Annotated in this window: 83 protein-coding genes, 2 pseudogenes and 1 riboswitch; of the genes and pseudogenes, 50 read left to right on the plus strand and 35 right to left on the minus strand. The window is 45.4% G+C overall.

The annotated features are described in order from the left end of the window. Window positions 1–427 precede the first annotated feature (427 nt). Genes hemG through AB4623_RS08360 form a run of 3 tightly spaced genes read right to left on the minus strand, consistent with a single transcriptional unit; the run spans window position 428 to window position 3,081 of the window. Entirely contained in the window at window positions 428–955 is a 528-nt protein-coding gene (hemG, locus tag AB4623_RS08350; RefSeq protein ID WP_017058824.1) for a menaquinone-dependent protoporphyrinogen IX dehydrogenase, read from the minus strand. Between the two features lie 10 nt (window positions 956–965). Then, the gene (locus AB4623_RS08355) at window positions 966–2,423 is read right to left on the minus strand and encodes a TrkH family potassium uptake protein (protein ID WP_008223210.1); all 1,458 of its coding nucleotides are present in this window, start codon (window positions 2,421–2,423) and stop codon (window positions 966–968) included. Window positions 2,424–2,457: 34 nt separating this feature from the next. After that, window positions 2,458–3,081, minus strand: a complete 624-nt coding sequence (locus AB4623_RS08360) for a YigZ family protein (RefSeq protein ID WP_017058823.1) — start codon at window positions 3,079–3,081, stop codon at window positions 2,458–2,460. Between the two features lie 227 nt (window positions 3,082–3,308). Between AB4623_RS08360 and fadB the strand changes: the two genes are divergently transcribed. The 3 genes from fadB to AB4623_RS08375 all read left to right on the plus strand — a co-directional run bounded on the left by fadB (window position 3,309) and on the right by AB4623_RS08375 (window position 7,893). Beyond that, window positions 3,309–5,480, plus strand: a complete 2,172-nt coding sequence (gene fadB, locus AB4623_RS08365; protein ID WP_371721159.1) for a fatty acid oxidation complex subunit alpha FadB — start codon at window positions 3,309–3,311, stop codon at window positions 5,478–5,480. A gap of 26 nt (window positions 5,481–5,506) precedes the next feature. After that, a complete protein-coding gene (fadA, locus tag AB4623_RS08370; RefSeq protein WP_372146153.1) occupies window positions 5,507–6,670 on the plus strand; it encodes an acetyl-CoA C-acyltransferase FadA in 1,164 nt (387 codons plus the stop codon). A gap of 242 nt (window positions 6,671–6,912) precedes the next feature. Beyond that, a complete protein-coding gene (locus tag AB4623_RS08375; RefSeq protein WP_017058820.1) occupies window positions 6,913–7,893 on the plus strand; it encodes an MDR family oxidoreductase in 981 nt (326 codons plus the stop codon). A 135-nt stretch (window positions 7,894–8,028) separates the two neighbouring features. Here the strand turns inward: AB4623_RS08375 and AB4623_RS08380 are convergent, their stop codons facing one another. Together AB4623_RS08380 and AB4623_RS08385 are read right to left on the minus strand one after the other, a co-directional pair. After that, entirely contained in the window at window positions 8,029–8,970 is a 942-nt protein-coding gene (locus AB4623_RS08380) for a LysR family transcriptional regulator (RefSeq protein ID WP_017058819.1), read from the minus strand. A 156-nt stretch (window positions 8,971–9,126) separates the two neighbouring features. Continuing rightward, window positions 9,127–9,312: a hypothetical protein gene (locus AB4623_RS08385; protein ID WP_372146155.1), complete on the minus strand. Its 186-nt coding sequence runs from the start codon at window positions 9,310–9,312 to the stop codon at window positions 9,127–9,129. Window positions 9,313–9,461: 149 nt separating this feature from the next. Between AB4623_RS08385 and tusA the strand changes: the two genes are divergently transcribed. Then, window positions 9,462–9,713: a sulfurtransferase TusA gene (gene tusA / locus AB4623_RS08390; protein WP_004736675.1), complete on the plus strand. Its 252-nt coding sequence runs from the start codon at window positions 9,462–9,464 to the stop codon at window positions 9,711–9,713. A gap of 83 nt (window positions 9,714–9,796) precedes the next feature. Here the strand turns inward: tusA and AB4623_RS08395 are convergent, their stop codons facing one another. Beyond that, on the minus strand, window positions 9,797–10,051 hold the full coding sequence (locus AB4623_RS08395) for a hypothetical protein (RefSeq protein ID WP_017058818.1): 255 nt from the start codon (window positions 10,049–10,051) through the stop codon (window positions 9,797–9,799). Between the two features lie 151 nt (window positions 10,052–10,202). Further along, window positions 10,203–10,757, minus strand: a complete 555-nt coding sequence (locus AB4623_RS08400) for a TMEM165/GDT1 family protein (RefSeq protein ID WP_017055491.1) — start codon at window positions 10,755–10,757, stop codon at window positions 10,203–10,205. 34 nt (window positions 10,758–10,791) lie between these two features. Then, window positions 10,792–10,967: riboswitch (yybP-ykoY riboswitch) on the minus strand. A 210-nt stretch (window positions 10,968–11,177) separates the two neighbouring features. Between AB4623_RS08400 and glyQ the strand changes: the two genes are divergently transcribed. The 4 genes from glyQ to AB4623_RS08420 all read left to right on the plus strand — a co-directional run bounded on the left by glyQ (window position 11,178) and on the right by AB4623_RS08420 (window position 17,959). After that, window positions 11,178–12,095, plus strand: a complete 918-nt coding sequence (glyQ, locus tag AB4623_RS08405) for a glycine--tRNA ligase subunit alpha (RefSeq protein WP_017058815.1) — start codon at window positions 11,178–11,180, stop codon at window positions 12,093–12,095. A gap of 2 nt (window positions 12,096–12,097) precedes the next feature. Then, on the plus strand, window positions 12,098–14,164 hold the full coding sequence (glyS, locus tag AB4623_RS08410) for a glycine--tRNA ligase subunit beta (protein ID WP_017058814.1): 2,067 nt from the start codon (window positions 12,098–12,100) through the stop codon (window positions 14,162–14,164). 202 nt (window positions 14,165–14,366) lie between these two features. Next, complete coding sequence (locus AB4623_RS08415; RefSeq protein WP_372146157.1) at window positions 14,367–16,454, plus strand: alpha-amylase; 2,088 nt, start codon at window positions 14,367–14,369, stop codon at window positions 16,452–16,454. A gap of 254 nt (window positions 16,455–16,708) precedes the next feature. Then, on the plus strand, window positions 16,709–17,959 hold the full coding sequence (locus tag AB4623_RS08420) for a valine--pyruvate transaminase (RefSeq protein ID WP_372146159.1): 1,251 nt from the start codon (window positions 16,709–16,711) through the stop codon (window positions 17,957–17,959). A 106-nt stretch (window positions 17,960–18,065) separates the two neighbouring features. On the opposite strand, the gene AB4623_RS08425 is transcribed toward AB4623_RS08420, so the two are convergent. Beyond that, window positions 18,066–18,500: an Hsp20 family protein gene (locus tag AB4623_RS08425; protein ID WP_009848140.1), complete on the minus strand. Its 435-nt coding sequence runs from the start codon at window positions 18,498–18,500 to the stop codon at window positions 18,066–18,068. Window positions 18,501–18,642: 142 nt separating this feature from the next. On the opposite strand from AB4623_RS08425, the gene AB4623_RS08430 reads away from it, so the two are divergent. Then, the gene (locus AB4623_RS08430; RefSeq protein WP_267869012.1) at window positions 18,643–18,765 is read left to right on the plus strand and encodes a hypothetical protein; all 123 of its coding nucleotides are present in this window, start codon (window positions 18,643–18,645) and stop codon (window positions 18,763–18,765) included. 239 nt (window positions 18,766–19,004) lie between these two features. Here the strand turns inward: AB4623_RS08430 and gyrB are convergent, their stop codons facing one another. The 4 genes from gyrB to dnaA all read right to left on the minus strand — a co-directional run bounded on the left by gyrB (window position 19,005) and on the right by dnaA (window position 25,176). Then, complete coding sequence (gene gyrB / locus AB4623_RS08435) at window positions 19,005–21,422, minus strand: DNA topoisomerase (ATP-hydrolyzing) subunit B (protein ID WP_017058811.1); 2,418 nt, start codon at window positions 21,420–21,422, stop codon at window positions 19,005–19,007. A gap of 17 nt (window positions 21,423–21,439) precedes the next feature. After that, window positions 21,440–22,519: a DNA replication/repair protein RecF gene (gene recF, locus AB4623_RS08440; protein ID WP_017058810.1), complete on the minus strand. Its 1,080-nt coding sequence runs from the start codon at window positions 22,517–22,519 to the stop codon at window positions 21,440–21,442. A gap of 53 nt (window positions 22,520–22,572) precedes the next feature. After that, window positions 22,573–23,673, minus strand: a complete 1,101-nt coding sequence (dnaN, locus tag AB4623_RS08445) for a DNA polymerase III subunit beta (RefSeq protein WP_017058809.1) — start codon at window positions 23,671–23,673, stop codon at window positions 22,573–22,575. A gap of 81 nt (window positions 23,674–23,754) precedes the next feature. Beyond that, entirely contained in the window at window positions 23,755–25,176 is a 1,422-nt protein-coding gene (gene dnaA / locus AB4623_RS08450) for a chromosomal replication initiator protein DnaA (RefSeq protein ID WP_017058808.1), read from the minus strand. A gap of 311 nt (window positions 25,177–25,487) precedes the next feature. Between dnaA and AB4623_RS08455 the strand changes: the two genes are divergently transcribed. From AB4623_RS08455 to AB4623_RS08570, 24 genes are all read left to right on the plus strand, one after another. Further along, window positions 25,488–26,237, plus strand: coding sequence for an amino acid ABC transporter substrate-binding protein (locus tag AB4623_RS08455; RefSeq protein ID WP_009848135.1), 750 nt, complete (start codon window positions 25,488–25,490; stop codon window positions 26,235–26,237). Window positions 26,238–26,372: 135 nt separating this feature from the next. Then, window positions 26,373–27,044, plus strand: coding sequence for an amino acid ABC transporter permease (locus AB4623_RS08460; protein ID WP_009848134.1), 672 nt, complete (start codon window positions 26,373–26,375; stop codon window positions 27,042–27,044). Then, the gene (locus tag AB4623_RS08465) at window positions 27,041–27,778 is read left to right on the plus strand and encodes an amino acid ABC transporter ATP-binding protein (RefSeq protein WP_017058807.1); all 738 of its coding nucleotides are present in this window, start codon (window positions 27,041–27,043) and stop codon (window positions 27,776–27,778) included. Before AB4623_RS08460 ends, AB4623_RS08465 begins: the two co-directional genes overlap by 4 nt. Window positions 27,779–27,984: 206 nt before the next feature. Further along, entirely contained in the window at window positions 27,985–28,119 is a 135-nt protein-coding gene (gene rpmH / locus AB4623_RS08470) for a 50S ribosomal protein L34 (protein ID WP_004735800.1), read from the plus strand. 45 nt (window positions 28,120–28,164) lie between these two features. Continuing rightward, entirely contained in the window at window positions 28,165–28,488 is a 324-nt protein-coding gene (gene rnpA / locus AB4623_RS08475; RefSeq protein ID WP_372146161.1) for a ribonuclease P protein component, read from the plus strand. Then, a complete protein-coding gene (gene yidD, locus AB4623_RS08480) occupies window positions 28,455–28,712 on the plus strand; it encodes a membrane protein insertion efficiency factor YidD (RefSeq protein WP_004735802.1) in 258 nt (85 codons plus the stop codon). Before rnpA ends, yidD begins: the two co-directional genes overlap by 34 nt. A gap of 2 nt (window positions 28,713–28,714) precedes the next feature. After that, window positions 28,715–30,337 carry a membrane protein insertase YidC gene (gene yidC / locus AB4623_RS08485; RefSeq protein ID WP_017058806.1) on the plus strand — a complete coding sequence of 541 codons (1,623 nt, stop codon included), beginning with the start codon at window positions 28,715–28,717 and terminating at the stop codon, window positions 30,335–30,337. 130 nt (window positions 30,338–30,467) lie between these two features. Continuing rightward, window positions 30,468–31,829: a tRNA uridine-5-carboxymethylaminomethyl(34) synthesis GTPase MnmE gene (gene mnmE, locus AB4623_RS08490; RefSeq protein ID WP_372146163.1), complete on the plus strand. Its 1,362-nt coding sequence runs from the start codon at window positions 30,468–30,470 to the stop codon at window positions 31,827–31,829. Between the two features lie 50 nt (window positions 31,830–31,879). Further along, the gene (gene mioC, locus AB4623_RS08495) at window positions 31,880–32,314 is read left to right on the plus strand and encodes an FMN-binding protein MioC (protein ID WP_017058804.1); all 435 of its coding nucleotides are present in this window, start codon (window positions 31,880–31,882) and stop codon (window positions 32,312–32,314) included. A gap of 482 nt (window positions 32,315–32,796) precedes the next feature. Beyond that, entirely contained in the window at window positions 32,797–34,692 is a 1,896-nt protein-coding gene (gene mnmG, locus AB4623_RS08500; RefSeq protein WP_102429010.1) for a tRNA uridine-5-carboxymethylaminomethyl(34) synthesis enzyme MnmG, read from the plus strand. Then, window positions 34,692–35,324, plus strand: coding sequence for a 16S rRNA (guanine(527)-N(7))-methyltransferase RsmG (gene rsmG / locus AB4623_RS08505; RefSeq protein WP_017058801.1), 633 nt, complete (start codon window positions 34,692–34,694; stop codon window positions 35,322–35,324). The genes mnmG and rsmG overlap by 1 nt, the downstream gene beginning before the upstream one ends. Before the next feature lie 14 nt (window positions 35,325–35,338). Beyond that, on the plus strand, window positions 35,339–36,112 hold the full coding sequence (locus AB4623_RS08510; RefSeq protein WP_029235097.1) for a ParA family protein: 774 nt from the start codon (window positions 35,339–35,341) through the stop codon (window positions 36,110–36,112). Window positions 36,113–36,135: 23 nt separating this feature from the next. Further along, window positions 36,136–37,017 carry a ParB/RepB/Spo0J family partition protein gene (locus AB4623_RS08515; protein WP_017063024.1) on the plus strand — a complete coding sequence of 294 codons (882 nt, stop codon included), beginning with the start codon at window positions 36,136–36,138 and terminating at the stop codon, window positions 37,015–37,017. A gap of 191 nt (window positions 37,018–37,208) precedes the next feature. Next, a complete protein-coding gene (locus AB4623_RS08520) occupies window positions 37,209–37,598 on the plus strand; it encodes a F0F1 ATP synthase subunit I (protein ID WP_010433210.1) in 390 nt (129 codons plus the stop codon). Window positions 37,599–37,606: 8 nt separating this feature from the next. Next, window positions 37,607–38,404 (plus strand): F0F1 ATP synthase subunit A, encoded by a 798-nt coding sequence (gene atpB, locus AB4623_RS08525; RefSeq protein ID WP_009848124.1) that lies wholly within the window; start codon window positions 37,607–37,609, stop codon window positions 38,402–38,404. A 49-nt stretch (window positions 38,405–38,453) separates the two neighbouring features. Beyond that, window positions 38,454–38,711, plus strand: a complete 258-nt coding sequence (gene atpE / locus AB4623_RS08530; RefSeq protein WP_004411110.1) for a F0F1 ATP synthase subunit C — start codon at window positions 38,454–38,456, stop codon at window positions 38,709–38,711. Between the two features lie 59 nt (window positions 38,712–38,770). Next, window positions 38,771–39,241: a F0F1 ATP synthase subunit B gene (gene atpF, locus AB4623_RS08535; protein ID WP_010433231.1), complete on the plus strand. Its 471-nt coding sequence runs from the start codon at window positions 38,771–38,773 to the stop codon at window positions 39,239–39,241. A gap of 15 nt (window positions 39,242–39,256) precedes the next feature. Next, window positions 39,257–39,790 (plus strand): F0F1 ATP synthase subunit delta, encoded by a 534-nt coding sequence (gene atpH / locus AB4623_RS08540; RefSeq protein WP_010433233.1) that lies wholly within the window; start codon window positions 39,257–39,259, stop codon window positions 39,788–39,790. Between the two features lie 13 nt (window positions 39,791–39,803). Then, a complete protein-coding gene (gene atpA / locus AB4623_RS08545; protein WP_017063023.1) occupies window positions 39,804–41,345 on the plus strand; it encodes a F0F1 ATP synthase subunit alpha in 1,542 nt (513 codons plus the stop codon). 48 nt (window positions 41,346–41,393) lie between these two features. Further along, the gene (atpG, locus tag AB4623_RS08550) at window positions 41,394–42,260 is read left to right on the plus strand and encodes a F0F1 ATP synthase subunit gamma (protein WP_017058793.1); all 867 of its coding nucleotides are present in this window, start codon (window positions 41,394–41,396) and stop codon (window positions 42,258–42,260) included. 34 nt (window positions 42,261–42,294) lie between these two features. Further along, entirely contained in the window at window positions 42,295–43,698 is a 1,404-nt protein-coding gene (atpD, locus tag AB4623_RS08555) for a F0F1 ATP synthase subunit beta (RefSeq protein ID WP_017058792.1), read from the plus strand. An 18-nt stretch (window positions 43,699–43,716) separates the two neighbouring features. Then, window positions 43,717–44,139, plus strand: a complete 423-nt coding sequence (locus AB4623_RS08560; protein ID WP_017058791.1) for a F0F1 ATP synthase subunit epsilon — start codon at window positions 43,717–43,719, stop codon at window positions 44,137–44,139. Window positions 44,140–44,321: 182 nt separating this feature from the next. Continuing rightward, window positions 44,322–45,680, plus strand: coding sequence for a bifunctional UDP-N-acetylglucosamine diphosphorylase/glucosamine-1-phosphate N-acetyltransferase GlmU (gene glmU / locus AB4623_RS08565; RefSeq protein ID WP_372146164.1), 1,359 nt, complete (start codon window positions 44,322–44,324; stop codon window positions 45,678–45,680). Between the two features lie 220 nt (window positions 45,681–45,900). Beyond that, the gene (locus tag AB4623_RS08570; RefSeq protein ID WP_372146181.1) at window positions 45,901–47,520 is read left to right on the plus strand and encodes a diguanylate cyclase; all 1,620 of its coding nucleotides are present in this window, start codon (window positions 45,901–45,903) and stop codon (window positions 47,518–47,520) included. Between the two features lie 71 nt (window positions 47,521–47,591). On the opposite strand, the gene punC is transcribed toward AB4623_RS08570, so the two are convergent. Continuing rightward, window positions 47,592–48,803, minus strand: coding sequence for a purine nucleoside transporter PunC (gene punC, locus AB4623_RS08575; RefSeq protein ID WP_017063021.1), 1,212 nt, complete (start codon window positions 48,801–48,803; stop codon window positions 47,592–47,594). A gap of 163 nt (window positions 48,804–48,966) precedes the next feature. Here punC and punR point away from each other — a divergent pair, with 163 nt between their 5' ends. Then, the gene (punR, locus tag AB4623_RS08580; protein ID WP_017067697.1) at window positions 48,967–49,881 is read left to right on the plus strand and encodes a DNA-binding transcriptional activator PunR; all 915 of its coding nucleotides are present in this window, start codon (window positions 48,967–48,969) and stop codon (window positions 49,879–49,881) included. Window positions 49,882–49,981: 100 nt separating this feature from the next. On the opposite strand, the gene ilvA is transcribed toward punR, so the two are convergent. From ilvA to ilvG, 5 genes are read right to left on the minus strand one after another with little or no spacing between them, the layout of a single operon-like run. Then, entirely contained in the window at window positions 49,982–51,526 is a 1,545-nt protein-coding gene (gene ilvA, locus AB4623_RS08585) for a threonine ammonia-lyase, biosynthetic (protein ID WP_372146165.1), read from the minus strand. A 3-nt stretch (window positions 51,527–51,529) separates the two neighbouring features. After that, window positions 51,530–53,371 (minus strand): dihydroxy-acid dehydratase, encoded by a 1,842-nt coding sequence (gene ilvD, locus AB4623_RS08590; protein WP_017058786.1) that lies wholly within the window; start codon window positions 53,369–53,371, stop codon window positions 51,530–51,532. A gap of 33 nt (window positions 53,372–53,404) precedes the next feature. Further along, entirely contained in the window at window positions 53,405–54,373 is a 969-nt protein-coding gene (locus AB4623_RS08595; protein WP_065584154.1) for a branched-chain amino acid transaminase, read from the minus strand. Between the two features lie 12 nt (window positions 54,374–54,385). After that, a complete protein-coding gene (gene ilvM, locus AB4623_RS08600; protein ID WP_017055442.1) occupies window positions 54,386–54,670 on the minus strand; it encodes an acetolactate synthase 2 small subunit in 285 nt (94 codons plus the stop codon). Window position 54,671: 1 nt separating this feature from the next. Then, a complete protein-coding gene (gene ilvG, locus AB4623_RS08605) occupies window positions 54,672–56,318 on the minus strand; it encodes an acetolactate synthase 2 catalytic subunit (RefSeq protein WP_102321080.1) in 1,647 nt (548 codons plus the stop codon). Between the two features lie 472 nt (window positions 56,319–56,790). On the opposite strand from ilvG, the pseudogene AB4623_RS08610 reads away from it, so the two are divergent. The 5 genes and pseudogenes from AB4623_RS08610 to xerC form a co-directional block, all read left to right on the plus strand. Further along, window positions 56,791–57,705: pseudogene (locus tag AB4623_RS08610) on the plus strand (YifB family Mg chelatase-like AAA ATPase); the annotation flags it as partial. Window positions 57,706–57,852: 147 nt separating this feature from the next. Further along, a complete protein-coding gene (locus tag AB4623_RS08615; RefSeq protein ID WP_372146167.1) occupies window positions 57,853–60,195 on the plus strand; it encodes a hypothetical protein in 2,343 nt (780 codons plus the stop codon). Further along, window positions 60,189–62,597: an integrase gene (locus AB4623_RS08620; RefSeq protein WP_372146169.1), complete on the plus strand. Its 2,409-nt coding sequence runs from the start codon at window positions 60,189–60,191 to the stop codon at window positions 62,595–62,597. The genes AB4623_RS08615 and AB4623_RS08620 overlap by 7 nt, the downstream gene beginning before the upstream one ends. 11 nt (window positions 62,598–62,608) lie before the next feature. After that, window positions 62,609–63,139 (plus strand): hypothetical protein, encoded by a 531-nt coding sequence (locus AB4623_RS08625; RefSeq protein WP_372146170.1) that lies wholly within the window; start codon window positions 62,609–62,611, stop codon window positions 63,137–63,139. Continuing rightward, entirely contained in the window at window positions 63,139–64,500 is a 1,362-nt protein-coding gene (gene xerC, locus AB4623_RS08630; RefSeq protein ID WP_372146172.1) for a tyrosine recombinase XerC, read from the plus strand. The genes AB4623_RS08625 and xerC overlap by 1 nt, the downstream gene beginning before the upstream one ends. 158 nt (window positions 64,501–64,658) lie before the next feature. On the opposite strand, the gene AB4623_RS08635 is transcribed toward xerC, so the two are convergent. Together AB4623_RS08635 and AB4623_RS08640 are read right to left on the minus strand one after the other, a co-directional pair. Next, window positions 64,659–65,165 (minus strand): hypothetical protein, encoded by a 507-nt coding sequence (locus AB4623_RS08635; protein WP_372146174.1) that lies wholly within the window; start codon window positions 65,163–65,165, stop codon window positions 64,659–64,661. A gap of 255 nt (window positions 65,166–65,420) precedes the next feature. Then, complete coding sequence (locus AB4623_RS08640; protein ID WP_372146176.1) at window positions 65,421–66,272, minus strand: hypothetical protein; 852 nt, start codon at window positions 66,270–66,272, stop codon at window positions 65,421–65,423. A 324-nt stretch (window positions 66,273–66,596) separates the two neighbouring features. Here AB4623_RS08640 and AB4623_RS08645 point away from each other — a divergent pair. Further along, a pseudogene (locus tag AB4623_RS08645) lies at window positions 66,597–67,211 on the plus strand (ATP-binding protein); the annotation flags it as partial. Between the two features lie 62 nt (window positions 67,212–67,273). Here AB4623_RS08645 and AB4623_RS08650 read toward each other — a convergent pair. The 6 genes from AB4623_RS08650 to AB4623_RS08675 all read right to left on the minus strand — a co-directional run bounded on the left by AB4623_RS08650 (window position 67,274) and on the right by AB4623_RS08675 (window position 72,393). Further along, a complete protein-coding gene (locus AB4623_RS08650) occupies window positions 67,274–68,230 on the minus strand; it encodes a DUF2860 domain-containing protein (protein ID WP_017066751.1) in 957 nt (318 codons plus the stop codon). Window positions 68,231–68,369: 139 nt separating this feature from the next. Beyond that, complete coding sequence (locus tag AB4623_RS08655; RefSeq protein WP_017063015.1) at window positions 68,370–68,969, minus strand: thiol:disulfide interchange protein DsbA/DsbL; 600 nt, start codon at window positions 68,967–68,969, stop codon at window positions 68,370–68,372. A gap of 55 nt (window positions 68,970–69,024) precedes the next feature. Further along, window positions 69,025–70,011: a serine/threonine protein kinase gene (locus AB4623_RS08660; RefSeq protein ID WP_017058781.1), complete on the minus strand. Its 987-nt coding sequence runs from the start codon at window positions 70,009–70,011 to the stop codon at window positions 69,025–69,027. A 73-nt stretch (window positions 70,012–70,084) separates the two neighbouring features. Next, on the minus strand, window positions 70,085–71,503 hold the full coding sequence (ccoG, locus tag AB4623_RS08665; protein ID WP_017063014.1) for a cytochrome c oxidase accessory protein CcoG: 1,419 nt from the start codon (window positions 71,501–71,503) through the stop codon (window positions 70,085–70,087). A gap of 327 nt (window positions 71,504–71,830) precedes the next feature. Then, on the minus strand, window positions 71,831–72,094 hold the full coding sequence (locus AB4623_RS08670) for a YihD family protein (protein WP_009848104.1): 264 nt from the start codon (window positions 72,092–72,094) through the stop codon (window positions 71,831–71,833). A gap of 131 nt (window positions 72,095–72,225) precedes the next feature. After that, window positions 72,226–72,393 (minus strand): hypothetical protein, encoded by a 168-nt coding sequence (locus tag AB4623_RS08675; RefSeq protein ID WP_004739323.1) that lies wholly within the window; start codon window positions 72,391–72,393, stop codon window positions 72,226–72,228. Between the two features lie 283 nt (window positions 72,394–72,676). Here AB4623_RS08675 and AB4623_RS08680 point away from each other — a divergent pair, with 283 nt between their 5' ends. Both AB4623_RS08680 and AB4623_RS08685 read left to right on the plus strand, forming a co-directional pair. Further along, window positions 72,677–73,468, plus strand: coding sequence for a sporulation protein (locus AB4623_RS08680; protein ID WP_017058778.1), 792 nt, complete (start codon window positions 72,677–72,679; stop codon window positions 73,466–73,468). A 156-nt stretch (window positions 73,469–73,624) separates the two neighbouring features. Further along, on the plus strand, window positions 73,625–74,278 hold the full coding sequence (locus AB4623_RS08685) for a hemolysin III family protein (protein WP_371721170.1): 654 nt from the start codon (window positions 73,625–73,627) through the stop codon (window positions 74,276–74,278). Here AB4623_RS08685 and AB4623_RS08690 read toward each other — a convergent pair. The 6 genes from AB4623_RS08690 to def form a co-directional block, all read right to left on the minus strand. Then, complete coding sequence (locus tag AB4623_RS08690) at window positions 74,275–74,880, minus strand: DUF3157 family protein (RefSeq protein WP_371721171.1); 606 nt, start codon at window positions 74,878–74,880, stop codon at window positions 74,275–74,277. The two genes, AB4623_RS08685 and AB4623_RS08690, sit on opposite strands and share 4 nt — an antisense overlap. Before the next feature lie 25 nt (window positions 74,881–74,905). Then, window positions 74,906–76,351 (minus strand): TrkH family potassium uptake protein, encoded by a 1,446-nt coding sequence (locus AB4623_RS08695; RefSeq protein ID WP_017077319.1) that lies wholly within the window; start codon window positions 76,349–76,351, stop codon window positions 74,906–74,908. A gap of 96 nt (window positions 76,352–76,447) precedes the next feature. Then, window positions 76,448–77,824, minus strand: a complete 1,377-nt coding sequence (trkA, locus tag AB4623_RS08700; protein ID WP_004735766.1) for a Trk system potassium transporter TrkA — start codon at window positions 77,822–77,824, stop codon at window positions 76,448–76,450. A gap of 110 nt (window positions 77,825–77,934) precedes the next feature. Continuing rightward, window positions 77,935–79,215 carry a 16S rRNA (cytosine(967)-C(5))-methyltransferase RsmB gene (rsmB, locus tag AB4623_RS08705; protein WP_017058774.1) on the minus strand — a complete coding sequence of 427 codons (1,281 nt, stop codon included), beginning with the start codon at window positions 79,213–79,215 and terminating at the stop codon, window positions 77,935–77,937. 92 nt (window positions 79,216–79,307) lie between these two features. Beyond that, window positions 79,308–80,255 (minus strand): methionyl-tRNA formyltransferase, encoded by a 948-nt coding sequence (gene fmt, locus AB4623_RS08710; protein WP_017063006.1) that lies wholly within the window; start codon window positions 80,253–80,255, stop codon window positions 79,308–79,310. A 37-nt stretch (window positions 80,256–80,292) separates the two neighbouring features. Beyond that, window positions 80,293–80,805, minus strand: coding sequence for a peptide deformylase (gene def, locus AB4623_RS08715; protein ID WP_017058772.1), 513 nt, complete (start codon window positions 80,803–80,805; stop codon window positions 80,293–80,295). Window positions 80,806–80,945: 140 nt separating this feature from the next. Between def and AB4623_RS08720 the strand changes: the two genes are divergently transcribed. Genes AB4623_RS08720 through AB4623_RS08735 form a run of 4 tightly spaced genes read left to right on the plus strand, consistent with a single transcriptional unit; the run spans window position 80,946 to window position 84,201 of the window. Then, a complete protein-coding gene (locus AB4623_RS08720; protein ID WP_372146177.1) occupies window positions 80,946–82,031 on the plus strand; it encodes a LysM peptidoglycan-binding domain-containing protein in 1,086 nt (361 codons plus the stop codon). Then, entirely contained in the window at window positions 82,028–83,140 is a 1,113-nt protein-coding gene (dprA, locus tag AB4623_RS08725; protein WP_372146179.1) for a DNA-processing protein DprA, read from the plus strand. The genes AB4623_RS08720 and dprA overlap by 4 nt, the downstream gene beginning before the upstream one ends. A gap of 2 nt (window positions 83,141–83,142) precedes the next feature. Next, complete coding sequence (locus AB4623_RS08730) at window positions 83,143–83,619, plus strand: DUF494 family protein (RefSeq protein WP_029235873.1); 477 nt, start codon at window positions 83,143–83,145, stop codon at window positions 83,617–83,619. 12 nt (window positions 83,620–83,631) lie between these two features. Continuing rightward, a complete protein-coding gene (locus AB4623_RS08735; RefSeq protein ID WP_017063003.1) occupies window positions 83,632–84,201 on the plus strand; it encodes a type I DNA topoisomerase in 570 nt (189 codons plus the stop codon). A gap of 88 nt (window positions 84,202–84,289) precedes the next feature. Here AB4623_RS08735 and AB4623_RS08740 read toward each other — a convergent pair whose 3' ends face one another. Next, window positions 84,290–85,420 (minus strand): 5-(carboxyamino)imidazole ribonucleotide synthase, encoded by a 1,131-nt coding sequence (locus AB4623_RS08740; RefSeq protein ID WP_102321074.1) that lies wholly within the window; start codon window positions 85,418–85,420, stop codon window positions 84,290–84,292. Between the two features lie 5 nt (window positions 85,421–85,425). Continuing rightward, window positions 85,426–85,911, minus strand: a complete 486-nt coding sequence (purE, locus tag AB4623_RS08745; RefSeq protein ID WP_004735777.1) for a 5-(carboxyamino)imidazole ribonucleotide mutase — start codon at window positions 85,909–85,911, stop codon at window positions 85,426–85,428. 195 nt (window positions 85,912–86,106) lie between these two features. Between purE and AB4623_RS08750 the strand changes: the two genes are divergently transcribed. The 4 genes from AB4623_RS08750 to AB4623_RS08765 all read left to right on the plus strand — a co-directional run bounded on the left by AB4623_RS08750 (window position 86,107) and on the right by AB4623_RS08765 (window position 88,796). Continuing rightward, window positions 86,107–86,664: an L-threonylcarbamoyladenylate synthase gene (locus AB4623_RS08750; protein ID WP_017058767.1), complete on the plus strand. Its 558-nt coding sequence runs from the start codon at window positions 86,107–86,109 to the stop codon at window positions 86,662–86,664. A 19-nt stretch (window positions 86,665–86,683) separates the two neighbouring features. Then, the gene (gene hemF / locus AB4623_RS08755) at window positions 86,684–87,601 is read left to right on the plus strand and encodes an oxygen-dependent coproporphyrinogen oxidase (RefSeq protein WP_017069580.1); all 918 of its coding nucleotides are present in this window, start codon (window positions 86,684–86,686) and stop codon (window positions 87,599–87,601) included. Between the two features lie 77 nt (window positions 87,602–87,678). Then, on the plus strand, window positions 87,679–88,509 hold the full coding sequence (aroE, locus tag AB4623_RS08760; RefSeq protein ID WP_372146180.1) for a shikimate dehydrogenase: 831 nt from the start codon (window positions 87,679–87,681) through the stop codon (window positions 88,507–88,509). A 17-nt stretch (window positions 88,510–88,526) separates the two neighbouring features. Continuing rightward, window positions 88,527–88,796, plus strand: a complete 270-nt coding sequence (locus AB4623_RS08765; RefSeq protein ID WP_017058764.1) for a DUF1488 domain-containing protein — start codon at window positions 88,527–88,529, stop codon at window positions 88,794–88,796. Here AB4623_RS08765 and AB4623_RS08770 read toward each other — a convergent pair. After that, entirely contained in the window at window positions 88,793–89,338 is a 546-nt protein-coding gene (locus AB4623_RS08770; protein ID WP_017058763.1) for a gamma carbonic anhydrase family protein, read from the minus strand. The genes AB4623_RS08765 and AB4623_RS08770 overlap by 4 nt on opposite strands. Window positions 89,339–89,584 lie beyond the last annotated feature (246 nt).

The raw sequence follows: 89,584 nt of genomic DNA on the forward strand, positions 1-89,584 counted from the left end.
TTACCATTCCAACAGAATGATAATGAATTGACTGTGCCGATAATAAATTATCGATTGGTCACTCAGTTCATTGAAATCAATGTGATTCCTAAGAATCAATTTTTGATATTCATCAACGAGTGCCCACACAGATTGATAGGTTTAAATTGTTAAAGAGCTTTTCCTTTTTGAGCTTCGCTCAAATCGGACGGCCATTTTAGCGATTTAAGTTTTAGTGTCAACCACTATTTTCAAAACTTTTTCAAGCGCTTGGCTTGGCTAATTTGGCTTGCTGATTCGTTCTGGTTTCCTAAGAAGCCATCCCGTGTCAGCGAGGTGGCATTATAGAGATTTCGATCACACTGGCAAGCCCTTTTTTAAGTTTTTTTCGTTTTTTTATTCGTTCGATTAAAAAGAACTCAAAACGCCTCAAAAGTAGGCTTTTATCTTACATATTCTTCAGTTTTTCAGTGAACAAAGAGACTTTTTCCCAGTTTGTGTACTCAACTTCCTTCGTTGTATCCGTTTCACCACCTGTCATATTCATAATAAAGCGGATCATGGTTCTATCGAACCAGTTATAACGTGGGTAATAGAGGGCACCTGCAAATACACCGATTAAAGTCGGCTGCCATGGAGACTTGGTAAGGAACTTCTTAATATACGCACTGCCTTCTGGTGTATCTTTGCCTTGGTCTTCTTTACGCGCCGTTAAGTTAACACAGAAGAACGCAACCTTGCTTGATTGCAACTGAGTAAGGTTGGCATCAATAAATTGATATAGCTTCTTATTAAGGTGGCCATAACGAATCGATGCGCCAATCAACACTCTGTCGTACTGAGCAAAGTCCACCTTGCCAATAGTGTGCAGATCTTGAAGCTCACATTCGAACTCACTCATTTCTTCTTTTATATAGTTCAAGATTTTCTTGGTCTGCCCTTCACGGCTTGAATACAAAAATAGAACTTTTGCCACAATGTTGTCCTTAGCTACGCCAAAACGTAGGGGTCAATAAGATTAATAAGGTGAAGATTTCTAATCGGCCAAACAGCATAGATACGATAAGTACCCATTTTGCTTTGTCGTTCACATCGCCAAAGTGCACCGCGACTTCACCAAGGCCCGGGCCAAGGTTATTTAATGTCGCCGCTACCGCAGAGAAAGCACTCAACTCGTCCATACCAGTTGCAATAAGAGCCAACATACAAACCACAAAAACCAATGCGTATGCAGAGAAGAAGCCCCAAACCGCATCAACAACACGCTGTGGTAGTGCCGAACCGCCAACCTTGATGGTATAAACAGCTCGCGGGTGGACAAGGCGCTTCATTTCACGAGCACCTTGCAAGGTAAGCAGTAATATTCGAATGACTTTCATACCGCCACCCGTTGAACCTGCACAGCCCCCTATAAAAGAAGAGAACAGAAGCAGCACAGGTAAGAATAACGGCCACTCAGAGAAACCAGTGGTGGTGAAGCCTGCGGTTGTTGAAATAGACACCGTTTGGAACAACGCTTGATCAAAAGCATCATAATACGAGTCATAAGAGTGGTGATTAAGCAGTAATAAGAAACAAACTAAGAACAAGACTGCTTGAATAAAGATAAAGGCGCGGAACTCAGGATCTTTCCAGTAATACTTAGGATGCACACCACCCGAAGCAAAGGCCGCAAAGTGAAGCGAATAGTTACACGCAGAGATAAGAAGGAACACGACCGTAATCATATTGATCGCTGGGCTATTGAAATAGCCCATACTCGCATCGTGAGTCGAGAAGCCACCAATCGCAATAGTAGAGAAGCTATGACTGATAGCATCAAAGAAGCTCATGCCAGCAAGCCAAAACGCCACCGCACAAGCAATCGTTAGACTCAGATAGATGTACCAAAGCGCTTTTGCCGTTTCAGCAATACGCGGAGTCATCTTACTGTCTTTTACAGGGCCCGGGATTTCTGCACGATATAGCTGCATACCACCGATGCCGAGAACAGGAAGGATGGCTACCGCCAATACGATGATACCCATACCACCAAACCATTGCAGGAACTGGCGGTAAAACAGAATCGCCTTAGGCAGATCATCGAGGCCGACAATAACGGTCGCGCCCGTGGTTGTTAATGCAGAGAAGGATTCGAAGAAAGCATCGGTTACCGACACATTGGGGTTATCGGCGATCAAAAACGGCAGCGCACCAGCACTACCGATTACCGTCCAGAATAAAACAACAATCAAGAAGCCATCACGCGCTTTCAATTCATGCTTATAACGTCGGTTTGGAAACCAGCAAGTTGCTCCACAGAATAAGAGAACGAAGAAGGTCGTCACAAATGGCACACCCGCACCATCTCGATAGATCAGTGCGACGAGCGCAGGAGCAAGCATTGATACACTAAAAAGTGCTAATAATAATCCGACGATTCGAATAATTGAGCGAAATTGCATGAGCTATTGAACGAAGCGAAATGCTTCACACTTCCTAGTTGTCTTTGACTTTCGTTACCAGTGCCTTAGCACCGCTTTTATTGATCATGGTTTGGGTAAACGAATCTACCTGAAGGAGCTCTATTTCAATAATAAGCTCAACTTGAACACCATAATCCGCTTGGACCTCAACAGCCTGATGCTGAGCCATGATGGATTGTGCGATCGGCACAAAGCCATAGTCTAACTCTAGCCGTAATTTTGTGGTTATTTTTTTCTCGATAGTTTGAAGCAGCTTGAGAGCTTGTTGTACGCCACCGCCGTAAGCCTTAACCAAACCGCCGGTTCCAAGCTTAATTCCGCCAGAGTAGCGCGTCACAACAGCCGTTAATTCACCGACACCAGAGCCCGATAGTTGCGCCAAGATAGGCTTACCCGCTGTACCCGAGGGTTCACCATCATCACTGAAACCCCAAAGCATTGAGTCTTCAGGTCGACCAGCAACAAAACCCCAACAGTTATGTCGTGCTGAAGAATGCTCTTTTTTCACCTGTTCTACGAACTGTTTTGCAGCTTCAACACTTGGAGTATGAGCAAGATGCGTAATAAAGACGCTCTTTTTTATCTCTTCTTCAAACAGAGCCGACGCAGAAGGTATTAAATAAGGCTGTTCATTCATATCGTTAACTTAGTTAATAAGAGCGACGAAGTGTATCACGCGTGAATAATAAGGGTTAGAGGATCTGTGCCATCGCACAATGTTAAACAATTGTTTAAAAAATGTATTGAAATTAATCAAGCAGAGGTACAGACTAAGATAACTGGTCTTACCAGGTATTCTACAATAATAGAAAGATAACAAGATTCTCTCAAACAATCGTGGATTGTATGTCATGGAGATAGACAATGATTTACCAAGCTAACACCCTACAGGTAAAGGAATTACAAGATGGTATTGCGGAATTAAGCTTCTGTGCACCAGCCTCTGTAAACAAACTCGACCTTGCTACTTTAGAATCACTAGATAAAGCGTTAGATGCTCTTAATGCTCACGCAGGATTACGTGGTTTAATCTTAACTTCAAACAAAGACGCGTTCATTGTAGGCGCAGACATCACTGAATTTCTTGGCCTATTTGCTAAGCCAGAAGCAGAACTTGATGAATGGTTAAGATTCGCTAATTCAATCTTCAGCAAGCTCGAAGACCTTCCTGTCCCAACTCTTTCAATGATGCGTGGCCATGCCCTTGGCGGCGGCTGTGAATGTGTACTCGCTACCGATTTCCGTATCGGTGACAAGACCACCAGCATTGGCCTACCTGAAACCAAACTTGGCATCATGCCTGGTTTTGGTGGTTGTGTACGCCTACCTCGTGTTATCGGTGCTGACAGCGCAATGGAAATTATCACGCAAGGCAAAGCATGCCGTGCAGATGAAGCGCTTAAAGTTGGCTTGTTAGATGCGATTGTTGAAACAGACCAGTTACTAGAATCGGCAATCAATACCATTTCTCTGGCTGCTAATGAAAAATTAGACTGGCAGCTACGCCGTAAACAAAAGACATCAGCGCTTTCACTAAGCAAACTCGAAGCGATGATGAGCTTTACCATGGCGAAGGGCTTAGTTGCTCAAAAAGCAGGGCCTCACTACCCAGCTCCGATTACTTCTGTGATTGCGATTGAAGAAGCAGCACGCAGCAATCGCGATGCAGCACTCGACATCGAACGTAAGCACTTCGTTAAGCTAGCGAAATCGGAAGAAGCAAAAGCATTAGTTGGCTTATTCCTGAATGACCAGTACATCAAAGGCTTAGCGAAACAAGCGGGTAAGTCAGCAAACAAAGCAACTGAGCGTGCAGCCGTACTTGGTGCAGGTATCATGGGCGGCGGTATTGCTTACCAATCAGCTCTAAAAGGCGTGCCAGTGATGATGAAAGACATCGCACAAGCATCGCTTGATCTAGGTATGAACGAAGCATCTAAGCTGTTGAATAAACGCTTATCACGCGGTCGCTTAGATGGATTCAAGATGGCAGGTATTCTGTCTTCTATTACTCCAAGTCTGCATTACGCGGGTGTAGAACAGTCGGATGTGATTGTTGAAGCAGTAGTAGAAAACCCGAAAGTAAAAGCAGCAGTACTGAGCGAAGTGGAAGGTTTGGTTGGTGAAGACACGGTTCTAACATCAAACACCTCTACAATTCCGATCAACCTGCTAGCGAAATCACTGAAGCGCCCAGAAAACTTCTGTGGCATGCACTTCTTTAACCCTGTGCATCGCATGCCTTTGGTTGAGATCATCCGTGGTGAACAAACCTCAGAAGAGACCATCAATCGCGTGGTGGCTTACGCAGCGAAGATGGGTAAATCCCCAATCGTTGTTAACGACTGCCCAGGCTTCTTCGTTAACCGTGTACTTTTCCCTTACTTTGGCGGTTTCAGCATGTTGCTACGCGACGGTGCTGATTTCACTAAGATCGATAAAGTGATGGAGCGTAAGTTCGGTTGGCCAATGGGCCCGGCTTACTTACTAGACGTTGTAGGCCTAGACACTGCACACCACGCACAAGCTGTGATGGCGCAAGGTTTCCCAGAGCGTATGGGCAAAGAAGGTCGTGATGCGATTGATGCACTTTACGTTGCTGAAAAATACGGTCAGAAAAACGGTAGCGGTTTCTACACATACAGCGTAGACAAGCGTGGTCGTCCGAAGAAGACCTTCTCTGAAGACATTCTTCCTATCTTGGCTGACGTATGTCAAGCACCACAAGATTTTGATGACCAAACAATTATCCAGCGCGTGATGATTCCAATGATCAACGAAGTGGTGCTTTGTCTAGAAGAAGGCATTATCGCGACACCGCAAGAAGCGGATATGGCACTGGTTTACGGTTTAGGCTTCCCTCCATTTAGAGGCGGCGTATTCCGCTACTTAGACAGTGTGGGCATTGGTAACTTCGTTGAAATGGCGAAAGGCTACCAAGACTTAGGTGCAATGTACCAAGTTCCTCAGCTATTGCTTGATATGGCAGCGAAGGGCGAAAGCTTTTACGACAGCCAACAAGCCAGTTCTCTGTAACCCACATTTGGAAAAGGAATAGCAAAATGAAAAATGTAGTTGTTGTTGATTGCCTTCGCACCCCAATGGGACGTTCCAAAGGTGGAGCTTTCCGTCACACTCGTGCTGAAGATCTGTCTGCACATTTGATGAAAGGCATTTTAGAGCGCAACCCAGAAGTAAACCCTGTCGAAATTGAAGATATTTACTGGGGTTGTGTACAACAAACACTAGAGCAAGGCTTCAACGTTGCACGTAACGCTGCCTTGCTTGCTGGTCTACCGATTGAGATTGGTGCTGTAACAATCAACCGTTTATGTGGTTCATCTATGCAAGCTTTGCATGATGCAACTCGCTCTATCATGGTTGGTGATGCTGAAATCTGCCTGATTGGTGGTGTGGAGCACATGGGCCACGTACCAATGAACCATGGTGTTGATTTTCACCCAGGCATGTCAAAACACGTAGCAAAAGCGGCCGGCATGATGGGGCTAACCGCTGAGATGTTAGGCAAAATGCACGGTATTAGCCGTGAAGACCAAGATGCATTCGCAGCACGCTCACATGCTCGCGCTCAAGCAGCTACGGTTGAAGGTCGTTTCAAAAATGAAATCCTGCCAACCGAAGCTCACGCTGCAGACGGTTCTCTGTTCACTCTGGATTACGACGAAGTCATTCGCCCAGAGACAACAGTTGAAGGCTTATCCCAGCTGCGTCCGGTATTTGACCCAGCAAACGGCACAGTAACAGCAGGTACTTCATCAGCTCTGTCTGATGGTGCTTCTGCAATGCTTATCATGAGCGAAGAGAAAGCTAACGCACTTGGCCTTAAGATTCGCGCTCGCGTGAAGTCTATGGCTATCGCTGGCTGCGATCCTTCAATCATGGGTTACGGCCCAGTACCAGCAACCCAAAAAGCACTTAAACGTGCAGGACTAACCATTGAAGACATGGGTGTGATTGAGTTAAACGAAGCGTTTGCTGCTCAATCTCTACCTTGTGCTAAAGACTTAGGTCTACTGGATGTTGTTGACGAGAAAGTAAACCTTAACGGCGGTGCGATTGCTCTGGGTCACCCACTAGGCTGTTCTGGTTCTCGTATCTCGACGACGCTAATCAACCTGATGGAAGCACAAGACGTGAAATACGGCTTGGCGACTATGTGTATTGGTTTAGGCCAAGGTATTGCAACGGTATTTGAACGCCCATAGCGTTTACTGACTGTAATATTTGAAGGGTAATCTTTTGTGCAGCTATATTTATATAGCTGCACTTTTTATTGCTTGGCATCCAACAATGCATCGATTGTGTTCAGCGAACTCAACGAGAGAAAAACCAACCCTGACATCTATGCACAAAACGCATATATTCAATGTTGATGTTTCATTATTTTTTCTCGGATGATTCAACTAAAGTTACTTCAGTTTCCTAATATTCCTCCACGGAGCAGATCATGTTTAAAGCACTTGTACTAAACCAAGAAGACAAAAAAACTATCGCGTCAGTTTCTCAAATTGAAGAATCTCAATTACCAGAAGGTAACGTGAAGATTGATGTTAGCTACTCTTCTTTGAACTACAAAGATGGTTTGGCGATTACAGGTAAAGGGCGCATTGTTCGCAACTTCCCTATGGTTCCTGGTATCGACCTTTCTGGTGTGGTTTCACAATCTGATGACCCTCGCTACAAAGCAGGCGACGAAGTGGTTCTAACTGGTTGGGGTGTTGGTGAAGGTCACTGGGGCGGCATGGCTGAGAAAGCAAGCCTAAACGGTGACTGGTTAGTGCCGATGCCTAAAGGTCTAGACGCTAAGAAAGTAATGGCGATTGGTACAGCAGGCTTCACAGCAATGCTTTGTGTTCAAGCTATTGTCGATGCTGGCATCAAGCCTGAAGACGGTGAAATCCTAGTTACCGGCGCAAGTGGCGGTGTAGGTAGCGTATCTATCACTCTACTAAACCAACTGGGCTACAAAGTGGCAGCAGTGACTGGCCGTGCTTCTGTAAACGGTGAACTACTTAAATCACTAGGCGCGACACGTATTGTAGAGCGTGCTGAACTAGAAGAACCAGCTAAGCCACTAGAAAAACAACTGTGGGCTGGCGCTATCGATACGGTAGGCAGCAAAGTGCTTGCGAAAGTATTGGCGCAAATTGATTACAACGGTGCGGTTGCGATGTGTGGTCTAGCTGGCGGTTTTGACTTACCAACCACGGTAATGCCATTCATTCTGCGTAACGTTCGCCTACAAGGTGTTGATTCTGTAATGTGCCCTCGTGAAAAACGTATTAAAGCGTGGGAACAACTGGCTGAGCTACTACCAGAATCTTTCTACGCTCAAGCAACCAAAGAAGTGTCTTTAGACGGTGCAATTCAAGCAGCAGAAGACATCACTAACGGTCAAATCACTGGTCGCGTAGTCATTAAACTATAGGCTCTCAAACATAAAGTTATCAAACCTTAAGCAACAGCTTTAGGCTTGGATAACCCAAAACAACAAAGGGCTGATTTTTATCAGCCCTTTTGCGTTTTTGTCATTCGGGTCAAGTGAACTCAGACTCAGATCCGGTTAACCCAAACCGACATCCGCAATCCGTTTTTGAATCAACTCACCACACTCTTCTTTTACCACTCTTCTTAACCATTGTTGTGAAGCAGAAGAATCGCAACGCGAGTGCCAGATCAGTGAGTAATCAAACGGCATAAATTCAAATGGTAATGGCTTAACAACCAAGTCATAACGCTCTGCTACCAAATAAGCCAAATCAGCAGGCACAGTAATCACCAACGGCATTCTATCGACAATCGCCAATGCAGCTTCAAGGTGATAAGCACGCAACACCATTTTACGAGGCTGTTGATTGGCTAACGCGTTGTCTAATAAAGCCTTAACACCATCACTGATCGCAATCATCGCATGTGGGAGTGAAACATAGTCTGCAAGGCTTAAAGGTTGATCGGCTAATGGATGGTTTTTAGATAACAGACACGACACACCAACCGGCCCCAAGACTTCTTGATGAAGTGGTGCAATGCTGCCACTCGGACGACAGATCGCCATATCAACGCGTTCGGTGCTGAGCTGTTTAAACAAATGCTCATGCTGCAACGGAGCAAACTCCAAAGAGATATTGGGTGCTTGTTCATAAATCTTAGGCAACGCATAAGGCAAGATGGTTTGCATCGCATAATCGGTGGTAGCGATCAGAAAACGTTCGCTGCAATAGTAAGGGTCAAAGTCACTCGGACTCAGCAATTGGCGAAAAGACTCCAAAGGCTGATCAATACGCTGACTGATCTCGAGTGCTTTCTTGGTAGGAATAAGGTGCTGACCTTGACGTGTAAACAACGGATCGTTTAGTAATTCTCTTAAACGCCCTAATACTCGACTGGTTGCGGATTGGCTTAAGTTAAGACGAAGCGCGGCCTGGCTTACGCTGCCCTCTTCAATCAATACCTTTAAAGCGACCAATAAATTAAGGTCTCTACGATAGATGTCTTCTAATTCCACGCCACTTACCTAGCTGTATACGATTGCCATTAGTCACTAAGTTGTTTATAGCATGCTTTAGATAAAAAAAATCCCGCAATTACGCGGGGAAGCCCAAGAAAATTGGGGGATAGTGTCGGAATGTTGTCGTATCGGAATTCGCTTGCTGTATTCGGGTTAGTGCTCTTGCTCTTCGGCTATGCCTTGCCAACGGCGCATCTCTACCCAAATACCAATAATCGTTGCTACTATGCCAAAAATAGGCAACAGTGAGGTCTCTGTCGATGAGCGTAGTACTAACGCACAAAAAGAAATAAAACAGAGAACCGAATAAATTGTTAATCTATCTAATCCTGTCAACATCGCCACTCCTTAGCTAGTTGCCTTTGCTTCAAGTTGTTATCAACTTGTTAACTAAGTTATAGGAAATGATTCTGTTTGCCAAGCACTTATTGCATATTTTTTCTGCAGACGTATTATTCACTCGTTAGATAGATATAGAGATACAAACCATGACATTCAAACCTGAACTGGCAACCCATACTTTAGAAGCTGAAGGCCTGCGTTGCCCGGAACCAGTAATGATGGTCAGGAAGACAATTAGAAACATGCAGGATGGCGATGTGTTACTGGTAAAAGCTGACGATCCTTCGACAACTCGAGATATTCCGAGCTTTTGTCGATTCATGGATCACCAGTTGGTAGGCCAAGCAACAGAAACGTTGCCTTACCAGTATTTGATCAGAAAGGGATTGGAGGCGTAACGCCCCACCGACTATCAAGTATCAAAAAAGCCGCTCGTACCTTATGTTCTTAAACAGAACTCAGAGTACGAGCGGCTTTTTGTTTATTCGCTTCTAGATTTGTTTTGCAGATGCTCCAGCTGATGCTGAATTTCTCGGATATCTTTGCGCATCGGAATAATATGCGCGACCCGAATCCAAGCCTCTACCGCAAGTGCAGTCATGATGATGGCACCCGCGACCATTGGCAGCCACATGTCCGTCAACACCATGCCTAACAGTGTAAGTGCAAGACCAAAAGTAAATAGATAACTTTGGCTTTGTGGAGTAATACCCATATAACGCGTCAACATAATCATGCCCTCGTGTTCTTAACTCACAAGATTAAAATATCATGACAAGTATGACAGTTATATGTCCATTCGCTCGATAAACCCCACAATACTGTAAGAGTATGACCTACAACACATTACTCTACTGATTGAGTATAATAAGACTCAATACCACCTGTTAATAGAAAGCAGCAGCGATAGCTAAACCCACGAATAGCAAGGCTGTGATCTTACGAATCAGATCAAGCGGCATCTTATCCGCAGAGAGCTTACCGATGATCACCACAGGCACATTCGCCAGCAGCATACCGATCGTAGTACCCAGAATCACCCACGTTAATGCATCAGAATATTGAGCCCCTAGAATAGAGGTCGCAATTTGGGTTTTATCACCGATCTCAGCAATGAAGAAGGCGATGAAACTGGCGACAAACGGGCCTCGGTTTGATATCTGCTCATCGTCATCCAACTTATCCGGAATCAGAATCCAGCCCGCCATAGCGATGAAACTAACCACCAGCACCCACTTTAATACTTCAGGTGAAAGATAGTCGGCGACCACAACCCCGAGCCATGCAGCAAGGGCATGATTGGCAATGGTGGCAAAGAAGATAGCCGCAATGATAGGTATCGGTTTTCGATATCGACTGGCTAATAAAAGGGATAGCAACTGGGTCTTATCACCGATCTCGGCTAAGGCGACAGTTGTAATTGAAATTGCTAAAACGCTCACGACATGCTCATTTGGGATGGAGATTATTATATTTAACCAAAGACAAACCTCGCGCCCCATCCCGGTTCACGATGCTTGTCTAAGGTCTTGCTAAGCGCCACCAAGGTGGTGGTTGCCTCGAACGCCATGATGATTTTGCATCAATTATGTTGACGAACGAACTCATTCAATAGGATATGAATAAGTAAGCTACTCCCCAAAGACCGCGAGATTTTAATCACCCACGCTTTCAAACACAAGTGTCAAACTTATCAAAATATCCACTTGTGCCGAAAAACAAACATTAAAGGCAAAAAAATCCACTAAACGACATTTTAGACCACTAATTAAACAAGATTACCCCTACTCGCTTTACGAATATCTCGGTATACTCAGAGGTTATTTTTCTCATTCATTTAAAAGAATCGCGCGAACCTGACTATGCAAAAATACGATATCAAAACCTTCCAGGGAATGATCCTCGCGCTGCAGGATTACTGGGCTCAAAACGGTTGTACCATTGTTCAACCTCTAGATATGGAAGTAGGTGCAGGCACCTCTCACCCAATGACATGTCTACGAGCACTTGGCCCAGAGCCAATGTCTACAGCTTACGTTCAACCTTCTCGTCGTCCGACCGATGGCCGTTACGGTGAAAACCCTAACCGTCTGCAGCACTACTACCAATTCCAAGTAGCGCTAAAACCATCGCCAGACAATATCCAAGAGTTGTACCTAGGCTCCCTAGAGGTTCTTGGTGTTGACCCACTTGTTCACGACATTCGCTTCGTTGAAGATAACTGGGAAAACCCAACACTAGGCGCATGGGGCCTTGGTTGGGAAGTATGGCTAAACGGCATGGAAGTAACTCAGTTTACTTACTTCCAACAGGTTGGCGGCCTTGAGTGTAAGCCAGTAACTGGCGAGATCACTTACGGTATCGAGCGTCTAGCAATGTACATCCAGGAAGTAGATTCTGTTTACGACCTAGTATGGAACGTAGCACCAGACGGTTCTAACGTGACTTACGGTGACATCTTCCACCAAAACGAAGTTGAGCAATCGACGTACAACTTCGAGCACGCAGACGTAGATTTCCTATTCACTTTCTTCGACCAGTGCGAGAAAGAGTGTAAAGAGCTACTTGAGCTTGAGAAGCCACTGCCGCTTCCAGCTTACGAGCGCATTCTAAAAGCAGGTCACGCATTCAACATCCTTGATGCGCGCAAAGCTATCTCTGTAACAGAGCGTCAACGTTACATCCTTCGTATCCGCAACCTGACTAAATCAGTTGCTGAAGCGTACTACGCGTCACGTGAAGCGCTTGGCTTCCCAATGTGTAAGAAGGAAGGTAAATAATCATGGCGAAGAATTTTCTAATTGAACTGGGTACGGAAGAGCTTCCACCAACAGCACTTCGTTCTCTAGCAGAAGCGTTTGCTTCTAACTTTGAAGCAGGTCTTAAAACGGCTGAGCTTTCTCACGAAGGCATCAAGTGGTACGCAGCACCTCGTCGTCTAGCACTTAAAGTAACTGCACTGGCTGAAGGCCAAGCAGACAAAGTGGTTGAGAAACGTGGCCCTGCTGTTTCTGTGGCATTCGATGCTGAAGGCAACGCGACCAAAGCGGCACAAGGTTGGGCTCGTGGTAACGGTATTACTGTTGAGCAAGCTGACCGTCTGAAAACAGACAAAGGCGAGTGGCTTCTTTTCAAACAAGAAGTAGCTGGCAAACCAGTTCAAGAATTGGTGATGGACATTGCTGCGAAAGCACTGGCTGGCCTACCAATTCCTAAAGCAATGCGCTGGGGTAACTCAGACATTCAATTTATCCGTCCAGTAAAAACACTGACAGTGCTACTAGGTGATGAGCTTGTTGAAGGCGAAATCCTAGGCGTAGCATCTGCTCGTACTATCCGTGGCCACCGTTTCATGGGCGAACAAGAGTTCACAATCGACTCTGCTGACCAATACCCTGCGATCCTAGAAGAGCGCGGTAAAGTAATGGCAGATTACGAAGCGCGTAAAGCGATCATCCTTGCTGATTCGCAAAAAGCGGCAGCTGCGGTTGGCGGTACAGCTGACCTAGAAGATGACCTTGTTGAAGAAGTAACGTCTCTGGTTGAATGGCCAGTAGTACTGACAGCGAAGTTTGAAGAAGAATTCCTAAAAGTCCCTTCTGAAGCTTTGGTTTACACCATGAAGGGTGACCAAAAGTACTTCCCTGTTTACGATGACAACAAGAAGCTACTACCGAACTTCATCTTCGTATCGAACATCGAGTCTAAAGAGCCTCGTCACGTTATCGAAGGTAACGAGAAAGTGGTACGCCCACGTCTTGCTGATGCTGAATTCTTCTTCAACACAGACCGTAAGCGCCCGCTTATCGACCGTCTTGCTGAACTAGACCAGGCTATCTTCCAGAAGCAATTGGGTACTATCAAAGACAAAACAGACCGCATCACAGAGCTTGCAGGCTACATTGCTGAGCAAATCGATGCTGACGTTGAAAAGTCTAAGCGTGCTGGCCTACTGGCTAAGTGTGACCTAATGACCTCTATGGTATTCGAATTTACGGATACTCAAGGTGTGATGGGCATGCACTACGCGACTCACGACGGTGAAGACGAGCAAGTTGCACTGGCACTTTACGAGCAATACATGCCTCGTTTCGCGGGTGACGATCTACCAAGCACTGGTATCTCTTCAGCAGTAGCAATGGCAGACAAGCTAGACACTATCGTAGGTATCTTCGGTATTGGCCAAGCACCAAAAGGTTCTGACCCATTTGCACTTCGTCGTGCGTCTCTAGGTGTGCTACGTATCATCGTTGAAAACGGCTACAACCTAGACCTAACCGATCTGATCGGCAAAGCGAAAGAGCTACTAGGCGACAAGCTGACTAACAAAAACGTAGAAGCTGACGTTATCGACTTCATGCTAGGTCGTTTCCGCGCATGGTACCAAGATGCTGGTTTCAGCGTTGATATCATCCAAGCGGTACTAGCACGTCGTCCAACTAAGCCTGCTGACTTTGACCAACGTGTTAAAGCGGTTTCTCACTTCCGTGAACTGGAAGCAGCAGAAGCACTAGCAGCAGCGAACAAGCGTGTAGGTAATATCCTTGCGAAATTCGATGGCGAGCTACCAGCTGAAATCGACCTAACGCTTCTTCAAGAAGACGCAGAGAAAGCACTGGCTGAAAACGTTGAAGTAATGACGGAAGCACTAGAACCAGCATTCGCAACAGGTAACTACCAAGAAGCCCTAAGCAAGCTTGCTGATCTACGTGAACCAGTTGATGCATTCTTCGATAACGTAATGGTTATGGCTGATGACGAAGCGCTTAAGAAGAACCGTCTAACGCTACTGAACAACCTACGTAACCTGTTCCTACAGATTGCTGACATCTCTCTACTGCAAAAATAAGCACAAGTGAGACAATTACTCTAAGTCATACTCTGAGTAATTAACGGTAAACACCCAAAGGGAAGCGAAAGCTTCCCTTTTTGTTTTTGTGAACCAAGCATTTGTTTGTAGAGGTCTTATTGATTAACTGAATGAAACAGCACTCAGACTGTAGAGGGCATTGTTTGCTATAACTGACCTGTTTATTCAGGGGAAGGGAACAATGAAAAAAACAGTACTCGCGCTTTCAATACTCGCACTCAGCGCATGCAGCCAAACCAGTGACAACAACCTATTACTGACAATTGATAACGACACTGTCGTATTCGAATCATCCGGTAAAGGCACCGTGATTGCAGAACAGGAACTCGCGAAAGGTAGCTATACCTTCTCTATCAGCGATACTCAAAATACCTGTGGCACCAACTATGCGCTGGCTGAAGAAAACCGCATCAAATTCAATAAACCCCTTCGCCTAGACGACTGCGCCGAGAAGTCTGAATTAGATATCAAGATCTTTCGCGCTAACACCTATCAGTTTATGCTCAACCCACAAACCAATGAACTGACCGTTCAGATAAAGCCGAAGCAACAACAAGTACAAAGCTTTGCTTGTCCGGTTCCTAGTGACGAACCAACCATCATCGACGTTGCTCAAACCTTTGATGATGGCACCGTGGTTAGAGACGCTCTTTCAGGCAAACAAGTCACAGTAACGAATGGCAGCGTCACCATGCAGCCAGCAGAAAATAGCCAAGGTGTTCTGCTGCTTGAGAAAGTAGAACCAGAAACCAAAGCTGACTTTGGTTGGGATAACGCCACGGTTTACTTCGTAATGACTGACCGTTTCCACAATGGTAATCCTGATAACGACAACAGTTACGGTCGCAGCCAAGATGGACAAGACGAAATCGGCACCTTCCACGGTGGTGACTTGGCAGGCTTAACCGAAAAACTCGATTACATAGAATCACTCGGTGCTAATGCTATCTGGATAACGTCTCCGTTAGAGCAAATCCACGGCTGGGTTGGCGGCGGTGATCGAGGTGACTTCAAACACTACGGCTACCACGGCTACTACCATCAAGATTGGACCAAGCTCGATGACAACATGGGCACCGAAGACGAGCTAAAAACCTTCATCGATACCGCGCATAGCAAAGGCATTCGTGTTGTTTGGGATGTGGTAATGAACCACACCGGCTATGCGACGCTTGCCGACATGCAAGAGTTTGATTTTGGTAAGCTCAACCTAACTGACGAAGAAGCCAAACAAACACTTGGCGAAAACTGGACAGATTGGCAACCTGCCAAAGGTCAGAACTGGCACTACTTCAACAACTACATCTCTTACAGCGACAAAGAAGCGTGGGAAAAGTGGTGGGGCAAAGCTTGGCTACGCAGCGATATCGGCGCCTATGACTCTCCGGGCTACAATAACCTCACCATGTCTTTGGCGCATCTGCCCGATTTCAAAACAGAGTCGACAGAGACAATCGGGCTGCCTAATTTCTATCGCAATAAGTCCACCAGCGCGACCGATGAACTCAAAACACCTCGTAACCATTTAATCACTTGGTTATCGGATTGGGTGCGCGAATATGGTGTCGATGGTTTCAGGGTCGATACCGCTAAACACGTTGAACTCGAAGCATGGGCAGAACTGAAAGAGAGCACCAACCAGGCACTTGCCGAGTGGAAACAGAACAACCCAGACAAGGCCTTGGATGACTTACCCTTCTGGATGACTGGCGAAGTATGGGCACACAGCGTGGTCAAATCAGATTACTTCGCTAACGGATTTGATTCGATCATCAACTTTGAATTCCAGAGTGATATCGCACCAAAGGCGCTCAAGTGCCTATCCGATCTTGATGCTGATTACCTTCGATACGCAGAGAAGATCAACAACGACAGCGAGTTCAACGTACTGAGTTACCTTTCGTCTCACGACACCTCGCTATTCTGGACACAACATGGCAGTGACTTTGCAAAACAAACCAAAGCTGCAAACGCGTTGATGCTGGCTCCCGGTGCGGTACAGATCTATTACGGCGATGAAATCGCCCGAGACTTTGGCCCAACGGGTTCTGATCCAATGCAAGGCACACGCTCAGACATGCCTTGGGATCAAATCACTGGCGAACGTGCAGAGCTGCTAGAACACTGGCAAGCGCTTGGCCAATTCCGCCAACGCCACCCAGCCGTTGCTCAGGGTAAGCACATCATCCGTAACAGCAAGGGCTACTATGCGTTCGAACGCCAATACCAAGATGACAAGGTATTAGTCGTTTATACCGGTTCGAACTAAACCTTCATTAACATAAACACCAGAAACTAAAGGGGAAGCTTAGGCTTCTCCTTTTTTTATCGCTAAAGGTACGTTCAATAAGCAAGCTGTCACTCATTAACCAAACTTTATAGAAGTTTTTTACGTGTTAGAGCATTTGGCGCTATGCGTCGCAAAAACATTGCGGTATGTTCAAGGAATACACTGATGGCAGACATAAGGTCTGCCTTAATGACACGTAACAAGCAATCACAATGAATTAGGTAAAATTAGTAATGCAGTTCTCTAAGTTTGGCGAAAAGTTTAATCGATACTCTGGAATCACTCGTTTAATGGATGATTTGAATGATGGCCTGCGCACTCCTGGCGCTATCATGCTCGGTGGTGGCAACCCAGCCGCTATCCCTGCCATGCTCGATTACTTTAACCAAGCCAGTTCCGACATGCTCGCCAGTGGAGAACTCATCGCCGCCCTCGCCAACTACGATGGTCCGCAGGGTAAAGACAGCTTCATCAAATCGTTAGCGGCAATGCTGAAAGAGACCTACGGTTGGGACATCAGCGAGAAGAACATCAGCCTGACTAATGGCAGTCAAAGTGGCTTCTTCTACCTATTCAACCTGCTAGCAGGCCAACAGCCTGACGGCTCACATAAGAAAATCCTACTGCCGATCGCACCGGAATACATCGGCTACGGCGACGCGGGTATTGATGACGATATTTTTATCTCTTACCACCCAGAGATCGAACTGCTAGAAAACCGTCAGTTTAAATACCACGTTGATTTTGAACAACTAAAGGTTGATGACTCAGTCGCGGCTATCTGTGCATCTCGTCCAACCAACCCAACGGGTAACGTACTGACCGACGAAGAAGTGCGTAAACTGGATAAACTGGCGCGTGAAAACAACATCCCACTGCTGATCGACAATGCTTACGGCCTGCCGTTTCCTAACATCATCTTTGAAGATGTCGAACCGCTCTGGAATGAAAATACGATTCTGTGCATGAGCCTTTCTAAGCTTGGTTTGCCGGGTGTGCGTTGCGGTATCGTAATTGCGAGTGAAGAAGTAACACAAGCATTGACCAACATGAATGGCATCATTAGCTTAGCGCCAAACAGTGTTGGCCCTGCAATTGCCAATCACATGATTGAAAAAGGCGATTTACTGCGCTTAAGTAGCGAGGTAATCAAACCTTTCTATAAAGATAAGTCACTACGTGCAGTTGAACTGTTACAAGACGCTATCGACGACCCTCGCTTCCGTATTCACAAGCCTGAAGGCGCTATCTTCTTATGGCTATGGTTTGATGAGCTGCCGATCACCACAATGGAACTGTACGACCGCCTTAAAGCTCGCGGCGTATTGATTGTTCCGGGTGAATACTTCTTTATCGGCCAAGAAGACGAGTGGGATCATGCTCACCAGTGCTTACGCATGAACTACGTACAAGATGATGAGGCGATGCAGAAAGGCATTGCTATCATTGCTGAAGAAGTGAAAAAGGCTTACTCAGAGCAGTAATAAGAGCTTTTAGCTTACCGCAGGTCAAATACAAAAAGAGCACCTCATTAGGTGCTCTTTCACTTTTACTTCCCGATATTTTTTAGCTCTAAGGAGCTAACAGTAATTAGCCTTCTAGTAGACTATTACCATTGATAGCAATCTTACGTGGTTGCATCGCTTCTGGGATTTCGCGTTCGAGGTCGATGTGAAGAAGACCATTTTCCATGCTTGCACCTACCACTTTTACGTAGTCAGCCAGTTGGAATTTACGCTCGAAATCGCGCTCTGCGATACCTTGGTATACGAAGGTTTTCTCTGCTTCTGCTTTACGCTCACCTTTCACAATTAGCATGTTCTCTTTCTGAGTCAGATCTAATTGGTCATCAGCAAAACCAGCGACTGCCATAGTAATACGGTAGTTGTTCTCGTCTTTTTGCTCGATGTTGTATGGAGGGTAACCGCCAGAAGAGTTCTTCGATGTATTCGCTTCCATCATGTTGAATAGACGATCGAAGCCGATTGCGTTGCGGTAAAGTGGAGTGAAATCTACAGTTCTCATAATGCTATCCTTTTAGTAAGCAATAGTCTTAGCTGCGAATTTTACTTGGATCTAACCTGTGTGTGACCCAGTAAACAGCTAAGAGATTCAATTCGCATTCCTCGGGTTTCACCTCTATTGGCGACAACGCTGGGACATGGCAATGAATCAATTTTTAAGTTGTGTGCTGCCAAAGTTATCCTCTATTGAGCGATACTTCGTTAGCGGTAATGAAGGTTCTGTTTCTTCTCTTGTAGAGCAAGACAGTCATCCTCTTCACAAATAGATATATGGATTGAGCAAAATAGTTTCAAGGGGTTATTTTCAATTATTTTTGCAAATCAATATTTTTCAATATCTTACAAACATAAAAAAGCACCATCCAAAGGATAGTGCTTTTTTATGATTTTAGTTTTTTGAGACGAAGCTATTTGGCTTTAGTTCAAGGAAGAGGCGCGGAGCATACGAATGTATGTGAGCACCTCTGACACAGAAATTAAGCCAAAGAGCGAAGTATCAAAGAGACTAAACGTCTAGGTTTGCTACTTTCAGTGCATTCTCTTCGATGAAGTTACGACGAGGTTCAACTTGGTCACCCATTAGCGTCGTAAACAACAAATCAGCACCAACAGCGTCTTCAATTGTTACTTGCATCATACGGCGAGTTTCAGGATCCATCGTGGTTTCCCAAAGTTGATCAGGGTTCATCTCACCTAGACCTTTGTATCGCTGTAGGCTTAGACCACGACGAGACTCTTTCACTAACCAGTTCAGAGCATCAACGAAGCTAGAAACTTCTTGAGTACGCTCACCACGCTTAATGTAAGCGCCTTCTTCAATCAAGCCATCAAGAGCTTCAGAAAGATCCGCTAGCTTACCAAACTCTTTAGAGTTAATAAGATCGATACTTAGTAGGTGTTCATGAGTCACACCATGAGTACGAACCACAATCTTAGGAACGCTTAAGCCTAGCTCTTCGTGTTTTTCAACTTCAAGGCTGTATTGGCTTGCACCTACTTCTTTCGCGTTTAGCTGTTCAACAAGCTGCTTACCCCAAGCTTCAACTGCCGCGTCATCATGACACTGCTCGGCCGTTAGACGAGGAACGTAAATCAGTTCGTGAACCAATGCGCGTGGGTAACGGCGGCTCATACGATCAACAAGCTTGATGCCTGCATTGTATTGCTGAACAAGCTTCTCTAAACCTTCACCTGCAAATGCTGGCGCTTCAGGGTTTACGTGCAGTTCTGCGTTGTCTAAAGCCAAAGATACTTGATACTGGTTCATCGCATCTTCATCTTTAATGTACTGCTCTTGCTTACCTTTCTTCACTTTGTAAAGTGGCGGTTGAGCAATGTAGATGTAGCCACGTTCAATCAGCTCTGGCATTTGACGGTAGAAGAACGTCAGTAGCAGGGTACGGATGTGAGAACCATCGACATCGGCATCGGTCATGATGATGATGTTGTGGTAACGCAGTTTATCTGGGTTGTATTCGTCACGACCAATACCACAACCAAGAGCGGTGATTAGCGTTGCTACTTCTTGAGAAGACAGCATTTTATCGAAACGTGCTTTCTCTACGTTAAGGATTTTACCTTTCAGCGGTAGGATTGCTTGGTTCTTACGGTTACGCCCCTGCTTAGCTGAACCGCCAGCAGAGTCTCCTTCCACAATATATAGTTCAGACAGTGCAGGATCTTTTTCCTGACAGTCAGCAAGCTTACCAGGAAGACCCGCTAAATCTAATGCGCCTTTACGACGAGTCATTTCACGAGCTTTACGCGCTGCATCACGAGCACGTGCTGCATCAATAATTTTAGAACAAACTGTTTTCGCTTCACCTGGGTTCTCAATAAGGAACTCAGACAACTTCTCACCCATTGTAGATTCAACGGCAGACTTCACTTCTGAAGAAACCAGCTTATCTTTAGTTTGGCTTGAGAACTTAGGATCAGGCACTTTAACAGAAACAATCGCCGTCAGACCTTCACGAGCATCATCACCAGAGGTCGCAGTCTTCGCTTTCTTAGAGAAGCCTTCCTTGTCCATGAAGCTGTTCAGAGTACGCGTTAGCGCCGCACGGAAACCTGCTAAGTGAGCACCACCATCGCGTTGAGGGATGTTGTTGGTGAAACAGTAGATGTTTTCTTGGTAGCCGTCATTCCACTGCATCGCAACTTCAACGGTAATACCGTCTTCGCGCTCAGAGTTAAAGTGGAAGATTTTTTGGATGATTGGCGTTTTGTTAGTATTAAGGTGTTCAACAAACGCTTGGATACCGCCTTCGTATTCGAAGTGATCCATTTTGTCTTCTTCGCGCTCGTCAATTAGCTTAATTGATACACCTGAGTTCAAGAATGATAGCTCACGTAGACGCTTAGCTAAAATGTCGTAATGGAACTCGATGTTAGTGAAGGTTTCTTCACTCGGCCAGAAACGAATCTCTGTACCTGTTTTATCCGTGTCACCGATAACCGCTAGTGGCGCTTGAGGCTCACCGTGGCTGTAGGTTTGAGTGTGGATTTTGCCACCGCGGTGGATAGTAAGAGTAACTTGCTTAGAAAGTGCGTTAACTACTGAAACACCAACACCGTGCAGACCACCAGATACCTTGTACGAGTTATCATCGAACTTACCACCAGCGTGAAGAACCGTCATGATTACTTCGGCTGCAGATACGTTTTCTTCTGGGTGCAATTCTGTTGGAATACCACGGCCGTCATCGCTCACAGACACAGAACTATCTTCATGGATAGTTACAATGATGTCATTACAGTGACCAGCTAGCGCTTCATCAATAGAGTTATCTACCACCTCAAAAACCATGTGGTGCAGACCGGTACCATCATCCGTGTCGCCAATGTACATTCCAGGACGCTTACGTACCGCATCCAGACCCTTCAGTACTTTAATACTCGATGAATCGTAATTATCTGACATAGTTACTCTCTGACTAATTATCCTTGCTCTATTTTGCCATGTTCCACATGAAACATCCTGCTATTTTCGTCATGCATATCTGCAATCTGATCAGCGGTAATAGAGCTTACAAAAACTTGAGCCTGGGTCGCCTTTAAACACTCAGCAAGACGTGCTCGGCGTTGGCTATCTAATTCGGAAGCGAAGTCATCTATCAAATAGATGCACTGCTTACCTGTCATTTGAGTGAGGTGTTGCCCTTGTGCTACTCGTAGCGCGCACACCATCAACTTCAATTGACCTCGTGACAAGACATCTTCCACTGGAGTGCCGTTCACTTTTATCTTCAGATCCGCTTTGTTTGGCCCACTAAAGGTGTAACCAAGCTGCTGATCCCTTTCAAAATTCTTTTCTAATATATCGGCGTACGGGGTGTCTTTGTCCCAGCCACGATAGTAGTTAATCTTTATCTCAAACTCAGGAAGGAAGGTCGCACAGATTTCTTCGGCGACTTCTTTGAGCTGATCAACGTAGGTGGCACGCCACTGACTGATGCTTTCTGCTAAACGGGCCAATTCTTGGTCCCAATAGCTCAGCTCTCGATAGTGCGTTGCCGTTTTCAATAAGGCGTTTCGCTGCTTATTGAGGCGCTTTACCCTGCCCCACGCATCATAAAAGCCCGACTCACTGTGGAAGACTCCCCAATCAATGAATGCTCGGCGATGCTTAGGTCCATCGGTTAGTAAATCAAACCCTTCAGGGTGAATCAACTGCAAAGGTAAGACTTGAGCTAACTGAGCCAACTTTTGCCCAGTTTGACCGCTTATTTTAACCTCTGTCGTGCCATCGCGCTGCTTATTAATGCCAATTGGCAGCTCAAATTGATCCGAGGTCATAAAACGGCCATGTACAAACAGCTCACTACACTCGTTTTGTATGATACGACCGGTAAGTGAACTCTTGAATGAGCGACCATGTCCGAGCAGATACACCGCTTCAAGGACACTGGTTTTGCCGCTTCCGTTAGCCCCTATAAGAAAGTTAAAGCCTGATGACGGTTGAATGTCACAGGCTTCAATATTTCTAAACTGCTTAACGATTAAGCGCGATAAAGGCATAACGTCTTCATATTAATCTTCAATCACGACTCGGTAGGTCAACATAGGGCAGCTTATAAGCGAATTGGCATAACAACGTACATCGCGCTGTCATCTTGCGCGTTCTCGATAAGAGCACTCGCATTGGCGTCTGACATTGAGATGCGAACTTGTTCACAACGCAGTGTGTTCAGAACATCCAATACGTAGCTTACGTTGAAGCCAATCTCTAGCGCGTCACCGTCGAAGTTAACATCGAGTACTTCTTCTGCTTCTTCTTGCTCTGGGTTGTTCGCGGTAATGCGCATCTCGCTATCCGCAAGGTTAACGCGAACACCACGGAATTTTTCATTCGATAGAATCGCAGCACGAGAAAATGCTGAACGTAATTCATCACAGCCAGCTTCAAGTGTCTTGGTGGTATTTTGCGGCATTACGCGGCGATAATCAGGGAAACGACCATCAACCAGCTTAGAAGTGAAGACATAGTTGTTCACTTCAGCTCGCACGTTAGAGTTACCAATTTGCAGTGTTACTGGCTGTTCAGGTGCATCCAATAGCTTCACTAACTCTTGAACACCTTTACGAGGAACAATGATCTGCTTCTGAGCAAAATCCGCACCCAGTTGTGCTTGAGATACTGCCATACGGTGACCATCGGTCGCTACGCTGCGCAGGATAGAGCCTTCAATCTCAAACAACATACCGTTGAGGTAGTAACGAACATCTTGGTTCGCCATTGAGAATTGTGTTTTCTCGATAAGACCGCGAAGTTCAGCTTGTGTCACTGACACTTCAACTTCACTGCTCCAGTCTTCAATATTTGGAAAATCTGCCGCAGGTAATGTTGCTAAAGAGAAGCGGCTACGACCAGAGCGAACCTGAATACGGTCACCATCCAATACCACCGTGATCACTGAGTTATCTGGCAATCCACGGCAGATATCTAGGAATTTACGTGAAGGTACGGTAATGCTACCCGCTTCGAAATCACCTTCAAGCGTTACACGGCTGATCAGTTCAACTTCTAGATCCGTCGCTGTCATCGACAACACGTTATCTTCTACTTTAATCAGTAGGTTTCCTAGAATTGGAAGCGTTGGCCTGCCACCGAGTGCGCCAGATACTTGTTGTAATGGCTTAATCAGGTGACTACGTTCAATGGTAAATTTCATATCTTGCTCTTACGGTCTAAATGGCACTGCGTAATAGTACGTGGCCAAGATTCTGCTTATTAAGGTTAAGAATACTGTGTATTAAGAAGAAAGGGTACGAATCAAGTTCGAATAATCTTCTTTAATGTCGTGGCTCTCTTCACGCAGCTGAGCAATCTTACGACAAGCATGTAGTACCGTCGTGTGGTCACGACCACCGAATGCATCGCCAATCTCAGGCAAGCTGTGGTTTGTTAGCTCTTTCGCCAGTGCCATCGCCAATTGACGTGGACGAGCAACAGAACGAGAACGACGCTTAGACAATAGATCAGCGACTTTGATTTTGTAGTACTCGGCTACTGTCTTTTGAATGTTATCAATAGTGACCAGTTTTTCTTGCAGTGCAAGTAGGTCACGCAGTGCTTCACGCACGAAGTCGATCGTGATCGGGCGGCCAGTGAAGTTTGCATTCGCAATAACACGGTTCAATGCGCCTTCCAGTTCACGAACGTTAGAGCGTAGACGCTTGGCAATAAAGAACGCCACTTCATCCGCAAGGTGAATTTGGTGGTCTTCGGCTTTCTTCATCAAGATCGCAACACGTGTCTCAAGCTCTGGTGGCTCAATCGCTACCGTCAAACCCCAGCCGAAACGAGATTTAAGACGATCTTCTACCCCGTTGATCTCTTTTGGATAACGGTCAGACGTTAGGATGATCTGTTGATTGCCTTCAAGCAGCGCGTTAAAGGTATGGAAGAACTCTTCTTGAGAACGCTCTTTATTAGCAAAGAATTGGATGTCATCGATAAGCAATGCATCAACACTACGGTAGTAGCGCTTAAATTCTTCGATCGCGTTGTTTTGCAGAGCCTTTACCATATCCTGAACAAAACGCTCTGAGTGCATGTAAACCACTTTCGCATTCGGCTTATTATCAACAATGGCGTTACCCACCGCATGCAACAAGTGCGTTTTACCTAAACCAGTGCCGCCGTATAGGAACAACGGGTTGTAGGCTGTACCTGGGTTATCAGAAACCTGACGTGCCGCAGCCAAACCGAGTTGGTTCGACTTACCTTCAACAAAGTTATTGAACTTATGTTTTGGGTTCACGTTTGAGCGGTGATTCAAGTCAACCGCGACAGGCTCTTCATCACGCCAGATATTATGGACAGGTTTGCGAGCTTGTAATTGCGCAGGTGCTGATGACTCAGCGGCCACATCAGCTGCAGTGCGAGTCTGAGTTGGTGTCGGTGTCGCAGGCTTTGGTGCAATCACACGCTTGCTTCCCACTTCAAAATGAAGATGTGGGATATCGTTACCGCAATATTCTTGCAGCAGACGGTTAATGCTATTTAGATACTTATCACGAACCCAATCGAGTACGAAACGGTTCGGTGCAAATAGAGTTAGAGTATTGTCATTGAGTTCCGCTTGTAACGGACGAACCCACATACTGAATTCTGTAGCTGGTAACTCTTCTTGAAGCTGTTGCAAACACTGCAACCAAAGCGAAGATGACACGGTGCCCTCACTCTATTTAAAGTAATATGAAATGACCGCTAATTTTACCTGTTGATAAGTCAGATCACCAGCAATTGATCACAGATCCAGTGAATAAGATCCAAGTTATTCACAATAAATTTGTAATTTATCGGTGGATCCACACATCTTGCCCCTAATTTACTCACACAATGATCCACTTATGCCCGGATCCTTGCTAGTTATCCCCAAATCGGGAATTCAATCTGGTTATGGTTAATAACATCTGGTTATTTATTCTAGTGAGCATTTTCCCAGTAACATCCAAACCCATAAATATAAGGAGTTACCAAATGAATAACTGGATTAAGGCTGCAATTGCGGCTATCGCACTCTCTGCTGCTACTGTTCAAGCTGCGACTGAAGTTAAAGTCGGCATGTCTGGTCGCTATTTCCCGTTTACGTTCGTTAAACAAGACCAGCTACAGGGTTTTGAAGTGGATTTATGGGATGAGATCGGTAAGCGTAACGATTACAAGGTTGAATACGTAACGGCAAACTTCTCTGGTCTGTTTGGTCTTCTTGAAACGGGTCGCATCGATACCATTTCAAACCAAATTACAATGACGGATGCACGTAAAGCGAAATACCTATTCGCAGACCCATACGTAGTAGACGGCGCACAAATTACCGTTCGTAAAGGTAATGACAGCATTAAAGGCATCGAAGACCTTGATGGCAAGACGGTTGCGGTAAACCTAGGCTCAAACTTTGAACAACTGCTTCGCAGCTACGACAAAGATGGCAAGATCAATGTAAAAACCTACGATACAGGTATTGAACATGACGTGGCACTGGGTCGTGCCGATGCATTCGTAATGGATCGCCTATCAGCACTAGAGCTTATCAAGAAGACTGGTCTACCATTACAACTAGCAGGTCAGCCATTCGAAACAATTGAAAACGCTTGGCCTTTCGTCGACAACGATAACGGCAAAAAACTGCAAGCAGAAGTAAATGAAGCATTAGCAGCAATGCGCGCAGATGGTACGCTAGAAAGTATCTCTCAGAAATGGTTTGGTGCGGACATTACTCAGAAGTAATTACTCACTTTCTCCATTCAAGGCCCACTGCTTTATACAGCGGTGGGCTTTTTGCTTTTGTGCACTGATTAAAAAACCTGATACAACAGTACTTACATATAGAACAACACTGCCAATAAAAATACGAGATAGATTATGGGATTTGACTTTAATTACATGCTAGAGCTGTTGCCAATACTACTGAAGTATTTAGGCACCACGATGGAGATGGCGACCTGGGGCTTGTTCTTTGCTCTGATCCTGTCTCTGATACTGGCGAATATTCGTGTATTCAAAATCCCAGTGCTCGACCAACTGAGCCAGCTGTACATTAGCTTCTTCCGAGGCACACCACTGTTGGTGCAGCTGTTCCTCCTTTATTACGGCTTACCACAAGTCTTCCCGTGGATGGTTGGGTTGGATGCCTTCAGCGCCGCTGTGATTGGCTTAACCCTGCACTTTGCCGCGTATATGGCAGAAAGTATTCGTGCCGCGATTATCGGTATTGATCGCAGCCAGATGGAAGCCAGCCTTTCGGTCGGTATGACAACCAGCCAAGCGATGCGCCGAGTGATCTTACCGCAAGCAACTCGCGTGGCACTGCCGTCGTTGATGAACTACTTCATCGATATGATCAAGTCGACTTCACTTGCCTTCACCCTAGGTGTCGCCGAAATCATGGCTAAAGCTCAGATGGAGGCTTCTTCAAGTTTCCGCTTCTTCGAGGCTTTCTTAGCAGTCGCACTGATTTACTGGGGCGTGGTGGTTATCCTCACTCGTATTCAAATTTGGGCCGAAGTGAAACTGAATAAGGCGTATGTACGATGATCAAATTACAAAATATCCACAAGCAGTTTGGTGACACCGAAGTTTTGAAAGGGATCGACCTAGAAATCAAACAAGGTGAGATAATTGTCATCATAGGTTCAAGTGGTACGGGTAAATCTACCCTACTGCGTTGTGTGAATTTTCTAGAGCAAGCCGATCAAGGCACGATTTCGATTGATGATATCAAGGTTGATACTCAGAAACACACTAAGGCAGAGGTGCTTGCACTGCGTCGTAAGACCGGTTTTGTGTTCCAAAACTATGCACTGTTCGCTCACCAAACCGCGAGACAGAATATTGCTGAAGGTTTAATTACCGTTCGTGGTTGGAAAAAACAGCAAGCCCATGAAAAAGCACAACAAATACTTGATGATATTGGCTTAGGTGACAAAGGTGATAGCTACCCAGCCGCGCTCTCTGGTGGCCAGCAACAACGGGTGGGTATTGGCCGTGCAATGGCACTACAACCCGAGCTTTTACTGTTTGATGAGCCGACTTCAGCGCTCGATCCTGAGTGGGTTGGCGAAGTGCTTAACCTAATGAAAAAACTGGCAAATCAGCATCAAACCATGCTGGTGGTTACCCATGAAATGCAGTTCGCGAGAGAGGTCGCAGACCGAGTGATCTTCATGGCTGACGGTCATATTATCGAGCAGGGATCTCCACAGGATATTTTTGGTAATCCACAGGATCCTAAATTAAAAAAATTCTTAAATAAGGTTGGGATCGACTAAGGATCCTTGTGATTTTAGTTATTCTACGTATAATCCCCCGACCGGAATTTTAGTTAACCCAATCATTGACACTTTTTGTGACAGTGATTACAATTCCGCCTCTTTGTTGAGAGGCGTCGGTTTTCCTTTCTTATATAAAGAAGAGAAAAAATGCCCACGCCGGGTTTAACAAAAACCTAAAACTACTGATCAGTAAGGTAATTACAATGAAACGCACTTTTCAACCTACAGTTCTAAAGCGTAAGCGTACTCACGGTTTCCGTGCTCGCATGGCTACTAAGAACGGTCGCGCAACAATCAATGCACGTCGTGCAAAAGGCCGTAAGCGTCTTTCTAAGTAATCTTTGATTATTTTGAATAAGCTAGCCTTCGGTCGGGAGTTACGCTTGTTAACTCCCGAACATTATCAAAATGTCTTCAAGCAAGCTCATCGAGCTGGCTCCCCTCATTTCACCATCATTGCCCGAAATAACTATCTTTCAAATCCTCGTCTTGGATTAGCCGTTCCGAAAAAGCAGATTAAAACCGCCGTGGGTCGTAACCGATTCAAGCGTCTTACTCGTGAAAGCTTTCGTAACACTCAACACAAACTTCCTAACAAAGATTTTGTTGTAATCGCTAAGAAGAGCGCGCAAGATTTAAGCAATGAAGAAATGTTCAAGCTACTCGACAAATTATGGCTTCGCCTGTCTCGCCCTTCGCGTGGATAGCGCTAATACCCATCTATTTTTATAGATGGTTTATTAGTCCACTCATCGGCCCACGCTGCCGATTTACTCCAACCTGCTCTTTATATGCGATAGAAGCGTTGAAAGCTCACGGTTTTGTAAAAGGGTGTTGGTTATCAGGCAAACGTCTATTAAAATGCCATCCTTTGAACGAAGGGGGCTTTGACCCCGTTCCACCAGTCCAAAAACAAGACAGAGATAAATAACGATGGATTCTCAACGTAATATCCTGTTAATCGCATTGGCTTTGGTTTCTTTCCTACTGTTCCAACAATGGAACGTAGCTCAGAATCCAGCACCACAAGCGGTTGAGCAGGCACAATCTGGCAGCACCCTACCAGCGCCATCTTATGCAGATGATCTAGACCCGGCTCCTGGTCAAGTTGCTTCTTCTGCTAAAACTATCACAGTAACAACTGATGTACTGACTCTGTCAATTGATACGGTTGGTGGTGATGTCGTTAAAGCAAACCTAAACGATTACTCTGCTGAGTTCGATTCTGAAGATACGTTTGTTCTTCTTAAAAACGAACCAGGTCACCAATTTATCGCACAAAGCGGTCTAGTGGGTCCTCAAGGTATCGATTTAAGCAGCACAAACCGCCCAAGCTACACAGTTTCAGCAGACAGCTTCACGCTTGCTGATGGTCAGGATGAACTACGCATCCCGATGACTTACCAAGCGAACGGCCTTGATTACACGAAAACATTCATCCTTAAGCGTGGCAGCTACGCAATGGATGTTGAATACGATGTAGTCAACAACTCTGGTAACAACGCGACATTCGGCATGTACGCTCACCTGCGTCAGAACGTAATGGATGACGGCGGTAGCCTAACAATGCCAACTTACCGTGGTGGTGCTTACTCTACGGAAGATACGCGTTACAAAAAATACAGCTTCGACGACATGCAAGATCGCAACCTGTCTCTTAACCTAGCAAACGGTCAAGGTTGGGCAGCGATGATTCAGCACTACTTTGCAAGTGCATGGATCCCACGCGACGAAGCAGGCAGCAACCTTTACACTCGTGTAATTGGTAACCTTGGCGACATCGGTGTTCGCATGCCGAACAAAACCATCGCTACTGGCGACGAAGCAAACTTCAAAGCAACGCTTTGGGTTGGTCCTAAACTTCAAGACCAAATGGCTGCTGTTGCACCTAACCTAGACCTAGTAGTTGACTACGGTTGGTTATGGTTCATTGCTAAACCACTTCATACTCTGCTTTCGTTCATTCAAGGCATCGTTGTGAACTGGGGTCTGGCAATCATCTGTCTAACTTTCATCGTTCGTGGTGCTATGTACCCACTAACGAAAGCTCAGTACACGTCTATGGCGAAAATGCGTATGCTTCAGCCTAAGCTGACTGCAATGCGTGAGCGTATCGGCGACGACCGTCAACGCATGAGCCAAGAAATGATGGAGCTTTACAAGAAAGAGAAAGTAAACCCACTAGGTGGCTGTTTACCTATCCTTCTGCAAATGCCTATCTTCATTTCGCTATACTGGGCACTAATGGAGTCTGTTGAACTGCGTCACTCACCGTTCTTCGGTTGGATTACTGACCTTTCAGCACAAGACCCATACTACATCTTGCCACTTCTGATGGGTGCTTCAATGTTCCTAATCCAGAAGATGAGCCCGACAACTGTAACGGATCCAATGCAGCAGAAGATCATGACCTTTATGCCGGTTATGTTCACATTCTTCTTCCTGTTCTTCCCTTCAGGTCTGGTTCTATACTGGCTAGTATCGAACATCGTAACTCTGATTCAGCAAACGCTTATCTACCGCGCGCTGGAAAAGAAAGGCTTACATTCTAAGTAAGTTCGATAATAGAAAGAGACAAAGAAAGGCGACCAAAAGGTCGCCTTTTTGTTTTTAGCTGATTACAATTCAGCTAATTGATTAATCGTGAGCGCCCCTTTTTGGCTTTCACATGCTAGCAGGCACAACTATGACTACAGATACGATTGTTGCTCAAGCGACTGCACCCGGCCGTGGCGGCGTCGGTATTATTCGCGTTTCAGGCCCACAAGCAGCCCAAGTTGCGCTTGAAGTTACCGGCAAAGTACTGAAACCACGTTACGCTGAGTACACCCCTTTTAAATCTCACGATGGTTTAGAGCTAGACCAAGGCATCGCGCTTTACTTTCCTAACCCGCACTCGTTTACCGGTGAAGACGTTATAGAGCTGCAAGGCCACGGTGGTCCTGTGGTAATGGATATGCTCATCAAGCGCATCCTCGCTATTCCAGGGCTACGCGCAGCACGCCCAGGTGAGTTCTCGGAGCGTGCCTTCTTGAACGACAAGATGGATTTAACCCAAGCAGAAGCGATTGCTGACCTCATTGATGCCAGTTCAGAAGAAGCGGCGAAATCAGCTCTGCAATCGTTACAAGGCGAGTTTTCAAAACGCATTAATACGCTGGTGGATTCTCTGATTCACTTACGCATCTATGTTGAAGCCGCTATCGACTTCCCAGAAGAAGAGATTGATTTCCTTGCTGACGGTAAAGTAAGTGCTGACTTACAAGCTATCATCGACAACCTCGAAGCGGTTCGCCAAGAAGCCAATCAAGGTGCCATCATGCGTGAAGGTATGAAGGTGGTGATTGCAGGTCGTCCTAATGCCGGTAAGTCGAGCTTACTGAATGCATTATCGGGTAAAGACTCCGCGATTGTGACTGATATTGCAGGTACAACCCGTGATGTACTTCGTGAACATATCCATATTGATGGTATGCCACTGCACATTATTGATACCGCAGGCCTGCGTGAAGCCTCGGATGAAGTCGAAAAAATCGGTATTGAACGCGCTTGGGAAGAAATTGCTCAAGCCGATCGCGTTTTATTTATGGTCGATGGCACCACTACCGATGCAACCGACCCGAAAGATATCTGGCCAGATTTCGTTGATCGTCTGCCGAATAACATCGGAATGACCGTGATTCGTAACAAAGCCGATCAAACCGGTGAAGATCTCGGGATTTGCCATGTTAATGATCCAACTCTGATTCGACTATCAGCAAAGACGGGACAAGGCGTTGATGCACTACGTAATCACTTAAAAGATTGCATGGGCTTTGCTGGTGGCAATGAAGGTGGCTTCATGGCACGTCGTCGCCACTTAGATGCCCTAGAACGCGCATCTGAGCATCTAGATATTGGCCAGCAACAGCTCGAAGGCTATATGGCAGGGGAAATCTTGGCAGAAGAACTGCGTATAACGCAGCAACACCTTAACGAGATTACTGGTGAATTCAGTTCCGATGACCTACTCGGCCGTATCTTCACCTCTTTCTGTATTGGTAAATAACCTTTAAAGGCCGGCTCATGCTGGCCTTTTTCTTTAGTAAGGACAGCTTAATGATCCACATTATTACAGGCAGCACCTTAGGTGGTGCAGAGTACGTTGGCGATCACCTTAATGATCTTCTTGAAGAGCAAGGCCACGAGATCACCCTTCATAATCAGCCTGAATTCGATGATATTCCCCAACAAGGCTTTTGGTTGCTGGTGACTTCAACTCATGGTGCGGGTGAATTTCCAGATAATATTAAGCCGTTTATCGACGCATTGACCCAGCAATCTCCAGATTTAAGCCCGGTTCGCTTTGCTGTCGTGGCGCTTGGTGATTCGAGTTACGATACCTTCTGTTTGGCGGGAAAATCAGTCCACAGCCAGATGAAAGAGCTCGGTGCTCAGCCTATTTCTGACTGTTTTACCATCGATGTATTGGAAACTCCGGTACCAGAAGACGCAGCAGAAGCTTGGTTCAACGATCATAGCGACCAGTTTTAACCTCTCTCCTCTCTCAAAAAGCGGCTTATGCCGCTTTTTTTGTCTCTGAACATCGTGATTGTGAATAACTTTTTTTCAAAAACATCGAAAATTAGCGATCTATTTTCAATTTCTGCTGTGGATAAGATCATACATATACGGTGATTAACCTATAGTTATCCAAATAACAAGTTTTAGGCTAATTTCCTCCTGTGAATAAGTAGCCATTTTGATCCCAGCTAATCCTCATCCTGATCAAAGTTAGATCACATCATTTGATCCAAAAAAGATCCATGATCTCGTTGATCATTTCCGACTTATCCACAGATACCCTCGATCCTAATAATAGATCTAATAAAAGATCTCCTTAAAGATCTTATCTATATTAATTAAAAACAGCTTTTTCGAAAAATCCCAAAAACGTTTTCTCAGGCTATGAAAACAGGTAGAATATCGCTCCTTTTTATCAATCTAGAAAACGTTTGAATACCTGAGGTCGGTTCATGCTTTATCACGAAAAATTTGACGTCATCGTTGTTGGTGGTGGCCATGCAGGAACGGAAGCCGCACTCGCATCTGCACGTACTGGTCAAAGTACGTTATTACTTACTCATAATATCGATACACTAGGACAAATGTCTTGTAACCCAGCCATTGGCGGGATCGGTAAGGGCCACTTGGTAAAAGAGGTCGATGCAATGGGTGGATTAATGGCGCAAGCTATTGATCATGCAGGTATTCAGTTCAGAACATTGAACGCATCAAAAGGCCCTGCGGTTCGTGCTACTCGTGCACAAGCTGACCGCGCACTGTACAAAGCCTTTGTTCGTAACGTTCTTGAAAACACGCCAAACCTGACTTTGTTCCAACAGTCGGTTGATGACTTGATCGTTGAACAGGATCAAGTGGTAGGTGTGGTAACGCAGATGGGCCTTAAGTTCCGCGCAAGCGCTGTGGTTCTGACTGTGGGCACATTCCTAGGCGGCAAGATCCATATTGGTATGGAAAGTTCTTCAGGTGGCCGTGCTGGTGATCCACCATCGATCGCACTGGCTGACCGTCTTCGTGATCTTCCATTCCGAGTTGATCGCCTGAAAACAGGTACTCCTCCTCGTATCGATGCGCGTAGCGTTGATTTTTCTGAGCTTGAGGTTCAGAACGGTGATAACCCGACGCCTGTTTTCTCGTTCATGGGCAGCCGAGCTCAACAACCTCGTCAAATTCCATGTTACATCACGCATACCAATGAAAATACGCATGACGTAATTCGTGCCAACCTTGATCGCAGCCCTATGTACGCGGGTGTGATTGAAGGCATTGGCCCTCGTTACTGCCCTTCGATTGAAGACAAAGTAATGCGTTTTGCTGACAAGAACAGTCACCAAATTTTTATTGAGCCAGAAGGTCTAACGACTCACGAGCTATACCCGAATGGTATCTCTACCAGTCTGCCGTTTGATGTACAGGTTCAAATTGTTCGTTCGATGAAGGGCTTTGAAAATGCTCATATCGTTCGCCCTGGCTATGCGATTGAGTACGATTTCTTTGATCCTCGCGACCTTAAGCTGACTTACGAAACTAAGTTTATCAAAGGTCTATTCTTTGCGGGTCAAATCAACGGTACCACTGGCTATGAAGAAGCGGCTGCACAAGGCTTGATGGCCGGTCTGAATGCAAGTTTGTTTACTCAAGGCAAAGAAGGCTGGAGTCCACGTCGTGACCAAGCTTACATGGGCGTGCTTATCGACGACCTATCTACCATGGGTACCAAAGAACCTTACCGCATGTTTACGTCTCGCGCGGAATACCGTCTGCTGCTTCGTGAAGACAACGCCGATATCCGCTTGACTGAAAAGTCGCGTGAACTTGGCCTTGTTGATGACGCTCGTTGGGCTCGTTTCAACGAGAAGATGGAAAACATGGAGAAGGAGCGTCAACGTCTGAAAGAGACTTGGATTAATCCAAAATCTGAAGATATTGATCAACTGAACCAAATTCTGAAAACACCAATGTCTCGTGAAGCGAGCGGTGAAGATCTTCTTCGTCGCCCTGAAATGACTTATTCACAGTTAACCGCATTGGATCGTTTTGGTCCTGCACTGGAAGATCAACAAGCGTCTGAGCAAGTTGAGATCCAAGTGAAGTACGATGGTTACATTCAGCGTCAACAAGACGAAATTGAAAAATCACTGCGTCATGAAAACACCAAACTGCCTGCTGATATCGATTACAGCAAGGTAAAAGGACTTTCTAACGAAGTGGTTCTTAAACTAACGACAGCTAAGCCTGACTCAATTGGTATTGCTTCGCGAATTTCAGGTATCACACCTGCAGCAATCTCAATTCTGTTGGTTTACTTGAAAAAACACGGCCTGTTGAAAAAAGGTGAGGAAGCATAATGAGCGCATTACGCGAAAAACTGGATCACCTTATTGGCCAGACTGAACTTGAAGTATCTGAAAAACAACGTGGCCAGTTGGTTGGCTACGTTGAGTTACTGAACAAGTGGAACAAAGCTTATAACCTAACATCAGTTCGTGACCCACAAGAAATGATGGTGAAACATATCTTAGATAGCATCATTGTTAGCACTCACTTACAAGGTAAGCGCTTTATCGATGTGGGTACGGGACCTGGTCTTCCTGGGATTCCGCTCTCAATCATGAATCCAGACTGCGAGTTTTACTTGCTAGACAGCCTAGGTAAGCGTATTCGTTTTATCAAACAGGTGATTCATGAGTTGGGTATCGACAACGTGGTACCGGTTCAAAGTCGCGTTGAAGAATTTCAACCAGAAGAAAAGTTTGATGCAGTGCTCAGTCGTGCATTTGCGTCAATGACAGACATGGTAGAGTGGTGTCACCATTTACCTAAAGAGCAATCCGGTGTATTTTTGGCTCTTAAGGGACAACATCCTAGAGACGAAATCGACCTGTTACCTGAATGGTGTTCAGTGACAGACATTAAAGCTTTGCAAGTGCCAGAGCTTGATGGAGAGCGTCATCTAGTTACTTTATCGCGTCAGGGATAATCAGCGAGGCCATAGTGGGTAGAATCGTAGCAATTGCCAACCAGAAGGGTGGCGTAGGAAAAACAACAACTTGCATTAATTTAGCAGCATCAATGGCGGCAACAAAACGCAAGATATTGGTTGTTGACCTCGATCCTCAAGGTAATGCCACTATGGCGAGCGGTGTCGACAAGTATCAAGTTGAAGCAACAGCTTACGATTTGTTGGTTGAAGACACCCCATTTGATGAGGTGGTTTGCCGGAGTACATCTGGCAATTATGACCTCATCGCCGCGAACGGTGATGTTACTGCGGCAGAAATCAAGCTGATGGAAGTGTTTGCTCGTGAAGTTCGTTTAAAAAATGCACTCGAACCCATTCGTAATAACTATGATTTCATCTTTATTGATTGCCCGCCCTCATTAAACCTTCTTACAATCAACGCGATGGCTGCGGCCGACTCCGTATTGGTTCCTATGCAATGTGAATACTTTGCTTTGGAAGGTTTGACTGCATTGATGGATACCATCAGTAAGCTAGCGGCTGTTGTAAACGAGAACCTGAAGATCGAAGGTCTTCTGCGTACTATGTACGATCCTCGCAACCGCTTATCGAACGAAGTATCTGATCAACTCAAAAAACACTTTGGTAGCAAAGTCTACCGAACTGTGATCCCTAGAAATGTGCGTCTGGCAGAAGCCCCGAGTCACGGCAAGCCAGCAATGTACTACGACAAATATTCCGCAGGAGCTAAGGCTTACCTTGCTCTTGCTGGCGAAATGTTGCGTCGTGAAGAAGTCCCAGTATAGGTCCAACCAAAGGAATTCGCTCAATGTCTAAGCGTGGTTTAGGAAAAGGGCTAGATGCATTGCTTGCAACTAGCTCATTGGCTCGTGAAAAACAGCAAGTTGCTTCTCATAGTCAGGCGTTGTCGGCTGATGGTGAGCTTATTGAACTGGCTGTTGGTTGCTTGAAGCCTGGTGTATATCAACCGCGTAAGGATATTGCGCCGGAAGCGCTAGAAGAGTTAGCGGCATCTATACAATCTCAAGGCATTATCCAACCGATCGTTGTACGCCCTTTAGCGCACGACCAATTTGAGATTATTGCTGGTGAACGTCGTTGGAGAGCGGCTCGTCAAGCTGGTCTTAAACAAGTTCCATGCTTGATCAAGAGAGTAGAAGACAAGGCCGCGATTGCGATGGCATTGATCGAGAACATTCAACGTGAAGATCTGAATGTTATCGAAGAATCACAAGCGCTAGAGCGCTTGCAGAACGAGTTTTCACTGACACATCAGCAGGTCGCCGATGTGATTGGTAAATCCAGAGCTACCGTTAGTAACTTATTACGTCTAAATCAGCTCGAAAATGAAGTAAAAGGTTTAGTTTCCAGTAAACAACTAGAAATGGGGCATGCTAGAGCACTGCTTGCGCTTGAAGGTGTTACCCAGGTTGAGGCAGCGAATACCGCAGCAACCAAAAAAATGACCGTGCGTCAAACTGAGCAACTTGTCAAAAAGTGCTTAAAACCAGACGTTGAAGCGGAATCGAAGCCCGAAGACACTGAGGCCATCGAACTTTCACGAAGACTCACGGAAAAATTGCAAGCAAACGTTTCAGTTACTCGTTCTGTTAGCGGTAAGTCAAAAGTGACAATTACTCTTGATGAGCCTCACAAATTAGAGCAACTTATTGCTAAACTAGAGTACTAAATGAGATAATTGATTTAGGTCAATTATGTAATAAACAAGTAATTTCTTACAAAAGTTGTCGGTTTGTATACAGAAATGTAAATGATTGCTGCATTCTTATTGCAATCAATTTGGCTGAACGTATAATTTTCGCCAATTTCTCAGCACGCTTTTAAGCGAGTGGTAAAGTGGGCTTAAAGAGGAACGAATACATGGTAGCGGCGTTAGCAAGACCAGGACGAGTGCTTGCAAAGCAAATGTTATTGATCGAGCTTAGCGCGGTTATATTAGTGGCGATAGGGTTAGGTTTAGCTGTTAATCCTGATTGGGGTTTTGCTGCATTGGTTGGTGGCGGTATTTTTGTCATCGCGAATGTGGTTTTTTGTGTGTGTGCTTTCCTATTTTGTGGAGCTCGCGCAACTAAGTTAGTTGCGGCGTCGTTCTATGCAGGTGAAGCACTAAAGATCCTTATCACAGTTCTACTATTCTCTATTGTCTACATGTATATGCAGGTGGAATTAATTCCCCTCAAACTGACCTATTTACTGGTTCTAGGTATTAATATCTTTGCGCCAGTGCTTTTCATTAACAATAAAAAATAGGATGAGTTATGGCTGCGCCAACAGCATCCGGATACATTGAACACCATTTACAAAACCTTTCTTTAGCTAAGTTTGGTCTTGTAGAGGAGACAAGTTTCTGGAACGTACATATAGACAGTCTGTTTTTTTCGGTGTTGACAGGGATGTTATTCCTTTGGGTTTTTCGCTCAGTCGCTAAGAAAGCAACAGTAGGTGTACCTGGTAAGCTTCAGTGTTTTGTTGAAATGGTAGTGGAATTCGTTGGCGACAACGTTAAAGAAACTTTCCATGGTCGCAACCCTCTGATTGCCCCACTAGCACTGACTATATTCTGCTGGATTATCATTATGAACTTGATGGACTTAGTGCCTATCGATTTCTTACCATATCCTGCAGAGCATTGGCTAGGTATCCCTTACTTGAAAGTGGTTCCTACAGCTGATGTAAATATAACCATGGCAATGGCTTTGGGTGTTTTTGCTCTGATGATCTACTACAGCATCAAAGTGAAAGGCCTAGGCGGATTTGCTAAAGAATTGGCACTGCATCCATTTAATCACCCAATCATGATCCCATTTAACTTGGTACTTGAGGTAATTTCGTTATTAGCGAAGCCACTATCTCTAGGTATGCGTTTATTTGGTAATATGTTTGCGGGTGAGGTGGTGTTTATTCTTATCGCGGCAATGCTACCGTGGTACTTACAATGGGTAGGTGCACTACCTTGGGCTATCTTCCATATCTTAGTTATATTGATTCAAGCGTTTGTTTTCATGATGTTGACAATCGTTTACTTATCAATGGCTCATGAAGATAGTGATCACTAAAAAATTTTTAAGCTTTATTCTAACTATTAATGTTAATCGGAGAACGTAAATGGAAACTGTACTAAGTTTTTCAGCAATCGCTGTTGCTATTATTGTTGGTCTTTGTGCCGTAGGTACTGCAATTGGTTTTGCTATTCTTGGTGGTAAATTCCTAGAAGGCGCTGCGCGTCAACCTGAAATGGCTCCAATGCTACAAGTTAAGATGTTCATCATCGCTGGTCTACTGGATGCTGTTCCAATGATCGGTATCGTAATCGCACTACTATTCACGTTTGCTAACCCATTTGTTGGTCAACTAGCAGGCTAATTAACTCTTTAATAGTTAATTAAATTTTTGTAGTTGATTCTTAACGAGGGGTAGCTGTTGTGAATATGAACGCAACTCTGCTAGGTCAAGCAATTGCTTTTTCACTGTTTGTTTGGTTCTGCATGAAATATGTATGGCCACCAATCATGCAAGCAATTGAAGAACGTCAGAAAAAAATTGCTGACGGTCTTGTAGCCGCTGAACGCGCTGCTAAAGACTTGAACCTGGCACAAGCCAACGCTTCTGAGCAAATGAAAGAAGCAAAGCGCACTGCAACTGAGGTTATTGATCAGGCAAACAAACGTAAAGCTCAAATTATTGATGAAGCACGCGAAGAAGCTCAGGCAGAACGCCAGAAAATCTTAGCGCAAGCTGAAGCAGAAATTGAAGCAGAGCGTACACGTGCCCGTGATGACCTGCGCAAACAAGTCGCAACTCTGGCTATAGCTGGTGCTGAGAAAATCCTTGAGCGTACAATCGATAAAGATGTACACGATGATCTTCTTAACAACATTACTGCAAAACTTTAAAGCAAGGGGCTGTATATGTCTGATTTGACTACAATCGCACGCCCCTATGCTAAAGCAGCGTTTGACTTTGCGGTAGATAAAGGTGAGCTAGACCAATGGGGTCAAATGCTTACTTTTGCTGCCGAAGTGGCACAAAATGATGATGTTCACAATTTATTAAGCGGTTCTATGACTGCTGAAAAATTAGCTGAAGTATTCATTGTAATTTGTGGCGAACAATTTGATGAATTCGGCCAGAACTTAATTAAAGTGATGGCAGAGAATGGCCGCTTAATGGCTTTTCCTGATGTTTGTAAAGAGTTCTTTATACTCAAAAAAGAGTATGAGAAAGAGATCGACGTTGAAGTTACTTCAGCTGTTGAACTTTCTGAAGAACAACGCACAAGCATTATCAGCAAATTGGAACTGCGCCTTGCGCGCAAAGTTCAGCTGAATTGCAGTATAGATGAGACTCTACTTAGTGGAGTTATTATTCGAGCCGGAGACCTAGTCATCGATAACTCAGCGCGCAGTCGTTTAGACCGCCTGAGCGATGCATTGCAGTCTTAATGGGGATTGGAGCATGCAACTTAATTCCACTGAAATTAGCGATCTAATTAAACAACGTATTGAATCTTTCGACGTTGTTAGTGAAGCTCGCAATGAAGGTACTATCGTTTCTGTAAGCGATGGCATCCTTAGCATCCACGGCCTAGCGGACGTGATGCAAGGTGAAATGATCGAACTACCGGGTGGCCGTTACGCTCTAGCACTGAACTTGAACCGTGATTCGGTTGGTGCTGTTGTAATGGGCCCGTATGCTGACCTACAGGAAGGCATGAAAGTTACAGGTACTGGTCGTATTCTAGAAGTACCAGTAGGTCCTGAAATGCTTGGTCGTGTTGTAAACACGCTAGGTGAGCCAATTGATGGTAAAGGTCCAATCGAAGCTAAATTGACTTCGCCTGTAGAAATTATCGCACCAGGTGTAATCGACCGTAAATCGGTAGATCAACCTGTTCAAACTGGTTACAAGTCTGTTGACTCAATGATCCCTATCGGTCGTGGTCAACGTGAACTAGTAATCGGTGACCGTCAGACTGGTAAAACAGCAATGGCGATCGATGCGATTATTAACCAAAAAGATTCTGGTATTTTCTCTATCTACGTAGCTATCGGCCAAAAAGCGTCGACTATTGCTAACGTAGTTCGCAAACTAGAAGAGCACGGCGCACTAGCAAACACTGTTGTTGTTGTTGCATCGGCTTCTGAATCTGCAGCGCTGCAATACCTTGCACCGTATGCTGGTTGTGCGATGGGCGAATACTTCCGTGATCGCGGTGAAGATGCACTGATTGTTTATGATGATCTATCTAAGCAAGCTGTCGCTTACCGTCAGATCTCACTACTGCTTAAGCGTCCACCAGGTCGTGAAGCGTTCCCTGGTGATGTTTTCTACCTTCACTCTCGTCTACTAGAGCGTGCTGCTCGTGTAAGCGAACACTACGTAGAAGAATTCACTAAAGGCGAAGTGAAAGGCAAGACGGGTTCTTTAACTGCTCTTCCTATCATCGAAACGCAAGCTGGTGACGTATCTGCATTCGTACCGACGAACGTAATCTCGATTACCGATGGTCAGATCTTCCTACAAACTGAGCTATTCAACGCGGGCGTACGTCCAGCTGTTGACCCTGGTATCTCAGTTTCTCGTGTAGGTGGTTCGGCGCAGACTAAAATCATCAAGAAGCTATCTGGCGGTATCCGTACTGCTCTAGCTCAATACCGTGAACTTGCAGCATTTGCTCAGTTCTCTTCGGATCTTGATGAAGCGACTAAGAAGCAGCTAGACCATGGTCAAAAAGTTACAGAACTGATGAAGCAGAAGCAATACGCTCCTATGTCTGTATTTGACCAAGCTCTAGTAATCTTCGCTGCAGAGCGTGGATACCTTCAAGACGTTGAACTTTCTAAAGTTCTAGACTTTGAAGCTGCTTTACTGTCGTTTGCTCGTGGTCAATATGCCGATCTAGCAACACAGATCGACACAACGGGTGCTTTCAATAAAGAAATCGAAGCTGAGCTGAAGAAGCTTGTTGACGATTTCAAGGCAACCCAGACCTGGTAATTGGTAGGTGGTCTTAGGGCCACCTCATACCATTAACGGAGAGTAACGATGGCCGGCGCAAAAGAGATACGTAATAAAATCGGTAGTGTTAAAAGCACACAGAAGATTACGAAAGCAATGGAAATGGTAGCAGCTTCAAAAATGCGTCGTTCTCAAGACGCAATGGAAGCTACTCGTCCATATGCAGAAACAATGCGTAAAGTGATCGGTCATTTGGCTAATGGTAGCCTCGAGTATAAGCATCCTTATCTTGAGGAACGTGAAGCCAAACGTGTTGGTTACATCATCGTTTCTACAGACCGTGGTCTTTGTGGTGGTTTGAACATTAACTTGTTCAAAAAAGCCATGAACGACATGAAAGATTGGTCTGAGAAAGGTGCTGACGTTGAACTTGCAATTGTAGGTTCAAAAGCGACAGCATTTTTCAACAACAGCGGCGCGAAAGTAGCAGCTCAAGTTTCTGGTCTGGGCGATCGCCCAAGCCTTGAAGACTTGATTGGCTCTGTAAGCGTTATGCTGAAGAAATATGATGAAGGCGAATTGGATCGCCTGTTCGTAGTGTTCAACAAGTTTGAAAACACTATGGTACAAGAACCAACGATCGATCAATTACTTCCTTTGCCTAAATCAGACAGCGAAGACATGAAACGCGATCATGCTTGGGACTACATTTATGAGCCTGAGCCAAAACCACTACTAGATGCACTACTGGTTCGCTACGTCGAATCTCAAGTATATCAAGGTGTGGTCGAGAACCTTGCTTGTGAGCAAGCGGCTCGAATGATTGCTATGAAATCAGCAACAGATAACGCTGGTGACATTATTGATGACTTAGAACTTGTGTACAACAAAGCGCGTCAAGCGGCAATTACACAAGAACTTTCTGAGATCGTTTCAGGCGCAGCTGCGGTTTAAGCTTAGGTAAAACTAAATAGTTAGAGGATTAACGATGGCTACAGGTAAGATCGTACAGATCATCGGTGCGGTAGTCGACGTAGAGTTCCCACAGGGTGAAGTACCTCGTGTATACGACGCTCTGAATGTTAATGAAGTACAAGAACGTCTAGTTCTTGAAGTTCAGCAACAACTTGGCGGTGGCGTAGTTCGCGCAATCGTAATGGGTAGCTCTGATGGTTTACGTCGTGGTTTGACAGTTGAAAATACTGGCGCTCCAATCTCAGTACCAGTAGGTACTAAGACATTGGGTCGTATCATGAATGTCCTAGGTGACGCGATTGATGAGTGTGGCGAGATTGGTGCTGAAGAGCATTACGCCATTCACCGTGAAGCTCCAAGCTACGAAGAGCAGTCTAACGAGACAGCTCTTCTAGAAACTGGTGTTAAAGTAATCGACTTGATTTGTCCATTCGCTAAGGGTGGTAAAATCGGTCTATTCGGTGGTGCTGGTGTAGGTAAGACCGTTAACATGATGGAACTTATCAACAACATCGCACTTCAACACTCAGGCCTATCTGTATTTGCAGGTGTAGGTGAGCGTACTCGTGAAGGTAACGATTTCTACTTTGAGATGCAGGAAGCAGGTGTTGTAAACATCGAAAAACCTGAAGAATCAAAAGTAGCGATGGTTTACGGTCAGATGAACGAGCCACCAGGTAACCGTCTACGTGTTGCCCTGACTGGCCTAACAATGGCAGAGCGCTTCCGTGACGAAGGTCGTGACGTTCTACTGTTCGTTGATAACATCTACCGTTACACACTAGCAGGTACTGAAGTATCAGCACTTCTAGGTCGTATGCCTTCTGCGGTAGGTTACCAACCTACACTGGCTGAAGAAATGGGTGTTCTACAAGAGCGTATCACGTCAACTAAAGCTGGTTCTATCACGTCTGTACAGGCGGTATACGTACCTGCGGATGACTTGACTGACCCGTCTCCAGCAACAACGTTCGCTCACTTGGATGCAACGGTTGTACTTAACCGTAACATCGCATCTATGGGTCTATACCCTGCGATCGACCCGCTAGATTCTACTTCACGTCAACTGGATCCATTGGTAGTTGGACAAGAGCACTACGACATCGCTCGTGGCGTTCAGTCTACTCTTCAGCGCTATAAAGAGCTGAAAGATATCATTGCTATCCTAGGTATGGACGAGCTATCTGAAGAAGATAAGCAAGTTGTATCTCGTGCTCGTAAGATTGAGAAGTTCCTAACTCAGCCTTACCACGTAGCGGAAGTATTTACAGGTGACCCAGGCATTTACGTACCTCTTAAAGAGACTCTACGTGGCTTCCAAGGTCTTCTATCTGGTGAATACGATGACATTCCAGAGCAAGCGTTCATGTACTGTGGTGCAATTGACGAAGCTATCGAGAATGCTAAGAAGCTATAAGGCTAACTAGGAGGCGATATGGCAGCAATAACCTTTCACCTAGACGTTGTAAGTGCAGAGAAACAAATTTTCTCAGGCCTTGTTGAGACGTTTCAGGTGACCGGTAGTGAGGGTGAACTTGGTATTTTCCATGGTCACTGTCCACTGCTGACCGCTATCAAGCCTGGCATGGTGCGTATTGTTAAGCAGCACGGCCACGAAGAAATAATTTATGTTTCTGGTGGTATGGTAGAAGTTCAGCCTGGTACAGCAACTGTACTGGCTGATACAGCTATCCGTGGTGAAGAGCTAGACGCAGCAAAGGCGGAAGAAGCTAAGCGCAAGGCTGTGGAGAATATCCAAAATCAGCATGGCGACATAGACTTCGCACAAGCGGCCGGTGAACTGGCTAAAGCCATTGCTCAGTTACGAGTTATCGAACTGACAAAACAGCGTCGTTAATCTTTTTAAGATTACAGACTCTGAGATAAAGGCGACCTAAGGGTCGCCTTTTTGCATTTTTAGATTCTCAAAAATGCTTCTTTTACGTATCACTACCGGTTAAATGGTTATTGCGATTTAATTTTTTGCCCAAAAACGGTTACAATATCGGCTTAATAAAAATAACGTTGGATAGGTTTACAATGAAGTTTAGCGCGGTAATTCTCGCGGCGGGCAAAGGCACTCGCATGTATTCAAACACACCAAAGGTTCTGCACACACTTGCGGGTAAGCCAATGGTGAAACATGTTATCGATATATGTAATGGTCTAGGCGCTCAAAACATCAACCTGGTTTACGGCCACGGTGGTGATCAGATGAAGGCCACCTTAGCTGAAGAATCTGTAAACTGGGCACTGCAAGCTGAACAGCTCGGCACAGGTCACGCTGTGGATCAAGCATCTGCACATTTCGCTGATGATGAAAAAGTATTGGTGCTCTACGGTGATGTTCCACTAATCTCACCTGAAACCATTGAAAACCTATTAGACGCTCAACCAAACGGTGGCATCGCGCTACTTACTGTCGTGTTAGACAACCCGATGGGCTACGGACGTATTATTCGTCGTAATGGCCCTGTTGTGGCTATCGTTGAACAGAAAGATGCAACGGATGAGCAGAAGCTTATCAAAGAGATCAATACCGGCGTTATGGTGGCGACTGGTGGCGATCTGAAGCGCTGGTTGTCAGGTCTAAGCAACGACAACGCACAGGGTGAATATTACCTGACTGACGTTATCGCTGCGGCTCACGACGAAGGTCGTGCAGTTGAAGCGGTACACCCAGTAAGCCCAATTGAAGTGGAAGGCGTTAACGATCGTTCGCAACTGGCTCGCCTAGAGCGCGCTTACCAAGCTACGCAAGCCGATAAGCTATTGAAGCAAGGCGTGATGCTACGCGACCCAAGCCGCTTTGATCTGCGTGGTGAACTGCAGTGCGGTATGGACGTTGAGATTGATACTAACGTTATCATCGAAGGCAGCGTAAGCATTGGCGATAACGTGGTTATCGGCACTGGCTGCGTGCTGAAAGACTGTGAGATCGATGACAACACAGTTATTCGTCCATACAGCGTAATCGAAGGAGCGACTGTTGGTGAAGACTGTACGGTTGGTCCATTTACTCGCCTACGCCCTGGTGCAGACATGCGTAACGATTCGCACGTCGGTAACTTTGTTGAAGTGAAGAACACTCGCCTTGGCGAAGGCTCTAAAGCCAACCACCTGACTTATCTTGGGGATGCTGAAATTGGTCAGCGTGTAAACGTAGGGGCGGGTGCAATTACTTGTAATTATGATGGTGCGAATAAGTTTAAGACCATCATTGGCGACGACGTATTCGTTGGTTCAGACAGCCAATTAATCGCGCCTGTTACGATTGGTAATGGTGCTACCGTTGGAGCTGGCTCTACCGTAACACGCGATGTTTCTGAAAATGAGCTGGTTATCAGCCGTGCGAAAGAGCGTAAGATTGCTGATTGGAAACGTCCAACTAAGAAATAATCTCTAACGTTCAAAAGATATTCTTACGAAAGCCAGTAGCATCGCTACTGGCTTTTTTGTATCGGTCACTCACTGCTAACAAAATAATCAATTTGGCAATTGTATTTTTTTAATAGATTGTTAATATTCGGGCAGTAGTTCGGTATAAATGGGTTGATGTACGGTGATATTGGTTGAAAAGAAATGGCAAACATTGCCGATCATTATTTTGTCTTTTTCAATGTTAATAGGTCTCTATGGCTTTTATGTAACGTTGGAAAAGCTGGTTGTTGAGAATGAGCGTGATCACCTTGTCTCTTTGATGTCAGATGTTATCTATGAAATTCGTGAAGATAGTCAGTTATTAACAGCTGATATGGATGTCGATGATTACATCGGAGACTTAACGCAAGCCAACACTCGACTTCGAATCCAAGTGATCAGTCCTGATGGTGTCGTGATTGGTGATACGGATCTTTCAGACCATGCACTAGCTAGAGTCGAAAATCACGGTAACCGCCCTGAATTCAAGCAAGCCCTTCAACAAGGTACTGGCAGTGATGTCCGTTTTAGTACTGTTACCTCTATCGACCGAATCTATTATTCAATGAAAGAGAGCGTTAACGGACAAGACTTCGTTATCGTGATCTCTTCGCCAATGCATCAACTGAAACAGATGAATTTCCAATTGATGGGGATTCTGGTTGGGATGGTGTTGCTGAGTTTGAGTTTCTTGATTGGCACCTCTTACGTGAGCAATCGCCAAATTGTTCATCGAGTGGAGGAAGAACAGAAGAAGCAAGATGAGCGCATTCGCCAAAGAACCCATGAAATTGAGCTGATGCATCGCCTTGCGACTATGCTGGCCGCGTGCAGCAACATGGTTGAGGCGCAGCAGATCGTTTCAGATATCTTGCCGCGTATTCTTGGTCAGGTGAATGGCAGTGTTTCTTTGATGCGTGCATCTCGTAACCAGTTGATCACTCAGCTTGATTGGGGAGAAACATGGCCAGGCAGTGTCAGCTTTGCTCCGGAAGAGTGCTGGTCGCTGCGCAAAGGGCGTGCTCATCTATCGAATAACGATTTTCATTCTCTTACTTGTGGTCACATGCATGAAATGGACAACAATCAAACCTTGTGTATTCCGCTGACGGCGCACGGCAATACCATTGGCATTATGCACCTCTATTTTGGTCAAGGTGATATCAAGATTGATCCGATTATCGAACAGTTGGCTTTTAGTGTTTCTGAACACTTGGGGCTCGCTTTAGCCAACCTCAGCTTGCAAGAGAAACTGCGTTCTCAAGCATTGAGCGATCCGCTGACTGGCTTATTCAACCGTCGTTTCTTCGAACAAAAACTGGAAGAGCACTCAATGAATTCGCCCACCAGCGAGCAGCCATTATCGCTATTGATGCTCGATTTGGATCACTTCAAACGCTTCAATGACAACTTTGGTCATGATGCAGGTGACTTCGTATTGAAAGAGATCAGCGCACTGCTCAAACAGAGTGTTAGCGAAGACGAGATTGCTTGCCGACTCGGTGGTGAGGAGTTAGCGGTACTGCTTCCACATTATTCAATGCAAGAAGCGACGGAGTTTGGTCAAACCTTATGTGATACGGTGCGTTCAATGCACCTTGAGCATAAAGGTCTGTCATTAGGTCAGTTGGGTGTTTCGATAGGTGTCGCCACTTATCCTAAGCCAGCGTCTGATACCGAGTCTCTGGTTAAGATGGCCGATAATGCTTTGTACATGGCGAAAGATATGGGCCGCAGCCGAGTGGTTAACTATGATGAATATAGCCGCCATAAAGCGCCAGCGTTAGAAGTAGTCGATGGTGAAGTTGCTGCAAAATAAGTAGAAGTAAAATTTAGATATAAAAAAAGAGCGAGTAATCTCGCTCTTTTTTGTTTTCGTTAATCCAGAAATTAGTCTTGTTTCTCGTCAGCGACCACTCGAGAGTTGTCAGGTGTCGCGAAGTGTTCAGAAAGCTCTTTGTTCGAAACAATATAGCCAACCCACAACGCACCCAAACAGATCACAACGGCAATACCCGTCGCGCTTAGTGCTTGGCTAGCCATTGCCGCGACCAATGCACTTGATAGGCCACTGATACTGATTTGCAGGCTGTTTTGTAGACCAGCAGCTGTTGCTGGGCTTTGTTTAGCGCTTGATAGAGCACGGTTTACTACGATTGGGTAAAGTGCGCCGTTTGCGACAGCAATCAAACAGAAAGGCGCAAGTAGAGGCCAGATTGACGTCAGTTCCCACTGTGATGCGATAAAGATAAGCATCGCCGCTACACTGAACAAACCGATAAGGTTTCTTAGTACAACGCCATCGCCATATTTCTTCACTGCTTGCTTACCGAAGTAACCACCCGCCATGAACGCGATTGTTTGTGGGATAAAGCTCAAACCGATGTCTTTTGCTTCATAACCTAGTTGAGCCATGATCTCTGGCATACCCGTTAGGTAAGCGAAGAACGCTGCAGATGCTGAAGCAAACATTAAGACATTACCCATGTAAGGCTTTGATTTAAGCAACATCTTGATGTCTGTCTTAATCGATGTCTGTTTTACTTCAGGCGCTTCTTTTGGTTGAGCCATTGTTGTCGCCACTAGCAGTGCACCCATCAAGGTTAATGTGATGAAGATGCTGTGCCAGCCAAAGCTATCCGCCAGTAACACACCTAGCTGAGGTGCTAATGCAGGAGATAGCGCAACCAAAGGCATGATGGTTGCAAAAATTTGTTGGCTACTGCTTTGTGAGTAACGCTTGATAACCATTGCTTGCCAGATTACCGCAGGAGCACATACGCCGATCGCTTGAATGAAGCGCAGTGTCAGTAGATGCCATACCTCGGTGCTGAATGCTAAGCCGAATGAAGCTGCAGTAAAGATAACAAGACCAACCGCCAGCGTATTACGGTGACCATACTTGTCACTCGCCAGACCCCAAAGAAGCTGACCCATTGCCATACCGCCAAGGAATACCGTTAAAGACAGGGCAATCTGCTCTGGGCCGGTTGCGAAATCAACTTCCATTGCCTTAAATGCAGGAAGGTACATATCGGTCGCAATAAAGCCAAGCATTGAAAGAACTGCAAGGTAGACCAATTGAAATTTAGAAATATTCATAAGATGCCATTAAGCTAAAGGTAATGATGTTTTTATCATCAAAAAAATTGTTTGATATACAGAAGTGAAGGCCCCTGTTTATTTATGCTGACATTCTATTTTTCAGACCTGATAAAATAAAACGCTAAAATATGTGGTTATCAATCAAAAAATTTGAAGGCTTATGTTCTCTAAATCCTCTTTAGAAATGCTCGATACGGTAGCGCGCTTGGGCAGTTTTACCGCGGCGGCTGAGCAGTTGCACAAAGTGCCCTCGGCGATCAGTTATGGTGTCAGACAGGTCGAACAAGAACTGGATGTGCTGCTTTTCAGGCGTTTACCGAGAAAGGTTGAGCTCACTCCGGCAGGTGAACTGTTCATTGAAGAGGCGCGTGCACTACTGAGGCAAATGGAAGAGGTCAGTGCCCAGACTCGTCGAGCAGCTCGAGGTTGGAAGAAAACCTTGCGTCTGACGCTCGATAATGTGGTGAAGCTCGACAAGATGAAGCCGATGATTGAAGAGTTCTATCAAACCTTTGAGTTTGCCGAACTTCAGATCAACATGGAGGTATTCAACGGCTCATGGGAAGCGATTGCACAGGGCAGAGCGGATATTGTGATTGGCGCAACCTCAGCGATACCGGTCGGTGGCGACTTTGAGGTTAAAGATATGGGACGCCTAGATTGGGCGTTTGTAATGTCGCCAAGTCACCCGTGTGTGCGAGAGCAAAACCTCAACGAAGAATTTGTTAGCCAGTATCCCGCGATATGTTTGGACGATACCTCTAGTGTGCTCCCCAAGCGACACACAGGTCACTACTCAAGTCAAAGACGCCTGTTGTTACCCAACTGGTATAGCGCCATAGAGTGTCTTAAAAATGGAGTAGGAGTGGGTTATATGCCAAGGCACATTGCCGCGCCAATTATCGAACAAGGCCTGCTGGTGGAGAAAATACTGCCTGAACCGAGTCCGCAGAGTCATTGTTGTTTGGTATGGCGAAAAGACGATAACCATAAACTGATCGAATGGATGGTGAAGTACCTAGGATCGAGTGAGCAACTTCACCAAGATTGGTTGGATCATCGCAAGGCGATCTAATGATCTGTTTACAAGAAGATCCTTTTCAAGCTTGAGCTGAATCAGCACCAATAAAAAGAGCGAGTAAATACTCGCTCTTTTTGGATTCGGTCGTTAACTCTTATGACAAGAAGAACTTGTAGGAAGGGTTATCGGTTTCATCTTTACACTGATAGCCAAGCTCTCGTAGATGTGTTGAGAACTGAGCCAAATCATCGTCATCAAGTTCAAAGCCACACAATACACGGCCGTAGTCGGCACCGTGGTTACGGTAATTGAATAGGCTGATATTCCAGTGTGTCCCTAAGGTATCAAGGAATTTAATCAATGCACCTGGGTACTCTGGGAACTCAAAGCTGTATAGGCGTTCTTTCAGTGGCTTCGATGGTTTACCGCCAATCATGTAGCGAATGTGCAGTTTTGCCATCTCATCATCAGAGAGATCGACAACCGGGTAGCCGCCCTCACGTAAGTCATTGATGATGTGTTCGAGTTCTTCTTGACCACCTTGTAGGCGTACACCAACGAAGATATTCGCTAGGCTTTCGTCGTTGTGGCGGTAGTTAAACTCAGTTACCGCTCGACCACCAATAATATTACAGAACTCTAGGAATGCTCCTTGTCGCTCTGGAATCGTAACCGCAAGTAGACCTTCTCGCTTCTCACCTAGTTCACAACGTTCAGAGACATAACGCAGACCGTGGAAGTTGGTGTTAGCACCAGACAATACCGTTGCTAATTGCTTGTCTTGCAGTTGGTTCTGTTCAGCAAACTTTTTCAAACCAGCCAGAGCAAGCGCTCCTGAAGGTTCAGCAATCGCACGAGTGTCTTCAAAGATGTCTTTCACCGCAGAGCATATCTCATCGCTAGAGACTGCAATGTGACCGTCAATGTACTGTTGGCAAAGACGGAATGTCTCTTCACCAATGCGTTTAACCGCAACACCATCAGCAAACATACTGACCTGATCCAGTACCACAGGTTCACCGGCATCGAGGGCCGCTTTTAAGCAAGACGAATCTTCTGGTTCTACTGCAATGACTTTAATCTCTGGCATCAGCTGTTTTACTAATACAGCAACACCCGCAGCTAAGCCACCACCACCAACCGGCACAAAGATGTAATCCATATGACCATTCTGCTGCAGCATCTCCATACCCATCGTGCCCTGTCCGGCAATCACCAGTGGGTGATCGAAAGGCGGTACAAAGGTAAAGCCATGTTCAGCAGAAAGACGTTCTGCTTCAGCTTTAGCTTCATCAAAGTTGCTGCCGTGTAGAACTACGTTACCGCCAAAGCCACGTACCGCATCAACCTTGATGTCTGGTGTGGTTTTTGGCATCACAATCGTGGTTTGAATACCAAGCTTAGAACCGGACAGCGCCATACCTTGAGCATGGTTACCTGCCGATGCTGCAATCACACCTGCGGCTTTCTGTTGCTCTGAAAGGCTTGATACCATGTTGTAGGCACCACGTAGCTTGAACGAGTGGACCGGCTGACGGTCTTCACGCTTTAGCTGAACCTGATTACCAATGCGAGCACTTAAGCGAGGCATCTCTTGCAGAGGTGTCACGATTGCGGCTTCGTAAACTGGCGCTCTCAGGATCTGACGCAGATAATCTGCGCCAGTTTGTTTTTGGGGACTGACCGTGTCATCACTCATAGACTAGCCCTCTAGCTTAGACTTATCACGCACGGCGCCTTTGTCGGCACTGGTTGCCATGCTTGCGTAAGCTTTCAGTGCGAATGAAACTTCACGCTGACGGTTTTCTGGTTTCCAGCCTAGTGCGTCTTGCTTAACACGACGCGCTTCTAGCTCGGCTTCAGGCACATCAAGTGTGATTGAACGGCTAGGGATGTCGATAGTGATGATATCGCCAGTGTTTACTAGACCAATCACACCGCCACTTGCTGCTTCTGGAGAAGCGTGACCGATAGACAAACCGGATGTACCGCCAGAGAAACGTCCGTCAGTTAGAAGAGCACAAGACTTACCTAGACCCATAGATTTTAGGTAGGTAGTTGGGTAGAGCATTTCTTGCATGCCCGGACCACCTTTAGGACCTTCGTAACGGATAACAACCACTTCGCCTGCTTTTACTTTACCCGCTAAGATGCCGTCTACGGCTGTGTCTTGGCTTTCAAATACGATAGCAGGACCTTGGAATTTCAGGTTCTCTTCATCAACACCTGCTGTCTTAACGATACAACCGTCAACGGCGATGTTGCCTGAAAGTACGGCTAGGCCACCTTCTTGGCTGAATGCATTCTCTTTAGTACGGATACAACCTTCTTTACGGTCGTCATCAAGACGATCCCAACGGCAATCTTGTGAGAAGGCTTTGGTGGTACGAATACCTGCTGGGCCCGCGCGGAAGAACTTAAGTACCGCTTCGTCTTCTGTCTGCATGATGTCGTATTGAGCTAGCTGCTCTTGCATGCTTAGGCCAAGTACAGTGCGAGTTTGGTTGTTCAGTAGGCCTGCGCGGTCTAGTTCACCTAGGATAGCCATAACACCACCAGCGCGGTGAACGTCTTCCATGTGGTATTTAGGTGTTGAAGGCGCAACCTTACATAGGTGTGGAACGCGGCGAGACATCTCGTCGATATCACCCATATCAAAGTCGACTTCACCTTCTTGAGCTGCTGCCAATAGGTGAAGAACGGTGTTACTAGAACCGCCCATTGCGATATCCAGTGCCATCGCGTTTTCAAATGCTGCGCGGTTTGCGATGTTACGAGGCAGTGCTGATTCGTCATCTTGCTCGTAGTAACGCTTGGTTAGGTCAACGATGCGCTTACCAGCATTGATGAATAGCTCTTCACGGTCTGCGTGGGTTGCTAGCATAGAACCGTTACCTGGCTGAGATAGACCAAGCGCTTCTGTTAGACAGTTCATTGAGTTCGCTGTGAACATACCTGAACATGAACCACATGTCGGACACGCAGAACGCTCTACTTGCTCACTTTGCTCATCAGAAATGGTTGGATCGGCACCTTGGATCATTGCGTCAACAAGGTCTAGCTTGATGATTTGATCTGAAAGCTTAGTTTTACCCGCTTCCATTGGGCCGCCTGATACAAAGATCACTGGGATGTTAAGGCGCATTGCTGCCATCATCATTCCCGGAGTGATTTTGTCACAGTTAGAGATACACACCATCGCATCCGCACAGTGTGCATTGACCATGTATTCTACTGAATCCGCGATAAGCTCACGTGATGGCAGTGAGTACAGCATGCCGCCGTGGCCCATTGCGATACCATCATCGACTGCGATGGTGTTGAATTCTTTAGCGATACCGCCCGCTTTCTCGATTTCACCCGCAACCAGTTGACCCATATCTTTAAGGTGAACGTGGCCTGGTACGAATTGAGTGAACGAGTTTACAACTGCGATGATTGGCTTACCGAAGTCATCATCTTTAACGCCAGTTGCACGCCATAAAGCGCGCGCACCAGCCATGTTGCGTCCGTGGGTAGTCGTTGCTGAACGATAGATTGGCATTGCTTAAATCCTTATAAAATATTTGGCTGTTGCTTACTTAGTTGTTTGCGTTTGGTTTTCTGAAGTTTGGCCTGCTGGATAAACGTAGTCTAACCAGCCCCACTTATCTTCAGTGGTGCCATTGAATAGACCAAAGTAAGCCGCTTGAACTTTTTCAGTGATAGGACCGCGTTTGCCTTCACCTACTGTAATTTTGTCTACGCTACGAACCGGAACGATTTCCGCCGCTGTGCCTGTCATGAATACTTCATCAGCAAGGTATAGCGCTTCACGAGCAATGTTCTCTTCACGGATCTCATAACCCATGTCTTTTGCTAGTGTCATGATCGAATCACGCGTGATACCCGGCAGAATCGCACTGGTCGCTGGTGGTGTGGATAGCACGCCGTTACGTACCACAAAGATGTTCTCACCAGCCCCTTCAGAAAGGTAACCATCAACACTCAGTGCGATGCCTTCATCGTAACCATGACGGCGAGCTTCGCCACCAACTAATAGTGAAGATAGGTAGTTACCACCGGCTTTTGCTGCGGTTGGGATCGTGTTTGGAGCGGCACGGTTCCAGCTAGAAATCATTGCATCAACGCCGTTTTCTAGTGCTTCTTCGCCTAGGTAAGACCCCCAAGGGAAAGCAGCGATGATCAGTTCCATCTCAGTATTTTCTGGCGGGCAGACACCCAAACCAACGTTACCTACGAAACCTAGAGGGCGGATGTACGCTGACTCTAGCTTATTTTGGCGTAGCGTTTCGCGAGTCGCTTCCATAATTTCTTCCTCAGTGTAAGGAATAGGGAAGCGATAGATTTTTGCTGAGTCTTTTAGGCGCTTAGCATGTTCAGGGTGACGGAAGATAACCGGCCCTTTTGGTGTGTTGTAACAACGAACACCTTCAAACACAGAAGTACCGTAGTGCATTGCGTGAGTCAGGACGTGAACGTTCGCCTCTGCCCAAGGAACCATCTCACCGTTAAACCAAATATAGTCTGCTGTTTTAGCTGTCATGTTTGCGGTTCCTTATGCGTTTATCTTTTGTTGTAAGTTGTTGTTTGGCAGTTCATTACGGCTGATCGAGATAACGTCAACGGTACGTACATCCCACAGCTTTTCGATTTGGTTTACCAAGAACGAGATCGGACGGTCACTGTCTACGATGATCTCAACACTCGCCACTTTGCTTTCGTGGTTTTGAGTGCCCGCAACTTGCTTAACAATGAAGCCACGGTGGCGGATAACACGAAGAACACGCTCTAGTAGTACAGGCTTATCATCGGCTTTGATGTCTAATAGGTATCTTTTCATGTTATGTGTTCTCCAACATCTCACTGTTTGAAGCACCTGGCGGTACTAGTGGCCATACGTTTTCTTCTTCATCGATAAGAACATGAAGTAGGTAAGCGGTTTTGCTCTCTAGCATCTCTTTCAATGCTGGTTCTACTTCTTCTTTACGAGTGATGGTTTTGCCCGGGATATCGAACGCTTTCGCTAGCATCACGAAATCAGGGTTGTCATCTAAGATAGTTTCACTGTGGCGGCCATCAAAGAACAGCGATTGCCATTGGCGAACCATGCCCAAACGAGAGTTATTAAGCAGTACCATCTTCACTGGGATCTGACGACGCTTCAATGTGCCAAGCTCTTGAATGTTCATCATGAACGAGCCGTCACCAGAGATAAGTATAGATTGGTCGTCAGGACGCCCAACCGATGCACCCATTGCAGCTGGCAAGCCAAAGCCCATGGTGCCTAAACCGGCAGAGGTAATGAAGTTCTGTGGATCGCGAGGCTGAATGTGCTGAGCTGCCCACATTTGGTGTTGGCCCACATCAGTCGATACGATAGAGCTTGCTGGCATCATGTCTGACAGTTGCTTCAACAGCAGTGGAGCAAAAATCAGATCACCAGGGTGGTCGTAACGCCATTTGAATGAGCTACGAAGACCTTCAGAGTGATGAACCCAAGAGGAGATGTCTTGGCTTAGCTCTAGTTGAGGCATGATCTTGTTGATGTCACCGCGAATTGGCGCATTGGCAAGACGCAGTTTGCTGAACTCAGCGGCATCGATATCGATATGGATAACCTTAGCATGCGGCGCAAAGGTATCGAGTTTGCCAGTTACTCGGTCATCAAAACGAGCACCGACAACAATCAACAGGTCACTCTCTTGAACCACAAGGTTAGCGGCTTTAGTGCCGTGCATACCCAGCATGCCAAGGTAGTGTGGGTCGTCACGTTCGATAGTGCCCAAGCCTTTCAGTGTGCTTACTGCTGGCATTGGGTTTAGGCGTAAAAACTCACGAACCGCATCGGTTGCTTTAGCAAGTTGAACACCACCACCTACGTATAAAACAGGACGGGTCGCTTGAGACAAAAAGTACTGTGCCTGTTCAATGGCATCAGTTGTCGCAACAGGAATTGCGGGTGGAGTAAATTCAGGAAGAGCGTTAACAGGTGCTTCTGCTAGTTGAACGTCTTTAGCGATATCGACGATAACCGGGCCAGGGCGGCCAGACTTTGCTACCACAAACGCTTCAGCGAGGGTTGGAGCTAGCTCTTCAATATCAGTTACTAGGTAGCTGTGTTTAGTACATGACAGAGACATACCAATCACATCCATTTCTTGGAATGCATCGGTACCAATGTGGGAACTTGCAACCTGACCTGTGATAGCAACCAATGGGATTGAATCCATAAAGGCATCAGCAAGGCCAGTGACTAGGTTGGTTGCACCTGGTCCCGAGGTTGCCATACAAACAGCGACATCTTGTGTTGCTCTAGCCATGCCGATCGCGGCCATAGCGGCGCCTTGCTCATGGCGACATAGGATATGTTCAACCCCGCCGTCATAGAGTGCATCGTAGATTGGCATGATGGCACCACCGGGGTAACCAAATACGGTCTCAATTCCTTGTTGCTTGAGTGCGGATACGACTAGTTCTGCGCCTTTCATCGGAATTCTCCCGTATTACCTTTATTTTGGTAACTGTTTCCTTTGTCTCTGCACATCTTGTGCTCCCATTCTTCCTGTAAATCGGCAAAGCCGAAAATGCTCAAAAATATAAAAATCGAATGTTTAAATTAGAAAAAACCCCCGGACTTGTCAGTGCGGGGGTTTTTTCTAATTCGTGGTTACTTTCTTCCCACTCGCCCCCGCGCAGTCTTAATAATGACTACGATAATCAGGTTAATCAGTGCGTAAATGCGAGCGTTAAAAATCATAATATTCGAGTTTTCTCGTTTATTGTCTTCAGTAAATGTCTACATCTCTAGTGTTATCACACAAATCTGCCGCATGACAAGGGAAATGTCATTCTTTTTTCACATTAAAATACCATTCCACCAAGCTATATAACAACCTTATCGCTTTGGTGAGCAACGAATATCCAGAGCGAATACTTTTAAATCAAAGACAAAGGAAAGTTATGGGACTCGCGATAATTCATAGCCGAGCTAGTGTGGGTGTAGAGGCGCCAGAAGTGACCGTTGAGGTGCATATAAGCAACGGAATGCCTGGCTTCACGCTGGTGGGTCTACCTGAAACAACGGTCAAGGAATCTAAAGACCGAGTGAGAAGCGCGATCATCAATTCTCGCTTTGAGTTTCCATCGAAAAGAATCACGGTCAATCTCGCCCCAGCCGATTTGCCCAAAGAAGGTGGCCGTTTTGACCTGCCCATCGCGCTTGGGATTTTGGTGGCGTCAGATCAGCTTCCGACATCAAAAATAGCTCAACATGAATTTATCGGTGAGTTGGCATTGTCAGGAGAACTTCGCTCGGTAAAGGGCGTTTTGCCTGCGACGTTAGCCGCCGACAGTGTAGAGCGATGCTTAGTTGTCCCACATCATAACGGTGATCAGGCTGCGCTGGTGGGCAAGGGAGCGCATAAATCTGCACAAACCTTGTTGGAGGTTTGTGCTGACATGTGTGGACAGGCTCAGCTTGGGCTATATAGAACGGAACATCATCAGGCTGATGTTTCAGTGCTTCGCGACCTACAAGATATTATCGGCCAACAACAAGGAAAGCGAGCTCTAGAGATAGCCGCTGCTGGGAATCATAACTTATTGTTTCTTGGCCCACCCGGAACCGGAAAAACTATGCTCGCTTCTCGACTGCGTGACCTATTACCTGAAATGAGTGATGACGAAGCGATGGAAACCGCGTCGGTGGCCTCGTTAACGCAACAAGAAATCAATCAATACAACTGGAAGCAACGACCTTTTCGCTCTCCTCACCATTCCAGTTCAATGGCGGCATTAGTGGGTGGTGGTTCGGTGCCTCGCCCCGGAGAGATCTCTTTAGCGCATAACGGCTTATTGTTCTTAGATGAGATTCCTGTAAACCCAATAATCATAAGTTATCAAAATAGCTATAACACATTGATTGTTAGAGAAAATTTGCCTTTTTTTAACCTTGTTTTATGTTGACGATAATCACCATGGCAACTAAAGTGATTATTAGTTGTCAATCCATGGGAGCTGATTGTGAATGTAAAAACACTAAATGAACTTTCTTTATTAAAAACAGCACTGTCAGCGGAATACTCTAATTACCTAGCACTTGCTGCTGAATCCTCAGTTCCTAAAGATTCAATACAGTCAGCATTGAATCTTTATGCGGCTTACTGCTACTTGGTTGGACAAGGTAACTACAGTGCATTGGAAATATTGAATAACGCAGTTTCACTTAATTCACACTTCCAGTCGCTCATTGGTTTTGTTTATAACAATGATGATATCACTATCAATCGAAGGTATGCGCTTGGTCGTAACCTCAAAAACCTTTTCCGCTACATTGCGCAAGATAAGCATTTAACCCTTGATGTAGTACAGCTCTCGGCAAACCAAATTTCAGAGGACGCTTCTCGCTGTTTAGCTCAGTTTCGAAAGCTTAAGGTAGATAAAGCCAAAGCTGATTACTTAAATGGTTGGCCGGTGGTATCTAAAGAAGGTAAAAAAATGGAGGTTTATCTTGATACGCTTTATGTGAACTTTGGTGAGGCGTTTACAAACAAAGTTTATCTTGCTCTAAAAAACCATGCTTATACACAAAAATCATCATCTCTGGGTCAGGCATCAAAAGAACTCAAGAGACTTTTTGTGGGTTTCTCCACTGTTTATAACGAAAGAGACGGACTAACAATAGAAGCTCTTCTAAGTCGTAATCATGTGCAGCTATTTTTCCACAAGGTGTTTAAAGTGCTATTTGTGCGCTCCCAAGCAGCCCAGAACTGCCCAAAGAATTTTCATACTAGGTGGCGAAGTGCCATTTGCTATTATACCGAGTGCTTTATCAACACGGGTGTTTTCTCTGAGCCTCACAAGCCATTCATCGTTCCAGACTGGAAAGACCCAAAAGATGCAGCGCCCACCTTTTCGATTGGTGGCAATGCAACGCAGTCAGAAAGCCTGAGATGGTTTGCTAACATCCCACTCAAGATTAAGGATGAAGATGCTGTTTCTATTATTCAGCAACGTGTAGAAGGAGACTTAGCGCATATCAAGCATGTGTGTCTTTTGAAATTTGAGGAGCTCTTAGAGCGAGAGGAGAGAAATAAAGTTTTTCAGAGCAAAGGCGCCGTCAAGCCACTCAGTAGTAATAGTCATAATCATCAATTTTACAACCTTGTCGGTACAGATAAGCTAGCCAATACAGTAGCAACCTTTTATGCACACGGCATAGCTGCAAAAGACGTAGGTTATCTATCATTCTTGGGGTTTTACGGTGACGCTAGTCAACTCAACACAGAGTTAAATTTACCAACCAAATCAACACTGAATGTTCTTTTGACGCTTCTTGTGATAGAGCACCCTCTGATAACACCTTCTTGGTTAGCAAAGTGGGACTTATTTGATGTAAATGGCAATATGGTGGGCTACAAGCAAGTTGGTCATCAGCACATTGCGGTCAGTTACAAATCACGTAAAGGAGCTACCAATGCGCAGCAAGAAGTAGTGCTCAATGATTTTTCTAAATCTATAGTTGAGTTTTTGATACAGCACACTCGCATGAGTCGTGAATACCTGAAACAGAAAGGGGATGTGAATTGGAGAAAGATGATTTTGACCGCAACCTCTGCCAGTGTATTGCGCCCAAGCAATCTCAATACCACTCTTCACAATGCAAGTGATTTTTGTGATTGGCTTCAAGATAAGTCACTCTTTGATAAGAGCAGCGATATCACTTTGAAATATGCCAAAACTATTTCTGACATTCATTCATTACGTTCAATTAGACGACACAGAGGTTTTCAAATTTACTTGGAAACACGTTCAATGGATGCAGTTGCCGAGGCGCTTGGTCATGAAAAGAAAGATGCAAAACTACTGACATCTTACCTTCCTAAACCACTCATGGACTTCTTTAATGCACGTTGGATACGTCAGTTTCAGAACGCTATTTTACTTGAAGCCATGAAAGATTCAGTGTACCGACTTGATGCTGTGAATATGAGCGCTCAAGACATCGAAGAGTTCTTGAATAACCACGGCATAAGCAACATTCCAGAGCATTTCGATCATGGTTTTGTTCAGCAGGTGACTACTGATAATGAAGTTTCTGAATCATTAGAATTTGACCAGTTGACATACACTATCTCGACATCTCTTTTGCAGTTATTAATGGCGATACGCCTTGTTGTTGAAAGTATTGATGATGGGGAATCTTTTTTAGATATTGTGGCTCATTGGTATCAATCAGCAGTGTTTGTTTTAGATACCCTGAGTTCAGGCAAGCATGATACTGATGATGATTTAATGGAAATGCTTGATATTGCGACTAATAACAAACTGAACGCTGATTCAATTAAAGGAACGTTGCTATGTTAAGTGTTGCTATCAACAATTCCTCTATTGCTAACCTCATTGAAAGCATCGTGCTAGACCATTCGCTTTTGAATGGTCTAAGTGCCGAGACTCTTGAAGATATTATCAATTTCTCAGTAGCAAATGATGATTATCGAGCATTAGATATCATCGCAAATATCCATACAGGCATCTACGGTTACGATGACAGACAGCCCGAATGGTTAGAGTCTAGTTTTTCTGCAAACAAATGGGTACTAACATTTGGCAAAACCCCAAAAACGATACATTGGGACACGGTTTACTTGGATGATGGAAAGAAGCTCACTGATATAAAGCACCAAAAACTGTTAAATAGTTTCAAATACTGGATTACGGCAGCAGATAATCCACTTGAAAACGGTGGGAAGATTATTAGTCCAAAAACGACTTATATAAAAGTTAACAGAGTTATCGCTCTCATCAATGCTGCCTTGCTGCACTCGAAAGAATTGAAGCTAGCAAAATATCACCTTCTGAATGTGAATGATGAGTTTTGGTTGAACATCCTGGTGAAATACGCCGAGCACGGAAATTTCCGAGGCGTGTACGAGATTGATAAGCGTACCCAAGAATTACTGGATAATGCTTCTAAGGGTGTTTCAGATGCAGATATGCAAACGCTTAAAAAGAAGTATCCCTACATTTCACGAGACATTGCTCAAGATGAAATAGCCTTATCTCTCGCAGAGAGGGAAAAGGCGTGTGCTTGGCTTTTTGAGCAAGACTATTATAAATGTGGAAAATTAATCACATACACTGGCAACAGCGCTGTACTCGGTAAACTGTTGTTTGGTGGCAAGATGCTTTATCACGATAGTAATATCCTCAGTTACCCAGAGCTTCATCTCAAAGAGCCAAAACGAAACTCAGAGTATCGTGCGGTTGACAATAAAGACACCTCAAAAGGCACGATTCAAAAGACAATATCGGCTTTGATTGAAGCTACTCGATTGCTTCTTACCAACCTTGATCGTGAAGATGCGGCAAGTCCTTCAATCTTGTCCGAGCGTGTCAGTGCAGGTCACATTAGTCAGTTAGTTAGCTTTAAAAAAGCAGGACGTACTCGCACCTTGCCGCCTATATTTGTGTTTAATTTAATTCGTCAGTGCTATGAGTTTGCCAAAGAGCATCTACTTACAGAGGAAGGTTCTACTACTTTACTAGACGAAACGTTAACCTTGTTGTCTACAGCAAGAAGTAAATCTTCTGCAAAAAATTCCAACAAACTCCGTCCACACCAACATAGCCCAATTTGGGATGAAGTATTGCATCGAGATATGTCTAGCTCTGAGCGAGGGCACTGGTTTCAAACGGAAGCCATCAATGGCCTGAGTAGTGAATATCTGAAAAAAGGAATAAAACAGGTTCAAGGCTTTGCTGAAAGCACAGAAAATCTACACGAAAGGATTCGAGCTAATGAGAGCTTGTTTGATTTGTTCTCTGTATTGCAAGGAGCAATACAAGTCTTGGTGGGTGCAATCATGGCTCGAAGACAAGATGAATTAATCAAGTTGAAGCCACATGGCAACCTATCATCTAATGTATGCCCCTTTTCTGAAGAAGGTGCAAAAACAGAGTACAACCTGATATTTAAGGTAAAAAAAACTGGCTCAAAAGGGGTAAACGCAACAATAGAAAGACCAATTCCCTTATCTATCGCAAAGTTCATTTGGCAACTGGAGCAATTTAACATCCAAGCGAGTGAGCTGAACCTATGCAAAGGAAATCTATCTCTGTTTAACAACCTTGATTCAAAGCGTACTCAGTTAAGTCAGGTTGGTCACATGACGTATAACGCACACTTTGATGCCTTATGTGATTACGTCGAAACGGACTTGGTACAGTATGACAACGGTGAATACCGCCGTAATTATGTTCGTCAGCACCAATTAAGACGCTTCTTTGCGATGGCATTCTTCTGGTCTAAAGGGTTCGATGGTATGGATTCCCTGCGTTGGATGCTCGGACATTCAGATATGGAGCACCTTTATCATTACATCTCTGAGTCACAAACTGGGGCGGCACTAAACGGAGCTAAAGCCAGTGTAATTGTCCGTGGTGTGGTCGATTCCATTTCTGAGCTTGCGAAGCTAGGAGGAATCGAAGAAGTTCGTAAAATCATTGCAGAACGCCTGACAGGTGATAACTCAACACCCATCACGATAGAGTCTGTGAGTGAAGCCGCAGAAGATTACGATGATGAGTCTTATCTAACCGTCCCTCACATAAGCCAACTTCAAAAAGAGCAGGACATTGAAACAGAGGTTATTCAGCTATTAGAAGAAGGCCGAATCACGCTTGAGCCAGAGTTCTTTACCATCGAAGATGATGGAAATACAACTCAAACCTTTAATCTAATTTTAAAAATCAAAGACCTTGATTGAGGATTGGGACAATGAAAGTTTTAGAGAAAAACCAAACGAAGATACTTGAAACAGAAAAGCTGTTAAGGAAAATCATCACAACCCCTGCTGAGTTTAAAAATGATGAAGAACTACTAAAGGCGCTCAAGTCTCAATCTGGTATCGCTAAATATCAGAATCAAGAGCGTAATATCACATCATGCTCATTAAACACGGTTAAAAGCATCTCAGAAGCACTTTTGGAAAGAGGCTTCTTGTCGTTAGATGAGCTGCGCATTGATGCAAAACTGGCGATAGAGGCTGCACATCTCGATGAGAAAGCTTCTAAAGGCAACAAGCAAACCGTAGTGGGTTTAAAGCACAAAGTTGCTGAGCTTGAATCAGAGCTGGATGCAGCGCAGCGCAGCAATTTTTTATTGACCGTTATTGTTTCAGAGTTGCGCTCCAAGCTAAAACAACTAGCTGTACATGAGGGAGCGGTGGAAGAGCGACAGGAACTTTATCGAGTTCATAATAAGAAGATTGAAGCAGAGCTAAATTACACGTTGAATGGAGAAGTTTAATGGCGGTTCGCAGGCTTAAAGACTTTGAACAATGGAGTCATCTTGGGTTTGATGGCAAGCTTGTCTTTCGCAAGCCACTGAATATTCCTTTCGTAACCTACAGTAATCATACTCCTTGCTATGAAGCCAATGCCTACATCCATAGTTTGATGGTGAGAAACTTAAAAAGTGACACTATTCGAGGGTATGCCCACGATATCATCCACTTGGTTCATTTTATTGAAAAACAGCCGCTATTGAGCCGATTTAACCAGCTTACAGACGCAACATTCACCCTTTTCATTCAGTCACTACAGGCAGAGAGAACGCCGCTTGGCGAACTAAAACGCAAGAATAACTCAGTTATAAAGATTGCACATACCTGTCTGGATTTTTTGCAGTTTATCCAAGACTTTCATGATTTGAGTGCTTTTATTGGCAAGGATAAAGGTAACTCAATTCAGATACTTGAAAAATATTACAAGCGCAAACAGGAAGGCTATAAATGGTTCATTGAAGGCACTAAAATTACGCACCCTGCTGTACCCACAAAAGATGAGATCAAGAAACGTCACCCTGTTTCAGAAGATGATGCCTTGCATGTGTGGGAATTTATAAAGACTCAGAAAAACAAAGACAAACGCAGAAGGGACATGGCGTTATATACTGCAATGGAGCAATTAGGCGCTCGTGTATCGGAGCTTCATTTAATTAAAATGACCGATTACGAGGAAGCTAGACGCACAGGTATGCTCACTCTTACCACTTTAAAACGCAAAGACGATAACACCACTCGAAAGATACCTGTGCCACACCTTCTATTATCAGTGATTGCGGATTACATCAAAGTTCGCAAGAAAGTCGTGAGGAAGAAAAATGTCCAGCATGATTACCTATTTATCAGCTTAAAAACAGGTCTACGCTTATCCGCCGATTCATGGACAACGTACATGAACTCATGGAAAAAAGAGCTTGGTATCGAGGGAGAGTTGCACCCGCATTTATGGAGACATGCATTCATAACAGATAAGCTTAAAGAGCTTATTCTTGCCACTAAAAATGTGAATGATAAGGACGATTTCCGAAAGCATTTACTTCACACACAAACGTTTAAAATGCAACTTCAGCAGTGGACAGGCCATACAAATCTTAGCTCTTTAGATACTTATATTGATCTTTCATTTGCAGATATTCACGGCTACACAGAGTTTTATAATGCAGTATCTCTAAAGTCGAGTGTTGACTTGGCAAAGCGTCAGATTGAGTTGTTAGAAGAACAGATAGCAAGGAAGGAGTTAACGCCTACCGTAGCACTTGGTGAGATGAAGAAACTATTGGGTGCTTTTCAATCTGATATAGATAAAAGCATTGTATCTTCATAACAATCGAGTTTTTACTCTGTCTCATGTTTGGACAAAATTCTTAAGATAAATTCTATCTAGCTAAAACAGAGACGCTAAATAACACGCCCTAATAACTATAGTGATAGTTTCCAGAGAATTAGGTTTATTCTAACGGTCATCAGACTCATTGATAGGCTTTAAGTACCACCTTTGTTGATTGCATCCATAGCACTTACAACTTCTTTGTTGGCACTGGCACCTTCGATTACGTGGTCATTGAGGCCTTTTCGTTTGTTGGTATACAGCTCTTTTTCTAGGTCGTAATCAACAGAATCGATATCGATTTCGTCTTGAATAAGAAGGTCATATTGTTGTTTAAGGTCTGCTTTTTTTTCTTTCGATACGTTAGGGTCTTTCATTGCTTTCAGGGTTTTCTTAACGCGCTTTTTGTTGATCTTTGATAGGTTGCGATATGACTTTCCAAGAGTGTACTTATACCCGACTATCTTACACAGATAAGCAACAAGCATTGCAATTGAAGTTGCACCAGAAAAAAGTAATGGCTTGAAACTTGAAAGGTCACCATCCCAAAATGAAACAGTTCCATCCCAAGCGGAAATTACTTGGCACAAACCACCACCGATCAAGATCCCCGACAAGCTAGAAAGTGCGGGAACTTTTTGTTGAGAATCAGTGTGTTCCATTGTCACCCTTACGTGATCGGATAACAGCCATAGCAAAGTCATAGAACTCGTCATCGTTGCTTACATCTAGTAAGCAGGAGTTATAACTTCCGTCTTGTCGTTCGACTTCTATGGTTATCTTTTGTTTAGGCATGAACACGTTGGCAATTGAATCGAAAATCAACCTAAAACCCCAATACAAAAGAGGGAGTATGCCAAAAAATAGCAGCCAGAATACTATAGTACCCATTCATTCCCTCTCTTATTGGTTAATGGTTAATCTAAAGTGCCGTGTACTTTATCAATAATGTATGTTTTGTCTAGTGTAAATAAATCTTCTTTCACACTAAGAGTAGCAGTATAGGCTGCACTGAAAAGGTTTGGTTCTAATCCAGCCTTAACTCTTGTGACAAACTCTTCATCTTTTATTGAAACAACTTCACTTTCCCCATCCAAATCAATTCTCCATCCACTTGTTTTATCTCTGTGGATCGTGCTGAATGTGATAGGAACTTCCTCTAGTGTAGGCTTGTCTACAGTATTATTTTTGACAGGAACTCTACGATATGCAAATGATTTGCCATGCTCTTTAGTAACACTTGTAATTTCTTGTCGTTGTTCATTAAGAACTTGGAAGTTATCAATACCGTCTTTTTTTAGAGGTGCGCTTATAAGTTTTGATAAGGAGTTCCTGACTGAACTAGATGATAGTAGAGGCATCAAATATGGGTCTACTTCGAAAGCCTCTTGCTCGTTGATTGTTACCTTGCACTTTCCATCTTTAGTGAAAGATAACTTTTCAATAACTCTGCCTTCAAGCTTAGACATGGCAGACATTAGGGAGTCTTTTCCAGCTGCTAAAGCAGTACCACCAATACCGACGATCGACAAGACATCAATATACTGGGTTGGGTTTTGGATTACATCTATGACAAATTCGAAAGAACCTGGCTGAAGAGCCTCAACTTTTATGTCTAAGTTATCTGAAGTACCATTGATCTTGATGTTGATTTCTTTTAACAGGCTTGCCAAGCCAGCCAAAGAATCGGCTAATATTTCAATGTCAATAGCGTGCTCCGACAGAGCATCCCCATTATATTTCAGAGTCATTCTTTCAGTTTGGTCCATACTTCCTCCTAGAATAATTCTAGGTACTATAATATGCCCAGTAATTTAGAGGTAGATTTTTCTATGCGGATTGTGAGTATCATTTATTTCTTCTCTTTGGCACACGCCTGATCGTTGTAATTGATTACTATGTGAATATCCATTCAAAAGGGTGCTAGATCAGGAAGTAAGGTTGAATGGGTTACATAGGTACTTGCTCAACCAAATACAAAAATGAATGATCTATCGCTCCGCTAGCTTCTGAAGTGATGCTCTCCACTGACTCTAACAACATTTCAAGCTTCTAATTGACAATCTTTATTACTCAAATTCGTTATTAGGAATTTGCCGGAGTTTGAGCGCAAGGTGCTTGATTCATTACGAGAGCCACTAGAGTCGGGCGAGATCATTATCTCCCGTGCTGCGGGCAAGACTCGTTTTCCTGCGCGTTTTCAATTGGTCGGTGCACTTAACCCAAGTCCAACGGGTTATTACGAAGGTAACCAGGCGCGCGCCAACCCACAGATCATCCTGCGTTACCTCAATCGCTTATCTGGGCCCTTGCTGGATAGGTTCGATATGTCATTGGAGATACCTCTGTTGCCAAAAGGAATGTTGGCCGAAGGCGGTGATCGCGGTGAAACCACTCAAGTAGTTAAGCAAAGGGTTAGGCAGGCGCGAGAGTTAATGCTATCTCGCAACCATAAATCGAATGCACTGTTAGGTAGCCGAGAAATTGAGAAGTATTGCCCACTGCGACGCGAAGATGCAGAGTTTCTTGAGACAGCACTACATCGCTTGGGTTTATCGATTCGTGCTTATCATCGAATTATTAAGGTGGCACGAACCATTGCCGACCTTGACGGTAACGAGCAGATCGAAAAGAAACATCTATCAGAAGCGCTAGGCTATCGCGCGATGGATCGCTTGCTGAAACAACTCACGGCTCAAGCTGTCTAGCAAGCAGAAAAAGCCTGCTTAGATGCAGGCTTTCGTTGGATTGCAGTTCATACTCGCTAAGGTTAGAACTTGTAGTTCAAGCCAACTGAAACTATATATTGAGACTCGTCGTAGAAGGTAATGTTCGAGTCGCTGGTGCCGTAGCCTGCCAGTGAAATAAACGACCAGTTTTCCCAATCCATGAATTGATCATACTCATAGGCGGCGAATAGGTTGATATTGTCGTCGCTGCGTTTCTTGTCGTAGATCGGGTTGCTCGCATCGTAAGAGCGTTGGTTGTAACCCGCTGTTAGTGCGTACTTGTGACGCCCCATGCCACCAAACAAGCTTACCTCACCACCGAATTGGTCGTAAGATTCAGCTTTACCATCAGCATCACGTGTTTGATAGATGACGGATGGAATAAGCATCATGGTACGACTAAGTGGCAGGCGATATTGACCTTTCAAGTAGAGAGTATTGGCATCTCGTTTGAGCTCTTGATCTTGAATATCATCCTTGTCGACATCTTTGGTCGCATAGGCCATGTCTAGCGAGAAAGCTGAGCCCGCAATGTTGCTTAGCTTCAAACGAAACGCATTGCCAGTTTCATCGGTCTTGGTGCGAGCTGATGTGGTGTTGTATGGATCAGCCCAAGTTTCACCAGACATAATGGTTGGCAGCAGTGAAGCGTCGATCACCATGCCTGACTCAAGTTGGTATTTGTAACCGACTTCGAGAACTACAGTACCTGTTGCTACATCATCTCGCGCGGTACCTGTGTATACCTGATGGTTTAGCTTTTCACCAAAGGTATAAGCAACACTACCTAAAGGAGCAACCAGAAAAGAGCTTTCCGAAGAAGCCTTCTGATCTGTGGATGAAAGATTGCTATCAGCATCGGTATTAAAGTTCGAGGTGGAAGAGGTAACCCCGGTATTGAGAGAGATTTCACCACTGAAACCTTGTTGGTCTGCAAGCTTGGCAAAAGCGGGAGAAGCCGCAACGCTCAATGCCAAGAGAGTTATTTTTATTTTCATTCAAGGGCTCCTTGCCCACCGGTTCTTAGGACGGGTTATTAATAGCAGTAAAGCTTTAAACTTCCAGGTTAATTATTTATCAATAATGATTTTTGAACTAGCAAAAAAAAGGAAGCCGAAGCTTCCTTTCATCAATGGCTTACTTCTTTAATAAGAAGTTCACGAGCTCGAAGTACTCATCAAGAGAGTTGATACCCTGAGCTTCTACTAGGTAGCGGTTGTTAACCACAACAGCGGGTACACCTGAAAGGCCGCTGTCTTTGAATGCTTTGTCGAAGCGACGAACCATAGAATCTACAGCAAAGCCGTTATACGCAGCATCGAATTTCTTCGCATCAACGCCTTCGTCTAGGAAGATTTGACGCAGTTCTTCTTCATCACGTGGTGGCTTGTTCATTGTGTGGATGCGGTTAAACATCACTGGCACCATTTTATCTTCAACTTTCAGTGCAATCATTGTCGCGTAAGCTTTGCTCATTGGCAGACCCATGTTGCCACCCATGAATGAAACATGGTTCTTCTGTAGCTTAGCGTCTTTAGGTAGCTGTTGTTTTAGCTGCTGGATGATTGGCTCAAAGCTATTACAGTGTGGGCAGTAAAAAGAGAAGAACTCTGTCACCATTGGTTTTTTTGATGCTTCTAGGTCGAGAACTTTGTAGTGTTCACCTTCGTTAAATTTCGCAGCGTGAGCGGTAAGGCTCAACATGATCAATGAGAAAAATGCGAATAGCTTTTTCATTTATCCAATCTCCATTATGTTTGAATTTTTATCTAGTTGTATGTTGCGATTGCTGTTACCACTGAGGCATTAACGAAAGTGGTGGCTCTTGCAGGGTAGCAATTTGCTCTTTACAAGCAAGTACTTGTTGCTCCCAATATTTCGGATCATTAAACCACGGGAAGGCCAGAGGAAACGCAGGATCGTGCCATCGTTTCGCCAACCATGCCATGTAATGCACCATACGTAGACCGCGTAGTGGTTCGATTAGTTTCAGTTGTGCGGTATTAAAATCGCAAAACTCTTGGTAACTCTCTAGCAAAATATCCAGTTGCATCAGCTTATCTTGGCGCTCGCCATTGAGCAGCATCCACAGATCTTGTATCGCAGGCCCGTTACGTGCGTCATCAAGATCGACGAACATTGGCCCATCGCGCCACAAAATATTGCCAGGGTGGCAGTCACCGTGCAGGCGGATATTCTCAATGTTGCTCGGCCACTGGCTCTCTAGCTCTTTGATCAGAAGGTCAACGTCATTGAAGAAGGCATTTTCTAGGTGCGTCGGGATAAACTGAGAGTTCTCTAGAATCTTACGTGGCTGATAAAGGTATTCATCTAAGCTGATGGTCGGGCGATGCTGGAATGTTCTTCCCGCGCTGGCTTTATGAATACGACCAAGAAAGCGTCCTACGCCTTCCAATTGATCTAGATTGTCAACTTCATACTGTCTGCCGCCAACACTTTCAAATAGTGCAAATAGGTAGCCTTGGTATTCATGTAAGGTTGCACCGTTGATTCGCATTGGAGGCGCAACCGGCATCTCTTGTTCGATAAGCTCGAGTGCGAAGTCATGCTCTTCTTGGATCTGTGCCTTGTTCCAGCGTTGTGGACGGTAAAACTTAACGACGTAGCGCTTACGGTCTTCATCGGTGAACTGATAGACACGGTTTTCGTAACTGTTGAGAGCGAGAAGCCCGGATTCAGCGCGAACTCCGATGCTCTCCAGTGCGTACCACATGAAGTCAGGAGTCAGGTTATCAAAGTTAAAGGCTTGCATCGTCATAGAATAAAAAAGGCTCATTACTGAGCCTTTTTCCATTTATTGGGTTGTTATACCAAGCACTACGGTGCGGGTATCAGAGCTTCTTGATAAAGCGGCTTTCGACTTCCATCGTAAACTCTTCATTATCCGAGAGTATAAACTGAATTGTCGAAACTGGTGAGCTCAGTTTTTCTGGGTCGGCGCCCAAACTGATAGGTAGGTTCAAAACCTCGCCTGGATCGACAGTAATCGTCTGTTTACCATACCAGATAGAATCGGGCAGTCCGCTAACATCGAGTTTGTACTCTTGCTCTTGTTGAGTCTTGTTGATCACTTTCAAGGTGTAGGTGTTTTCAACCAACCCTTGGTTATTGACTCTAAACAGTTGGTTTCGGTCACGCAGAACACTTAGGCCGGCAGGATCAACGCTCGCGATTTGGGCGAAGAACAAGCCCAGCATCACGATCAAGATAGCGCCATAGCCCAACAGCTTGGGACGCATTACCTTGGTCGAGTGACCTTCAAGTCTGTGCTCGGTGGTGTAATTGATCAGGCCTTTCTCATAGCCCATACGCTCCATCGTGTTGTCACAGGCATCAATACACGCGCCGCAGTTAATACACTCGTATTGCAGGCCGTCACGGATATCGATACCCGTAGGGCACACTTGTACACACAGATTACAGTCAATACAGTCGCCTAGACTAAGCTCTTTTGGATCGGCTTTACGAGAGCGAGGGCCACGGCTTTCACCACGTTCTGTGTTGTAACCAACGATGAAGGTGTCTTTATCGAACATTGCCGACTGGAAACGCGCGTAAGGACACATGTGCAGACAAACAATTGAACGCATCCAACCCGCATTGGCATAAGTACATCCAGCAAAGAACAGTACCCAAAACACCGGCCAGAAAGACGAGTTAAAGGTAAAGAAGCCAACCACTAACTCTTTGATTGGGATGAAGTAACCAACAAAGGTTAAGCCCGTCGCAATGGCAATCGCCCACCACGCAATGTGTTTGAGGGTTTTTCTGAGGATTAAATTGCTCGTCAGTTTGCCCGAGTCTTGTTTTCTTCGCTTATTGGCAGCGCCTTCTAGCTTCTCTTCGAACCAGATATACATGAAGGTCCAGACGGTTTGTGGGCATAAATAGCCACACCAGACACGGCCTAAGAAGGTGGTTATGAAAAACAGGCCAAACGCGGCAATCATAAATAGGATCGCGAGTAGGGTCAGATCTTGCGGGTATAAGGTGGTGCCAAAGAAGTTGAACTGTTGGCTGCCGATATCGAGCAAGATCGCTTGACGTTCACCAAAGGGAATCCATGGGATAAGCGCAAAAAGTAAAAGTAAGAACCAACCGCCATAGCGACGCAGTTGTTGGAATTTACCTTTGCTTTCTCGAACATAGATTCGGTTACTTGGGTTAAATCGATCTCCATTACCTTTATGTGTTTTCGGGTTAAAGGTTTTAGGAGTCACATCTTTGATATCGATTTTATCCTGACTCATGGACTATCCTTTTTGTGGCTTGTTTGCCCGGTTAAGTCGGGCATGACGACATTACTTGAAAGTATGGTTTAGAGAACCTGTTGAAATTGAGCTTGGTGCATTTGTTGTTATCGCACTCACTCTTATTATTTTAGAAGATTCTTATGGATGGCGATTATAGCGACAATCTTGTTCTCATTTCTTTAACGCTATCAACCTTTAACAACAAAAGTCATAACAGTTGTGACGAAAAAATAGCGAACAGAAACAAAAAAAGCGACCTGGTGGTCGCTTTTTAAAATTGAGTGTTTTATCTATACGGCAATTGAGCTCTAAACTAACGGGCGACTAAAGAAGGCCACGTGCTTTTAGAATTGCGGTTTTGAAATCATCTTCTTGGTCTTTTTTCAGGCCCGGGATCATCTCATCTTTTTCGCTGTTGCGCATTTTTAGGTGATAGATAAGAACATCGTCAGTCAGTTCTTCAAGCTTGCCTTGGTAGCCCGCTTCTTTTGATAGCTTAATGATGAACTCTAATAGGTTAAGCTCTTGATCTTTCTGCCACTCAGGCTCCATCAGTTCAAGCAGTTCTTCAATGCGGTGACACTTCATACTTTATTTCTCCACAAATTTTATAATGATTTGTGGCTAAGGTATCAAATCGGGTAGGGAATACCAATGTGTAAACACATTTCAAGATGGGAGCGGGCAAGAAAAAAGCGCAGTAAAAACTGCGCTTTTTGTTAAGCGGCTTTAATCACTTTCGTTGTAGTCGGTGCTAATAAAGCAGTCTTCTCAACTAGAGTCATTGTAGGAGCCAATTTCTTAGCCGTTGGAGCAGCAACAAAGCCACTACGACGACGCATCGCACTACGGTTGGTGTGCGAGAACCTGACAGCTGTTGGGCGCATTAATTTACCTAACGGTCAGGCATATCCATTGCCAATCTAATGGCCTGATTTACCATGAGCTCCACCTCAATTGCTTGAAGCGTCACTCGTCTGGCTTTCGCCAATCCGAAGAATAAATCAGGATAATGATATGCATGCATATCAAGGCTTAGATTATCACTATCTAAGTTATCGATCGACGCCTGAGTGATAAATAGACGATATTAGAGCTAAAATAGTGTGAGCAGTATATTTGAGTTTGAACCTCTTTCAGGCTTAAGATGATGCTTTAAAGGAGGTGCATATGTCGTTCTTAAAGAAAACGTTAGCAAGTTTTGGAATTGGATCTGCCAAGGTGGATTCTGTATTGCAACAGGAAGTGCTTTATCCAGGCAAGAAGGCGAGCATTATTGTGCATGTCTATGGTGGCGCTCAGCCACAAGAGATCGACAATATCGATCTCAACTTGTGCTGTCGTTACGTCAAAGAAATTACTATGAATTCGCAAAGGCAAGAGGGCGGTCAAACACGTCGAATGCACCAGACATACTCGTTGGCCAAATGGAGCCTGCCGTATGCCTTTGTTATTCAGCCGGGTGAAACCCGTGATTTTGAATGTGAGTTTGATGTCCCGCTGAACACACCTGTCACGATTGGTGATTCAAAGGTGTGGCTAGAAACCGGGCTCGATATTGCGATGGCGATTGATCCATCGGATAAGGATATTTTAACGGTTCGCCCAGATGCACTTCTTGATGGTATTTTTAATGAACTAGAAGCTCAAGGTTTACGCATTCGCCAAGTGGAATGTGAGGCGGTAGAAGGCTTTGAACTGCCATTTGTTCAAGAGTTTGAGTTTGTCCCTACCACTGGTCCATATCATGGCCGCTGGCGTGAACTGGAAGTGGTTGCTCATCGTGATGAAACCGAGCTTAAGTTGTGGTTTGAGATAGACCGTAATCGCGATGGTGCAAAAGGCATGTTGGCGAGCTTGTTAGGCATTGGCCAACTGCAGCGTCAATTGAGTGTGCCATTGGATACGTCACCACAAGATGCGGGCAAGATGGTACTTGAGTATCTAGACAACGCATCTTAGTTAGCTCTTTGGTTCTGTAGCTTTAGAGACCTTAGCTTCATCACACCGTTTAGGCGTTATTAATGTCATAAAAGATGTCATAAAAATTTAAGCTTACACGTGTAAGCTTAATGTGCAATACTAGGCAAATCGAACATTTACTCTAGTAGGATAATCATGTCTGCATCATCGGCGAGCGAATACAGTGACATCGAAGAACGCGCCAATGCGATAACCCATGGCTTGGGTGTTGTGCTTGGCGTGGTTGGTTTAATCCTGCTGCTGATTCGTGCGTTTGACCATCAAGCCGACATACTGACTATTGCGAGTATGGCGGTATATGGCAGCAGTATTATCCTACTCTTTCTCGCTTCCACGCTTTATCACTCGATCACCACAGAAAAAACCAAGCGTTTATTGAAAACCCTCGATCACTGTGCAATTTACTTACTCATCGCAGGTAGCTACACCCCGTTTTTATTGGTTGGCTTAAGAACCCCATTAGCGATGGGCTTGATGGCGGTTATCTGGGGAATTGCGCTGGTCGGTATCATCATGAAGATTGCCTTCGTCTACCGATTTAAGCGTCTATCGCTGTTCATTTATTTAGCGATGGGCTGGTTGTCGTTGATTGTGGTGTATCAACTGGCGATGAATATCGAGATGGGCGGCTTGGTGTTATTGGCGCTCGGCGGCGTGATCTACTCGTTGGGCGTTATTTTCTATGTGGCCAAACGCATCCCTTACAACCATGCCATCTGGCACTTGTTTGTTTTGGCGGGCTGCGCTTGCCATTTCTTCGCTATTTATTTGTACGTGACTCCGGTTTAGCGAGCCAGTACCTCAGTAATCTCTGCTTTAATCTGATATTCAGGGTGTTGTTCTAGGTCGAGCTTGATTAGCTTGCCTTCTTCACCCGTCTTTGGTCGCAGATATGTGTCGGCCATTCGTTTGATTGATTTCCACACTGCAACTTCTTCTTCTGCCAACAACTCACCTTCTGCAGTAAATACGCTGATGTTAAGTGATACCAAAATAACCGCTTGAGTGCCTTGGTTGGTGATGGCTGTCGGAATTATAAGCTCACCATCTTCATAGCGACTTGCACCCAGTACAACATCCACTCCTGATTGAGACAGCTGTAAGCTTGGCTTCTTACTATCAACCACAATTGTAGTGCCACGCGTGTTCGTTGCGACAGGTACGGCTACGACAGGGGCTGCTGCAATAGGCGCTGCTGAAACAGGCACTGCGATCTCTGATGTTGTCACTGCTGCTTCCGTTTGCTTCGGTGCCACGTATTGCCAAGTAAAATCATCTTTGAGTAACACTTGTTTGCCATCAGGCAATGTGACCATTTGATCAGCAAAGGCAGAACTTACGAATACTGAGTTTGCGAGCAATGCGCCAGCGAGAAGTACGTATGATTTCATCTGTGTTTCCTTGATTTTGTCTTGGTTAGCGTCGCCAAAAGGCTGGGAAAAATAGAACAATGAGCGTCAATATCTCAAGTCGCCCCATCAGCATTCCTAAGCTTAGCAACCATTTAGCGGCGTCTGGCAGTGGAGCAAAGTTCCCGGTTGGACCGATCACGCTGCCCATGCCTGGGCCCACGTTGGCAACGGCTGTGATAGCACCAGATATACTGGTCACAGGATCAAGCCCCATCGCGCTCAAGCCACCTGCAATTAAGATAATCGTAATAAAGAACATCAAACCAAATGCGACCAGTGAACGCACAATGTCGTCATTAACGGGGCGTTGGTTATAGCGTTGAACAAAGACACCTGATGGGTGGATCAACTTCATCATCTGTTTGTGAAGCATGGTCATCGCGATCTGGAAGCGGAAGATTTTGATACCGCCAGAGGTTGAACCTGAGCACGCGCCCGCCATCATTAGAAACGCAAACAAGGTCGTTGGCAGTGCACCCCACGCGGTGAAGTCTTCTAAGCCAAAACCGGTAGTGGTAACTACGGACACAATATTGAACATCGAAACACGCATCGCATCCATGACCGTGTAGCCATCTCTAACCACCAACCATGTCGATATCACGGCACTGGTGACTAAGAATAGATAGGTGAAGCCTCTCACTTGCGCGTCTTTGTAGAGGATTGAGAGTTTTCTGCCACGCAGTGCGCTAACGAACAGTAGGAACGGCAGACCACCAAGGAACATGAACAGGGTTCCCACCCAGTGAGCACTGTTAGAGAAGTGGTTCATCGAGCCATCTGATGTTGAGTAACCACCCGTAGACAGTGTTGTGAAGGCATGATTGATCGCGTCAAAGATGCCCATGCCTGCAAAGAGATAGCTAATGATGCACAAGCCAGTCAGAACCAGATAAACCGCCACGATGTTCTTCGCGACCGTTTTTGCTCGTGGGCTGCTTTTATCTGACCAGTCGGATGATTCGGTTTGGAACAGGCGCATACCACCGACGTTGAGCATTGGCAGAACCGCTACCGCCATAACGATGAAGCCGATGCCACCTAACCATTGCAATATAGAACGCCACAACAGAATGCTTGGTGCCATGCTGTCTAAGCCGCTTAATACGGTTGAGCCTGTTGTGGTGATACCAGACATGGTTTCAAAATAGGCGTCAGTGAAGCTGATGTGGTTGATGAAGACAAACGGCAGTGCAGCAAAGGCACTGGCTATCGTCCATACCAGAGAGGTGATCAGGAACATGTCCCGCACCCCAAGTCGGAACTTAGCGGAGCGCCCTAAGCTCAAGCAGATGAACGCCACAATGTGCGTGATCACTACCGATTGACCAAACTCGAGGAAGCCACCGGTGCCTGTGAAAAAGGCAACCAATGTGGGGATGTACATGAAAAGGGCGAGTTTTGATAACACTAACCCTATCACTAATAATATCGGACGAAAGTTGACCATAGCTTAATAGACCATAGCTTTAATTGATTACAGCTTTGTGCCGGAGCGTCGTTCTCACAAGAAGAAGGTTGCGAGAAGATACTTACGAGAACAAGGCTATAAGAAGAACGGGCTCGGTTGGAATAGAGACTCAACATCAGGTACGTATTTCTTGTCCACTAGGAACATCACTACGTGGTCATCTTGTTCGATTACGGTTCTATCGTGCGCGATAAGTACTTCTTCTCCGCGAACAATCGCACCAATAGTGGTGCCCGGTGGTAGCTTGATGTCGCCAATCGCTCGGCCAACCACTTTCGATGTGGTTTCGTCACCGTGAGCAATGGCTTCGATCGCCTCTGCAGCGCCGCGACGTAGAGATGATACGTTAACAATATCAGCACGACGAACGTGAGTAAGCAGCGCAGAAATGGTCGCTTGCTGTGGAGAGATAGCAATATCAATCACGCCACCCTGAACAAGGTCTACGTAAGCACCACGCTGAATCAGTACCATTACCTTCTTGGCACCCATTCGCTTCGCCAGCATTGCTGACATGATGTTGGTTTCATCTTCATTGGTTAGGGCAATGAACACGTCCACTTGATCGATGTTCTCTTCGGTTAGCAGCTCTTGGTCTGCCGCATCGCCACAGAAGACGATGGTGTTTTCTAATTCTTCAGACAGCTTTTCGGCACGAGTGTAGCTGCGCTCGATAAGCTTGATGCTGTAGCTCTGCTCAAGGCGTTTTGCCAAGCTTGCACCAATGTTACCACCACCGACAATCATGATGCGGCGGTACGGTTTCTCTAGGCGTTGTAGCTCACTCATTACTGAGCGGATATGGTTACTCGCTGCCACAAAGAAAACCTCATCATCGGCTTCAATGATGGTGGTGCCTTGTGGGCGAATAGGGCGACCTTGACGGAAAATAGCGGCAACACGGGTATCAATGTGCGGCATGTGCTCACGCAAAGCAGACAGTGCGTTACCCACCAGTGGACCACCGTAGTAGGCTTTTACTGCTACTAGGCTAACCTTCTGTTCAGCAAAGCTCACAACCTGCAGTGCGCCTGGGTATTGAATCAGGCGCTCGATGTAGCTGGTCACTAGTTCTTCGGGTGCGATCAGGTGATCGACTGGGATGGCACCTGATTTGAATAACGCTTCTTTCTCTTCTAGGTATTGAGGAGAGCGAATACGAGCAATTCGGTTCGGCGTATTGAAAAGAGAGAAAGCAACCTGACACGCAGCCATGTTGGTTTCATCCATGTTGGTTACGGCAACCAACATGTCGGCATCTTGCGCACCCGCTTCACGTAGTGTGTTTGGGTGGCTGGCATAACCGTTTACAACCCTAAGGTCGTACTTATCCTGAAGTTCACGAAGTCGGTCAGCATTACGGTCGACAATGGTGATGTCGTTGTTTTCACCAACCAGGTTTTCAGCAAGGGTACCGCCAACTTGTCCAGCACCTAGAATAATGATCTTCATAGCCTTTCTCTTATTTTTTGCCGTTGTAATTCTAGTGCTCTCTTTTCGCTTTGGTAATGCACTAGAAAGAAACAGCGGCTAAGAAATAAATTCTTAGCCGCTGTTAGTTGTTATGCCTGTTTTACTAGAACTGCGTAGTAGAAGCCATCCATATCTTCTTCTCCAGGTAGTATTTGACGACCCGGATTTTCGATATCAGACCCAACCAACGTAGCGTTCTCAGTGCGTGCTAGGAATGCTTTCACTTGCAGCACGTTTTCTTGCGGCGTGATAGAACAAGTCGCATAAACCATGGTGCCGCCTTCTTTCAGCTGACGCCACATTGCATCCATAATCTCGCTTTGCAGTTCAGCCAGCGCATCAATGTCAGACGCACGACGTAGCCACTTGATGTCAGGGTGACGGCGAATAACGCCAGTCGCTGAACAAGGTGCATCAAGCAGAATACGGTCGAACTTATCACCCATCCACCACTCTTCAGGGTAGCGAGCATCACCACAAATTACGTCGGCACGCAGTTGCAGGCGCTCAAGGTTATCGTAAACGCGGTCTAGACGTTTGATGTCGCAGTCAATCGCAACCACTTCAGTATCTTGAGTGTGCTCAAGAATGTGTGCCGTTTTACCACCTGGTGCAGCACAACAATCTAAGATCAGCTCACCATCTTTTGGTGTTAGGTAATCAACCGAAAGCTGAGCGGCAGCGTCTTGCACTGATACCCAACCTCTGTCGAAGCCAGGAAGCAAAGTAACATCACAAGGTGCAGCTAATTTTATGGCATCAGCAGCTTCAGGGTGCAATGTGTATTCAATGTTTTCGTTTTTAAGCAGTTCAACATACTCGTCACGAGTGTGGTGTTGGCGGTTAACGCGCAGCCACATTGGTGCCTTACTGTTGTTTGCTTCAACCAGTTGCTCCCATTGATCTGGGTAGCTCTCTTGAAGCATTTTTAGAATCCAGCTTGGGTGGCCGTATTTGCCTGCATTGTGGCTAACGGCTTTCTCGTCTAGTTCTTCTTGGTCACGTAGGTAGCTACGTAGTACAGCGTTGATCAAACCACTCAGGCTTGGACCACGCAGTGTTTTAGTACCCTCAACCGTTTCAGCAACCGCAGCATGCGAAGGGATACGCATAAAGCTTAGTTGGTAAATGCCCACCAAGATTAGGTGGTGGAATACACGCTTTTTACCTTTAAGTGGGTTTTCCATCAGTTCGTTAGCGATTGACTCTAAACGAGGCAGGTAACGAAGTGCGCCGTAGCAAATCTCTTGCAGTAGAGCATGGTCTCGCGGACGGATCGTTTTTTGAGCCGCAGGGAGAGCGTGTGAAAGAGAGTGGCCTTTATCGACAACTTGGAATAGGACATTTGCAGCAGCAGCGCGAACATTCATGAGGGGTACCGAATATTTATTTGAATACATGAGGGCATCTCTGCCCTCGTAAAGGTTTTCTTAGCTGCGTAATTAGCAGCTTTAAAAGCGGATTAAGAAAGCTGTGTACCAACTTCAAACCAGCTTGCACGTGAGTTCAAGATATCCTGAACTGACATGGCTTTTTTACCTGGAACTTGCAGCTGTTCAAGAACAAGTACGCCTTGTCCTGTCGCTACGTAGATACCAGTTTTATCCGCTTGCAGAATTGTACCTGAAGGCTTATCAGAAGTTTGCTCTGCCACACGGCTTTGCCATACTTTGATGCTGTTCTCAGCAGCTTCAAAGTGGCTCATTGGCCATGGGTTGAAGGCACGAACGCAGCGTTCAATATGCGCAGCTTCATCACTCCAGTTGATACGCGCTTCTTCTTTGCTTAGCTTCTTCGCGTAGTTCGCAAGCTCATCGTCTTGCTTTTCTGCAACCGCTTTGCCAGAAGCGATGTCCGCTAGACATTCAACAAGCGCGTCAGGGCCAAGACCCGCTAACTTCTCGTACATTGATGCGCTAGTATCTGTCGCTTCGATAGGCAGCGTTGCGATGCTTAGCATGTCGCCAGTATCTAGGCCGATATCCATCTGCATGATCGTCACGCCTGTCTCTTTATCACCTGCCCAAATAGAGCGTTGAATCGGAGCAGCACCACGCCAGCGCGGTAGGATAGAGCCATGTACGTTGATACAACCTAAGCGAGGCGTATCTAATACAACCTGCGGAAGCAATAAGCCGTAAGCGACAACAACCATGATGTCAGCGTTCAATTCAGCTAGCTCTTGCTTAGCCTCATCTGACTTGAAGTTTTCTGGTTGGTAAACCGGAATATTGTTTTCAAGTGCGATGTTTTTTACTGGGCTCGCAGTGAGTTTTTTACCGCGGCCTGCTGGGCGATCTGGCTGTGTGTAAACAGCAACAACTTCATGCTCCGAAGACAACAACGCCGCCAAGTGACGGGCGGCGAAATCCGGAGTACCTGCAAAGACAATTCTTAAAGACTGACTCAAGGTAGGCTTCCTTCTAATTTAGTAATAGCAGCGGTTATTAACCTTGTTTCTCGTTGAAACGTTTAATCTTCGCTAGCTTATCTTGGATACGTTTACGCTTTAGTGGCGATAGGTAATCAACAAACAACTTGCCTTCTAGGTGGTCAAGTTCGTGCTGAACACAGATAGCCAGAAGGTCGTCAGCGTCGAATGTGAATTCGTTGCCGTCACGGTCTAGTGCTTTAACCGTTACTTCTGCAGCGCGAGGTACTAGAGCTCGAGCGCCTGGTACAGATAGGCAGCCTTCTTCGATTCCATCTTCGCCGCGCTTCTCAGTAATTTCAGGGTTGATAAGCACCATTGGCTCATCACGTGTTTCTGAAATATCGATAACAACGATGCGTTGATGGAAATCTACTTGCGTTGCCGCAAGGCCGATACCTTCTTCGTCGTACATGGTTTCAATCATGTCATCAACGAACTTTTGAATCTCTGGGGTAACTTCTTTTACCGGTTTCGCCACGGTACGTAGACGATCATCTGGTAATGTTAATACTTGTAATACAGACATATACACTCGAAATATTGAACTGTGCCGAAACAGCTTAAACCTTGTTGGCTCAATTCTAGACATTTTAGAGGTCAAATGACAGCATCCTGAAGGTAATTCTCCAATCAGATGTCATATATTCAGACCAAGGAACCTAGGTCATGCGTCATTTTTCCCCCGCTTTATCTCTTATTTGTGCCTCGCTTTCGTTCGCCGCTATGGCTGAAAATAGTGAGCAACCTTTAACCATTAAACAAGGCGCACCCGAGGCGTATGTGGTGGTTAAGGGCGATACCTTATGGGATATCTCCGCGATGTATCTCGATAGCCCTTGGTTGTGGCCAAGGTTATGGCAGGTAAACCCTGAAATAGAAAACCCTCACCTTATTTACCCTGGAGATAAATTGTCTCTGGTTTGGATTAATGGTGAGCCGGTATTGAGTCTTAAACCGGTTATCAAGCTGAGCCCTAAGATTCGTGTCTCGGAGAAGAAAGCGGTGCCAACCGTCAATGAAGGATTGGTTCTTCCTTACCTACAATCTGATCGCTTGGTTGAACTGCAAGATATTCAATCGGCTCAACGAGTGTTAGGAACGAGTGATGGGAAGAGATTCTTATCGGGTGAAGACCGGTTGTTTATCTCGGGCAACCAACAACATCAAAAGTGGGGTATTTACCGCGCCGTTGAAACCTACCAGCGACAGCAACCTCAAGCGAGTATGACCTCGTTGCGTTTGGTCGCCACGGCACGCTTAAAAGAAGTGGACGCTGAGTTCAGTAGCTTACAGATAGAGACTCAACTGCAAGAGGTACTGCTTAACGATCTTGTGTTGCCAGAGCTTGGTGTTGATCAGGTGAAGCTCTCAACCACGTTTTACCCTGCGCCTAGTGCTGCGGGTCAGTTTGCCAATATATTGGGTTCATTAGATGGCAGCCAGTACAGCGCGAAGAATCAGGTAGTGGTGATCAACAAAGGTTCACAGGATAACCTTCGCCAAGGTTCTATGTTTACCCTCAGTGAAAGCGGTGCTGTGGTGTTTGGTAAGCAGGGTGAATACAGCTATAAAGAGTCTGCGGCGAGTAATAAAGTGCAGCTACCAAGTACCTCGCTCGGTAGCTTGATGGTCATTCGTCCTTATGAGTATTTTAGCCTCGCGTTGATCACTCAAAGTTCAAAGCCAGTAAGTAATGACATTGTGGCGGTATCGCCTTTGGACCTTGCAGTGACAGAAGAGGGAAGCGAGTGAATGAAGAGCAACTGATCGCTTGGTTAACGTTAAGTTTTATTCCGCAACTGGGTGGAAAGCGTCTTGCTCGCCTACTCAGTGTTGATTCTCCTTTAAATATTGTTGGTTACTCAGGGCAACAGCTGCAAGCATTGGGTTTATCAACCAAACAAATCTCCTATCTAAGAGAACAGGCCCCAAGAGAGGTAGAGGCTTGTCTCGCTTGGCGAGCTAAACAATCCAACCATCACATCCTGACTCCGAGTTGCCCACATTATCCTAAATTGCTGAGTGAGATTGCTTCGGCGCCTACTGTGCTTTTCGTTAGAGGTAACGTTGAAAAGCTGATTGAACCTCAAATCGCGATGGTTGGCAGCCGTAATGCCAGTATTGAAGGACTGCAGACCGCCAAGTCCTTCGCCAAAGAGTTTGTCCAAAACGGTTTAATTGTCACCAGTGGCTTAGCTTTAGGTATCGATGGCTATGCTCATGATGGTGCTCTAGATAAAGGAGGGGAGACTTTCGCGGTGTTGGGTTCAGGCTTGGACTCCATTTACCCTGCACGTCACCGAAATCTAGCGGATAGAATTTGTGAGAATGGCGCGCTGATCTCAGAGTTCCGTCCAAGCGCTAAACCTCGACCTGAACATTTCCCGCGGCGTAACCGTATTATAAGTGGGTTATCGCTCGGAACCTTGGTAGTTGAAGCGGCTGAGAAGAGTGGCTCTTTGATTACAGCTCGCTATGCCATGGAGCAAGGTCGAGAGGTGTTTGCGCTGCCTGGTTCAATTCATAGCCCAACCAGCCGAGGAGGTAATAGCTTAATTAAAGCTGGCGCATGTTTGGTGCAAAATGCTCAAGATGTTCTGATCGAAATAAAGAGTCTGTTAGACTGGTCTATAGATCAGCAGCCCAGTTTGTTCGAGCCTACGTCGAATGAGGGTGAAAATGAACAATTGCCATTTCCACAGCTGTTAGCTAACGTAGGATTAGAGGCGACACCCGTTGATATTTTAGCACAGAGAACCCATATACCTGTGCATGAGGTCATGATGCAGCTTTTAGAGCTTGAGCTCTCAGGGCATGTTGTTGCAGTTTCCGGTGGCTATATTCGAAAGGGGAGAGGCTAGCTATGATGATGGACATACTGATGTACTTGTTTGAAACCTACATCCATAGCGATTCTGAATTGCAGGTGGATCAAGACGAACTGGAAGATGAACTTCTGCGAGCAGGGTTTCACCAAGATGATATTTATAAGGCCCTCCATTGGTTAGAAGATCTTGCGGCACTGCAAGATACCGATAACCAAGCGGCGATTACTATGTGCTCTAATACCTCGATGCGTGTTTATACCAGTCGAGAGATTTCACGTATTAATATGGAGTGTCGAGGTTTCCTACTATTCCTAGAGCAGATCAACGTGCTCACGACAGAGATTCGTGAAATGGTGATTGATCGTGTGATGGGGCTTGAGACAAACGAATTTGAATTGGATGATCTGAAATGGATTATCTTAATGGTGCTATTTAATGTGCCGGGTAATGAAAGTGCTTACACGCAAATGGAAGAGCTGTTGTACACCAAAGAGCAAGGTATCTTGCATTAATACAGGCTTGTCATGAGTAGTAAGATTGATAATCAGCTTTTTTCAGCACATGAACATGCATTAGAGCATGAACCATGTCCACAGTGCGGTGGAGAGCTTCAGCTTCGCCATGGTAAGCACGGCCCATTTTTAGGCTGTAAGCAGTATCCGAGCTGTGATTACATCAAGCCTCTTCATCAAAATGATGGTCATGTGGTGAAAGAGCTGGGCGTTCCGTGTCCTAAATGCCAAAACGAATTGGTATTAAGGCAAGGTCGCTTTGGGATGTTCATTGGCTGTAGCAGTTATCCAGAGTGTAATCACATCGAATCTTTGGACCAACCGAAAGAACAACCTGAAGAGCAGCCACTTGTTGCCTGCCCTGAGTGTGGTCGAGGCCACTTGGTTGAGCGTAAATCTCGCTATGGCAAAACCTTCTATGCGTGTGATAACTACCCTAAGTGTAAGTTCGCCGTTAATCAGCCACCTGTTATAGGTCGTTGTGAACAGTGCCAGTTCCCGTTGTTACTTGAGAAGAAAACAGCCAGTGGTACCAAGAAGCAATGCGCTGATCGCAAGTGTCACCACATTCAATCTCAATAACTCGATATTATAGACACAAAAAAACGGCGCTCACTGAGCGCCGTTTTTGTATCCAATAAACTTTTTATATCAATAAGCCAATGTAGGCTTACTTCATCTGCTCAGCAAACTCATGCACAGCAGGGTAGGCTTGCTTATCAAGAATCTCAGCCAATGAGCACAAAGCTCTTTGTAATTCTGCGTTGTAGTCAGCGCTCACGTTAATGTGACCCATCTTGCGACCTGCACGCTTTTCTTTGCCATACCAATGAACATGACAACCACCTTGAGCAAGAATAGCCTCAGGAAGAGTATCTTCGCCAAGAATGTTGATCATTGCGGTTGGACGAATCAGTTTAGTGCTACCTAGTGGCATGCCACACACTGCACGTAGGTGGTTTTCAAACTGACAAGTCTCTGCGCCTTGTTGCGTCCAGTGGCCCGAGTTATGAACACGTGGTGCAATCTCATTAACAAGCAGTGAACCTTGAACATCAAAGAACTCAAGTGCTAGCACGCCAACGTAATCTAAACGCTCAGCAATGGCAGTGAACATGGCTTTAGCTTGCTCTTGCAGTTCAATGTCATCAATCGCTGTCGATAAGCTCAACACGCCGTCGGTGTGAACATTCTCAGCCAGTGGATACACTTGAACCTCGCCATTGGTATCACGAGCACCAACCAGTGATACTTCGCGGTCAAACGGAACAAACTCTTCAGCCACAATCGCTTGGTTGTCGGTCGCGGTAATGCACTCAGCCATTTCTGCCCAAGTCGCGTCAACATTGTCTAATGTCTTTAAGCGCCATTGGCCCTTGCCGTCGTAGCCGCCAAGTGTGCTCTTCAACACCATTGGTAAGCCAACGTGAGCAATTGCAGCGTCAAAGTCTTCGCGAGAGTTAACCACGTAGTACTTAGCATTCTTCACGTTCGCTTCGTCTAACAGGGCTTTTTCAAGACGACGGTCACCGCCAGCTTTGATTGCTTCTGTTGTCGGTAAGAACTTACCGCTGCGCTCACACACCTCAAGTACATCGTGAGGAATATGTTCGAATTCAGCAGTAATGACGTCCGCACGCTCAATCGCATTTTCTAAGCCGTTACCTAGAATCGCTTGCGTTAATGGGTGAACAATATTTTTGCTGCCAACATCAAAAGCAGAAATTTCAATATTCAGCGGTGCCCCAGCTAGGGACATCATGCGAGCAAGTTGGCCCGCGCCTAACACAAGAACATGCATGGAAATTAGTCCTCTGCAGGGTTTGGATTAGCCAAAACCGTTTCTGTTTGCTCAGAACGGAATGCTTCTACTTTTGCCATTACTTCTTCATTGTGTGTACCAATGATTTGAGCCGCTAGGATGCCTGCATTGGCAGCGCCAGCTTCACCGATAGCCAAAGTACCTACCGCGATACCTTTTGGCATCTGCACGATAGAAAGCAGAGAGTCCATGCCTTTCAGTGCTTTAGACTGAACTGGAACACCCAGAACTGGTACGCTTGTGAAAGCAGCAGCCATGCCCGGAAGGTGCGCTGCACCGCCAGCACCAGCAATAATTACTTTAATACCGCGCTCTTTCGCACTGGTTGCGTAGTCTGCAAGCAACTGAGGTGTGCGGTGAGCAGAAACCACTTTTGTTTCGTACGCCACGCCAAACTGATCCAACATTTCTGCAGCTAGCTTCATTGTTGGCCAATCAGATTTAGAACCCATGATAATACCGACAGTCATCTCAAACTCCTTCAGGTACGATTTAATTAGTGATTAGATATTTTGCGCGCATTATACGGGTAAAATTACTTAAGGAAAACGTTTGCGTCAGTCTAAGTTGTTAATTGATACATTTTATAAACAAATAGCTTTAGTCACAGTGAATGATAATTTGTACACTTAGCGAGTTCGATAACTGACTTAATGAGGCAACCCGTGGATAACTTTCAACATACATTGCAGGCATTACAACAAGGTGAAGTCATTGCTTACCCGACCGAAGGCGTTTTTGGGGTTGGTTGTGATCCTGATAATCCACATGCCATCAAGAAATTACTCGAGTTAAAACAGCGTCCAGTTGAAAAGGGCTTGATCTTGATTGCTGCAAGTTACGAGCAGCTGCTTCCTTATATTGATGAAAGCCAGTTGACGGAAGAACAGTTGGTAACAGTGAAAGCGACATGGCCAGGTCCGGTCACTTGGATTATGCCAACCAGCAGCAAAGTTACTGACTGGGTCAGCGGCCAGTTTGATTCCATCGCGGTACGAGTGACGGATCACCCTTTGGTTCAAAGAATGTGTAATGAGTTCGGCAAGCCGTTAACCTCTACCAGTGCCAACCTGACTGGCGAGCCGCCTTGTATGACGACTGAAGAAGTTCAACAGCAACTGGGTCAACACTTAGTCGCGATTCTAGAAGGCCAAACGGGTGGCCGTGAGAAGCCAAGCGAAATTAGAGATGCAAAAACGTCGAAAATATTAAGACAGGGTTAAACCCTGCAAAGGAAGTAAGATGTCAGCAATTGATAAAGAAGCAGTAAAGCAGTTTTTACTGAGCCTACAAGATTCGATTTGCCAGCAGCTTGAGCAAGCTGATGGTGTAGCGTTGTTTGAAGAAGATGCATGGGAGCGAGAACCTGGCGATCGTCTAGGTGGCGGTGGTCGTACTCGCGTGATGACCAATGGTGCTTTATTTGAACAGGGTGGAGTTAACTTCTCTCACGTCGCTGGTAAAGCAATGCCTGCCTCTGCAACCGCTCACCGTCCTGAGTTAGCCGGACGTAAGTTTGAGGCGATGGGGGTTTCATTAGTTATCCACCCTAAAAACCCATATATCCCAACCTCACACGCGAACGTTCGATTCTTCATTGCGGAAAAAGAAGGGGAAGACCCGATTTGGTGGTTTGGTGGTGGTTTTGACTTAACGCCATTTTATCCTGTCGATGAAGATTGCCAATCTTGGCATCAAACTGCTAAAGATCTTTGTGCGCCGTTTGGTGATGATGTTTATCAAGAACACAAAGAGTGGTGTGATAAGTACTTCTATCTTCCTCACCGAGACGAAACACGTGGTGTTGGTGGTCTGTTCTTTGATGACTTAAATGAGTGGGGTTTCGATAAGAGCTTTGCTTATATGCAGGCTGTCGGTGAAGGTTTTGCTGCGGCGTACTTACCTATTGTCGAGCGTCGCAAAGATACACCTTATGGCGAACGTGAGCGTGACTTCCAACTATACCGTCGTGGCCGCTATGTTGAATTCAACCTAGTTTACGACCGTGGTACCTTATTTGGCCTGCAAAGCGGTGGGCGCACAGAGTCTATATTGATGTCGATGCCGCCGTTGGCTCGTTGGGAATATCGCTATGAACCGCAAGCGGGCTCACCAGAAGCTCTGCTTTATAGTGACTACCTCAAACCTCGAGTTTGGTAGTTCTTCCTTCCTTATAGGGATAGTGATAGGGTCATCTATATAGATGACCCTTTTTATTATTTCTGTTAGGTAAGGATATGACACAGCAAGTAGATCGTTATGCCGTTTTCGGTAATCCTATTGGGCAAAGCAAATCGCCATTCATTCACACATTATTTGCTCGCCAAACCAGCCAACAACTTACCTATACAGCATTACAGCCAGAGCACGGTCAATTTATCACTGCTGCCAAAACCTTTTTCAGCGAAGGTGGTCGAGGGTGCAATGTCACAGCGCCTTTTAAAGAAGATGCCTATCAGTTAGCCAATCGCCTAACTGAGAGAGCTGAACTAGCTGGTGCTGTAAATACCCTTAAGAAGTTAGATGATGGAGAGATCATTGGTGATAACACCGATGGTGAGGGCTTAGTTCAAGACCTGCTTCAACATCAAGTCACGCTAAAAGGAGCACGTGTTCTTCTTCTTGGCGCTGGTGGTGCTGCGAGAGGAGTGATTCAACCTCTTCTCGACCAAAAGCCACAACAGCTGGTGGTCGCTAATCGAACCAGCTCCAAGGCTGAACTTCTGGCTGAGATGTTTTCGTCGCATGGCAACATCAAGGGGATGGGGCTAAGTGATGTTAATGAAGGCTTTGATGTCATTATTAACTCTACCTCATCTGGTCTAAGCGGGCAGCTTCCTGAAGTGTCTGAGGTGATTTTCAATTCTACTAGCGCCGTTTATGACATGGTTTATGGATCTGGAACGACGGCATTCAATCAATGGGCATTAGATAATGGTGTTCATGCTGCTTATGATGGTTTGGGTATGCTAGTGGGGCAGGCAGCAGAAAGCTTTATGCTTTGGCGTGGTCTTCGTCCGGGAACAAAACAGATTTTAAGAGAATTACGTAAAAATCTAGAGATGTAATGGGGTGTTTATAAAAAATGAATCAATCAATTCTATTTCCTGATATCCAAGATTGGGATGAAGAGAGCCGAACAATCACGTTCCCAGCACAACAGTCGGGCGCATTGATTGAATGTGTCATGTCTATTGAGGAATTATCACGATTGGCAGGTAAAGATATAGAAGAAGGCGATCAAGCTTTAGTTATCTTTTCAGAGTTACGTTTCGATATTGAAGAGCTAGCGGAAGAGTTAATAGAAGAAGAGGAGTATGACTCCTCTAATCGGATTCAGATCAAAGCGCTTTAGACTGAAATTACAGAGTCTAGATAGTCATTTTTATTCTGAACGTAGTTGTCTGCAGACTTCTGTAGAAAGGCACGCTCTTTATCATTTAATGGGCGAGCTTGTTTTACTGGGCTTCCTACATAGAGGTAACCGCTTTCAAGTACCTTGTTTGGTGGCACTAAGCTACCAGCACCAATCATCACTTCTTTTTGGATAATCACGCCATCCAACACGATCGCTCCCATACCAACAAGTACACGATCCTCAATAGTGCAGCCATGCAGCATTACTTTATGCCCGATAGTGACATCATTACCTATTAAGAGAGGATAACCGTCAGGGTTTTCAGCATTCTTATGGGTGACGTGCAAGACACTACCATCTTGGATATTCGTTCTCTCTCCAATATGAATGTGGTTCACATCCCCTCGAGCTGCAACCAAAGGCCACACGCTAGAGTCGTTACCGATTTTGATATCACCAACCAGTACTGAACTGGTATCTATATAGACACCTTGCCCAATCTGAGGGGATATTCCTTTATAACTGCGTATTGAACTCATAAATCCTCCTTTATATAGGCACCTTAAGCCCTTAATTAAGAGGAATACTAGTGAAAATGGGGTGTTTTGAACAAAAAACGCTCGAACAATCAAAAAAGTAAGAAAAACTTCAAAAAGGGCTTGCCAGTGTGATCGAAATCTCTATAATGCCACCTCGCTGACACGGGATGGCTTCGTAAGAAACCAAAACGAATCAGCAGGTCAAATTAGCCAAGCTAAGCGCTTGAAAAAAGTTTTGAAAATAGT

This window comes from Vibrio sp. 10N.222.52.C12 (assembly GCF_041474215.1).
Taxonomy (GTDB): Bacteria; Pseudomonadota; Gammaproteobacteria; order Enterobacterales; family Vibrionaceae; genus Vibrio; species Vibrio crassostreae_C.

Excerpts from the sequence above, each read along its gene's own strand:
- tusA (WP_004736675.1), top strand. The coding sequence starts at position 9,462 with ATGACATTCAAACCTGAACTGGCAACCCATACTTTAGAAGCTGAAGGC.
- yidD (WP_004735802.1), top strand. The coding sequence starts at position 28,455 with ATGGCTTCGCCTGTCTCGCCCTTCGCGTGGATAGCGCTAATACCCATC.
- mioC (WP_017058804.1), top strand. The coding sequence starts at position 31,880 with ATGATCCACATTATTACAGGCAGCACCTTAGGTGGTGCAGAGTACGTT.
- AB4623_RS08570 (WP_372146181.1), top strand. The coding sequence starts at position 45,901 with ATGTTAATAGGTCTCTATGGCTTTTATGTAACGTTGGAAAAGCTGGTT.
- aroE (WP_372146180.1), top strand. The coding sequence starts at position 87,679 with ATGACACAGCAAGTAGATCGTTATGCCGTTTTCGGTAATCCTATTGGG.
- AB4623_RS08520 (WP_010433210.1), top strand. The coding sequence starts at position 37,209 with ATGGTAGCGGCGTTAGCAAGACCAGGACGAGTGCTTGCAAAGCAAATG.
- AB4623_RS08455 (WP_009848135.1), top strand. The coding sequence starts at position 25,488 with ATGAATAACTGGATTAAGGCTGCAATTGCGGCTATCGCACTCTCTGCT.
- AB4623_RS08635 (WP_372146174.1), bottom strand. The coding sequence starts at position 65,165 with ATGGAACACACTGATTCTCAACAAAAAGTTCCCGCACTTTCTAGCTTG.
- trkA (WP_004735766.1), bottom strand. The coding sequence starts at position 77,824 with ATGAAGATCATTATTCTAGGTGCTGGACAAGTTGGCGGTACCCTTGCT.
- AB4623_RS08660 (WP_017058781.1), bottom strand. The coding sequence starts at position 70,011 with ATGACGATGCAAGCCTTTAACTTTGATAACCTGACTCCTGACTTCATG.
- def (WP_017058772.1), bottom strand. The coding sequence starts at position 80,805 with ATGTCTGTATTACAAGTATTAACATTACCAGATGATCGTCTACGTACC.
- glyS (WP_017058814.1), top strand. The coding sequence starts at position 12,098 with ATGGCGAAGAATTTTCTAATTGAACTGGGTACGGAAGAGCTTCCACCA.
- AB4623_RS08395 (WP_017058818.1), bottom strand. The coding sequence starts at position 10,051 with ATGATTATGTTGACGCGTTATATGGGTATTACTCCACAAAGCCAAAGT.
- AB4623_RS08770 (WP_017058763.1), bottom strand. The coding sequence starts at position 89,338 with ATGAGTTCAATACGCAGTTATAAAGGAATATCCCCTCAGATTGGGCAA.
- AB4623_RS08735 (WP_017063003.1), top strand. The coding sequence starts at position 83,632 with ATGAGTAGTAAGATTGATAATCAGCTTTTTTCAGCACATGAACATGCA.
- AB4623_RS08655 (WP_017063015.1), bottom strand. The coding sequence starts at position 68,969 with ATGAAAAAGCTATTCGCATTTTTCTCATTGATCATGTTGAGCCTTACC.
- AB4623_RS08430 (WP_267869012.1), top strand. The coding sequence starts at position 18,643 with ATGAATCAATTTTTAAGTTGTGTGCTGCCAAAGTTATCCTCTATTGAG.
- atpE (WP_004411110.1), top strand. The coding sequence starts at position 38,454 with ATGGAAACTGTACTAAGTTTTTCAGCAATCGCTGTTGCTATTATTGTT.
- rsmB (WP_017058774.1), bottom strand. The coding sequence starts at position 79,215 with ATGAATGTTCGCGCTGCTGCTGCAAATGTCCTATTCCAAGTTGTCGAT.
- AB4623_RS08685 (WP_371721170.1), top strand. The coding sequence starts at position 73,625 with ATGTCTGCATCATCGGCGAGCGAATACAGTGACATCGAAGAACGCGCC.
- AB4623_RS08650 (WP_017066751.1), bottom strand. The coding sequence starts at position 68,230 with ATGAAAATAAAAATAACTCTCTTGGCATTGAGCGTTGCGGCTTCTCCC.
- AB4623_RS08680 (WP_017058778.1), top strand. The coding sequence starts at position 72,677 with ATGTCGTTCTTAAAGAAAACGTTAGCAAGTTTTGGAATTGGATCTGCC.
- AB4623_RS08695 (WP_017077319.1), bottom strand. The coding sequence starts at position 76,351 with ATGGTCAACTTTCGTCCGATATTATTAGTGATAGGGTTAGTGTTATCA.
- AB4623_RS08670 (WP_009848104.1), bottom strand. The coding sequence starts at position 72,094 with ATGAAGTGTCACCGCATTGAAGAACTGCTTGAACTGATGGAGCCTGAG.
- AB4623_RS08620 (WP_372146169.1), top strand. The coding sequence starts at position 60,189 with ATGTTAAGTGTTGCTATCAACAATTCCTCTATTGCTAACCTCATTGAA.
- rsmG (WP_017058801.1), top strand. The coding sequence starts at position 34,692 with ATGAGCGCATTACGCGAAAAACTGGATCACCTTATTGGCCAGACTGAA.
- ccoG (WP_017063014.1), bottom strand. The coding sequence starts at position 71,503 with ATGAGTCAGGATAAAATCGATATCAAAGATGTGACTCCTAAAACCTTT.
- gyrB (WP_017058811.1), bottom strand. The coding sequence starts at position 21,422 with ATGTCAGATAATTACGATTCATCGAGTATTAAAGTACTGAAGGGTCTG.
- AB4623_RS08720 (WP_372146177.1), top strand. The coding sequence starts at position 80,946 with ATGCGTCATTTTTCCCCCGCTTTATCTCTTATTTGTGCCTCGCTTTCG.
- ilvM (WP_017055442.1), bottom strand. The coding sequence starts at position 54,670 with ATGAAAAGATACCTATTAGACATCAAAGCCGATGATAAGCCTGTACTA.
- atpD (WP_017058792.1), top strand. The coding sequence starts at position 42,295 with ATGGCTACAGGTAAGATCGTACAGATCATCGGTGCGGTAGTCGACGTA.
- AB4623_RS08360 (WP_017058823.1), bottom strand. The coding sequence starts at position 3,081 with ATGAATGAACAGCCTTATTTAATACCTTCTGCGTCGGCTCTGTTTGAA.
- mnmG (WP_102429010.1), top strand. The coding sequence starts at position 32,797 with ATGCTTTATCACGAAAAATTTGACGTCATCGTTGTTGGTGGTGGCCAT.
- AB4623_RS08675 (WP_004739323.1), bottom strand. The coding sequence starts at position 72,393 with ATGCGCCCAACAGCTGTCAGGTTCTCGCACACCAACCGTAGTGCGATG.
- mnmE (WP_372146163.1), top strand. The coding sequence starts at position 30,468 with ATGACTACAGATACGATTGTTGCTCAAGCGACTGCACCCGGCCGTGGC.
- AB4623_RS08465 (WP_017058807.1), top strand. The coding sequence starts at position 27,041 with ATGATCAAATTACAAAATATCCACAAGCAGTTTGGTGACACCGAAGTT.
- atpA (WP_017063023.1), top strand. The coding sequence starts at position 39,804 with ATGCAACTTAATTCCACTGAAATTAGCGATCTAATTAAACAACGTATT.
- xerC (WP_372146172.1), top strand. The coding sequence starts at position 63,139 with ATGGCGGTTCGCAGGCTTAAAGACTTTGAACAATGGAGTCATCTTGGG.
- atpH (WP_010433233.1), top strand. The coding sequence starts at position 39,257 with ATGTCTGATTTGACTACAATCGCACGCCCCTATGCTAAAGCAGCGTTT.
- AB4623_RS08595 (WP_065584154.1), bottom strand. The coding sequence starts at position 54,373 with ATGACAGCTAAAACAGCAGACTATATTTGGTTTAACGGTGAGATGGTT.
- rpmH (WP_004735800.1), top strand. The coding sequence starts at position 27,985 with ATGAAACGCACTTTTCAACCTACAGTTCTAAAGCGTAAGCGTACTCAC.
- ilvD (WP_017058786.1), bottom strand. The coding sequence starts at position 53,371 with ATGCCAATCTATCGTTCAGCAACGACTACCCACGGACGCAACATGGCT.
- yidC (WP_017058806.1), top strand. The coding sequence starts at position 28,715 with ATGGATTCTCAACGTAATATCCTGTTAATCGCATTGGCTTTGGTTTCT.
- AB4623_RS08625 (WP_372146170.1), top strand. The coding sequence starts at position 62,609 with ATGAAAGTTTTAGAGAAAAACCAAACGAAGATACTTGAAACAGAAAAG.
- AB4623_RS08385 (WP_372146155.1), bottom strand. The coding sequence starts at position 9,312 with ATGTTGACAGGATTAGATAGATTAACAATTTATTCGGTTCTCTGTTTT.
- purE (WP_004735777.1), bottom strand. The coding sequence starts at position 85,911 with ATGACTGTCGGTATTATCATGGGTTCTAAATCTGATTGGCCAACAATG.
- AB4623_RS08515 (WP_017063024.1), top strand. The coding sequence starts at position 36,136 with ATGTCTAAGCGTGGTTTAGGAAAAGGGCTAGATGCATTGCTTGCAACT.
- atpB (WP_009848124.1), top strand. The coding sequence starts at position 37,607 with ATGGCTGCGCCAACAGCATCCGGATACATTGAACACCATTTACAAAAC.
- atpG (WP_017058793.1), top strand. The coding sequence starts at position 41,394 with ATGGCCGGCGCAAAAGAGATACGTAATAAAATCGGTAGTGTTAAAAGC.
- ilvA (WP_372146165.1), bottom strand. The coding sequence starts at position 51,526 with ATGAGTGATGACACGGTCAGTCCCCAAAAACAAACTGGCGCAGATTAT.
- AB4623_RS08460 (WP_009848134.1), top strand. The coding sequence starts at position 26,373 with ATGGGATTTGACTTTAATTACATGCTAGAGCTGTTGCCAATACTACTG.
- fadB (WP_371721159.1), top strand. The coding sequence starts at position 3,309 with ATGATTTACCAAGCTAACACCCTACAGGTAAAGGAATTACAAGATGGT.
- AB4623_RS08415 (WP_372146157.1), top strand. The coding sequence starts at position 14,367 with ATGAAAAAAACAGTACTCGCGCTTTCAATACTCGCACTCAGCGCATGC.
- glyQ (WP_017058815.1), top strand. The coding sequence starts at position 11,178 with ATGCAAAAATACGATATCAAAACCTTCCAGGGAATGATCCTCGCGCTG.
- glmU (WP_372146164.1), top strand. The coding sequence starts at position 44,322 with ATGAAGTTTAGCGCGGTAATTCTCGCGGCGGGCAAAGGCACTCGCATG.
- AB4623_RS08560 (WP_017058791.1), top strand. The coding sequence starts at position 43,717 with ATGGCAGCAATAACCTTTCACCTAGACGTTGTAAGTGCAGAGAAACAA.
- dnaN (WP_017058809.1), bottom strand. The coding sequence starts at position 23,673 with ATGAAATTTACCATTGAACGTAGTCACCTGATTAAGCCATTACAACAA.
- AB4623_RS08690 (WP_371721171.1), bottom strand. The coding sequence starts at position 74,880 with ATGAAATCATACGTACTTCTCGCTGGCGCATTGCTCGCAAACTCAGTA.
- AB4623_RS08425 (WP_009848140.1), bottom strand. The coding sequence starts at position 18,500 with ATGAGAACTGTAGATTTCACTCCACTTTACCGCAACGCAATCGGCTTC.
- AB4623_RS08730 (WP_029235873.1), top strand. The coding sequence starts at position 83,143 with ATGATGATGGACATACTGATGTACTTGTTTGAAACCTACATCCATAGC.
- punR (WP_017067697.1), top strand. The coding sequence starts at position 48,967 with ATGTTCTCTAAATCCTCTTTAGAAATGCTCGATACGGTAGCGCGCTTG.
- ilvG (WP_102321080.1), bottom strand. The coding sequence starts at position 56,318 with ATGAAAGGCGCAGAACTAGTCGTATCCGCACTCAAGCAACAAGGAATT.
- recF (WP_017058810.1), bottom strand. The coding sequence starts at position 22,519 with ATGCCTTTATCGCGCTTAATCGTTAAGCAGTTTAGAAATATTGAAGCC.
- hemF (WP_017069580.1), top strand. The coding sequence starts at position 86,684 with ATGTCAGCAATTGATAAAGAAGCAGTAAAGCAGTTTTTACTGAGCCTA.
- AB4623_RS08375 (WP_017058820.1), top strand. The coding sequence starts at position 6,913 with ATGTTTAAAGCACTTGTACTAAACCAAGAAGACAAAAAAACTATCGCG.
- AB4623_RS08765 (WP_017058764.1), top strand. The coding sequence starts at position 88,527 with ATGAATCAATCAATTCTATTTCCTGATATCCAAGATTGGGATGAAGAG.
- AB4623_RS08420 (WP_372146159.1), top strand. The coding sequence starts at position 16,709 with ATGCAGTTCTCTAAGTTTGGCGAAAAGTTTAATCGATACTCTGGAATC.
- AB4623_RS08355 (WP_008223210.1), bottom strand. The coding sequence starts at position 2,423 with ATGCAATTTCGCTCAATTATTCGAATCGTCGGATTATTATTAGCACTT.
- AB4623_RS08740 (WP_102321074.1), bottom strand. The coding sequence starts at position 85,420 with ATGCATGTTCTTGTGTTAGGCGCGGGCCAACTTGCTCGCATGATGTCC.
- punC (WP_017063021.1), bottom strand. The coding sequence starts at position 48,803 with ATGAATATTTCTAAATTTCAATTGGTCTACCTTGCAGTTCTTTCAATG.
- AB4623_RS08640 (WP_372146176.1), bottom strand. The coding sequence starts at position 66,272 with ATGGACCAAACTGAAAGAATGACTCTGAAATATAATGGGGATGCTCTG.
- fadA (WP_372146153.1), top strand. The coding sequence starts at position 5,507 with ATGAAAAATGTAGTTGTTGTTGATTGCCTTCGCACCCCAATGGGACGT.